Source organism: Enterococcus sp. AZ095a, assembly GCF_050546735.1.
Lineage (GTDB): Bacteria > Bacillota > Bacilli > Lactobacillales > Enterococcaceae > Enterococcus_D > Enterococcus_D entomosocium.
This window is the reverse complement of the sequence record NZ_CP172953.1, coordinates 2,801,695-2,917,037: the sequence shown is the minus strand read 5'-3', so window position 1 is coordinate 2,917,037 and position 115,343 is coordinate 2,801,695. Positions and strand designations below refer to the sequence as shown.

110 protein-coding genes (2 of these 110 only partly in view) are annotated in these 115,343 nt (G+C 43.2%); 84 read left to right on the top strand and 26 right to left on the bottom strand.

Annotated features, from left to right (window positions below):
* The 3 genes from IGJ26_RS13385 to IGJ26_RS13375 all read left to right on the top strand — a co-directional run.
* On the top strand, positions 1-1,083 hold the 3' portion of the coding sequence (locus tag IGJ26_RS13385; RefSeq protein ID WP_008380593.1) for an ABC transporter substrate-binding protein. It extends 243 nt beyond the left edge of the window; the window shows 1,083 of its 1,326 coding nt (coding positions 244-1,326); its start codon lies beyond the left edge, outside the window; its stop codon occupies positions 1,081-1,083.
* 126 nt (positions 1,084-1,209) lie between these two features.
* Positions 1,210-2,121, top strand: a complete 912-nt coding sequence (locus tag IGJ26_RS13380) for a carbohydrate ABC transporter permease (protein WP_194199229.1) — start codon at positions 1,210-1,212, stop codon at positions 2,119-2,121.
* Positions 2,122-2,955 carry a carbohydrate ABC transporter permease gene (locus IGJ26_RS13375; protein ID WP_005228444.1) on the top strand — a complete coding sequence of 278 codons (834 nt, stop codon included), beginning with the start codon at positions 2,122-2,124 and terminating at the stop codon, positions 2,953-2,955.
* Between the two features lie 56 nt (positions 2,956-3,011).
* On the opposite strand, the gene IGJ26_RS13370 is transcribed toward IGJ26_RS13375, so the two are convergent.
* The gene (locus IGJ26_RS13370) at positions 3,012-4,190 is read right to left on the bottom strand and encodes an ROK family protein (protein ID WP_016612770.1); all 1,179 of its coding nucleotides are present in this window, start codon (positions 4,188-4,190) and stop codon (positions 3,012-3,014) included.
* A gap of 250 nt (positions 4,191-4,440) precedes the next feature.
* On the opposite strand from IGJ26_RS13370, the gene xylB reads away from it, so the two are divergent.
* From xylB to IGJ26_RS13335, 7 genes are all read left to right on the top strand, one after another.
* Entirely contained in the window at positions 4,441-5,937 is a 1,497-nt protein-coding gene (gene xylB, locus IGJ26_RS13365) for a xylulokinase (protein WP_194199230.1), read from the top strand.
* A gap of 117 nt (positions 5,938-6,054) precedes the next feature.
* Positions 6,055-7,362 (top strand): xylose isomerase, encoded by a 1,308-nt coding sequence (gene xylA, locus IGJ26_RS13360; protein ID WP_008380597.1) that lies wholly within the window; start codon positions 6,055-6,057, stop codon positions 7,360-7,362.
* Positions 7,363-7,503: 141 nt separating this feature from the next.
* Positions 7,504-8,970, top strand: coding sequence for a glycoside hydrolase family 1 protein (locus tag IGJ26_RS13355; RefSeq protein ID WP_061053207.1), 1,467 nt, complete (start codon positions 7,504-7,506; stop codon positions 8,968-8,970).
* 36 nt (positions 8,971-9,006) lie between these two features.
* On the top strand, positions 9,007-10,416 hold the full coding sequence (locus IGJ26_RS13350) for a response regulator (protein WP_061053206.1): 1,410 nt from the start codon (positions 9,007-9,009) through the stop codon (positions 10,414-10,416).
* A 137-nt stretch (positions 10,417-10,553) separates the two neighbouring features.
* Positions 10,554-11,453, top strand: coding sequence for an ROK family protein (locus IGJ26_RS13345; protein WP_016621642.1), 900 nt, complete (start codon positions 10,554-10,556; stop codon positions 11,451-11,453).
* Complete coding sequence (gene yicI, locus IGJ26_RS13340; RefSeq protein WP_144330912.1) at positions 11,450-13,720, top strand: alpha-xylosidase; 2,271 nt, start codon at positions 11,450-11,452, stop codon at positions 13,718-13,720. Before IGJ26_RS13345 ends, yicI begins: the two co-directional genes overlap by 4 nt.
* Positions 13,721-15,184 carry a glycoside hydrolase family 43 protein gene (locus IGJ26_RS13335; RefSeq protein WP_194199231.1) on the top strand — a complete coding sequence of 488 codons (1,464 nt, stop codon included), beginning with the start codon at positions 13,721-13,723 and terminating at the stop codon, positions 15,182-15,184.
* A gap of 58 nt (positions 15,185-15,242) precedes the next feature.
* Here IGJ26_RS13335 and IGJ26_RS13330 read toward each other — a convergent pair whose 3' ends face one another.
* Complete coding sequence (locus IGJ26_RS13330; protein ID WP_194199232.1) at positions 15,243-17,039, bottom strand: histidine kinase; 1,797 nt, start codon at positions 17,037-17,039, stop codon at positions 15,243-15,245.
* Positions 17,036-17,641, bottom strand: coding sequence for a YesL family protein (locus IGJ26_RS13325; protein WP_005234068.1), 606 nt, complete (start codon positions 17,639-17,641; stop codon positions 17,036-17,038). The genes IGJ26_RS13330 and IGJ26_RS13325 overlap by 4 nt, the downstream gene beginning before the upstream one ends.
* A gap of 234 nt (positions 17,642-17,875) precedes the next feature.
* On the opposite strand from IGJ26_RS13325, the gene IGJ26_RS13320 reads away from it, so the two are divergent.
* The 11 genes from IGJ26_RS13320 to rbsK all read left to right on the top strand — a co-directional run bounded on the left by IGJ26_RS13320 (position 17,876) and on the right by rbsK (position 29,656).
* On the top strand, positions 17,876-18,817 hold the full coding sequence (locus tag IGJ26_RS13320) for an ABC transporter permease (protein ID WP_005228459.1): 942 nt from the start codon (positions 17,876-17,878) through the stop codon (positions 18,815-18,817).
* 15 nt (positions 18,818-18,832) lie between these two features.
* Complete coding sequence (locus IGJ26_RS13315) at positions 18,833-19,765, top strand: carbohydrate ABC transporter permease (protein ID WP_016612763.1); 933 nt, start codon at positions 18,833-18,835, stop codon at positions 19,763-19,765.
* 21 nt (positions 19,766-19,786) lie between these two features.
* Complete coding sequence (locus IGJ26_RS13310; RefSeq protein ID WP_005234070.1) at positions 19,787-21,535, top strand: ABC transporter substrate-binding protein; 1,749 nt, start codon at positions 19,787-19,789, stop codon at positions 21,533-21,535.
* Positions 21,536-21,673: 138 nt separating this feature from the next.
* A complete protein-coding gene (locus IGJ26_RS13305) occupies positions 21,674-22,330 on the top strand; it encodes an SGNH/GDSL hydrolase family protein (protein ID WP_005234072.1) in 657 nt (218 codons plus the stop codon).
* Positions 22,327-23,793 (top strand): alpha-L-fucosidase, encoded by a 1,467-nt coding sequence (locus IGJ26_RS13300; protein WP_005234073.1) that lies wholly within the window; start codon positions 22,327-22,329, stop codon positions 23,791-23,793. The genes IGJ26_RS13305 and IGJ26_RS13300 overlap by 4 nt, the downstream gene beginning before the upstream one ends.
* Before the next feature lie 10 nt (positions 23,794-23,803).
* Complete coding sequence (locus IGJ26_RS13295) at positions 23,804-24,613, top strand: alpha/beta hydrolase (protein ID WP_194199233.1); 810 nt, start codon at positions 23,804-23,806, stop codon at positions 24,611-24,613.
* A 151-nt stretch (positions 24,614-24,764) separates the two neighbouring features.
* Entirely contained in the window at positions 24,765-25,778 is a 1,014-nt protein-coding gene (locus IGJ26_RS13290) for a LacI family DNA-binding transcriptional regulator (protein ID WP_008380606.1), read from the top strand.
* Between the two features lie 141 nt (positions 25,779-25,919).
* Positions 25,920-26,840: a ribonucleoside hydrolase RihC gene (gene rihC / locus IGJ26_RS13285; protein ID WP_008380607.1), complete on the top strand. Its 921-nt coding sequence runs from the start codon at positions 25,920-25,922 to the stop codon at positions 26,838-26,840.
* A gap of 12 nt (positions 26,841-26,852) precedes the next feature.
* Positions 26,853-28,223 carry a C4-dicarboxylate transporter DcuC gene (gene dcuC / locus IGJ26_RS13280; RefSeq protein ID WP_194199235.1) on the top strand — a complete coding sequence of 457 codons (1,371 nt, stop codon included), beginning with the start codon at positions 26,853-26,855 and terminating at the stop codon, positions 28,221-28,223.
* A 55-nt stretch (positions 28,224-28,278) separates the two neighbouring features.
* A complete protein-coding gene (locus IGJ26_RS13275) occupies positions 28,279-28,722 on the top strand; it encodes a GNAT family N-acetyltransferase (protein ID WP_140965277.1) in 444 nt (147 codons plus the stop codon).
* Positions 28,723-28,726: 4 nt separating this feature from the next.
* On the top strand, positions 28,727-29,656 hold the full coding sequence (gene rbsK, locus IGJ26_RS13270; RefSeq protein WP_086332658.1) for a ribokinase: 930 nt from the start codon (positions 28,727-28,729) through the stop codon (positions 29,654-29,656).
* 91 nt (positions 29,657-29,747) lie between these two features.
* Here rbsK and IGJ26_RS13265 read toward each other — a convergent pair whose 3' ends face one another.
* On the bottom strand, positions 29,748-30,962 hold the full coding sequence (locus IGJ26_RS13265) for an amidohydrolase family protein (RefSeq protein ID WP_005234080.1): 1,215 nt from the start codon (positions 30,960-30,962) through the stop codon (positions 29,748-29,750).
* A gap of 230 nt (positions 30,963-31,192) precedes the next feature.
* Here IGJ26_RS13265 and IGJ26_RS13260 point away from each other — a divergent pair, with 230 nt between their 5' ends.
* The 20 genes from IGJ26_RS13260 to IGJ26_RS13165 all read left to right on the top strand — a co-directional run bounded on the left by IGJ26_RS13260 (position 31,193) and on the right by IGJ26_RS13165 (position 55,115).
* On the top strand, positions 31,193-31,606 hold the full coding sequence (locus IGJ26_RS13260) for an RDD family protein (RefSeq protein WP_005234081.1): 414 nt from the start codon (positions 31,193-31,195) through the stop codon (positions 31,604-31,606).
* Positions 31,584-31,877: a hypothetical protein gene (locus tag IGJ26_RS13255; protein ID WP_005234082.1), complete on the top strand. Its 294-nt coding sequence runs from the start codon at positions 31,584-31,586 to the stop codon at positions 31,875-31,877. Before IGJ26_RS13260 ends, IGJ26_RS13255 begins: the two co-directional genes overlap by 23 nt.
* Positions 31,878-31,927: 50 nt before the next feature.
* Positions 31,928-34,255: a glycoside hydrolase family 65 protein gene (locus IGJ26_RS13250; RefSeq protein ID WP_194199236.1), complete on the top strand. Its 2,328-nt coding sequence runs from the start codon at positions 31,928-31,930 to the stop codon at positions 34,253-34,255.
* Between the two features lie 11 nt (positions 34,256-34,266).
* Positions 34,267-35,544, top strand: a complete 1,278-nt coding sequence (locus tag IGJ26_RS13245; protein WP_005234084.1) for a sugar ABC transporter substrate-binding protein — start codon at positions 34,267-34,269, stop codon at positions 35,542-35,544.
* A 62-nt stretch (positions 35,545-35,606) separates the two neighbouring features.
* Positions 35,607-36,515, top strand: a complete 909-nt coding sequence (locus IGJ26_RS13240) for a carbohydrate ABC transporter permease (RefSeq protein WP_008380619.1) — start codon at positions 35,607-35,609, stop codon at positions 36,513-36,515.
* A 5-nt stretch (positions 36,516-36,520) separates the two neighbouring features.
* Positions 36,521-37,357 (top strand): carbohydrate ABC transporter permease, encoded by an 837-nt coding sequence (locus tag IGJ26_RS13235; protein WP_016612747.1) that lies wholly within the window; start codon positions 36,521-36,523, stop codon positions 37,355-37,357.
* Positions 37,344-39,470: a glycoside hydrolase family 65 protein gene (locus IGJ26_RS13230; RefSeq protein ID WP_430599689.1), complete on the top strand. Its 2,127-nt coding sequence runs from the start codon at positions 37,344-37,346 to the stop codon at positions 39,468-39,470. Before IGJ26_RS13235 ends, IGJ26_RS13230 begins: the two co-directional genes overlap by 14 nt.
* 3 nt (positions 39,471-39,473) lie before the next feature.
* A complete protein-coding gene (locus IGJ26_RS13225; RefSeq protein ID WP_005234088.1) occupies positions 39,474-40,499 on the top strand; it encodes a LacI family DNA-binding transcriptional regulator in 1,026 nt (341 codons plus the stop codon).
* A gap of 244 nt (positions 40,500-40,743) precedes the next feature.
* Entirely contained in the window at positions 40,744-42,624 is a 1,881-nt protein-coding gene (locus IGJ26_RS13220) for a BglG family transcription antiterminator (RefSeq protein WP_429962003.1), read from the top strand.
* 3 nt (positions 42,625-42,627) lie between these two features.
* Complete coding sequence (locus IGJ26_RS13215; protein ID WP_008380628.1) at positions 42,628-43,413, top strand: tyrosine-protein phosphatase; 786 nt, start codon at positions 42,628-42,630, stop codon at positions 43,411-43,413.
* Positions 43,414-43,428: 15 nt separating this feature from the next.
* Positions 43,429-44,694: a PTS sugar transporter subunit IIC gene (locus IGJ26_RS13210; RefSeq protein ID WP_430599688.1), complete on the top strand. Its 1,266-nt coding sequence runs from the start codon at positions 43,429-43,431 to the stop codon at positions 44,692-44,694.
* Positions 44,695-44,722: 28 nt separating this feature from the next.
* Entirely contained in the window at positions 44,723-45,022 is a 300-nt protein-coding gene (locus IGJ26_RS13205; RefSeq protein WP_034872120.1) for a PTS sugar transporter subunit IIB, read from the top strand.
* 1 nt (position 45,023) lies between these two features.
* Positions 45,024-45,365 (top strand): PTS lactose/cellobiose transporter subunit IIA, encoded by a 342-nt coding sequence (locus IGJ26_RS13200; RefSeq protein WP_061053195.1) that lies wholly within the window; start codon positions 45,024-45,026, stop codon positions 45,363-45,365.
* A gap of 156 nt (positions 45,366-45,521) precedes the next feature.
* Positions 45,522-46,862 carry a hypothetical protein gene (locus IGJ26_RS13195; RefSeq protein ID WP_194199239.1) on the top strand — a complete coding sequence of 447 codons (1,341 nt, stop codon included), beginning with the start codon at positions 45,522-45,524 and terminating at the stop codon, positions 46,860-46,862.
* Positions 46,863-47,079: 217 nt separating this feature from the next.
* Positions 47,080-48,444: a guanine deaminase gene (guaD, locus tag IGJ26_RS13190; protein ID WP_430599687.1), complete on the top strand. Its 1,365-nt coding sequence runs from the start codon at positions 47,080-47,082 to the stop codon at positions 48,442-48,444.
* 40 nt (positions 48,445-48,484) lie between these two features.
* On the top strand, positions 48,485-49,768 hold the full coding sequence (locus IGJ26_RS13185; protein ID WP_016612741.1) for a uracil-xanthine permease family protein: 1,284 nt from the start codon (positions 48,485-48,487) through the stop codon (positions 49,766-49,768).
* A 328-nt stretch (positions 49,769-50,096) separates the two neighbouring features.
* Complete coding sequence (locus IGJ26_RS13180) at positions 50,097-50,714, top strand: LysM peptidoglycan-binding domain-containing protein (protein WP_194199241.1); 618 nt, start codon at positions 50,097-50,099, stop codon at positions 50,712-50,714.
* 288 nt (positions 50,715-51,002) lie between these two features.
* Positions 51,003-51,404 (top strand): MmcQ/YjbR family DNA-binding protein, encoded by a 402-nt coding sequence (locus tag IGJ26_RS13175; protein ID WP_008380641.1) that lies wholly within the window; start codon positions 51,003-51,005, stop codon positions 51,402-51,404.
* Between the two features lie 229 nt (positions 51,405-51,633).
* Positions 51,634-53,343 carry an ABC transporter ATP-binding protein gene (locus IGJ26_RS13170; RefSeq protein ID WP_077451992.1) on the top strand — a complete coding sequence of 570 codons (1,710 nt, stop codon included), beginning with the start codon at positions 51,634-51,636 and terminating at the stop codon, positions 53,341-53,343.
* 2 nt (positions 53,344-53,345) lie between these two features.
* Positions 53,346-55,115, top strand: a complete 1,770-nt coding sequence (locus tag IGJ26_RS13165; RefSeq protein WP_194199242.1) for an ABC transporter ATP-binding protein — start codon at positions 53,346-53,348, stop codon at positions 55,113-55,115.
* Between the two features lie 206 nt (positions 55,116-55,321).
* On the opposite strand, the gene IGJ26_RS13160 is transcribed toward IGJ26_RS13165, so the two are convergent.
* Complete coding sequence (locus tag IGJ26_RS13160; RefSeq protein WP_194199243.1) at positions 55,322-55,639, bottom strand: RNHCP domain-containing protein; 318 nt, start codon at positions 55,637-55,639, stop codon at positions 55,322-55,324.
* 514 nt (positions 55,640-56,153) lie between these two features.
* On the opposite strand from IGJ26_RS13160, the gene IGJ26_RS13155 reads away from it, so the two are divergent.
* Positions 56,154-56,471, top strand: coding sequence for a hypothetical protein (locus IGJ26_RS13155; protein WP_008380648.1), 318 nt, complete (start codon positions 56,154-56,156; stop codon positions 56,469-56,471).
* Between the two features lie 107 nt (positions 56,472-56,578).
* Here IGJ26_RS13155 and IGJ26_RS13150 read toward each other — a convergent pair whose 3' ends face one another.
* Positions 56,579-57,370, bottom strand: coding sequence for an L-threonylcarbamoyladenylate synthase (locus IGJ26_RS13150; protein ID WP_005234103.1), 792 nt, complete (start codon positions 57,368-57,370; stop codon positions 56,579-56,581).
* A gap of 325 nt (positions 57,371-57,695) precedes the next feature.
* Between IGJ26_RS13150 and IGJ26_RS13145 the strand changes: the two genes are divergently transcribed.
* Together IGJ26_RS13145 and IGJ26_RS13140 are read left to right on the top strand one after the other, a co-directional pair.
* On the top strand, positions 57,696-58,616 hold the full coding sequence (locus IGJ26_RS13145) for a cation transporter (RefSeq protein ID WP_086297959.1): 921 nt from the start codon (positions 57,696-57,698) through the stop codon (positions 58,614-58,616).
* A 65-nt stretch (positions 58,617-58,681) separates the two neighbouring features.
* Complete coding sequence (locus IGJ26_RS13140) at positions 58,682-59,518, top strand: YitT family protein (protein ID WP_005234105.1); 837 nt, start codon at positions 58,682-58,684, stop codon at positions 59,516-59,518.
* 97 nt (positions 59,519-59,615) lie between these two features.
* On the opposite strand, the gene IGJ26_RS13135 is transcribed toward IGJ26_RS13140, so the two are convergent.
* Positions 59,616-60,284 (bottom strand): GntR family transcriptional regulator, encoded by a 669-nt coding sequence (locus IGJ26_RS13135; RefSeq protein ID WP_005234106.1) that lies wholly within the window; start codon positions 60,282-60,284, stop codon positions 59,616-59,618.
* A gap of 188 nt (positions 60,285-60,472) precedes the next feature.
* Here IGJ26_RS13135 and IGJ26_RS13130 point away from each other — a divergent pair, with 188 nt between their 5' ends.
* From IGJ26_RS13130 to IGJ26_RS13110, 5 genes are all read left to right on the top strand, one after another.
* A complete protein-coding gene (locus tag IGJ26_RS13130; RefSeq protein WP_086297956.1) occupies positions 60,473-62,068 on the top strand; it encodes a mannitol dehydrogenase family protein in 1,596 nt (531 codons plus the stop codon).
* Between the two features lie 3 nt (positions 62,069-62,071).
* Entirely contained in the window at positions 62,072-63,148 is a 1,077-nt protein-coding gene (gene uxuA / locus IGJ26_RS13125; RefSeq protein WP_008380661.1) for a mannonate dehydratase, read from the top strand.
* A gap of 16 nt (positions 63,149-63,164) precedes the next feature.
* Positions 63,165-64,553, top strand: coding sequence for a glucuronate isomerase (uxaC, locus tag IGJ26_RS13120; protein WP_086297953.1), 1,389 nt, complete (start codon positions 63,165-63,167; stop codon positions 64,551-64,553).
* Between the two features lie 139 nt (positions 64,554-64,692).
* Positions 64,693-65,019, top strand: a complete 327-nt coding sequence (locus IGJ26_RS13115; protein WP_008380664.1) for an MGMT family protein — start codon at positions 64,693-64,695, stop codon at positions 65,017-65,019.
* Positions 65,016-65,723: a GntR family transcriptional regulator gene (locus IGJ26_RS13110; protein WP_005234110.1), complete on the top strand. Its 708-nt coding sequence runs from the start codon at positions 65,016-65,018 to the stop codon at positions 65,721-65,723. Before IGJ26_RS13115 ends, IGJ26_RS13110 begins: the two co-directional genes overlap by 4 nt.
* A gap of 94 nt (positions 65,724-65,817) precedes the next feature.
* Here IGJ26_RS13110 and IGJ26_RS13105 read toward each other — a convergent pair whose 3' ends face one another.
* Positions 65,818-67,017 carry an enolase C-terminal domain-like protein gene (locus tag IGJ26_RS13105; RefSeq protein WP_005234111.1) on the bottom strand — a complete coding sequence of 400 codons (1,200 nt, stop codon included), beginning with the start codon at positions 67,015-67,017 and terminating at the stop codon, positions 65,818-65,820.
* A 290-nt stretch (positions 67,018-67,307) separates the two neighbouring features.
* Between IGJ26_RS13105 and IGJ26_RS13100 the strand changes: the two genes are divergently transcribed.
* The gene (locus tag IGJ26_RS13100) at positions 67,308-69,137 is read left to right on the top strand and encodes a glucose PTS transporter subunit IIA (protein WP_008380669.1); all 1,830 of its coding nucleotides are present in this window, start codon (positions 67,308-67,310) and stop codon (positions 69,135-69,137) included.
* 51 nt (positions 69,138-69,188) lie between these two features.
* On the opposite strand, the gene IGJ26_RS13095 is transcribed toward IGJ26_RS13100, so the two are convergent.
* From IGJ26_RS13095 to IGJ26_RS13085, 3 genes are all read right to left on the bottom strand, one after another.
* Positions 69,189-69,959 carry an ABC transporter permease gene (locus IGJ26_RS13095; RefSeq protein WP_005228499.1) on the bottom strand — a complete coding sequence of 257 codons (771 nt, stop codon included), beginning with the start codon at positions 69,957-69,959 and terminating at the stop codon, positions 69,189-69,191.
* A complete protein-coding gene (locus IGJ26_RS13090; RefSeq protein WP_005234114.1) occupies positions 69,952-70,887 on the bottom strand; it encodes an ABC transporter ATP-binding protein in 936 nt (311 codons plus the stop codon). The genes IGJ26_RS13095 and IGJ26_RS13090 overlap by 8 nt, the downstream gene beginning before the upstream one ends.
* Positions 70,888-71,063: 176 nt before the next feature.
* Positions 71,064-71,312 (bottom strand): helix-turn-helix domain-containing protein, encoded by a 249-nt coding sequence (locus IGJ26_RS13085; RefSeq protein ID WP_008380673.1) that lies wholly within the window; start codon positions 71,310-71,312, stop codon positions 71,064-71,066.
* A 194-nt stretch (positions 71,313-71,506) separates the two neighbouring features.
* On the opposite strand from IGJ26_RS13085, the gene IGJ26_RS13080 reads away from it, so the two are divergent.
* On the top strand, positions 71,507-71,770 hold the full coding sequence (locus IGJ26_RS13080; RefSeq protein WP_005228502.1) for a hypothetical protein: 264 nt from the start codon (positions 71,507-71,509) through the stop codon (positions 71,768-71,770).
* Between the two features lie 13 nt (positions 71,771-71,783).
* On the top strand, positions 71,784-72,701 hold the full coding sequence (locus IGJ26_RS13075; protein ID WP_008380675.1) for a LacI family DNA-binding transcriptional regulator: 918 nt from the start codon (positions 71,784-71,786) through the stop codon (positions 72,699-72,701).
* A 60-nt stretch (positions 72,702-72,761) separates the two neighbouring features.
* On the opposite strand, the gene IGJ26_RS13070 is transcribed toward IGJ26_RS13075, so the two are convergent.
* Entirely contained in the window at positions 72,762-73,535 is a 774-nt protein-coding gene (locus tag IGJ26_RS13070; protein ID WP_008380678.1) for a MerR family transcriptional regulator, read from the bottom strand.
* Positions 73,536-73,649: 114 nt separating this feature from the next.
* On the opposite strand from IGJ26_RS13070, the gene IGJ26_RS13065 reads away from it, so the two are divergent.
* From IGJ26_RS13065 to IGJ26_RS13045, 5 genes are all read left to right on the top strand, one after another.
* Complete coding sequence (locus IGJ26_RS13065; RefSeq protein WP_005234118.1) at positions 73,650-74,531, top strand: HAD-IIB family hydrolase; 882 nt, start codon at positions 73,650-73,652, stop codon at positions 74,529-74,531.
* Positions 74,518-74,874, top strand: coding sequence for a DUF1827 family protein (locus tag IGJ26_RS13060; RefSeq protein WP_008380681.1), 357 nt, complete (start codon positions 74,518-74,520; stop codon positions 74,872-74,874). The genes IGJ26_RS13065 and IGJ26_RS13060 overlap by 14 nt, the downstream gene beginning before the upstream one ends.
* 244 nt (positions 74,875-75,118) lie before the next feature.
* A complete protein-coding gene (locus tag IGJ26_RS13055; RefSeq protein WP_008380683.1) occupies positions 75,119-76,585 on the top strand; it encodes a nicotinate phosphoribosyltransferase in 1,467 nt (488 codons plus the stop codon).
* A gap of 62 nt (positions 76,586-76,647) precedes the next feature.
* A complete protein-coding gene (gene nadE / locus IGJ26_RS13050; protein ID WP_008380685.1) occupies positions 76,648-77,472 on the top strand; it encodes an ammonia-dependent NAD(+) synthetase in 825 nt (274 codons plus the stop codon).
* Positions 77,473-77,662: 190 nt separating this feature from the next.
* Positions 77,663-79,483: an LTA synthase family protein gene (locus IGJ26_RS13045; protein ID WP_016621616.1), complete on the top strand. Its 1,821-nt coding sequence runs from the start codon at positions 77,663-77,665 to the stop codon at positions 79,481-79,483.
* A gap of 67 nt (positions 79,484-79,550) precedes the next feature.
* Here the strand turns inward: IGJ26_RS13045 and IGJ26_RS13040 are convergent, their stop codons facing one another.
* A complete protein-coding gene (locus IGJ26_RS13040; RefSeq protein WP_086316512.1) occupies positions 79,551-81,200 on the bottom strand; it encodes a MutS-related protein in 1,650 nt (549 codons plus the stop codon).
* Positions 81,201-81,241: 41 nt separating this feature from the next.
* On the bottom strand, positions 81,242-81,691 hold the full coding sequence (gene nrdI, locus IGJ26_RS13035; RefSeq protein WP_016621614.1) for a class Ib ribonucleoside-diphosphate reductase assembly flavoprotein NrdI: 450 nt from the start codon (positions 81,689-81,691) through the stop codon (positions 81,242-81,244).
* A 135-nt stretch (positions 81,692-81,826) separates the two neighbouring features.
* Here nrdI and gloA2 point away from each other — a divergent pair, with 135 nt between their 5' ends.
* Positions 81,827-82,204, top strand: coding sequence for an SMU1112c/YaeR family gloxylase I-like metalloprotein (gene gloA2, locus IGJ26_RS13030; RefSeq protein WP_005234127.1), 378 nt, complete (start codon positions 81,827-81,829; stop codon positions 82,202-82,204).
* Positions 82,205-82,297: 93 nt separating this feature from the next.
* Positions 82,298-82,864 (top strand): GNAT family N-acetyltransferase, encoded by a 567-nt coding sequence (locus tag IGJ26_RS13025; RefSeq protein WP_005234129.1) that lies wholly within the window; start codon positions 82,298-82,300, stop codon positions 82,862-82,864.
* 4 nt (positions 82,865-82,868) lie between these two features.
* Here IGJ26_RS13025 and IGJ26_RS13020 read toward each other — a convergent pair whose 3' ends face one another.
* Positions 82,869-83,390 carry an LURP-one-related/scramblase family protein gene (locus tag IGJ26_RS13020; protein ID WP_005228514.1) on the bottom strand — a complete coding sequence of 174 codons (522 nt, stop codon included), beginning with the start codon at positions 83,388-83,390 and terminating at the stop codon, positions 82,869-82,871.
* 39 nt (positions 83,391-83,429) lie between these two features.
* A complete protein-coding gene (locus tag IGJ26_RS13015) occupies positions 83,430-84,299 on the bottom strand; it encodes a Cof-type HAD-IIB family hydrolase (RefSeq protein ID WP_086297929.1) in 870 nt (289 codons plus the stop codon).
* Positions 84,300-84,431: 132 nt separating this feature from the next.
* On the opposite strand from IGJ26_RS13015, the gene IGJ26_RS13010 reads away from it, so the two are divergent.
* The 5 genes from IGJ26_RS13010 (at position 84,432) to IGJ26_RS12990 (ending at position 87,984) form a co-directional block, all read left to right on the top strand.
* Positions 84,432-85,121 carry a uracil-DNA glycosylase gene (locus tag IGJ26_RS13010; RefSeq protein WP_086316511.1) on the top strand — a complete coding sequence of 230 codons (690 nt, stop codon included), beginning with the start codon at positions 84,432-84,434 and terminating at the stop codon, positions 85,119-85,121.
* Positions 85,122-85,262: 141 nt separating this feature from the next.
* The gene (pta, locus tag IGJ26_RS13005; RefSeq protein ID WP_008380699.1) at positions 85,263-86,246 is read left to right on the top strand and encodes a phosphate acetyltransferase; all 984 of its coding nucleotides are present in this window, start codon (positions 85,263-85,265) and stop codon (positions 86,244-86,246) included.
* 215 nt (positions 86,247-86,461) lie between these two features.
* Complete coding sequence (gene tsaE / locus IGJ26_RS13000; RefSeq protein ID WP_034878371.1) at positions 86,462-86,935, top strand: tRNA (adenosine(37)-N6)-threonylcarbamoyltransferase complex ATPase subunit type 1 TsaE; 474 nt, start codon at positions 86,462-86,464, stop codon at positions 86,933-86,935.
* Positions 86,928-87,452: a GNAT family N-acetyltransferase gene (locus IGJ26_RS12995; protein WP_005234141.1), complete on the top strand. Its 525-nt coding sequence runs from the start codon at positions 86,928-86,930 to the stop codon at positions 87,450-87,452. The genes tsaE and IGJ26_RS12995 overlap by 8 nt, the downstream gene beginning before the upstream one ends.
* A gap of 16 nt (positions 87,453-87,468) precedes the next feature.
* Positions 87,469-87,984, top strand: coding sequence for a GNAT family N-acetyltransferase (locus tag IGJ26_RS12990; RefSeq protein ID WP_061053180.1), 516 nt, complete (start codon positions 87,469-87,471; stop codon positions 87,982-87,984).
* A 75-nt stretch (positions 87,985-88,059) separates the two neighbouring features.
* Here the strand turns inward: IGJ26_RS12990 and IGJ26_RS12985 are convergent, their stop codons facing one another.
* Together IGJ26_RS12985 and IGJ26_RS12980 are read right to left on the bottom strand one after the other, a co-directional pair.
* Positions 88,060-88,593, bottom strand: a complete 534-nt coding sequence (locus IGJ26_RS12985) for a 3'-5' exonuclease (RefSeq protein WP_010749886.1) — start codon at positions 88,591-88,593, stop codon at positions 88,060-88,062.
* Between the two features lie 84 nt (positions 88,594-88,677).
* Complete coding sequence (locus IGJ26_RS12980) at positions 88,678-89,430, bottom strand: exodeoxyribonuclease III (protein ID WP_005234144.1); 753 nt, start codon at positions 89,428-89,430, stop codon at positions 88,678-88,680.
* Between the two features lie 214 nt (positions 89,431-89,644).
* Here IGJ26_RS12980 and IGJ26_RS12975 point away from each other — a divergent pair, with 214 nt between their 5' ends.
* From IGJ26_RS12975 to IGJ26_RS12960, 4 genes are all read left to right on the top strand, one after another.
* Complete coding sequence (locus tag IGJ26_RS12975; protein WP_005234145.1) at positions 89,645-89,920, top strand: AbrB/MazE/SpoVT family DNA-binding domain-containing protein; 276 nt, start codon at positions 89,645-89,647, stop codon at positions 89,918-89,920.
* The gene (locus IGJ26_RS12970) at positions 89,914-90,264 is read left to right on the top strand and encodes a type II toxin-antitoxin system PemK/MazF family toxin (RefSeq protein WP_016621609.1); all 351 of its coding nucleotides are present in this window, start codon (positions 89,914-89,916) and stop codon (positions 90,262-90,264) included. Before IGJ26_RS12975 ends, IGJ26_RS12970 begins: the two co-directional genes overlap by 7 nt.
* A 138-nt stretch (positions 90,265-90,402) precedes the next feature.
* Positions 90,403-91,287, top strand: a complete 885-nt coding sequence (gene murB / locus IGJ26_RS12965) for a UDP-N-acetylmuramate dehydrogenase (RefSeq protein ID WP_196043984.1) — start codon at positions 90,403-90,405, stop codon at positions 91,285-91,287.
* Between the two features lie 116 nt (positions 91,288-91,403).
* Complete coding sequence (locus IGJ26_RS12960) at positions 91,404-92,624, top strand: hypothetical protein (protein ID WP_061053178.1); 1,221 nt, start codon at positions 91,404-91,406, stop codon at positions 92,622-92,624.
* A gap of 65 nt (positions 92,625-92,689) precedes the next feature.
* Here the strand turns inward: IGJ26_RS12960 and IGJ26_RS12955 are convergent, their stop codons facing one another.
* The 4 genes from IGJ26_RS12955 to IGJ26_RS12940 are packed head-to-tail and all read right to left on the bottom strand — an operon-like array spanning position 92,690 to position 95,661.
* Positions 92,690-93,334 carry an ECF transporter S component gene (locus tag IGJ26_RS12955; protein WP_061053177.1) on the bottom strand — a complete coding sequence of 215 codons (645 nt, stop codon included), beginning with the start codon at positions 93,332-93,334 and terminating at the stop codon, positions 92,690-92,692.
* 2 nt (positions 93,335-93,336) lie between these two features.
* A complete protein-coding gene (gene coaC, locus IGJ26_RS12950) occupies positions 93,337-93,894 on the bottom strand; it encodes a phosphopantothenoylcysteine decarboxylase (protein ID WP_005228528.1) in 558 nt (185 codons plus the stop codon).
* Between the two features lie 31 nt (positions 93,895-93,925).
* Positions 93,926-94,675: a phosphopantothenate--cysteine ligase gene (coaB, locus tag IGJ26_RS12945; protein ID WP_061053176.1), complete on the bottom strand. Its 750-nt coding sequence runs from the start codon at positions 94,673-94,675 to the stop codon at positions 93,926-93,928.
* A complete protein-coding gene (locus IGJ26_RS12940; protein WP_061053175.1) occupies positions 94,672-95,661 on the bottom strand; it encodes an acryloyl-CoA reductase in 990 nt (329 codons plus the stop codon). Before IGJ26_RS12940 ends, coaB begins: the two co-directional genes overlap by 4 nt.
* Before the next feature lie 386 nt (positions 95,662-96,047).
* On the opposite strand from IGJ26_RS12940, the gene IGJ26_RS12935 reads away from it, so the two are divergent.
* The 5 genes from IGJ26_RS12935 to IGJ26_RS12915 are packed head-to-tail and all read left to right on the top strand — an operon-like array spanning position 96,048 to position 100,420.
* Positions 96,048-96,590: a helix-turn-helix domain-containing protein gene (locus IGJ26_RS12935; RefSeq protein WP_008380724.1), complete on the top strand. Its 543-nt coding sequence runs from the start codon at positions 96,048-96,050 to the stop codon at positions 96,588-96,590.
* Positions 96,591-96,606: 16 nt separating this feature from the next.
* A complete protein-coding gene (locus IGJ26_RS12930; protein ID WP_005234156.1) occupies positions 96,607-97,695 on the top strand; it encodes an ABC transporter ATP-binding protein in 1,089 nt (362 codons plus the stop codon).
* Between the two features lie 12 nt (positions 97,696-97,707).
* Entirely contained in the window at positions 97,708-98,517 is an 810-nt protein-coding gene (locus tag IGJ26_RS12925) for an ABC transporter permease (RefSeq protein WP_005234157.1), read from the top strand.
* Positions 98,514-99,350 (top strand): ABC transporter permease, encoded by an 837-nt coding sequence (locus IGJ26_RS12920; protein WP_005228535.1) that lies wholly within the window; start codon positions 98,514-98,516, stop codon positions 99,348-99,350. Before IGJ26_RS12925 ends, IGJ26_RS12920 begins: the two co-directional genes overlap by 4 nt.
* Positions 99,347-100,420, top strand: coding sequence for an ABC transporter substrate-binding protein (locus tag IGJ26_RS12915; protein WP_194199245.1), 1,074 nt, complete (start codon positions 99,347-99,349; stop codon positions 100,418-100,420). Before IGJ26_RS12920 ends, IGJ26_RS12915 begins: the two co-directional genes overlap by 4 nt.
* A gap of 140 nt (positions 100,421-100,560) precedes the next feature.
* Here IGJ26_RS12915 and IGJ26_RS12910 read toward each other — a convergent pair whose 3' ends face one another.
* On the bottom strand, positions 100,561-101,007 hold the full coding sequence (locus IGJ26_RS12910; RefSeq protein ID WP_016612709.1) for a MerR family transcriptional regulator: 447 nt from the start codon (positions 101,005-101,007) through the stop codon (positions 100,561-100,563).
* 253 nt (positions 101,008-101,260) lie between these two features.
* On the opposite strand from IGJ26_RS12910, the gene IGJ26_RS12905 reads away from it, so the two are divergent.
* From IGJ26_RS12905 to IGJ26_RS12880, 6 genes are all read left to right on the top strand, one after another.
* The gene (locus IGJ26_RS12905; RefSeq protein WP_086316509.1) at positions 101,261-102,268 is read left to right on the top strand and encodes an aldo/keto reductase; all 1,008 of its coding nucleotides are present in this window, start codon (positions 101,261-101,263) and stop codon (positions 102,266-102,268) included.
* Between the two features lie 171 nt (positions 102,269-102,439).
* Positions 102,440-102,733: a zeta toxin family protein gene (locus IGJ26_RS12900; RefSeq protein WP_231472762.1), complete on the top strand. Its 294-nt coding sequence runs from the start codon at positions 102,440-102,442 to the stop codon at positions 102,731-102,733.
* Positions 102,726-102,893 carry a hypothetical protein gene (locus tag IGJ26_RS12895; protein ID WP_086316508.1) on the top strand — a complete coding sequence of 56 codons (168 nt, stop codon included), beginning with the start codon at positions 102,726-102,728 and terminating at the stop codon, positions 102,891-102,893. The genes IGJ26_RS12900 and IGJ26_RS12895 overlap by 8 nt, the downstream gene beginning before the upstream one ends.
* A 407-nt stretch (positions 102,894-103,300) precedes the next feature.
* Positions 103,301-105,067, top strand: coding sequence for a 1-deoxy-D-xylulose-5-phosphate synthase (locus IGJ26_RS12890; RefSeq protein ID WP_086316507.1), 1,767 nt, complete (start codon positions 103,301-103,303; stop codon positions 105,065-105,067).
* Positions 105,068-105,357: 290 nt separating this feature from the next.
* On the top strand, positions 105,358-106,536 hold the full coding sequence (locus IGJ26_RS12885; RefSeq protein ID WP_034872112.1) for an MFS transporter: 1,179 nt from the start codon (positions 105,358-105,360) through the stop codon (positions 106,534-106,536).
* A 125-nt stretch (positions 106,537-106,661) separates the two neighbouring features.
* Positions 106,662-107,549: a MurR/RpiR family transcriptional regulator gene (locus IGJ26_RS12880; protein ID WP_228085039.1), complete on the top strand. Its 888-nt coding sequence runs from the start codon at positions 106,662-106,664 to the stop codon at positions 107,547-107,549.
* Between the two features lie 35 nt (positions 107,550-107,584).
* Here the strand turns inward: IGJ26_RS12880 and IGJ26_RS12875 are convergent, their stop codons facing one another.
* Positions 107,585-108,406 (bottom strand): MBL fold metallo-hydrolase, encoded by an 822-nt coding sequence (locus IGJ26_RS12875; RefSeq protein ID WP_086316505.1) that lies wholly within the window; start codon positions 108,404-108,406, stop codon positions 107,585-107,587.
* 98 nt (positions 108,407-108,504) lie between these two features.
* Here IGJ26_RS12875 and IGJ26_RS12870 point away from each other — a divergent pair, with 98 nt between their 5' ends.
* The 3 genes from IGJ26_RS12870 (at position 108,505) to IGJ26_RS12860 (ending at position 112,166) form a co-directional block, all read left to right on the top strand.
* Positions 108,505-108,660 (top strand): hypothetical protein, encoded by a 156-nt coding sequence (locus IGJ26_RS12870; RefSeq protein ID WP_176273423.1) that lies wholly within the window; start codon positions 108,505-108,507, stop codon positions 108,658-108,660.
* 213 nt (positions 108,661-108,873) lie between these two features.
* The gene (locus IGJ26_RS12865) at positions 108,874-110,730 is read left to right on the top strand and encodes a beta-glucoside-specific PTS transporter subunit IIABC (RefSeq protein ID WP_430599686.1); all 1,857 of its coding nucleotides are present in this window, start codon (positions 108,874-108,876) and stop codon (positions 110,728-110,730) included.
* A gap of 11 nt (positions 110,731-110,741) precedes the next feature.
* Positions 110,742-112,166, top strand: a complete 1,425-nt coding sequence (locus tag IGJ26_RS12860; RefSeq protein ID WP_194199246.1) for a 6-phospho-beta-glucosidase — start codon at positions 110,742-110,744, stop codon at positions 112,164-112,166.
* Between the two features lie 122 nt (positions 112,167-112,288).
* Here IGJ26_RS12860 and IGJ26_RS12855 read toward each other — a convergent pair whose 3' ends face one another.
* Positions 112,289-113,173 (bottom strand): AraC family transcriptional regulator, encoded by an 885-nt coding sequence (locus IGJ26_RS12855; protein ID WP_008380738.1) that lies wholly within the window; start codon positions 113,171-113,173, stop codon positions 112,289-112,291.
* A gap of 132 nt (positions 113,174-113,305) precedes the next feature.
* Here IGJ26_RS12855 and IGJ26_RS12850 point away from each other — a divergent pair, with 132 nt between their 5' ends.
* Positions 113,306-114,412 carry a glycoside hydrolase family 88/105 protein gene (locus tag IGJ26_RS12850; protein ID WP_008380741.1) on the top strand — a complete coding sequence of 369 codons (1,107 nt, stop codon included), beginning with the start codon at positions 113,306-113,308 and terminating at the stop codon, positions 114,410-114,412.
* Between the two features lie 39 nt (positions 114,413-114,451).
* On the top strand, positions 114,452-114,763 hold the full coding sequence (gene rhaM / locus IGJ26_RS12845; protein WP_061053170.1) for an L-rhamnose mutarotase: 312 nt from the start codon (positions 114,452-114,454) through the stop codon (positions 114,761-114,763).
* Between the two features lie 155 nt (positions 114,764-114,918).
* Here the strand turns inward: rhaM and IGJ26_RS12840 are convergent, their stop codons facing one another.
* A protein-coding gene (locus IGJ26_RS12840; protein ID WP_005234181.1) for a response regulator crosses the window boundary here: on the bottom strand, positions 114,919-115,343 show its 3' portion. The gene runs 1,027 nt beyond the window's last position; the window shows 425 of its 1,452 coding nt (coding positions 1,028-1,452); the start codon falls outside the window, past its right edge; the stop codon is at positions 114,919-114,921.

Here is a 115,343-nt window from a genome sequence, read left to right as displayed (position 1 = left end):
GACCAATTCGAGACCAAGCTCGATCCGATTCTCGGTTCCAAAGATGCACCAGATGTGATTGCTTTAGAATCTGCCTTTGTCAAAAAATATGTGGAATCAGGCATGATGGCAGACCTTGGTTCACTGGGGCTTGATGAAGCCTCAGCAGATACGTATCAATATGTCAAAGACGTAGGGACTTCAAAAGACGGGGTTCTTCATGCCTTGGCTTGGCAAGCTGCTCCTGGCGGGTTTTATTACCGGGCATCGATGGCAGAAGAGCTGCTAGGAATCGATGATCCAGCGGCTGCGCAAGCGGCCTTGTCAGACTATGACAAGTTCTATGAGCAAGCCAAAGCAGTCAAAGAAAAAAGTGGTGGAACCACCTATATGATCTCTAGTGTCCAAGATTTGGCGAAGCCTTTTTATGGTCAACGCGAACATGGCTGGGTTGAAGACGGCAAATTAGTGATCGACGACAGTTTGTATGACTTGTTGGATGTATCACGAAAATTTGTAGAAGAAGGCCTGACACAAGATACAGAAGGACAGTCAGAAGCTTGGTTTGCTGGAATGAATGGCGACAATGTATTCGGTTATAGTTTGCCGACATGGGGGCTGCACTATTGGTTAAAACCAAATGCGACAGCTGCCGATAACTCCAGCTCAACAGAAGGCGACTGGCGCATGATCCAAGGACCTTCGTCGTGGTTCTGGGGCGGCACATGGATCGGTGCTACGGCAAATTCTGAGATGCAAGAAGAAGCTGCGCAATTGGTGGCTTACTTGACCACAGATCAAGCATTTTTAAAACAATGGGCCGAAGATACCGGTGATTTTGTATCAAATGAGCGAGTCGTTGAAGAAATTAAAGGCGAATATGAAGAGGAATTTTTAGGCGGTCAAAACCACTATGCAGAATTTGCCGATATGGTTCAAGACATCAACGCGAAAATTCTGACCGAGTATGACCAGACGATTGAAACCCTCTTTACGGATAGTTGTTTGACACCATATTCAAAAGGTGAAGTGGATCAGGAAACGGCGATCCAAAACTTTAAAGATGCGGTCGTCAATGCTTATCCAGATGTTCAAGTAGATTAGGTGTTGTTGAAACCGGCACCGAAGACGGGGTCGGTTTCAACCTTTTCTAGGTACTATGCGCTGCTTAAATGGCTTGTCTTTACAGGCAGAAGTTGGCAGTAGAAGAAAAAAATCAGGGGGATTACGATGCAGAATAAGAGAAGATTTGAACAGTATCATCGCTATGGGCTATTATTTATCACACCATTTTTTCTAGCATTCTTGGTTTTTCAGCTTTATCCAATTCTCTATACGATTTACCTAAGCTTTACGGATCTAAAAGGGTGGAATCCAGCTGCCAATCTTGTCGGACTGGATAACTATTTTGCGATTTTTCGCAACCCGTTATTTTTAAAATCGATCAGCAATACCTTTATTTTGTGGGGCGTAAACTTTGTCCCTCAAATTGGCTTGGCTCTGTTGCTGGCGGCATGGTTTACCAATATCAAGTTGCGTTTGCGGGGGAAAGGCTTCTTCAAAGTCGCTTTTTACTTACCCAACATCATTACTGCCGCTTCAGTATCAATCTTATTTTTCGTTTTGTTCAGTTTTCCGTTAGGTCCGATCAACCTAGTCTTGCAGCATTTCGGTGTTTTGGACCAGCCCTATGACTTTTTCCGTAGTGAAACGGGCACTCGGCTGATCGTTTCCTTTATCCAATTTTGGATGTGGTATGGTCAGACAACGATCGTTTTGGTTTCGGGCATTTTGAGCATTGATGATGCTCTTTTTGAATCAGCAATGGTCGATGGAGCCAATGATGGTCAAATTTTCCGCAAGATCACGCTGCCTTTGTTAAAACCAATCTTGCTTTATACATTGGTGACGTCTTTGATTGGCGGCTTGCAAATGTTCGACATTCCTTTTTTGCTGACAAACGGCAATCCCAACAATAGTGTCTTAACGATCACGATGTTTATCTACAACCAAGCCTTTACCGGGAGTCGGAATTTCAACGTTGCCGCAACCGCGTCGGTGCTATTATTGGTACTTTCGATCGTATTAAGCACGTTATTGTTTCAATTTTTCAAAGAAAACAGCAAAGTGGGGCGAAAATAAATGGAAAATAGCTATCGAGCAAAACGATTGTTGATCTATGTCTTTTTGGTGTTGCTGACCATCTTAAGTATTCTGCCGTTTTGGGTCGTCTTAGTCAATGCGACCCGTTCAGCAGAACAGATCCAGCAAGGGCTGTCCTTGTGGCCTGGCGGTAATCTCCAATACAACTGGTCCGTCTTAATGGGCAGAGGCTTCAATGTTTTCAATGGATTTAAAAATAGTTTCTTGATTGCGGCTGGCGCTACCGTTCTCAATGTATATTTTTCGGCATTGACAGCTTATGGCGTGATCGCCTATGAGTTTCGTGGCAAGAAAGTCCTGTTTGCTGTCATTCTTGGGCTGATCATGATCCCTCAGCAAATTAGCATGATCGGTTTTTATCAATTTATGAATCGCTTAGGGCTCTTAAATAATTTTCTGCCATTGATTTTACCAGCGATCGCATCACCTGCTACCGTTTTTTTCTTAAAGCAATACTTAGAAACGATCTATCATCCTGATTTGGCAGATTCTGCTCGTTTGGACGGAGCCGGCGAAATCAAAATTTTCCATCGCATCATGTTGCCCTTGATGAAACCGGGCTTAGCCACCATGGCGATTTTCTCGTTCGTGACCTCGTGGAATAATTTCTTGATGCCCTTGATCTTGATCAACGATACGGAAAAGTATACGTTGCCGATGCTGGTCCAATTGCTGAAAACTGATGTTTACCGTACTGAATTTGGCAGTATGTATCTAGGGATCTCATTAAGTATTATTCCTTTATTGCTGATTTACCTGTTTCTATCGAAATACATCGTGGGCGGTGTGACGGCTGGCGGAATCAAAGGATAGCGAGACCTTTTTTCCCAAAAGAAAACGCTGGACTGAGTCTTCAGTCCAGCATTCATTTAATGGATCACACGGGAGAGATCAAGTGCTGCAAAGCGCAAATCGTTGATATTCAAGAAATGTTTCGCCACTAAAACGTTACCGCCAAACAGCGGGGCTTGATCGCCTAATCGGCTGTTTTTGATCTTCGTGTTTTTGGTGAACTGGCTGGTCAATTTTTGTTGCAGCGCCAGTAATAAATCAGGAATTTTGCGATAGACCGAGCTGTTGATATAGACTTCTTCGGGATCAGAAAAAGTGATGACATTGTTTAGCCCAATACTAAGAAACTCAACATTTTGTTGCGCCAATTCGACTGCTGATTTTTCTCCGGCATGATAGGCTTGTGCAAAGGTATCCGAATTAACGAACGCTGTTTTTGTATAGTGACTGTAGGTGTCAAACAAGACTTTGTTCGACGCATATTGCTCTAAGCAGCCTCGATTGCCGCAAGGGCACAAGTTGCCGTGAGGAAAGAGCGTAGAATGGCCAACTTCCCCCGCCATGCCGTGAGTACCGGTTTGTAGCTGCCCATCAACGATGATTCCGACACCGATCCCACTATGGACGCTGACGCTCAGTAAATTCGTGGAATCAGAAGAAAAACAGTACTCGCCTAAAGCCGTCAGATTGGCTTCGTTTTCTATATAGACCGCCGTATTGTATTTTTGGCTCAAAGGGGCGATCAAATCAAAGTGTTCCAAGTCGTAGTAGGGGGCAAAGGTGACCGTCTGATTGTGAACGATGCCGTGGATCGCCAAACAGATTCCTACTAATCCATGAGTGGTTTGCGGCATTTGCGGCCAAAATTCTTTCATCATGGAATCGATCGTCGCCAGTACATTTTCTTTGGTGATCAATTCATGGGAATGATCGGCGGAGGCGATCATCTCGCCATTGATATAAGAAAGCATTCCACGAACATAGTTATAGCCGATGTCAAAGGTAACAGCTAAGCTGCTGCGGTGATTGAATTGCAATTGAATCGGTTTGCGACCACCGATCGAAGTGGAATCCCCAATGCCGACTTCGCGAACGAAGTCCGTGTCGATCAGTTTTTTTGTTATTTGAGAAACAGACGCTTTATTGAGATGGGTCAAATTTGACACTTCCGCTCGTGACACATTTTCATTGTCAATGATCGTCTTCAATACAGCCGCTTCATTTTGTTCGCGTATGCCCATTTTATTGATAATCATGTGTTCTCCTCTTCATAGATGTGATTAGTGTTAGTTTACCGTGCAAATTAATATTGTGCAAGCTGAAGAATAAAGAAAAGACGAAGAATGTAGAAGCAGCAGTTTGAGAACGAAAATCATAGAAAGATTTGTTGAAAGCGCTTGACAGGAATGCGAGAATCGTTTACTATCCAATTAGTTAGTTTTGAATGCTAATTAACCGATTGAGAGGCAATGGTTAACTGCTTCAAACAGAGGAAGGAGAGAAGAGATGGCTTATTTTTTAGGGTTGGATCTAGGAACAAGTGCGTTAAAAGGCTTAGTTTTTGATCAAACCGGGGAACTCCAAGGAACAGCAAGTGTTGACTATCCATTGTCATCCCCTAGACCGGGGTTCAGTGAGCAAGAGCCTGTGCATTGGCAAGAGGCGGCAGATAAGGTAATCAAAACCTTGATCCAGCAGCTTCCAACGTTGCAGAAAGAATTGATCGGCATCAGCTTTTCCGGGCAAATGCATAGTCTTGTTTTATTGGATGAAGAAAACCGAGTCATTCGCCCGGCAATATTATGGAATGACGTTCGAACCACCAAACAATGTCAAGCGATCATGGCATCCTTTGGAGAGGAAATAAAAGAAATCACCAAGAATGTTGCTTTGGAAGGGTTCACCTTACCCAAAATTTTATGGGTCCAAGAACACGAGCCTGAACATTGGCAACAAGTTCGTCACATGATGCTGCCAAAAGACTACTTGGCTTTTTGGCTGACAGGTAACTATTCGATGGATTATTCTGATGCGGCGGGTACGTTACTGCTGGATATCGAAAAGAAGTGCTGGTCTGAAGCCATTCTAGGAAAATTCGCAATCGCATCGGATTTACTGCCGCCGCTTTTTGAATCAGCAGCGCCTGTAGGGCAAATGCGAAAAGAACTGCAAGAAGCCTTTGGCTTTGAACAAGAGGTGACGATCTATGCAGGTGGCGCAGACAATGCCTGTGCTGCATTAGGGTCCGGGATCATCGCCGAAGGTGTCGGCATGGTGTCGATTGGCACTAGCGGTGTGTTCTTATCCTTTGAAGAAGCGCAAGAGGTTGATTATCAAGGCGATCTACACCTTTTCCGTCATGCGATCAAAGACAAGTTGTATTCAATGGGGGTCACTTTAGCCGCTGGAAATTCCTTAAGCTGGTATCGTGATACGTTTGCCCCAAACCAATCGTTTCAGGAATTGCTTTCAGCGATCAGTGAGGTAAAACCGGGGGCAGAAGGCCTGCTGTTTACGCCTTATATCGTGGGCGAACGCACACCACATACCGACAGCCAAATCAGGGGAAGTTTTATTGGTATTGACACACGGCATCGCGAAAAGCATTTCAGTCGTGCCGTCTTAGAAGGGATCACCTTCTCTCTGAAAGATTCCCAAATGATCATGGAAGAACGAGCACAGCGGAAATTCACCCAGATCGTTTCTGTGGGGGGCGGTGCGAAAAATGCCGAATGGCTGCAAATGCAAGCCGATATTTTTAATGCAGAAATGCTGACTTTATCTACTGAACAAGGTCCAGGTATGGGCGCAGCAATGCTGGCAGCAATCGGCAGTGGCATTTATCCAGATGCGGCCGCTTGTGTTAACACCTTTGTCAAATACAGCAAGGCAATTGCACCGATTCCTGAAAATGTCGCCAAATACCAAGAAATCTATGGGATCTACCGGACCGTCTACCAGCAGACCGCGCCTATCTGCCATGCGTTGGCGCAGCTCGAATAGCGTAATGGCAGCAGACAATTTGTTTGATCAAAGCGAGGAATCGTTATTGGTTCTAAATGATTGGAACTAAGTAAGTTAGTTTATTACACTAAAAAACATAAAATGGAGGCAACAACAATGACTTATTTCCCAGAAATCGAAAAAATCCGCTACGAAGGTCCTAAAACAGACAATATGTTTGCATTTCGCCATTACGATGCCGAAGAAGTTGTTTTAGGCAAGAAAATGAAAGATCATCTACGTTTTGCAATTGCCTATTGGCACACCATGACGCAAGATGGTTCCGATCCTTTCGGCGCACCCGTCAACAAACGGACGTGGATCGGTGACACCGAAATGGAAACGGCGAAAAATCGAGTAGAAGCTTTTTTTGAGATTTGCGAAAAATTAGGGGCAGAGTTCTTCTGTTTCCATGATGTTGACGTGGCACCTGCGGGAGAAACGTTAGAAGAATTTTTCCAAAACTTAGACGAAATCACCGATTTGATCAAAGAAAAAATGGAACAAACGGGGATCAAACTCTTATGGAATACAGCAAATATGTTCTCACACCCTCGTTTCAACAACGGCGCTGCTTCCACCAATAATGCGGAAGTTTACGCGTATGCAGCAGCCCAAGTTAAAAAAGGCTTAGATATCTCGAAAAAATTAGGCGGTGAAAACTATGTCTTCTGGGGCGGCCGTGAAGGCTATGAAACCTTGTTGAATACAGACATGAAATTTGAACAAGACAACATCGCCCGTCTATTCAAAATGGCGATCGCTTATGGCGAAAAAATCGGTCATAAACCGCAGTTCTTATTAGAGCCGAAACCAAAAGAACCATCAAAGCACCAATATGATTTTGATGCAGCGACAACGATGGCCTTCATTCAGCACTACGGCTTAGAAGGAGATTTCAAATTAAACCTAGAAGCCAATCATGCAACATTAGCTGGCCATACCTTTGAACATGAAATCGCCGTTGCCCGTAGCTATAACGCATTAGGCTCACTGGATGCCAACCAAGGAGATATGCTGTTAGGATGGGATACGGATGAATTTCCAACCAACGTTTTTGACTCGACACTCGCTTTATACGAAGTCTTAGAAAACGGCGGCATCGCACCGGGAGGAATCAACTTCGATTCTAAAGTCCGTCGTTCGTCATTTGAAATGGAAGATCTGTTGTTAGCCCACATCGCTGGTATGGATACGTATGCCCGAGCGTTAAAAGCAGCAGCGAAACTGAAAGAAGACCGCTTCTTAGACGAGTTGAAGGAAAAACGGTACGCCTCGTTCCAAGAAGGCATCGGAGCGAAGATCGTTGCTGATGAGGAAAACTTAGAAACACTGACAGATTACGCATTGGCGCATGATCAAATCGAATTAGAATCCAGCCACATTGAATATGTGAAATCTCGTTTGAATGATTACCTGTTTTAATAAGAAACGACTGTCGTTCTGAGGAGCGACAGTTTTTTCACCTAAAAAATATCTTTTGGCAATTGTTACGAATCAACCAAATTATGATACGATAAAATGTAACCGATTTAACTCGGTTTAGGAATTGAAGGAGGCAACTTGATGTTTCACACAAACTTAGATCCTTTCCCAGAAAACTTCTTATGGGGGGCGGCTTCGGCGGCCTATCAAATTGAAGGTGCATGGGCAGAAGACGGCAAAGGTCCGTCGATTTGGGATACCTATGCCCAAATTCCCGGCAATACCTTTGAGGAAACCAACGGCAAAGTGGCGATCGATCACTACCATCGATACAAAGAAGATGTTGCCTTGATGAAGCAAATGGGCTTGAAAGCCTATCGCTTCAGCGTGGCGTGGTCGCGAATCGTGCCTGATGGCGAAGGTGCGGTCAATGAAGCTGGTGTGGCGTTTTACGAAAAGCTGGTGGACGAATTGCTTCGGCAAGGAGTAGAACCGATTTTGACGCTGTATCATTGGGATCTTCCTCAGGCTTTGCAAGACAAATACCAAGGATGGGAGGGACGAGAAACAGCAGCGGCATTTGAACGGTATTGCCGAATCCTTTTTGAACGCTTAGGAAAGAAAGTCACCTATTGGGTCACCATGAATGAACAAAATGTCTTCACTTCTCTTGGGTACCGTTGGGCGGCACATCCACCGGGCTTGAAGGACTTAAAACGGATGTATGCAGCCAATCATATCATCAACCTTGCCAATGCAAAGGCAATTAATTTGTTCCATGAGCTGGTTCCACAGGGCAAGATTGGTCCAAGTTTTGGCTATGGTCCGATGTATCCGTTTAGCTGTGACCCAGAAGATGTGCTGGCTGCAGAAAATGGCGAAGCCTTCAACAACGCGTGGTTTTTAGATGTCTATTGCAAAGGCGAATACCCGAAATTTGTCTACAAGCAATTAGCCAAAGTCGGTCTGGCTCCTGAAGTCACTCCAGAAGATCAAGCACTATTAAAACAGGCAAAACCTGACTTCTTAGGGATCAATTACTATCACGGTGGAACGGCCCAACAAAACAATTTGCAAAAGCAGTCAGCTGAAAAGAAAGAATTTTCTAAAGTCGATCCGTATTTGATGCAAGCGGCAGCTGGCGAGTTCTCACCAGAAGAAACCATGTTTGCGACGGCGGAAAATCCCCACTTGAAAAAAACAGATTGGGGCTGGGAGATCGATCCCGTTGGTTTCCGTGTAGCCTTGCGACGTATCCAAGCCAATTATGACTTGCCGATTTTTATTACTGAAAATGGGTTAGGCGCCATCGATCAATTGACAGAAGACAAACAGATCCATGATCCATACCGCATTACCTATTTGCAGGAACATCTGGCGGAACTGCAAAAGGCTATCACGGATGGGGTTGAGCTGATCGGCTATTGTGCTTGGTCCTTTACAGATCTACTAAGTTGGTTGAATGGATACCAAAAACGCTATGGGTTTGTTTATGTCGATCGCGACAATCAAAACGAACGTCAGTTGGCGCGCATCCCGAAGGATAGTTTTTATTGGTATCAAGAGGTGATTCGCACCAATGGGGCAAGTTTGACAAGTGAAACATGATGTAACGAAGGAGTAGCTGAAAATGGAGGTTGGAAAATGCGTAAAGTGTTGATCGTTGATGATGAAGCATCGATCCGAAATGGACTGCCTCTGATCATCGATTGGGAATGTCTGGGGTATCAAATTGTCGGGTCGGCGGAAAACGGCGAAGATGGCTTGGCAATGATCCGCGAATTGAAGCCAGACGTTGTGATCGCTGATATCCGTATGCCGGGAAAAAATGGTCTTGAGATGGTGCAAGCAGCATCGGAGGAAGGGCTTTTGTTTTTTGCCATTATTTTGTCCGGCTACTCAGATTTTGACTATGCCAAGCAAGCGTTGCAACTGGGCGCTGTGACCTATTTGCTGAAACCAGTTGATGAAGAAGAGCTGATCGGTATTTTGACGAAAATCGATCAAAAAGCCAAGACCGATCAGCAGAAAAATCAGAAGAGTCAGTTGATGGAGAAATTGTTTGGCGGGGATCAAACGGGGATCAAAGACGCACAAGCCATCAAGCTATTGCGACTTTCCGAGGAGGCAGATGCCCAAAAGCTGGTTGAGAAATTGCAGGAGCAAGTGGCGCAAGTCATCACCTTGATCCATCGGCATCATCGGTATTTGGTTTTGTTAAACGAGGAACGCTTTCCCGACGAGGCGATCGATGCGTGGTGCCGCAAAAAAATGGCTCATCAAGAGATCTTGATCTCCCGCTGGTTTGCGGCGCAAGAGAACTTGAAGCCATTGATGATCGATATCCAGACATTAAGTAAATTGATTTTCTTATTTCCCAATCAAGTCATTTCTCACCATGTTTTGGATACGACCCAAGAAGCAGAAGAACGAAGCGATTTGCGTGAAGAATTAGTAAAAGCGATTTTGGCAAACGATCCGTTGGAACAGCCGTTATTCCGCTATTATCAAACCTTTTATCATTTATTGGCATTGGAAGAAGAGATCAAATGGCAAGTCAATGGCGACATCGAATGGCTGCAGCATCAAATCAGTGAAAAAGTAGCATTAGCGATCGAATGGTCGACAGACGAAGTGCATCAGCAGATTTTTCTCGCCCAAACGTTTCCGATGCTACAAGAGGTGATCACCGAAAAACTAGCAGACTTGCAAGCAACAGTCGCCAGCAGTTTGAACCAAATCGATATCATTGCAGAATTGATCCAATACACAAAAAAGCATTATCAAGAAGATTTGACCTTGAAAAAAATCGGGGAACGTTTCAATTACAATAGTGCCTATCTAGGCAAGAAGTTTCGCAAAGAAACCGGTAAAAATTATTTGGCGTTCTTGGATGAAGTACGAATGGAAAAAGCGGTGGAAATCTTACGTCATTCCAATCTAATGGTCTACGAAGTTGCTGAATTGGTGGGCTACAGCAATGTTGATTATTTCTATAAAAAGTTCAAACAATACCATCGGGTTTCACCGAATGAGTTTCGGAAAAATGAATAACCACAAAGATGTCCGTGATTTTCTACGGACATCTATTTTTTAGGGTAACGATGACTAAATTGCTTGGTAGGCTTTCTTTTTTTTCTTTTATATAATTTAAATGAAACTGTAAGCGCTTTTTGAACGGAGGAGGAGAAATGACAGATGTACGCCTGTGCTTTGATGTAGGCGGGACCTATATCAAATTCGGGGTTTTTACCGAGAAGAATCAATGGCTGGACCGAGGCAAAATCAAAACCCCGAGTAATACGCGGGATGAATTTTTTGCTGCCTTAGCTGCCAAAATACAAGAAGTCGAGCAAGCGCATGTTATCGAAGGGATCGGGCTGAGTTTTCCTGGTTTCATTGATTCAGTCAATGGCCGAGCGATCATGGCGGGGGCGTTGGCTCCTTTACACGGCTGTGCTGTCGTACAAGAGCTACAGCAGCGTTTAACCAAGTCTTATCCGATCTGGATCGAAAATGATGCGAAATGTGCTGCTTTAGCAGAACTCTCGACCGGCAATGCTACTGACGTACAAGATTTTGTCATGATCACATTAGGCACCGGTATTGGTGGCGCGCTCGTTCATCAGCGCCAGTTGATTCACGGAAATGGGTTTCGGGCAGGAGAATTCGGAATGATGATCACTGATTTTCAAGCATCTTCTTTTGCGACCCTCCATGACCTAGCTTCAACGAGAGGACTGATTGATGCCTATCGACGGGCAAAAGCGATTCCTGAATCAGAGGAGATTTTAGGCGAAACCATCATGCAGCAGCGGTCGAGTGATCCTGAAACGCAAGAGATTCTGAAACAGTGGGCACGTTATGTCGCACTTGCGATTTACAACCTAGCTGTCACGATGAATCCCGAAAAAATACTGATCGGCGGCGGCATCAGCCAAAACCCTGATCTATTAGCTATAATCAAACAAGCAATCAATGAGAACCCCCATTGGCCGGATTTCCAAGTGCCGATAGAGACTTGTCGTTACTATAATGATTCTGGTCTGTTAGGGGCGTTGACATTGATCCAACAAGGAGGAAAAAAATGAAATTTTCAGATGGCGGTTGGTTATTTCGTGAAGGATTTGATGTGAAATTTGCGGTGCATGTCTACGATGCCCGTAAAGAAGAAAACAAATTGGTCTTATATCTGCCTTATAGCTATGTCGGGCATAAAGGGGCAACACTGGATGGCGGATTGTTAACGATGGAAGTCGCTACCCCTAGAAGCAATATCATTGGGATCACCCTCTATAACTATAAAGGGGTCCAAGCCAAAGCCCCCGATTTTGAATTGATGACAGAAGCGATCACTCCTGATATTTCAGAAGACGAGCAATCCTATGTTTTTCGCTCCGGAGACTTGCAAGTCGTGATCAGCAAAGAGGAAAATGTGACAGCTTCGTTTTATTACAAAGAACAGCTGATTACCCAAAGCAAACCTCGCAGCAAAGCCTTAGTGATTGATCCGCAAGCAAATACCCATATCAGCGAACAGTTGACCCTGGATGTGGGAGAAACGATCTATGGTTTAGGGGAACGCTTTACTAATTTCGTGAAAAATGGCCAAAGTGTTGATATTTGGAATGCCGACGGGGGCACTGGTACGGAGCAAGCTTACAAAAATATTCCGTTTTATGTAAGTAATAAAGGGTATGGCGTCTTTGTCAATTCACCCGACCGGGTGCAATTTGAAGTGGGGAGTGAAAAAGTTTCTCGTGTTCAATTCAGCAATCCAGGACAAACGCTGCAGTACTTTGTGATCGCCGGTGATGAGTTAAAACAAGTGATCCAGCGCTACACTGATTTGACGGGGAAACCGTCGCTGCCACCTGCGTGGTCCTTTGGGTTGTGGCTAAGTACCTCGTTCTTGACGGATTATGATGAACAAACCGTAACATCTTTTGTAGACGGTATGGCAGAACGTGAGATTCCCCTTGAGGTCTTTCATTTTGACTGCTTATGGATGAAGGAATACGAGTGGTGCAACTTCACGTGGGACGAACGAACTTTCCCAGAACCGGAAAAAATGCTGCAGCGCTTGAAAGCCAAAGGATTGAAAATCTGTGTCTGGATCAATCCTTACATTGGGCAAAAATCACCCTTGTTTGACGAAGGGATGGCCAATGGCTACTTTTTGAAACGCGCCAATGGAGATGTCTGGCAATGGGACAAATGGCAAGCAGGTTTGGCGATCGTCGACTTCACCAACCCTGAAGCGGTCGCTTGGTACAATAGCAAGCTGCGTGCCTTATTAGACATGGGTGTGGATTGCTTCAAAACGGATTTTGGCGAACGGATTCCCACCGATGCGGTGTACTATGACGGCTCTGATCCAGAAAAAATGCACAATTATTACGCCTACCTATACAATAAAGTCGTCTTTGACTTGCTGAAAGAAGTCAAGGGAGCAGAAGAAGCCATCGTTTTTGCGCGGGCAGCTTCGGTTGGTTCGCAACGCTTGCCTGTACACTGGGGTGGCGACAGTACCTCAGATTATCCATCAATGGCAGAGTCACTGCGGGCAGGTCTGTCCTTTGGGTTAGGCGGCTTTGGGTATTGGAGCCACGATATCTCAGGGTTTGAAGCTGGCTCAACCCCAGACCTTTACAAGCGCTGGACACAATTTGGTCTGCTGTCTTCCCATAGCCGTTACCATGGCAGCTGGGAATACAAAGTGCCTTGGGTTTATGACGACGAAGCCGTGGCGGTAGCCAAAGCCTTTACCAAGTTAAAATTGTCCTTGATGCCTTACTTGCAAGCTCAATCGGTGCTAACCGCCCAAACGGGGATTCCGATGATGCGGGCGATGGTCTTAGAGTTTCCTGAAGACGAGATGACCCATCATTTGGATCGCCAATACATGCTGGGGGAACACCTTTTAGTTGCGCCTATTTTTAATGATCAAGGAACGGTCTCCTTTTACGTACCGAAGACGAAGGGGCATTGGATCGACTATTTATCTGGCAAAGCTTACGAGGGCGGACGTTGGTACCAAGAAACCTATGATTATTTCCACTTGCCACTGTTAGTCCGACCAAATCAACTGATTATCGAAGGCCATGAACAAACCAAAGCAGTCTATGACTATGCCGAACATCCAACGATCCATCTCTTTGATCCGCAAGACAAGACCGCTGCGGCTATCTATGATCACCACGGTGAGTGGATTGGCGAGGTGGCTGTTGAAAGAGTCGATCAAGAACTGATCGTCAAGCTGACAGGGATCCAGCAAGCATCCTTGCAGATTCACACGACTGCTGGAAAAACGAGCCATAAGCTGACGGCTGACCAAACCACGATAAAGGAGTTCTAGATGCCGATGCGAACCATCACGAATCCAATTTTACCTGGATTTCATCCAGATCCCAGTATTTGCCGTGTCGGTGAAGACTTTTATCTGGTGACGAGTACTTTTGAATATTTTCCTGGATTACCAATTTATCACAGTAAAAACTTGGCAGACTGGCAGCTGATTGGTCATGGACTTTCGCGACCTGAGCAGCTGCAGTTATCGACGGAAAATCCCAATGCTTTTGGTCTGTATGCCCCAACCTTGCGTTTTATCAAGGACCGCTTTTACCTCGTTTGTACCAACGTTGGGGCAAACGAAGGAAGAGAAGGCAACTTTCTGATCTGGACAGATGACATCGCCGGTGAATGGTCTGACCCGATTTGGCTGGACACCCCTGGGATCGACCCGACGATTTTCGCAGATGACGATGGGCAGACCTATTACTTAGGCACCCATAAGGAGATCTATCTGCGGACGATCAATTTGGCTTCTGGAGAATTAGGTCCGCGCCAAAACATTTGGACAGGCAGCGGAGCGGCTGATCCAGAAGGCCCCCACTTGTATAAAAAGGACGGCTATTACTACCTGTTGATCTCCGAAGGTGGAACGTCCTATGGGCATATGCTGACCATGGCCCGAAGTCGTTCCTTGACGGGCCCCTATGAAGCATGCCCCAACAATCCAGTGATGACCAATCGCAGCACGAATCTGCCGCTGCAAGCTACAGGGCATGCGGACCTCGTGCAAGATACCCAAGGCAACTGGTGGGCAGTTTGTCTGGCAGTACGCCCCATCAGCTATCCTTTGAGGCATTTGCTAGGTCGGGAAACATGCCTGCTACCGTTGGACTGGTCAAACCCATGGCCGGTGTTTGGCGAGGAAGGTCACTTGCCAGAAATCATTCAGGTAGACACAGCGGCGGCACCAAAGGAAACACAAAAGAAGAGCAGCAAGCCTGATTACGTGACTTTATTCGAATGGGACCCGACGTTGATTGAAGAAGAGCCGCATGGCTTCTTGCTGCATCCTAATCAGACGGGTCTATCTGATCAAGGCAAACTCGCCGCAGTGTTCCAACGGCAAACCGCCTTTGAGCAACAATTTCAGGCAACCTTTGATTGTCGGCAACTAACGGATGGACAAGCAGGATTGACGGTTTTCTTAAATGCCACCCATCACTATGAGGGATACCTAGAAAAAACGGCGTCCAGTCAGCAGCTAGTTTTCCGCCGACAAATCGGTTCCTTATGGAAAGTGGAAAAGAAACTGCCTTATGCAGCGGATACAGTCACCTTGCAGCTGAGCGCCGATAAAGAAACCTATCGTTTTTCTGTTCTTGATGAACAAGGACAAGCACAGCCTTTAGGCAGTGGAGAAACAAAATATCTGACCACTGAGGTCGGTGGTGTCTTTACTGGAATCATGGTGGGCTGTTACGCCAGTGCTTCTTCACCACAACAAACCGTTCGTGTGCGGGATTTCTAATCAATCAAAAGCCCCCCTTCGATTTCTGAAACAGGAATCGAAGGGGGGCTTTACTGTTTTAGCGAGGAGAAAATGAATCTTGGCTTAGATCGTGGATCCGCAAGGTAACTTGTGTGCCACTGCCCAGCACACTCTCGATCGTCAAGCCGTATTCAGGTCCATAAAACATTTTGACCCGATGATTGACATTGGCTAGCCCAATGTTCTTTTTGGCATGGGTGGAGGGCGTCTTGATTTTTTGCTGCAAGTGTTCGAGTTTTTCTGGCGGTATCCCGCTGCCGTTGTCTTGTACCACGATTACCAGATCATGGCCGTCTTTGGTGATCGTCAAACGGACAAACCCTGGATAGGTGATGCCTTCCAAGCCATGGGAGATGGCGTTTTCCACCAATGGTTGAATCAGGAGGGGCAATATTTGGACTTCTTTTTGGTCGATCTCATTGGAGACTGAATAGGAAAAGTTGACTCGATCGCCAAAGCGCATCCGCTGGATCTTGACATACACGTGAACCGCGTCTAAGGACTCTTCTAAGCTCGTTCGCTTGGTTCCGTGGGCTTCTAGCGTATAGCGCATCGATTTTGCAAGTAACTTGATGGCATAAACGACGTCAGAATTGCCGGAAGTCAGCGCCATCATACGAATCGTTTCTAATGTATTGAACAAGAAGTGGGGGTTGATCTGCCCCGCTAAGATATTAAATTCCATTTGCTGCTGCTGAGTCAATAGCTCTTGCTGCGCCAGACGCGAACGGTAGATCTCTTCTTCTTTTTTCTTGATTCGTTGAATGATCTTATGGAAATCAAGAGAGATCTGAGAAATTTCGTCTTCGCCGCTAATATTTTGAAAGAAATCATAATCCTCGATCGAGGCAAAGTAGACCGCCTGCTGCAGTTGAGAAATTCGTTTGGTAAAGAATCGAGCAAACAGAAAGACGATGATGAAAGTAGTGATCAAAATCACCAAAACGATCGTGCTCCAACGGATCAGATTGGCGCGTAGATTGCTATAGGCATTTGTATCCGCACTATAAATTGTGATGATGTCTTCTTTGTTACTCATGGGTAAGGTGCTTTTGGTGAGCATCACCTTGGTACCATCATCTTTTAAAAAGGCAGCACTCGTTTGCGGCTCAGAAAGAGTCGTAAGCTGTCCCGGTTCACCGACTTGATTGATTTTGTCGCTATAAAAGATGACATCATCATTTAACTGTAATTCCAATTCATAGGATGAATTACGAAGTCGGTTGCTGAGATAATTATAATCGACTTGGATCTCCAAAACGGCAGTTTCTTTTGATAAAGGCAAAGGCAACGTTTTATAAAGACTCAAACGATTTGCTTTGTAATCCTCTGGCATCGTCATCAAAAAAGCATCGGGTTGCTTGAGGGCTCGTTGGTACCAGGCGGTCGCTTGAATTGTGTCATCTGCCTGTTGAAAATATTTATAGTTCGGAATGGTTTGATTCGTCGTATAGATAGTTAATTTCGCAATCGAGGTTTGAAGATTTCTGATCTCATCTAGCTGATCATAGCTATTGATGTCCACGATCGCTTCTTGGTCGTTAAGGTAATTGGCAGTTAAAAGCTGACGTAGATGAGTATCGTTTGATAAGGAACTCGCCGTGTTGGTCAGCGTGTTTGTTGTATCAAAAAGAACAGATTTGACACGCTGAGCATTCAACTCTGCCAAGTGTTGGTAATTGCCTGTCAGCTGCTTGGTTGAATCGTAGACCAATAAGAGACCAATAGTCACTGTGGATAAAAAAACAACAGGCAGATAAAGAATGAATAATTGTCGCCGAATGGAAAACTGACTCAGACGACGAAAAAGTGAGAGATGACTGATTTTTTTCATGCTTGCTGATTACGAAAGATGGAAAGCAACAGGAACGAACTACAATAAATAACGAAAGAAAAGCCAAAAATCAACAAGAGGAATTTAAACAACGGAAATAAAACAACAAAACAAAACGCAGCGATAGGAATAAGCGCGAGGGCTAACGAACGGATAGGGTCCGCGATCGGTAACAGAAACGCGTTTTTTAATGTTTGCCTAAAGCTGTTTTCATAACGTCCAATTAACGCGAGGCAATAGACTAACACAATAAACAGATAAATAGCTGTAACAATTAGAACGAAGGCAAAAATACTGGCAAGAATGGTTTTTGAGGAAAACCAAAACAAGCTACTATACAGTAGTGCTACCATGGGCAATCCAAGAAGGAGAAAACTACCGGTGGCTTTCATAAAGTTTGCTCGTAGCGCTCGGACATAGCCCACGATCAATTCACCACGCTCTTCATCCGCATAACGAATCGTCACTTCATAAAGGGCAGCTGTCGCAGCTCCAATCGTAATAATTGGCAAACAGCTAATGATATATAGTAAATTTAACAATGTGAATTGTGAAAAAACGGTGGTTATTTTGTACAGTTGACCATCAGGATTGTACTTCATTTTTATCCCTCCAAAATTGATATATTCCTATAGTACTCGCAAAAAACAAATTTTGAAAGCCTTACCATTTAGGTGTCTTTTATCTGAAACCTTGATATATCAGTATTCTTTATAAATAAAAGAAAAATAAAGTCTAAAATGTACGGATTGACCTCTATTTTTAACAGGTGGCAAATAAGATTTCAGGTGCTAGTATTAAAAATGTAAAAGCGGTTACAAAAAAGGGGGAGGAAAATGGAAAGTAAATTAAGCAGTGTCCCAAGAAAAAATAAGCGGGTGACACGAGAAGGGAAGATTTTGTTTTTATGTATCGTTCCCTTTCTGATTCTCGTGTTTTTGTTCTCTTATTTTCCTTTGCACGGATGGATTTATTCACTTTATGATTACAAACCAGCATTAGGTTTAGCGCGCAGCGAGTTTGTAGGCTTCAAATGGTTTCGACTTCTTGTCTCTAGTCCAACACAAGTGGATCAGATCGTACAAGTAATGAAAAACACCTTTGCCATGAGTTTTTTAGGGATCGCCACTTCGATCCTACCAGTAGGCTTCGCCATTTTATTGAACGAAATCAAGTGCAAATGGTTTAAAAACTTGGTCCAAACGCTGACCACGCTGCCGAATTTTATCAGTTGGGTTTTGGTGTATACGATCGCCTTTAGCTTGTTTTCTTCAACAGGGCTGGTAAACACGTTGCTGCAAGAATGGGGCTTCGTTACAGATCCAGTCAAATTTTTGGATAGCGGCAATCATACGTGGCTAATGATGTGTCTTTGGAATATTTGGAAAGGCTTGGGCTGGGGTGCCATCATGTATCTTGCAGGCATTTCAGGAATTGACCCCGAATTGTATGAATCGGCGCGAATCGATGGGGCGAATCGTTTCCACCTGATGCGTCATATCACACTACCTGCCTTGATGCCGACGTTTCTTGTGATGCTGATGCTGTCTATCGCCAACTTGTTGAACAACGGGATGGATCAGTACTTTGTTTTCCAAAATGCATTCAATCGAAATACGATCCAAGTCCTCGATTTGTATGTCTACAATTTAGGGATGGGTGGAAATAGTCTATCTCTGGCTACCGCGATCAGTATGCTAAAAAGTGTCATTTCTGTTGCCTTGTTAGCCATCGTCAATATTGCGTCGAAAAAAATTCGGGGGACTTCCATTATTTAGGAGAGGAGGATATCTATGGAACTATCGATTAGTGAAAAGAAAAAGGCGAAAAAAGTACCCAAACGTGAAAACCTGACGTTTAGTATCCTCAATTATACCTTTTTCTTTCTGATTACGTTGATTTGTGCGTATCCTTTTTATTACTTGATTATTAATTCAATCAGTAATAATGAGTTGAGTGCGTTAGGACAAATTCGCTTTTTTCCACAAGAGATCCATTTTGAAAACTACAGTCAAGTGTTACAACTAAAAGGGTTGCCATTAGCCGCAACCGTTTCGGTGGCTAGAACGGTGATTGGAACAGCAGCAACCGTCTTAGCTTCAGCCTTCTTAGGCTTTATGTTTACCCAAGAAAAAATGTGGAAACGAAAATTTTGGTATCGCTTTGTCGTGATTACAATGTATTTCAATGCAGGGCTGATTCCATTATTCATCACGATGAAGACATTAGGTTTAACGAATAATTTTTGGGTCTATATTTTGCCGGCTGTCGTTCAGCCTTTTAACATCATCTTAGTGAAAACCTATATTGAGTCAATCCCCAAATCGTTGCAAGAAGCAGCTGAAATGGATGGAGCTGGCATCATTCAAGTATTCTTTCGGGTAATTTTACCCAACTGTACGCCGATTTTAGCAACAGTCGCGATCTTCTCGGCAGTTGGTCAATGGAATTCTTTCCAAGATACACTGATTTACATTACGGATCAAAGTCTCTACTCCTTGCAATACCTTCTTTATACGTATATCAATCAAGCCAATTCGTTGGCACAAATGGTCAAAAATACATCGGGATCACTTTCCAATATCGCTTCAGCTGCAACAACGCAGACACCGACTTCGATTCGCATGACCGTTTCAGTCATTGTTGTTTTACCAATCATGTTTATTTATCCGCTTTTCCAGAAATATTTTGTCAAAGGAATTATGTTGGGTGCGGTGAAAGGTTAATAAAAAGAAAGAGGGAAGAAAATGAAAAAAATGTCGAAATATGTAACAACAGGTTTGTTAGGCATGACATTGCTAGGTAGTTTAGCCGGCTGTGGAGGGGCGGCTGACTCTGACACAGACGCTGCTTCCAGCGAAAGTGGCTACGATGAAACGATCACGATCGATGTCTATAATGGGCTAGCCAACTATATGGGGATGCAAGAAGGTTGGTTTGCCAAAATCGTGCGGGATAAATTCAATATGGAATTGAACATCATCGCACCAAACGTTGCTGGAAACGGAGACACTCTTTATCAAACGAGGACGGCAGCAGGTGATTTGGGCGATTTGATCATTGTTGATAATGGCCAACAATACAACGAATTGGTTGAAGCTGGTTTGTTGACCGATGCGAGCGAGTATTATGAAACTATGGAAAATGTTCAGCGCTTCGATGCGGCTGTTCAAAATCTAAACAAAGATGCCGATGGTCTATATGGCTTTCCAACTTCCGTTTCTACATTAAAAGCCACCGATCCTTCAGAAGGATTAGATCCTACATTTGGTGCTTATGTGCGTTGGGATCTTTATGGGGATCAAGGATATCCAGAAATCGGTACATTGGAAGACCTGCTTCCTGTGATTCAAAAAATGCAAGAAGACAATCCAACAACAGATTCTGGGAAAAAAGTTTATGGGTTTTCTCTATTCAGCGATTGGGACGGCAACATGATGAATGCAGGCAAACAGCTGGTCACCTACTATGGGTACGATGAATCAGGTTTTGTCTTGGCAAAAGCGGATGGTTCTGATTATCAAAGCATTCTCGATAGTGATTCTGAATATATTCGCGCACTTAAGTTTTATTTCCAAGCCAATCAAATGGGCTTAGTGGATCCAGAATCAACGACGCAAAATTACGATACACTTTTTGCCAAATTCCAAGAAGGACAAGTCTTATTCTCATGGTGGCCTTGGTTAGGTCAAGCGGCTTTTAATACGACTACGAACTTGAATGAAGGAAAAGGCTTTATGTTGGCACCGATTCAAGACCAAAAAATCTTCTCTTATGGTGCGGAAGTTTACGGTGGCAAACAATTTATCGGGATCGGTTCAAATGCCGAAGACCCAGAGCGAATCGCAGCCTTTATTGACTGGCTCTACTCTTCAGAAGGCGTGTTAGCAAATTCTTCTCAAACAAGCGGTAGTAGTGGCCCTGAAGGCTTAACTTGGGAAATGAAAGATGGCGAGCCTGTCTTAACTGAGTTTGGGAAACAAGCTTTGCTAGATGGCGATGGGGATGTGCCAGAAGAATATGGTGGCGGAAGTTACAAAGATGGTGTATCCGCGCTAAACGTCAATACGGTATTACCGATCGATATCAATCCTGATACCGGCTTCCCATATGCTTATACGATGTGGGAAAGCTATCAAAATGAAACAACCGATCCTGTAAAAGAAGATTGGTCAAAAAATATGGGTGGTGCAGAATCGACCATTGGCTATTTAGAGGAGAACGACCAATTGTTAGTTGCCCCTGGTGCCAGCTATGTAGCGCCAGAAGATAGTTCAGAGATCTCTACGTTGCGGAACCAAGCCAAAGCGACAATCATCGAGTACTCTTGGCGAATGGTTTTTGCCAAAGATGAAGCAGAATTTGACCAATTGCTAAAAGAAATGCAAGAAACAGCAGACGGCTTAGGCTATCAAACAGTGCTAGAATTTGACATGAATAATGCGAAAGATCAAAACGAAAAACGGGTAGAAGTAGCGAAAGAATTTGGGGACTAATCAAAAACAAAGAATCATAAAAATGGTTGGTCAACGGTTCCTTGACAAAAGTGAGTAAACAGCGTTTGGTTAAGCAATCACTTAAGAAGATTGATCCAGCACCAGCGGATCAGTCTTCTTTCTTTAAGGAGGAAAACAATGATAGTGGATAAAAAAGATCGTCTGCTTTTTATGGGGGATTCGATCACAGATAGTAATCGAAATTATCAAGCGATACCTGCGGGATGGTCGTCATGGGGGGACGGCTATGTTCATCTGATCAACGCCTATACCACAGCATTACTCCCACAAATGGAATTAATGATCGTTAACCGAGGCATCAGTGGAGATACAGTCGTCGATTTGAAGAAGCGTTGGAAGGATGATGTATTGGCATTTCAACCAGATTGGGTAACGATCATGATCGGTGTAAATGATGTGTGGCGGCATTTTGATGGCACATTTGCTCAAACGGAACTGGTGGGGATTGAAAGATTTGAATCAGAGTTGCGTGATTTGATCGCTCAGACATTACCGAGTGTCAAAGGAATGATTCTCTTGACCCCGTTTATGGTTGAAGCCAACAAAGAAGATCCACTAAGAGAAATGCTTACCAACTACCAACACGTGCTTGCTAAAGTAGCGCAAGAGTATGGTATCCTTTTAGGAGATACGCAGGAAAAGTTTGATGATTTTTTGCTTTATCAGTCATCCTATGTCTTAAGCAGTGATCGTGTGCATCCGTCGACTGCAGGACATGTGTTGATTGCAAAAACATGGCTGGAAACAGTCGGTATTTTGGAGGAAAGACCATGATCACAGTAGAAACGATCCACCAAGTCGCGCATCAAGGCCCCTTTTTCCCAAATTGGCAATCTTTGGGCGCTTTTGTTCTACCGGAATGGTTCCCCAAAGCAAAATTTGGGGTCTTCATTCATTGGGGATTGTATAGTGTTCCTGCATTTAATAACGAGTGGTACTCCAGAAATATGTACATCAAAGACCATCCGGAATACGATCACCATATCAACACCTACGGTCCGCAAAAAAACTTCGGCTACAAAGACTTTATTCCCATATTTACTGCAGAAAAATTCGATGCAAATGAGTGGATTCGACTGATCAAACAAGCCGGTGCCAATTATCTTTTTCCCGTTGCAGAACATCACGATGGGTTTCAGATGTACAAAAGCGAGCTTTCTGAATGGAATGCGGCAGTTATGGGACCGAAAAAAGATATTCTTGCGGAATTAAAAGAAGCAGCTGAGGAACAAGGCCTGCATTTTTGCACCTCATCTCATCGTGCCGAACATTGGTTTTTCATGGGACATGGTAAGGAATTTGACAGCGACATCAAGGAACCGTTAGAAAAAGGCGACTTTTATTGGCCTGCTATGCCAGAACCTGATAATCAAGATTTGTATAGCGAGCCATATCCCTCAAAAGAGTTTTTAGATGATTGGCTACTGCGAACCTGTGAACTCGTCGACAACTATCAACCAGAGCTGCTGTATTTTGATTGGTGGATCCAACACGAAGCCTTCAAGGAGCACCTGCAAGTTTTCGCTGCTTACTATTACAATCGTGGGGCTGAATGGGGCAAAAAAGTTGGTATCTGCTACAAACACGATGCCATGATGTTTGGTAGTGGTGTCGTGGAGATCGAACGGGGAAAATTTGCCGAACCACAACCTTTTTACTGGCAAACGGATACAGCGATCGCTCGCAATTCATGGTGTTATACCACAACGTTGGATTACAAAACAACGCGTGAGATTTTACAGGATTTGATCGAAGTCGTCAGCAAAAATGGCAATCTTCTTTTGAATATCGGGCCGAAAGGGAATGGTTCGATCCCAGAAAAAGATCAAACGATCTTAAAAGAAATCGGTGCGTGGCTGGATGTAAACGGTGAAGCCATTTATGAAGCGAAACCATGGCGCAAAGCCGGGGAAGGACCCACGACCGTTGTCTCAGGCCAATTTCAAGAGGCACAGGCGACGACATACACGAGCCAGGATTTCCGCTTTACGGTTCAGGGGGATTCGTTGTATGCTATTGGCATGGCAAGTCCTGAGAATGGACACGCAAGGATCCAAGCACTGGCCCAGTCTAAAGATCAAAATTTGCCAGAATTTCACGGCATCATCCAAACCGTGACGATTCTAGGACACGAAGAACAGCCTATTGATTGGCAAGTGACCGATGAAGGCTTGCAACTAACTTTTGAACCAATTGAAACCGACCAACCAATCGTCTATAAAATTACAATGAAATGAGGCGCAATCCGTGATACATGAAAAAAGAACCGCACTTTTACCAGAAAGCCAAGCCAGTTTAACCACGTATGTCATGGAAAATTCTCCTGAAATGGAACCAGATCGTGTTCGACCAGCGGTCATCATCTGTCCTGGCGGCGGCTATGAAATGTTGTCTGATCGCGAAGCGGAACCCATCGCCATCAAAATGATGAGCTTTGGTTTCCAAGCCTTTGTGTTGCATTATAGTATCAAACCGGCTGTCTATCCGTTAGCCTTAAAGGAATTGGCGGCTGCCGTTCGTCTTGTGCGCACCAATCATGAGGTCTGGCACGTCGATCCTGAAAAAATCATTGTTGCCGGTTTTTCAGCTGGTGGTCACTTAGCTGCTAATCTGGGTGTGTCTTGGCAGCAACTTTTTCTAGCAGAGGCTTTACAAGGAGCCAATGAAGAATGGCGACCTAACGGGTTACTGTTGAGTTATCCGGTCTTATCTAGTGGTGAACTTGGGCACCAAGATTCCTTCCGTTCATTATTAGCAGATCGCTATGAAACAGAAAAAGCGGCTTTGTCTTTAGAGACTTTAGTCAATGAACAGACACCGCCGACGTTTCTTTGGCATACGTTAGAAGATGGATTAGTCTTGGCGGAAAACAGCCTCCTTTTTGCCGAACAGCTGCGCAAATTTAATATACCTTATGAGCTGCACATTTTCCCTCGCGGTGGTCATGGACTAAGTTTAGGAACACCGGAAACCGCCAACGGCAATCAACACGGGATCGAAGCATCGGTTGTCCGTTGGCCAGAATTGTTTGCTGATTGGGTGAGGTGGAACATCTAAGAGGAATTCAAAAAAACAGTATAATCTTTAATCAATCATCTTTGTCTAATTCTCAAATCCGTTTTTTCAGCAGTATAAAAAGGATTTACTGAAAACATAAGATTGAGTGCTTGGTTCATTTACAAAATTAGGAAAGCGAAAGGAGTATTCAGTGAAAGTCAGATTAAAAGACATTGCAAAAGAAGTAGGTGTATCGATCGCAGCCGTTTCTCAAGTGTTAAATGACAAACCGATTCGGATCACAGAAGAAAAAAAACAGCAAATCAAGCGCTTGGCGGCAGAAAACAATTATACGCCGAATGCTGCGGCTAAAAGCCTGGTTTTGAAAAAAACCAATACGATCGGACTGATCATCCCAGATATCAACAATCCTTTTTTTGCCAACTTGGCCAAGGTCTTAGAAGATTTGCTGCGAAAACAGGGGTATCTGCTGATTTTGGTCAACTCAGATGATAAAGTTGACGTTGAGAAGGAATTGATTCAGCTCCTGATTGACCGCAACGTTGATGCGTTGATCATCGCCCTTTCAACCGAATCCTACGCGGATGAGGTACAAACCAAAGAACGATTGAAGAATCTTTCGGTTCCAATCGTTTTGGTTGATAGAGGAATAGATAACTTTGAGGTCGATCAAGTCTTTTATAATAATCGGCATGGGGGATATATTGCTACCAGTGAGCTAATAAAAAAAGGACACAAAAAGATCGGCACGATGATGAACCCTGATAAAAATATCAATTGTGTGTATCGATACCAAGGCTATTTAGATGCGCTGAAGGAATTCAATCTCCAACGAAAAGACAGTTGGCATGTGGTAACAAAGTTCCAATTTGAAGACGCCTATGAAAAAGCAGACATTCTCCTAAAAAACCGAGATGTAACCGGCATTGTTGCTGGCAACGACTTGATTGCATTGGGAATTATGAAGCGTGCCAAAGAACTAGGAATCAAGGTTCCAGAGGATGTTTCGATCGTAGGATACGACAATCTTGTTTTGAATGATCTTTTAGAAGTATCTCTAACGTCTGTGGAACAAGATGTAAATGATTTAGGTGAAAAAACGGTTCTTGCCTTGATGAATGCAATCAGCGGACAGAAGCCACGTTACGTCCAATTGACACCTAGATTGATAAAAAAGAACAGTGTGACTGAAAGAGTTTCCTAGCGAAACTCTTTTTTTACTATTGACAGCGCTTTAAAACGATGCTATTCTTTGTGTGAACATTAGATAAAACGCTTTATCAGATGTTCGCTTTTTTTTAGAAAAATGATAAAACGTTTTATCAAAGGTGAGAGGAGAATACGTATGTCAAAAAAAGAAGTCATTATTGATACGGATCCGGGGATCGATGATGCAGTTGCGTTGGGAATTGCTCTATTTAGTGAAGTCTTGGAGGTCAAGTTGATCACGACAGTGGCCGGAAATGTCGGTATTGAACATGTCACCAATAATTTACTGAAACTGCTTTCCTTTTGGGATTTGTCGATTCCAGCAGCACAAGGTGCATCTCAGCCACTAACGCGAGCAGTCAAAGATGCCAGCGATGTTCATGGGGTCACAGGAATGGCCGGCTATTCATTTCCAGAACCAGATCGTTCATTGCTGCTGGAAACTTCAGCTGTGGAAGCGATGTATCAAACGATCAAAAAGAATAAAGAAAAAATCACAATTGTCGCATTAGGTCCTCTAACGAATATTGCTCTTTTACTTAAGATTTATCCAGAAGTCAAAGAAAAAATCGATGAGATCGTTTTAATGGGCGGAGCCTTAGGCAGAGGAAACTTTGGTGTATTGTCAGAGTTCAATATTGCGATTGACCCCGAGGCTGCAACGATTGTTTTTGAGAGCGGCTTACCACTTTCTGTAGCACCATTAGATGTGGGCGCCAAAGCGCTTGTTTACCCAGAAGACAGTGCAAAAATCAAAGAAATGAATCAAACCGGAGATATGATGGTTCAATTATTCAAAAAATACCGTGGTGGCAGTTTTGGCACGGGGCTGAAAATGTATGACAGTTGCGCGATCGCTTATCTTTTGTGTCCAGAGATGTTCACTGTTCAAGAGACTTTTGTTGCGATCGAAACACAAGGAGCCTACACAGCAGGTGCGACAATTGTCGATCTCAACAATCGTCTGAAGCAGAAAAACAATTGCCGTGTTTGTGTCGATATCGATGAAGCGCTCTTTAAAGAATGGTTTTTACAGGCAATCAGCAAGTGTAAATAGGAGGGGAAAGAAATGATAGAAGCGATTTTAGTACTCGTTGTTTTGGGGATCGTCGGATATTTTATTATTAAGAGTTATAATCCAGCATTGATTTTGATTATTGGGGCACTTGCCTTGCTTTGTGCATCCGTTGCTTTAGGAAATCCGCTTTACCCAGAAGGCGAAGGGACTGGCTTGGCCTTATTCGATATTTTTTTAAAGCTTAAAGATACGATCATCTCTCAAGTAAGTTCTGCTGGTCTAGTGATCATGATCTTATTCGGATATTCAGGTTATATGAATCTCATTGGTGCCAATCAAAAAGCTGTCAATATCCTGGTTCAGCCAATGACCAAAATCAAGTCTAAGGCATTATTTATTCCGATCGTTTTCTTATTAGGGAATTTGATGTCGTTAGTCGTCCCAAGTGCATCTAGTTTGGCAATAATTTTGATGGCAATCCTTTATCCACTGCTTCAAGGGATTGGTATCTCTTCCTTAACAGCAGCCGGAGTTATCGCAATGACTGCCACGATCATGCCGACGCCATTAGGTGCGGATAATGTGATTGCGGCTCAGACATTGAATTACAACATCTTAACTTATGTTCTGTACCATGCGAAAATTTCCATCCCAACATTGCTGATCATGGCCATTGTTCATTACTTTTGGCAAACGTATTGTGATAAAAAAGAAGGCAAAGATGCCTTTGTAGAACTAAAAGAAATTGAAAGTAAGTCAGAAGAAACGGCTGTTCCTGGATTTTATGCAATTTTACCACTACTTCCTTTGGTGTTGATCATTATCGTTGGTATAATCGGTATATTCAAAGAAGGTGTAACAATGGATATTTTCGTCCTAACGATGATTTCCTTTTTTGTCGCATTACTGATTGAATGTTTGAGAAAGAAATCTTTCAAAATCGCGCAAGAAAGTGCAGTGGAACTATTCAAAGGAATGGGACAAGGGTTTAGTCAAGTAGTCATGTTGGTTGTGGGTGGATCATTATTTACCACAGCTATCCAAAGCTTAGGAGTGATTGATTCACTAATGAGTGCGGTAGAAAATTCTCAATCTGCTGGCGTGTTAACGGCATTGATATTCAGCGGCGCAACCGCATTGTTCGGTATTTTGAGTGGCGGAGGATTGGCGATGTTTTACGCTGTGATTGAACTGATTCCCGATATTGCCGCTAAAGCGGGAATTGACGGGATTTTGATCGCCTTGCCAATGCAGATGATCGCCAATCTTGGCAGAACGATCTCACCAGTTGCCGCTGTAATTATGATTGTGTCTTCTTCAATCGACGTCAGCCCTGTTCGGTTACTGAAACGAACCAGCGTTCCAACGATCGTTGGGATTATAGCAGTGGTCATTTTGTCGTTGGTATTGCTCCCTTACTAGAGTCATGAATGAACTTCAAAGGGCGTCACGACAAGAATTAGCAGAGATTTTTCAAATGTTCATCGAAGCAAAGCAGCAGATGAATAGAAGGAAAATCTACCAGTGGACTGATACTTATCCCTCCCTAGAAATCTTAGCGAAGGATATCGAGAAAAAGGAACTGTTTGTGTTGAAGGATGAAAATAAAAACATTGTAAGTGCCGGTGTTTTGTCAGTTGACTCATTGTCAAATTGTAGCAAAGAATATCATGGGATAAGAACGATTCAGCGACTCGTTGCGAGACCATCTCAAGCGGGGCAAGGCTTTGGCCGCCAGTGGATCAGAAGCTGTTTGGAACAACAGTGTGATGAAGGGGAAACACTTCTTTCAATCACAAATCATACCAATCTGCCCATGCAACGATTATTTGTAAAAACAGGGTTTTTAAAGGTTGGTGAAACGACCATTGAGGGTCGGGAAGCCTTTGGTCCTTTTTATATATTCAAGAGAAATAGGTGATTTTTTGAGTAAGATAACGATTTTAGGTAGTGTGAACATGGATATCGTGATCACGACAACACGAATGCCGAGGATCGGCGAAACGATCATTGGGGAGCAAATTGATTATTTTGTCGGGGGCAAAGGAGCAAATCAAGCAGTGGCAGCTTCTCGTTACGGTGCATCAACAAAATTTTTAGGGAAAATCGGGGAAGATACTTTTGGGGAAAAGGTTTTTCAGCACCTCAGCAGAGAAGCTCTCGATTTATCGGCTGTTTCCCGTGAAAAAAATATGTTCACAGGAATTGCGAGTATTTTTAAATTAGCAGAGGATAATTGTATCACTGTCGTCCCCGGTGCGAATGGACTGATCGATGAAGCCTACGTTCAGCAAACAATCAGTGAACTTTCACAAGGGGATATCTTACTTACTCAACTGGAAATTCCTGTGGAAACAATCAAACAAGCATTGATTCTTGCCAAAAAAAAAGGAGTTCTAACGATTTTGAATCCTGCTCCTTACAATGAAATCGTACCGGAACTCCTGCCGTATATTGATATTTTGACACCAAATGAAACGGAATTTGCCGCTTTGATCGGTAAAGAGGCCATTTTGGAAGACGAAATTGAGCAGGTCATGGCTGATTGGCAAAAAAAATATGACACGCGAATCGTTGTCACACGAGGAAGCAAAGGGGTAACATTTGTAGAAAAGTCACAAGTTGTGACGATTCCATCGAACAAAGTTTCAGTTGTAGACACTACCGGTGCGGGGGATACCTTTAATGGCATCTTGGCAGCAGCTTTAGGGGAAGGAGCCGATTTTTATGAAGCCGTTTGTATGGCGAATAATGGAGCTAGTCTGTCCGTTCAAAAGCTGGGGGCTCAAACAGGAATGCCACTAAAAAGTGAAATAGAAGAGTTTATGAAGCAGCAGGTTGATTCATTTACCTGAAAGACTATGTACAATTAGCAAACGACTATTCCTGAAAAAAGGCATCTGCGCCTCTAAAAAGAAGCGCAGATGCCTTTTATATAGGTAAGATTTATGCGGTGAAAACAACTGTTCCTTGATAAAAGCTTTTGCTGACGAAGCCTTTACGGGCAACGAATTCTGCCGTACAAGTAGCTGGTGTCAGTAAGAAATCAGCCGAATCACCAACCTTAGGCCATTGCTGCGCACCGTTTTTATCCAACGGGACTTTGCCATCCGTGACTAAACCTAATGCTTGCGTCAAGTCTTCCTGACTTTTGACGGCAAAAATCTCTAAATAGCGGGCCAGTTTTTCTTGTAAAGAACCATCTCCTAGAGAAGACCAAGAATCATAGACGTTGTCGCAACCAATATGAACAGCAACGCCATAGCTTTGCAATTCCTTAAGCGGTGGAATCGTGCCAGGGCTGATGGGAATACTTGAAATGATGTGGATCTCTAAATCTGCTAAGGCTTGAAAGACTTCTTTGCGTTCTGTGCCTTCAAAGTCATTTAGACCAAAGGCGTGACTGATCGCCACATTTCCTTGCATATTGAATTCCTTCGTCAAACGAATCATTTCTTTGACGGTCGCTCTACCAGCTTCTTGCCGATCGTGAAGATGGAGGTCAATCCCGACATGTCCTTTTTGAGCAAGTTCAAAAGTTGTCCGTAAGGAAGCCTGGTAATCTTGATCGAGTGTATAAGGATCAACACCGCCAATAAAAGATGCTTTGCCCGTTGCTAAGGCTTCTTCAATCAAAGAAGCAGCATTTGAGCGCAATAAGCCATGTTGTGGGAATAAGACCAACTCCGAGCCAAAAGGTTGTTCGGCAACTAATTCGGTAATCGCATCAAAATAACGCAGCTGAGTCATTGGTTCAATATCAATATGTGAGCGGAACATCACCGCACCATGAGGCAGTTCTAAATCGATCAGCGCTTGTCCGCGTTCTTTGATCGATAACGGCAAGGCATCTAATTGGGGAATCTCAGTTTCAAATCGTTCCACCAAGCTAGCTGCCGGCGTTACTGGACGCCAAGGAGTACCTAATTTACTTTTGTCCAAATGACAATGTTTTTCGATCAATCCTGGCAACAATAACTGATTTCCCCCATCAATGATCGTCGCTTCGCTTGATGCCTGCCATTCGGTCATCGGCACGATCTCCGCTATTTTTCCATCATTGATCCCGATTGCTGTATTTTCTGTTTTGGTTCCATAAGACCAATCGCCTTCTTTTAAATAACTCGTCTCAAGTTGTACATTTGTAAGCCATAAATCCAAGAAATCGCCTTCTTTCGTATTTGCTTCATGGTATCACAAGTAAAGCTGGTTCCCAACCAAATCGCTTGCAAAAAAACAGACAATCTAAAACGTTTTAGTATTTACGCGATTTTCCATTAGGAAATCGGAAAAAATAAACATTATTTTTTTATGAAAACGCTTGAATAGAGGAAAGATGTCTGGTAATATGTGGATGTAACGAAAAGGTTTTCGAAAAAAGGGGGACAAATATGCTGTTACTAAGATTGCTAGCATTTTTGATTGATTGCATGATCATTTTTTTACCAAGTACCATGCTTAGCTATCTCCTAATGGTACCTGCTGGAGTAACGATTGTCTTGCCACAACTTCTCTTTGTGGTCTACAACATGATTTGTTTGAGTAGTTTTGAGGGGAAAACGATTGGCAAACATTTTGCGAAACTCGTTGTTTTTACGAATCAACGTAATTTATTAACTGTAGGAATGAGGGAAGTAGCAAAATTGCTCTACTTTTTACCAATGATCGGTTGGTTGTTTTTCACTGGTTCTTTCTTCCTCTATCTAGGTACGAAAAAAACGTTACACGACATTTTAGGACAAAGTGTAGTGGGGTTCAATAAGAAACAGGGGAATGATCAGTATGAACGAAACCTCCTTCGATGAGTTGTTAACAGGGAATCCTTTATTGGAGATCAATACACAAGCGCTACTTTTGTTAGTTATTTTTGCTTGGGCTAGTGCTAGTCTTATTGCTTGGAAGTGGCGAAACGAATACCAAGCCGCAAAAATAATTAGAGATTATGCTTACTATGCGCCACTCCACTTGATCGTAGGATGGGTGTTTCTTAACGCAGCAATTGTCCTAGTAATTGGTAGTTATTTCATGGGCTTGATTGTACTTTTGTTTCGGTCCAATAACTATTTTTATAAATAAAAAATTTTTGAAAGAAACTAAAACGTTTTCTGAAGAAATAGGAGGAAAAAATGGAGACAGCGATGCAGTATTTAAAAGAAGACCCTTGGAAAATTACGGAAAAGACCTTTGATACAAAATGGTTAGGCAAAGCAGAAGCCATCATGTGTTTGGGCAACGGGTATCTGGGGATGCGCTCTGTGACAGAAGAGAAATATGTTGGCGAAACGCGTAATCTTTTTGTTGCAGGAACCTTTAATAAATTCGACGAAAATGAAGTGACTGAGCTTCCTAATGTGCCGGATATGATTGGAATGGAGCTCCTTTTTGATGGCGAACGATTAGATTTATCAAAAGGCAAATATTCAAACTATTCACGTGTCTTAAATTTGAGAACTGGGGAACTCACGCGCTCCTTTCAATGGAAACATGGTCAGATTAATGTCGAACTGACCTTTAAGCGATGTGTTTCCTTTGCCCAAAAGCATGTGTTTGCGCAACAAGTGCTGGTCGAAAATTTAGGAAAAGAAGTCACGTTGGAAATTATTTCTGGTATTGACGGACAAAAGACAAATAGCGGCTCACAGCATTTTACTGAAGGTGACAAATCATTAACAGAAAATCGTTTCTTACAAATGATGCCAAAGACCACTCAATCTAAGATCGCCTTTGTTCTTTCGACAGCACATAATCTAGAAAAAACAGAAGATTGCTATGATGGAACCAAGAAGCGGATCGAGATGGGAAGACGGAAAATCTACAATCGTTACTGGCAAACCTTGGCACCTAATGAGACGTTGAAGCTTGAGAAGTTTTCTTCTGTCTATACCACGATCGATAAAGAGCATTTAGGAAAGACACCACAAGATTTGAAGAAGATTGCCCTTGAAGAGCTGAAAGAGATTCGCAAAAACGGCTATCAGGAATTAGCAAAAGCTTCAGCAGCGGCATGGGACAAAGAAGTCTGGTCCGTCTTTCCAATCAAAATCAAGACAGAGAACACACTAGATCAATTAGCGATTCATTTTGCAAAATATCATCTACATGTGATGACACCAGCCCATGACGAACGCATGAACATAGGTGCCAAAGGCCTATCTGGGGAAGGGTACAAAGGACATACCTTTTGGGATACAGAGATTTTTATGCTGCCATATTTTACCTTCACACACCCAGAAATCGCCAAAAAATTAGTGACTTATCGCTATTTAGGTTTGGATGGTGCCCATAAAAAAGCTACTGAGAACGGCTATCAAGGCGCCCAATTTCCGTGGGAAGCTGCTTGGCCTGAAGATGGTGAGACTACGCCAGTTTGGGGCGCTGCGGATATCCTTACGGGCTTACCAACGAAAATTTGGTCAGGATTTATTGAACAGCATATTACCAGCGATGTCACCTACGGCATCAAACAATTTATTGATGTAACGAATGATCAACAATTTGCATGGGAAAAAGGCTATGAAGTGATTTTTGATACGGCGATCTTCTGGGCGAGTCGTTTAGAGTGGTCCGAAGAAAACCAGCGCTTTGAAATTTTAGACGTAGTCGGACCAGATGAATATAAGGAGCATGTCGATAATAATGCTTTCACGAATCATACTGCGCACTGGAACATTCAATTAGCTATTTCATTGTATGAAGAGTTGAAAAAGAACCAGCCAGAACAATTTACGAAACTAGCTGAAAAATTACCATTAAATGAAGCTTATCAAGAATGGCAAGCAAAAGTAGCTGCTATTTATTTACCGCAACCGAATGAAGCGGGAATCATCCCGCAAGATGATACCTATTTGACGAAAAAAGAGATCGATCTCACGAAATATAAAAATGATTCGCAAGTAGGCACACTGTTCCATGAGTATAACTTAGAACAGGTCAACGAGATGCAAGTTTCGAAACAAGCGGATGTTCTTTTGCTCTTGTTCTTATTTGAGAACCTTTTTCCAAAAGAAGAGAAACGGTTGAATTGGGATTACTATGAGCCGAAAACGTTGCATGATTCTTCCTTATCCTTATCGACACATGCCATCCTCGCTGCTGATTTAGGGGAAATAGCACTTTCTTATGATTTGTTTCAACAAGCAATCAACATTGATATGGGAGAAAATATGCTGTCTTCCAATGAAGGGATTCATGCAGCATCACTCGGCGGTATTTGGCAAATGACGGTCTTCGGCTATGGTGGTGTCCGTTGTTTAGACGGCCAGTTAAGAATCGAACCACATTTACCAAAGGCTTGGGAAGCACTTGAATTTGGTATTATGTGGCACCAACAGCCATTAAAGATTGAGGTCACACAGGAAGGTTTTACGGTCACCAACCATGGGGAGCAAGCGATTGAGTTTATCGCTTTTGATAAGGTTTATCTGCTTGAAGAACAAATCAAAATCACTTTTTAGGGGGAAATAAAATGACTGGATGGAAAAAAGTAGTAGGAACAGGGCTTCTATTGTCTGGAGCAGTGGTGCTGGCAGCTTGTGGTGGAAACGAAGACACCAGTAGTTCGACAGATCAGACGGATTTCACGGGGGATTCGTTAACGATCGGTGTTTGGGGTGGCAACGAGGCAGAAGAAAAATCGTTGGATGAAATGATCCAATCTTTTGAAGAAGCAACGGGTGCTACAGTTGAAAAGAAAGTATATACCGATTATAATACCCAAATTCAAGCTGACATGGCTGGTAGAACGGCACCAGATGTCTTTTACGTGGATGCCTATATGTTCCCATGGTTCTCAGAGAATGGCACACTTGCAGAGCTGGATCCGGCTAATTTTGAAAGTGAGCAGTTTTATGATAGCTTGATCGATGCTTTTACGACTTCGGATGGACAACTGCAGGCTGTTCCCAAAGATATGTCAACTTTAGCACTCTATTTCAATACAGCGATTTTTGAAGAAGCGGGTGTGTCGATCGATGAAGTGCCAGACACACTTGAAGCGTATGTTGAGTGGCTGCCGTCGTTCCAAGAAAAAATCAATGAGGCGTATGGTGACGGAAATGTTTTTGCCATGAGCTATAACCAAGATATGGCTCGCAACTATCATCTTGCAACGCGTGAAAATGCTCAACCAATCAATGAAGATGGGACGGCTAATTTGGCTGATCCAGCAGTAGTTGATAATCTTTCGATTTTAAAAGAGTTGGTCGATACGAAAGCAGCTGTTACACCGCAAGATATCGGAACAGGTTGGAACGGCGAAGCTTTTGGTTCTGGAAAAATTGCGATCATGGATGAAGGAAACTGGGTGTATGAGACACTTAAGACAGAATTTCCTGATATTCCTTTTGTTGTAAAAGAAATGCCAACGTATAAAGGAACGGAAGGGTCAATGATGTTTTCTGTCGGTTGGGGAAAATATGTTGGGACTGAAAAAAGTGCCTTGGCAGATAAATGGATTCAACACGCTACTGGTCAAAGCGGTATGCAAGCATGGGTTGAAGGAACCGGGACATTACCTAGTCGTCAAGATGTAGCAGATGCGGCCAAAATCACAGAAAACAGTGACTTGAATGTTCACCTAGAGGCTTGGGATTATGCAACGATTTGGCAAAAGGGCACCACTTTAGATACGATCAACAAAGCCTATCAAAACTTTTTACCGAATGCTTTAAATGGAAACATGACCTTTGAAGAAGCAATGGAAGCTGCTGATGAACAAGCGAACGCAGATATTACAGCAAACTAGTCTGAATTTGAACGAGGGAGAGGAACTCCTCTCTCTTTTCTTTTGGGAAAGGTGACAACATGATGGAACGAAAAAAAACTAACTATACAAAAAGCCAATGGCAAGAAATCCGACAAGCGTGGCTCTTTCTGGCTCCAGCAATCATTGTCGTAGGAATCTTTTTCGTCTTAGCTGTTCTCTTTGCTTTTTATCTATCTTTCAACGACGTCAATTTGTTTACCAATACATTTTCTTTTAAAGGGATAGAAAACTATTTACGTATCTTCACCGATCAAAAAGCGCGAATCGCTCTTAGAAATACGGCCACGTTTGCCTTGGTCGTCGTTCCGTTACAAACGATTTTTGCTTTGATTATCGCGTATATTTTAAGCAGCAAAGGAATCAAGGGGAAGAAACTGTTTCGGATGGTTTATTTTTTGCCAACTTTAACTTCTAGTTCAGCATTGACGATCATCTTTATGTTTATTTTTAATATTTACGGTCCAGTCAATGACTTATTTATGAATTTAGGATTTTACTCAGAACCAATCAATTTTTTACAAGAACCGGCCTATGCGTTGAAAGTGATTATGGTAATGAATATCTGGTCGACCGTGCCTTATTATATGACGATCTATTTGGCTTCTTTAGTTGATCTGCCTCATTCTTTGTACGAAGCAGCAGAGATCGATGGTGCGACAACCGTGGATAAATTACGGTATATCACGATTCCTTATCTACGCCCAATCACTACCTATGTACTGCTGACGGGGATCATTGGTACCTTTCAGATGTTTGACCAGGCGTATATCTTCTCGAACGGATCAGGGGGACCCAACAATTCGACTCTGACCTTGTCACTAATGATTTACCAATACGCCTTTGGACAAATGAACACGATGGGGTATGCGGCAGCATTAGCGATCGTTTTAGCAATTATTATCTTTATCACGTCACTTTTAGCAGAAAAATTGAACAAAGAAAGAGGGTAACGTCCGTGAGAGGAAAAGAGAAAACAAAAATTTTAAAGATCTTGCTCTATACGATCTTGATTCTTTATGCAGTACTGACCTTTTATCCTTTTGTCTGGGCAATTGCTGCATCTTTCAAACCCTATAGAGAAATTGTTTCTGGGGATATGAGTTTGATCCCCAATGAGTTTACTTTAGACAATTTTCGATATGTCTTGGGGCGCTCTTCTTTGTTTATGCGCTGGTTTCTAAACTCCGTGATTATATCCGTTATTGGAACGACCATCAATATTTTATTAAATACGATGGCAGGTTATGCCTTAGCAAGATTAAATTTTCCGGGGCGTGAACGAATTTACTATGGATTTTTGGCATTGATGATGGTGCCAGCTCAGGTTTTGTTGATTCCAAATTACTTAATCTTGATGAATCTAGGAATGTTAGATAGTTTTTCAGCGTTGATTTTACCAGCTGCGATCAACATCGGGAATATCTTTATGATGCGTCAATTCTTTTTATCTTTTCCAAAAGATGTGGAAGAAGCTGCGGCAATCGATGGTCTCGGCAGATTTCAAACATTCTTTCGTATCGTGATGCCATTAGCAAAACCATCCATCGCAACACAAGCTGTCTTTATTTTTATGGGCTTTTGGAATGAATTCATGAAACCAATGCTCTATTTGACCACGCCAAGTAAATATACTTTGACTCTAGGGTTGCAGACTTTCCAAAGTCGAAATGGTGGTGTACGATGGGATCAGACGATGGCGGCAAGTGTGATCACGATCATTCCCATTGTGATCATTTACTTGCTGTTCAACAAATATTTCTTACAAGGAGTGCGAATGGATGGCGAAAAATGATTCATTTAAAGTAAGAGCACAGGAACTTTCTCATCAAACCCCTGAATACTTAGAAACATTGTTTGCAGTTGGCAATGGTCAAATTGGCGTGCGGGCAGGGCATCCTTTAAAAGTTAATGAGCTTTACGAGGGAAACCCAGGCTCCTTTGTTAATGGCTTTTTTGATAGTGAGCCGATCCAATATGGTGAATGGGCATACGGCTATGCCAAAGAGCATCAGACGATCATCAAGCTGCCGAATCTAAGAGGCGTACGTTTACAGATTGGTGACGAGGACTCTAGTGCTTCAGAATGGCAAGTAAAGCCTATACAAATGACTTTGGATTTGGAAAAAGGCGTGTTGGATGAATCCTATAAAGTAGTAACGCCACTAGGTAAAACTTTTGAATTGGTGATGCAGTCGTTTGCCTCTGTGACACGAAGTGAACTTTACGTCTGTCAGTATCAAATTAAGAACACCAATTTCTCAGAGCCAATTTCCATAACACATCCGTTAGAACAAAAAGCAGCAATTGTTCAAACAGATGATCCTCGGGTTGCTAGTAAAGCACATCACTTACGAAAAGCTGATTATCAGGATTATGCGATTTGGACTGCTGAAAATAGTCAACGAAGTATAGCAATTCGAGTGATCAATGGCGAAAAGCAAGTACAAGCAGAGGAAACGCTTACGACGGTTTTCCAAATGAAACTACTTGAAGATAATCAAAATCACGAAACACCTTTTAACCAAGAGTTAGCCGATTTTGAAGTTCTCTTGCAAGAGCAGCAACAAAGTTATCAGCAATTTTGGGCGGCAAGTGATATCCAAATCGAAGGAGATCCAGTTCTTCAAAAAGGCATTCGGTTCAATTTGTTTCATTTGAATCAAGGTGCGGGGCGAGACGGCAGAACAAATTTCGCAGCCAAAGGATTGACTGGCGAGGGATATGAAGGGCATTACTTCTGGGATACGGAAATGTATCTGTTGCCATTTTTTATTTTCACGAACCCTGAAATAGCCAAGGCATTGCTTTCCTATCGCGGGAAGATCTTGCCGCAAGCCAAACAACGGGCGCAGGAGCTAAGCCAAGAGGGTGCTTTGTTTGCTTGGCGAACAATTGATGGAAATGAGACGAGTGCTTATTATCCAGCGGGAACTGCCCAAGTCCATATCAATGCGGATATCGTTTATGCATTCCAATTGTATGAACGAGTGACTGGCGACCAGGCATTCATCGAAACGGTTGGCAGTGAAGTTGTTTTTGAAACGGCGAAATTCTGGTTGAGCTATGGCGATCTAGTAGAAAAAGAGGGCAAACTTGCCTTTTGCATCAATGGAGTGACTGGACCTGATGAGTACAGTGCCCTTGTTAATAATAATTTTTATACGAATAAAATGGTTCAAAATAATCTATATTATGCCATTGAGTTAGCACAGCGGTATGGTAAATACCAAGAAACAATTAGTGCTTGGCAGCAAGCAGCCGACTTAATGTACTTTGGTTACGATGAACAGCGAGGGATTACGAAGCAAGACGATGGATTCTTAGAACAAGCAGTCTGGCCATTTGAAACTACACCTGCTGAAAAGTATCCTCTCCTGCTGCATTATCATCCAATGGTCATCTACAAACATCAAGTCTGTAAGCAAGCCGATACGGTTTTAGCCCAAATGCTCTATACAGGAGACTTCAGTCTTGAGCAATTAAAAAAAGATTATGACTATTACGAACAAGTGACGACGCATGATTCCTCCTTGTCTCGTTCTATTTTTAGCGTGATGGCGAGTCGAATTGGGGATTCTGAAAAAGCCTATCGTTATTTTATGGATACGGCTTTGATGGATTTAACGGATCTCCAAAAAAATGTTGTCGATGGCATTCACGCAGCAAATATGGGGGGAAGCTGGCTGAGCTTGATTTACGGTTTTGCAGGGTTGTATTACGATCAAGGCCTGCGATTAGCGAATCATTTGCCACAGAAAATAAAAGAACTAAAATTTACGCTCTTTTATCAAGGAGAACCTGTTAAAATCAGTTTAAAGGATCGCGATATTGACTGTCAGTTAGCGGAGACAACCCAATTGCTCGCTACGAAGGCTGATGGTGGTATTTGGATAAAGGAGAGATAGCAAATGCGAACAACGATTCGCGATGTGGCAAAGGCAGCCGGTGTATCAATAGCGACTGTATCCAAAGTTTTTAACGGGTATAGTGATATCAACCAACAAACCAAGCAAGAAATTTTAAAAATAGCGAAAGAATTAGACTATTCCCCAAACATGGCAGCAAGGACACTGTCTTCGAAGAAACAACAAACCATCGCCTTGATTTTAAATGAGTTGAATTTCAACCGAAAATCAACGATGCCTTTGGAAGTGTTGAATGGGGTCTATCGTTATACGGATCAGTCAGATTTTGAGTTTGTCTTTTATGGGACAAGTACTGAGAAACAAAAGCAAAAGACGTTTAGTCAGTTCTGCAATGAGCACAATATCACTGGTGTAGTGATCCAAGGGTTAAAAACCACCGATCCTTACTACCAGGAAGTACAGCAAACCTCTTTGCCGACAGTTCTGATTGATATGGAAATCGACAATCCTAAGATCGGCTTGGTTTCGATTGACAATGAAAAAGCGGCGCAAGAAGCTGTGGATTTTTTGATTGCCAATAATCATCGACAAATTGGCATGATCAACGGGAGTCGTGATGCCAATGTCAGTGAACTTAGAGAAAAAGGCTACCGCGCTTCTTTGGCAGCGCATGGCTTGTTAGTGAATGAGTCGTATATCCAGTACGCCAACTATGAAGAAGAAATTGCCTATTTGATTTGTAAAAATCTGTTAGAAAATAATCAAGAAATCACTGCACTGTTCTGTGCTAGTGATATTATGGCAATCGGAGCGATACGAGGAATCAAAGACATGGGCTTGCGGGTTCCTGAAGATATTTCGGTCATCGGGTTCGATGATATTATTTTGGCTAGCTACGTAACGCCTGAATTAACAACCGTTGCCCAAGATATGGAACGAATCGGTTATGAAGCAGCTGAATTACTAGCAGACATCATCACCAATCAAGCAGAAACGAGCCATCGAAAAATTAGTCCCCATCAATTAAAAGTGCGACAGTCGGTAGAGAAAATCAGCGAGGTTCGCTAAATAAAAAAGACATGACCTTCATTGAGTGAAGATCATGTCTTTTTTTGTGGAGAAGAAAACTCAAACAAATTGGTCGGTCATATGTGGCAACAACAAAGTGAAAGTCACGACCATTCGTTTTTTTGATAAGAAGCAAAGCACAAGGCAAGCAACTTCTTGTAGAAATTTCCCTTAATGAAAGGGAAGATATACCTATGGAGGTTGCTTGGGTTTGACTCTAAACTAGTAAGCGAGGGAGAGAGAGATGGAAAAATTAAGCCTATTGTTGTTAAGAACACTTTCGGAGCATGACGGTTTTATGACGAGTAAAGCGGCTGCTGCCGAGTTGGGTGTTAGCAGAAAAACCGTTCGCCGTTATGCAGAAGAAATCAACCAGCATCAAGAACGATACGGTTGTATGATTCAAGCGAAAAAAGGGAGTGGGTTGTATTTACAAATAACGAACGAAGAAGCTTTTCAGCGAAGGAAAGAACAAGCGTCCCACAATGACGACTTTGTTTCTAGAATTATTGAATTCTTTATTCAAGAAGAAACGTATATTAAATCCGAAATGCTTTGCGAACGCTTATTCATTTCTCAGAGTAAGCTATCTCAAGAATTGAAAAAGCTGCGACGGATACTAAGCCATTACCAGCTCTCCATTCAAACGAAGCCGTATTACGGAATGAAACTTAGCGGTAGCGAATTTGACTTGAGACGGTTTATGGCTAGTAATTATTTGCAAAGAACCCATATCAAGCAGTTAGAAGAGGGCACAATCAGCGAAGATACACCGTCGCTTCTTCACCAGCAGATAAAAGCGATCGTTTCGACGGAGTTTTCGCAAAAAGCCTACCCCATGTCGGAGGCTATTTTGAACAATCTGGTGAATCATTTAGCGATCGCTGTCTTACGCATGCAAAGCGGCCGCTACTTAGATCGAAACCTACCGATCAGCGGCAGGACCAATGATGAGCAGACATTACTAGGAGAGCGAATCATCGCCAGAATTGAAAAAGAGTGTGCTGTACATTTTACCGAATACGAGCGAAATTATGTTTTAGGGCAAATCGTTGGCAAACGAGTAGTCCCTAGAAATGAAAAGATGACTGTTTCAGATGAAGCAGCAGAATTGGTCAGCAAAATTTTAAAAGCGATCAAGGAAAGCCGCCAAATCGATTTCAGCAAAGACTTGGATCTGCAAACGATGTTGATGTTGCACTTTGCTCCGCTGATCGATCGGATCGAATTGGGGATCGAGCTGAAAAATCCTTTGTTGAATGAGGTGAAGGTACACTGTAATGTCGCTTATGATTTAGCCATCATTGCCGGTCAAGTCATTGCAAAGCAATTTGAAAAGACCATCAGTGATCATGAACTCAGCTATTTGGCGATGCACTTTGATGTGGCTTTAAATAAGAAAAATTCGCAAACACAGCGCAAGTATATTTTAGTGGTCAATGACCTAGGCCGAGCGGCCAATACCTTCCTTAAAGAGAAATTTGAGTTTTATTTTCGCAATTATATCAAGAAAGTCACGGTATGCAATCCATATGAATTTTTGCAAATGATCGAAGAGCAGGAGTTCGATTTTATCTTTTCTTCGATTCCACTTCCTTACGAAGGAACGATTCCTGTTATGAGTGTTGATTATTTTATGCAACCGGATATGATCAAAAAGATCGAAGCCGCATTGGCCGCTGTCTTCACAGAAGAAGTGCTTTTGAACTACTTTAAGGAATCGTTATTCATCTGTGAACATGAATTTGAAACAAAAGAAGCGGTGTTGCATTTTTTATGCCAACAAATCAAAGAACAGTATTCAATGCCTGAGAATTTTGAAACGTTGGTTTTTGAACGAGAAGCCTTTTTTGGAACCGATTTCTTACCGTCAGTCGCTTTCCCTCATCCCAATGCGCTGATTGGTGCAGAAACGGTGATTGCCGTTGCAAACTTGAAAAAGCCAGTGTTCTGGTACAAACAGACGGTTCGTCTCGTTTTCTTATTAGTGATTGCTGAACAAGATCACTTAAAAGTGAAACCGCTGAATGATCATTTGATCAAACAATGTTCTTCGTTGGATAAAGTAAACAAACTAGCTGCGACAACGGACTTTATGACGTTCATTAATTATTTAAAGGAGTAGTGTATGACAAATGAAAAAGTAACCTTAGAAGGTGCGTATAATTTTCGCGATTTTGGCGGCTATCGGACCAAAGAGGGCAAATACGTAGTGACTGGAAAACTATACCGCTCAGACGAATTGAGCAAATTGACAGAAGCTGATCAGAAAAAATTAGCAGCTCTGGGAATTGAGAAAATTATTGACTACCGCAATGCCCAAGAAAGAGCAGACAATGAAGACAAACCCATTGGGAATGCTCAGATACTTTATTTGACGCCAATTGCTGATATTGCTGCTTTAGCTTCTTCAGAAGAAGGGGAGCCAATGGCGCTTTCTGCAGAAAAAATCACCGCCGAAGTTGCAAAAGAATTGATGATTCGGCAAAATTATGAATTTGTTGAAAACAGTCAATGCAAGACCGTTTTCAAAGAAGTATTGGCCATTCATTTGGAAGCTGAAGGTGCAGTGGTTCAGCACTGCCGTGGTGGCAAAGACCGCACCGGGTATGGCGTTGCCCTGATTCAGTTACTGTTGGGTGTCAGTTATGAAGAGGTCATGGAAGATTACCTGCTGACCAACGAGTACAAAAGGGAGAAAAATACCAAGAGTCTCAAGCAGATACAAGAAGAAACGAACAACCCCGATTTTGTGGCAGCAATGCGATACTTCAAAGAAGCTGATCGGTGTTTTTTACAAACCGCTTTGGATTTGATTGAGGCTCATGGGGGGATTGAAACATATGTAAAAGAAGAACTGGGTTTTTCACAGCAGAAAATCCAGCTACTTAAAGATAAATACTTGCGGGATTAAGTGAAGGAGGACCTTATGAATACACTGAAAGATAAAATACTAGCTGCAGCCGTTCAAGTACAAAACAATATTTATATGAAAGCCATTGCCAATGCAATGATGGGCTTAATGCCCGTCATGATGATCAGTTCCATTGCCTCCTTGATCAATGCGATCGACATTGGGGCAACGCAACAGATAATGGAACAAATTGGTTTGAAAGCATTATTAACCCAAGTCAACGCGATGACGATCGATGTCGTTTCCGTTTATGTCGCCTTTCTAGTTGGCTATAAATTAGCCGAGCATTTAAATGCGGATCAACTAAATGCCGGTATCATGAGTTTGGTATCATTTTTGATCTTGAGTCCGATTTCGACTTTAGAAGAAACCCGTACGATGGAGTTGTCGACCCTTGGCTCCGGTGGGATGTTTGTCGCCATGTTTGGCGGATTGTTGGGTGCCAGAATTTACATTTTATGTGTACAGAAGAATTTGATGATCAAAATGCCGGATTCGGTACCGCCGATCGTCAACAAATCCTTTGCAGCGATCGTGCCAGCAATTATTGTTTCAGCCATTATGGGCATCATTTACGTGGGTATGGCGGCAACTCCTTACGGCACACTGACAGATATGATCTATACTTGGGTACAAGCTCCATTGACCTTATTAGGAGCGAATATTTTTGCTTGTATGATCATTGTGGCGTTTATCGAATTTCTTTGGTTCTTTGGCATTCACGGAGTGTTGGCTGTTTATCCGATCTTGATGTTGGTCTTTTACCAACCAGGGCTTGATAATCTGGCGGCGTACAGTGCCGGCCAAGCATTACCACATCTGTTTACGATTGGGTTTATTTTGAACAATCGCGGGGCTCGTTCATTTGCAGTCGCTTTACTGGCTATTTTTGGCTGCAAATCAGAGCAACTAAAAGCTGTTGGTAAAATTGGATTGATCCCTTCCATGTTTGGTATTTCTGAGCCAATCAAATTTGGGATTCCTCAGGTGATGAATATCAGAATGCTGCTTCCCTTGATGGTAACACCGGCTGTTTCCGTGTTGTCAGCATATCTCTTAACAATTGTCGGCTTTTTGCCTTACCACAATGGAGTCAATATCCCAACTGGATTTCCGATTATTTTCGGTGGCTTCTTAGTGAATGGCTGGCAAGGGATCATTGCACAATTGATCCAATTTGTCTTATGTATCATCATCTACATCCCTTTTATGCGTCTGCAAGACAAAGCAGCACTAGCTGAAGAAAAGAATCTGCAAACCCAAGCGGCAGTCGTTGAGTAACAAATAACGAGAAAATGGAGGAAAAATGATGAAAAAAATAGTGTTAGTTTGCGCTGGCGGCATGTCTACTGGCGTCTTAGTAAATAATATGAAGAAAGCAGCGCAAGAAAAAGGAGAAGCGGTGGCGATCGATGCGTTCTCCATTGAATCGGTCACGACTGCAGCAAAAGATGCTGATTGCGTACTGTTAGGACCGCAAGTTTCTTACCGATTAAATGAAGTCCAAGGCTTAGTTGCTTGTCCAGCAGCCAGTATCGACATGCGCACCTATGGCATGATGGATGGAAAAAAAGCATTGGAACAAGCACTTGAACTAATAGGAGAGTAGAATGGAAGAAAAAGAACAAATTTGTTTTCAGATTATCTCGCAAGCGGGTATGGCAAGAAGTTGCTTTTTTGAAAGTATTCAAAAAGGAAGAGAAGCCCAGAATCTGGCTGCACTGCAAGCAATCGAAAAAGGAAAAGAACACTATCATGAAGCCCATTTGGCACATCGGAAGTTAGTTCAACAAGAAGCTCAAGGGGACAAAGTTTGGATGTCCTTACTATTAAGTCATGCGGAAGATCTTTTGATGAGCGCAGACATCATGAGTGAGCTTGCAAAAGAGTTTCAAGGGTTGTATGAAGAAATTCAGGCAATTAAGCAAACGATTCAGTCTACTGGCTCCTAGCCGAAAATCGCAATAAGAAAAAGAAACGAAGTGTCAGTCTTTTGACAATACACTTGGTTTCTTTTTGCTTAAATTTGGCACGCAAGTTGACAGGATTGCTTGAAAGTGTAGGATAGAAGAAAGATGGAACTTTAAATCAAGGCAAGGAGTCGGACGATGAAAGTTTTAAAATCCCATACCGCACTTTTGATCATCAGCAATACGATCACGATCATCCCGTATCTTTATTTCTTATCTTTGAGCAAAGAGCAGTCGCTAAGTGCAGCATTAGCCTTTGCGCTCTTTTATACCTTTCGCATGACAGGGGTCTTTTTCTTACAGACGCTTACGGCGCTTTTTGCACCATCATTGTTAGCAGCAAGTGTCTTGATCGGCGGCGCCGGCGCATTGGTAGGTATCTTGAGCACCTGGTGGAGCGTGGCACTCTTGCCAGCTGCTGGTTTGTTGGGGATCAGTGCTTCTTGGCTGCCGCCAGCTGATCTGATGGTACGACAAAAAGCCAAGCTCACTGAACAGCCGCTGAAAAATGATTGGAAGGAGGCGCTGTTCTTTCTTTTTGTTTTACTGTTTGCCTTACGGTTGCCTGATGACCTTCAAGGCATTGGTCTATTTGGCAGTTATCTTGCACTCTTTGTGCTGGCGGCTAAGAGTAGTCAAACCTTCAAAAACCTACCGAAAAGACCGCTGATGCAGCGCAACCAGTTATTCAACAAGCAATTTTTGTTGTATTTCTTTTTCTTTCTCTTACTGTTTGGCTTGCGAGCAGCAAGGCTGATCAAGTCGAATGCCCTGTTTGAGTGGGCGATTACTGGCTTCTTGTTTCTCTTTGCTTTGCTGCTGATCACTTTAACGAAACGCAGCCGCTCGTGGAAACAGCCGCTTCACTTGAACATCCTCACCTTTATTCGGGGAGTGATCGGTAACTTTCTTTTTCTTTTCGGCTCGGTCTATGTTACCGGTCGATTTGGGGCACAAGCGCTTAGTACTCACGTTTACTTGCCTTATGCACTGGGCCTTTTTGGTGCCATGTTTCTCGGAGGAAAACTCGCTCATCGTTTAGAAAAACAGCTGGTACCAACATATTTACTTGGGCTGATGGCAGGTGTTCTTCTGTTCAGCAGCGACACACTGATTCCAATAAGTTTATTTGTCATTAGCTTCTTTAATGCGGGATTGAATCAATGGCTCACGAAACAGTATTTGGCGGCAAAACCCGAAGCAATTGAACAGCAGAGCTTAGCCAAGTATGCCACACAAAGCAAAGGGAGTCTGGTACATCAATTTCTTTTGATGACACTCCTATTTGTTATTCTTCGTTTTGAACATCAGCCGCTGGCTTTCTTGTTTCAGCTATCAGGAACGACGGCAACGAATCAGACCTCAAGGATCCAAAGCTTTTTAGAGCCAGCAAAATGGGGCTCGATTGCAGGAGTACTCTGTTTGCTAGTAGGTGGACTGGTGGTATTTTATCGGCAACTAAAGAAAACAAAAGTATAAGCGTCGTTAACTGACACTGTCTTATTTCTAGACGGTGTCTTTTTTTGAAATCGCATAAAAACCGAACGTTTATCGTTTTATCTTTCTTTATGATAGTGAATTTTATTGCACTATTTTCGAATAGCGTTAAAATAAGAACATCGTGTTAGTGAAAAAGGAACATTAAATGAACGGCTTTTTCCTGACAATGTCTTAGAGAACGGGGGAAATCAAACAAATGGCAACCATTCACTATTTTAAAGGAGATGTTTTCCATACGCCAACTGATGGAAAACTAGAATATATAGAAGAAGCTTTGATTCAAGTCGATGACGCAGGGATCATCACGAAAGTCACTGCTAAAACAGATCAAGGGTATGAGTCAGAGCTGGCGAAAGCATCAGAGAATCTGCAGGCATTATCTGCAGGCCAGTGTTTTTTACCTGGGTTTGTCGATCTGCATGTCCATGCACCGCAATGGCCGCAAGCAGGAATCGCGTTAGATGAACCGTTAAATGTTTGGTTAGATGAATGCACGTTTCCGCTGGAAGCAAAATATGCCGATCCGGCATTTGCCAAAGCTGTCTATCAAGATTTGGTGGCACAGCTATTGGCAAGAGGAACGACAACGGTTCTTTATTTTGCAACGGTCCATCTAGAAGCGAGCCTTCAATTGGCGAAGACTTGTGCCACTCTTGGTCAACGGGGATTAGTCGGAAAAGTCGTTATGGACGATCCCCAAGCCAATCCTGCTTTTTATCGGGACGCGTCAACAGAAGAGGCGTTAGCGGATACAGAACGTTTTATTCAAGAAGTACAAGCAATCGCAAAGACCGCACCTCAAGGCGTTTATCCTGTGGTCACTCCGCGATTTGTCCCCAGCTGTACCGATGAAGGCTTGGCAGGCTTAGGCGCATTGGCTGAAAAATATGATGTCCATGTTCAGACCCACTGCAGTGAAGGGCAATGGGAACATGACTTTGTTCAAGAACGATTTGGCAAAACGGATACCGAAGTGCTGCAAGATTTCGGCTTGTTGCGTGACAAAGCAGTGATGGCTCATGGCAATTTCATCAGCCCAGCTGACGGCGCCCGTTTTGTCGAAACCGGCGCCGCAGTTGCGCACTGTCCCATCTCAAATGCCTACTTTGCCAATGGCGTGATCCCAATCAAGCGCTTGAAAGAACAAGGAGTCACGATTGGTTTAGGAACGGATATCTCCGGCGGTTTTTCACCGAGTTTGTATGACAACATCAAACAAGCTGTGATGTCTTCGAGAATGTTAGAAGATGGCGTAGATGTCACGCTTCCCCAAAATACACGAGGAGTAGCAGATTCTCGTATATCCGTGATCGATGCGTTCTCATTAGCGACAAAAGGCGGCGGTGAGGCACTGAAATTACCTGTAGGTGTCATCAAAGAAGGCTATGCGTTTGATGTACAAGTGATCGATACGCGACAAAAAGAAAATCCTTTGCCTGACTTCGGTGTGTTCACCTCACCCGAAGCAAGATTACAAAAAATCCTGTACTTAGCAACGATGCAAAATATTCGCCAAGTCTGGGTCCAAGGAAAAAAAGTACACGAAAAACGAGGAGAATGAGACAGTGGAATCAACGAAAAATAAACATTTAACGATCGGAATGAATGAAGACATTCCCTTTGGTCAAGCAGTACTTTTAGGGTTGCAGCATGTGTTGGCAATGGACGTGTATGTGCCGCCATTTATTATCGCAACGGCGGTGGCGATGTCCTCTTCAGATGCATCAGGTTTGATCCAATCGACCTTTTTAGGAGCAGGGATCGCTTCTTTGATCCAAGTCCTCTTTTTCTTGAAATTACCCGTATGTCAAGGGCCATCCTTTGTGCCCGTTGGAGCGATCATCGGTATTTATTTTGGTGCCAACGGCATGGACACGGTGTTAGGTGCCAGCATCGTTGGTGCCGCAGCAGTCATTTTACTAGGTTTTACGGGCATTTATAAGTATATCGTTCGTCATTTTATTCCTACGATCGTCAGTGGAACGATCATTATGATCGTTGGGTTGACATTGCTGCCAACGGCCTTTACCAGCAATATCTATCCTGCCACTGAAACGCTAAGTGCCAATCAAAACATGTTGTTAGCTGCGATTACTGCGGCGATTTTGATTTTGTTTTCCATGCTAGGCGATTATTTTCCGGGAATGGGAAAATATTTCCGAATCAGTTCGGTCATTATTGCTTTGGTTATCGGTACCGTGATTGCTTCCTTTATGGGGGGCGTTGATTTTCAGTCGGTGGCGGATGCTTCTTTCTTTAGTCTGCCAAAACTGGTATTTCTAAACTATGGCCTGCACTTTGATGTTTCAGCGATCTTAACGATGCTAGTGATCTATATGGTGCTCCTAGCAGAAACAACAGGTACTTGGTATGCGGTCAGTTCCGTGACAGAAGAACCTGTTACGGATGAACAGATCAATAAAGGCGTGATCGGCGAAGGATTAGGCTGCTTGGTTGCCGCCTTAGTAGGAACGACCCCTGTGACTGGTTATTCTACCAATGCAGGGATCATTTCGATCACCGGGGTTGCTAGTAAAAAAGTTTTTGTGATGGCATCCGTCTGGTTTATCCTATTGTCCTTTATGGGAAAACTTTCAGCCTTGATTCACGCAGTACCTTCTGCTGTCATCGGCGGCGTGTTCGCGGTCGTCTGTGTCATTATTTTGTTGAGCGGCTTTCGGGTCATTAAGAATGAAGAGTTTTCCGAGCGTGAGTTGTATATTATCGGGGTACCATTGATTATTGCCATCGGCTTGTTGTTTATGCCAGCAGAAATCAAAGAATCTGCGCCTCAATTCTTACAATATTTATTAGATTCACCGATTGCTTTAAGCGCTATTGCGGCGATCGTCATGAATAAATTGATCCCAGTGAAGAAAAAATAGGAAGTAAATGGGGAATGAGACCTTGTCTCGTTCCTTCTTTTGTTACAAGTCTGTGTAAAAAGAGGGTTTTTTGTAATATAGGAAAGGTTTTCTAAGGTTAACTGGTTTACCTAGAAACAAAATAACTGTAATGTTAAAAATTACAGCAGAGAAAAGCTTGATATGATAGTCTTTTTCAATTCTTACGAAACGTAAGGCAACTGTCGTTTTCGTAATCATCTGTAATGATTTCTTTACCTATGAAATATTCTTCGGTGTTAGACTTGTTTATGCGCTTGAGTCATCTCAAATGACGCAAAATGAGTTTCAAAGAAGGAGATTTAATTATATGAAGTCTTTAAAAACTGTTTTACTTAGTACAGCTGTCCTTGCCGGTTTCGGCCTTTTCTTAGGTGGGAAAGACGCCTTTGCAGACGAACAATACACTGTTCAATCTGGTGATACATTATCAACAATCGCTACTAACTTTTACGGTTATAGCTCTGATGATACGATCAATGCGATCGTTGAAGCAAACGAGATTGCTGATAAAAACTTGATTTTTGTTGGGGAAGCATTGATCATCCCTACAGATGGCACTGCCACTTATACAGAATCTGCAAACACGACTGCTGCAGCAAGTGTACAACAACCAAGTGAACCAACAGCTTCACAATCAAGCAACACACAATCTGCTGCTGCAAGCACACAAAGCAGCTCAAGCTACAGCTCTTCAGCTAGCGGCTCAGAAGCTTCAGCAAAAGAATGGATCGCAAACAAAGAATCTGGTGGTTCTTACACAGCGACAAACGGACAATACTACGGCCGTTACCAATTAACCAACTCTTACTTAAATGGTGACTATTCAGCTGCTAACCAAGAAAAGGTTGCCGATGAATATGTTGCATCACGTTATGGTTCTTGGTCTGCTGCCAAAGCATTCTGGGAAGCAAATGGTTGGTACTAAGATTCTAAAATGAATCTTGTCCATGACATCTAGTAATCAATTGCCCTTATTGGCGAGTACATCTTACTCGCTGATAAGGGGTTTTTTTGTATCTTCTGAGACAGATGAATGAATGTAACGCCGCATGCAGCTCTCAAGAGTCATTTTCAGGCGACATGTTATTGATAAAAAATCCCTTTTTACACGGCAACCATGTATAATAGTAGGAAATAGAGCAGAAAGCGATTCAATCTGTCAAAATTGAGACAGAAAATGACGGTTTTGATAGTAGAAAGTGAGGGAAACACAATGAGTACATCGATTGAAGAAAAAATTGCACAAAAAATGCAGCGATTTCAAGCATTTGGGGAAGGCTTGCCGGGAGCCAAAGTCTATTACCGCGAAGATTGGGATGCAATCTACTTTGATTTAGTAGGAAAACAGTTTGGGATCATGAGTCCGCAAGCAGAAGAAACAGCATTTTTGACTTTGAAAAATCTGCCCGAGGTCAACGAAACGCTGCGAGAGCAATTTCCTGACGTCATCATTCCGGGGTATTATGCCAATAAGACCCATTGGAATACCATCAAGTTGGCATCTGATGCCTTGATGGAAGAAAACATCGAACAAATGATTTTGGTTTCCTACGATCTAGTCAAACAAAAACTGACAAAAAAACAAAAAAGTGAGCTGGAAAACAGCGAATCGTAAGTCAAAGATTTAGCGACAGAAAATAAGGAAGACCCTCTTGAGGATCATCATAATCCCTTTATTATTCGTTATTTTCGCCAACATTTATGCAATATTTTCAAAGAGCTTTCATGAAAGCTCTTTTTGTTTTATTTGTTCGCTTGTTTCTAGTCGTGATCCATGGTAAATTGTTGTGCAACCGAAATTTTTTGGCAGTCTTTTCTGCTAAACACAAAGGAGTGGTACGTATATGGATCTGGTCTTACGCCATGTCAAAAAGTACAAAGCGGCAACTGGCATTGCCTTATTATCGGTCATTTTAATGGTCGTTGCTGCATTATGGCAGCCAAAGCTCTTGCAGCAAGTGCTAGAATCAATTATTACTGAAAACAATGATGAAATGAAAAAAATTGGTGTGCAGTTGATTGGGCTAGCATTGCTAGGACTTGTTGCAGGGATCATCAACACGGTTTTTTCTGCGAAAGTGGCGCAAGGCGTTAGTGCCGATATTCGAGAAGAGATGTTTCGGAAAATCCAGACATTCTCATTTGGAAATATCGAAACCTTCTCAGCGGGAAATCTTGTGGTGCGTTTGACCAATGACATCACGCAAATTCAAAACTTAGTGATGATCTCACTACAATCGTTGTTTCGCATCCCGTTCTTATTTATCGGTGCCTTCATTTTGGCGATGACAACCATGCCGCAACTGTGGTGGATCATCGTCTTACTGATTATCGCTGTTCTAGTGATTACGGCACTCTCCTTTACACGGATGGGGAAACACTTTATGATTATCCAAAACTTGATCGACAAAATCAACGGGATCGCCAAAGAAAATTTGATGGGGATTCGTGTGGTGAAATCCTTTGTCCAAGAAGACAACCAACTGCAAGGCTTTTCCAAAGTCAGTGAAACGTTAACGAAGCATAATATTATTGTAGGAACCCTGTTCTCTGTAATGATCCCCTCCTTTATGCTGGCGGCCAACTTAGCAGTGGTCGGCGCGATTTTCTTTGTCAGTGATCTAGCGAAAGATGACCCAACCTTGATTGGGGGAATTGCCTCATTCATGAATTATTTGATGCAAATTATGATGGCGATCATTATCGGCGGCATGATGATGATGATGACTTCACGGGCTGCAGTTTCGCTAAAACGGATCAAAGAGATTCTAGATACCGAACCGGATCTGCAATACCAAGATGTCCCAGAACAAGAATTGTCTGGAAGTGTCGCTTTTGAAAACGTCAGCTTCCGTTACCCTGGGGATGAAAAAAATGCCCTAACGGCTATCAGTTTTACCATCAAACCTGGCGAAATGATTGGGATCGTAGGAGCGACTGGTGCCGGCAAATCAACACTGGCGCAGCTGATTCCCCGTTTGTTTGACCCAACGGAAGGTGTCGTGCGGGTTGGCGGCGTTGACCTAAAAGAAGTCAATGAACAAAGCTTGCGTAAAACGGTCGCCTTTGTCTTGCAAAAAGCGATCCTCTTTTCAGGAACGATTGCCCAAAACTTGCGGCAAGGGAAAAAAGATGCTTCAGAGTCTGAGATGTCTCGGGCAACAGAAATCGCCCAAGCCAGTGAATTTATTCAAAAATTGACAGCGGGTTTTGAAGCGCCGGTCTCCGAGCGCAGCAGCAATTTTTCTGGAGGACAAAAGCAACGCTTATCGATTTCTCGAGGCGTGATCGGTGAACCGAAAATTTTGATTTTGGATGATAGTACGAGTGCATTAGATGCGCGTTCGGAGAAATTGGTTCGCGAAGCGTTTGAAAAACAATTAAAAGACACGACAACAATCATTATCGCGCAAAAGATTGCCTCTGTTGTGAAAGCCGACCGTATCTTCGTTTTAGATAATGGACGTCTGGTTGGTGAAGGAAGCCATGAATTTTTAGCCAATAACAATGCCATCTATCAAGAAATCTTCGCAACACAGAAAGGAGAGGAGTAACCATGACAGATTTGTTCAAAGCGAGTAAATTTTTCTACCATTACTTAAAACAATACAAGTGGTCGTTTCTATTCATTTTTGTAACGGTGATTCTGGCAACGTATCTGCAAGTACAAGCGCCAGTCTTTATCGGAGAAGCGTTCCAGGAATTGGCGAATTATGTTGGCGGTTTGATGCAAGGGGTCGATGATAAATCGGCTTTTCTATCGATCATTTGGAAACTGTTGATTTTTTATGTCTTAGCCAGTGCAGCTAATTTTGTCTATAGTATCTTGTTCACGCAAGTGGTGGGGAAATCAACCAACAGAATGCGGATCGGTTTATTTAATAAACTGGAAAAATTGACGATCAAATTCTTTGATTCTCATCAAGACGGTGATATTTTGAGCCGTTTCACCAGTGACTTGGATAACATCCAAAACAGTCTGAACCAAGCATTGTTGCAAGTGCTGACCAATGTAGTCTTAATGGTGGGGATCTTGATCATGATGTTCCGTCAAAACGTTGAATTGGCATGGGCAACGATTGCTTCTACCCCGATTGCGGTGTTGATCGCGGTGATCGTGATCCAAAAAGCCCGCAAATATGTCGATCTGCAGCAAGATGAAGTCGGAAAATTAAACGGCTATATTGATGAAAAAATCAGTGGTCAACGAATCATCATCACCAATGGACTGCAAGAAGAAACTATTGATGGTTTTCTGGTCCACAACCAACAAGTCCGGGAAGCTACCTACAAAGGGCAAGTCTACTCTGGGCTGCTTTTCCCATTGATGCAAGGGATGTCCTTGTTGAACACGGCAATCGTGATTTTCTTTGGTGGCTGGTTAGCATTAAACGGTGACTTAGAACGTTCCGTTGCTTTAGGATTAGTTGTGACCTTTGTCCAGTATTCGCAGCAGTATTACCAACCATTGATGCAGATCTCTTCTGGTTACAGCATGATTCAATTGGCGATCACCGGTGCGCGCAGAATCAATGAAATGTTTGATGAACCCGATGAGGTCAAACCAAAAGACGGGATCAAAGTGAAGGGCATCAAAGAGGCGGTTGCTTTGAATCATGTGGACTTTGGGTATGACAGTCAAAAATTGGTCCTAAAAGATGTGTCGATCACAGTCAACAAAGGCGAAATGGTCGCATTAGTCGGACCGACGGGTTCAGGAAAAACGACCATCATGAACCTATTGAATCGCTTCTATGATGTGAATGGTGGTTCTGTGACCTTTGACGGCATCGACATCCGGGAGCTAGACTTGGATCTGCTGCGTTCTCAAGTGGGAATTGTTTTGCAAGAATCCGTGTTGTTCTCAGGGACGATTCGCGAAAACATTGCTTTTGGGAAACCAGAAGCGACTGAAGCCGAAGTCATTGCAGCAGCGAAACAAGCCAATATCCATGAGTTCGTTATGACGTTGGAAAAAGGCTATGACACGGAGATCACCGAAGAGAATAATCTTTTCAGTACTGGTCAAAAACAATTGATGAGTATTGCCCGAACGATTTTGACCAATCCAGAATTGTTGATTTTGGATGAAGCCACCAGTAACGTTGATACCGTGACCGAAGCGAAAATTCAACGAGCAATGGATGAAGCGATCAAAGGTCGAACCAGTTTTGTGATCGCCCATCGCTTGAAGACGATTTTGAATGCCGACCGCATCGTAGTCTTGAAGGATGGCAAAGTCATTGAAGAAGGCAATCACCATCAATTGGTGGCTGCCGACGGCTTTTATGCGGAACTGTATCACAATCAATTCGTTTTTGAATAAGCGCAAACCAACGTAAAATCATCAAGAAGACACTAGCAGGACAGCCCGCAATTTCGTCAACCAATCGACGAAACAGCGGGCTGTTTTTTTAGGTTAAAGCAAGCGCTTCTTATGACGACAATGTTTATGAGCAGTTAGTGGTATAAGGGGTCCGTTGTTCTGATAAACAAAAAAGACCAGCCTGAAGCATAGTCTTCTTTGGTTTTTTAGTGATACGCAGCGGTTTGAACCAACCACTCAATAAAATGGTCTGGCTGTTGCGTATCCTGTGCCACGATATTCCACTGCTGGTTTTTGCAGCGGGTGCATTCATGCAGCAGCTGATAGCCTTTTTTGGAATGTTGGCGATAATCGATGGGTCGCATCAGGCCATGGCAAGTATTTTGACGATCACCTGGGCGAATATCCACGTGTAACGAGTAGAGACACTGGGGACAATGGTTGCGGTAAGAACCATTGGTCAAGGGTGCCACAGGCGTACTGCAGTTTTTACAAACAAAGGTCGTATTTTCACCTTTTCTCATTTTGCTTTCCTCCAAAAGAATGATTTCTTTTGAGAGAAAAGGGTTCCGTTCGTTCTTCATCAGGCTTCTTTGGCTAGGGACACATTCACCGTCCGTAACGATTACTTCTGCTTCCAGCTTCATGCGATTTCGCAATCCGTACCACGCTTAGTTTTTTCGTTTTGTGCTAAGCACTGTGTTGCGGCAGCCCACAACCCAGCAGTAAGTGTAGTCCAAAGTCACTGTCATTGGCGTCGTCCCCTAGAAAGCAATTGAGGAATGCTTTTTCATAGAGTCCCTCCTATGTGTTTATGAGGGGATTATAGCAGAAATAGAGTTGGAATTCTATGACAGAGAAAACCTGATCGTAATTTATCTCCTTTTTTATCTTTAAAAACAACAAAATGTAGATTCTAATGCTATTTTATGACAAAATGTTCGTATGTAGGTTTCGCTCAATTTTATTTTGGTCACTGAAGAAGAGACACGGAATCACAAAATGGAGGAAGGATGACCTAACGAAAGGAGAACAAAAATGTTTGGCACGAACAAGAAATCTGAAAATTCGAATGGCACACAAGGCAAGAAACGAAAAAAGCGTTTGACTGTAGAAGACCTGATCAACCAGTATATTGTAGAAAAAGAGGTTCATGAATTGAGTGAGGAACTGTCTGTTCAGATCTTTAATGACTTATCTGCACACCGAATACATTTCATGGAGATCCCCAACCTTAGTTACAAAAATCTCGGAGCAGCTATCCAAATCGACCAAAACTGGATTAAAATCAAGCAACAAGATACGATCATCAAACAACAGGCACAGATCATTCAGCTTTTGAAAGAAACACGATAGAAGAAAAGTATTTTTTTCTATTGAAAAACCGAAGAACGAGCTGAGCGTTTTTCCTTGAATAGGAGGGCCGTTAGCTGGTTCTTCGGTTCTTTGTTGACGATGAAAGATTAATAATACTCCCCGTGGCGATAGTCCCATGAGTTGAAGTGATCAGAAAGGTACATTTGGATTTTTTCAACATCGAGTCCTTTACGGATCAAGACAGGTGCGGGAGTGATGGAGCGTTGGTCTCCTTGCTCTGGAATCAAGTTACCGTCTTTATCAACGAAAGAAACCATGACTCCTTGTTCGTAGCGGGTTTCCAGCGTTTTGTCTGGTTGGATCGATGCAACATAGTCGTTGCCTTCAATGATTAGATCGGCTTCTTGCGCGATTTGTTCGCCGATCCCTTCAACAAGTCCGCGGTTTCCTTTGCCTGAAGGGTTCGCTGAGCTGGCGAAAAGCAATTTCTTTTTTTGATCCCAAAGTTCTTTTGAGATCTGCTCACCAGGGACACCGAATTTGATCACGAAACAGCTGGTTCCCCGAACGTCCGTCATCAATTCTTCTGAACCATCTTTTGGGATATAGGCTTTTCCTGATTCTTTCCAAGGCAAAATCGCACCGAATAACACGTCATTGTTCCAACACGTTTCATAAACGGCGGCGGTTTCCGCATTTAATTCGGCTAATTCATGTAGCTGCTCCAATGAGCTGCAAAGAACGACACCTGGTTTGTTACGCTTGCGATTCTTTGCTGAAAACTTGCGTTCCAGCCCTTTTTTATCAGAGACGGCAATGATATAGCCGACTTTGGTTGGGCAGACGATCACTTTGCCTTCTTCATTCAAATAGTTGATCGCTCGTTGGTTTGGTTCTCCTGTCCATGGGACTTGTTTTGCTTCATTCACTCTCTTCATCCTCCCTGTCTTCCAATGAATCGCCGTTATGAAAAATATAACGGAATATTCTGAAAATTCTGATTGAATATGGTTACCCTTGATGATAAGGGAATCAATCCGCGTAGTCAAGGGGATTTACACCAGAATGTAAAAAGAGTGGAATAGAAAGATCGAATATGCATCACTAGAGAATAGAGTGAATGATTGACAGCAATACTATTTTTTTCCGCTTTGTATGAAAAAATTGACTGTTTTTTATGTTATTTATATGGGAAGATAGGCTTATAGATAGAAGAATGCAATCAAATTGATAGTTTTTTTGAAAAAAAGAAAGAGGAGTATCATGAGTGAAAAGAAAAAAATACGCAAACTTTTGCTGGCATCGATTGTCGCTGGGAGTATCTATGGCGGCGGTGCCTTGCTTTTTGGGTTACTGGTCAGTTATAACGTCCTCTTGTTAGATGGTGTTTATACATTGATTGGTGCAGTGATGTCACTGATTGCTTTGTATGTGGCAAAATATATCCAAGCCCAAGACTTTGAACGTTTCCCATTCGGCAAAGAAGCGTTGATGCCGTTGGTTGTTTTTATTCAATATAGTATCATCTTGCTGATCTCAATTTATGGAATCATTGAATCTGCTTTTAGTTTATTACACGTCAGTGATGGCATGATTGATCCAATCGGTTTGTATTTCTCGCTGATTGGTACGATCTACTGTTTCTCTTTTTACTTGTACTTAAAAAAGAAACCACTGACTCATCCCTTTTACTGGGTAGAACTAGAACAATGGCGTTTCGGCTTTTTCTTTAGTCTGGGTGTCGTCGGTTCATTTCTTGTGTCATGGCTGATTCAAGCCAGTCCCTATGGGAATTTTGCGATGTATGTCGACCCAATCATCTCCATCGGGATCACCCTATTCTTTATCCAGCTTTCGATAAAAGAGTTGAAAGCAGCGATTTTAGAATTGACTTCTTCTACCCCAAAAGAAGAACTGCGAGAAACGATCATGACGATCGTTGAAAAAGAATTGCGCGCAGAAGAAGTGGTGGACTTTGTGTTACGTACCGCTAAAGTCGGTAATCAAGTTATTGTGGAATTAGATGTAGTGATTTTACCTGCAACTCCTCTTGATACAGTAGGGCGGCAAGATCCCTTGCGAGAACGATTGAATCAAGCAATCAGTCAACAGATTTCCGGTTATTCCCTCTGGCTAAACATAAATTTTGTCGGTGACATCAAATGGGCGTATAGTGAGGAGTAAGAATGGCTGCTAATCGGTCACTGACGGAATCAACTTGTGAAAATGACAGAGAAAAGAGGAAACAAATGACAATTCTGAAAACCTATGGAAAAATCACCGCAGCACTTTTCTTGTTAGCGGCAAGCATCAATTTATTTTTAGGCCCGCATCATGTGGCAGCTGGCGGTGTCAGCGGAATCGGTATTTTATTAGAGTCAGCACTCGGTTGGGATCGAGCGGCTGTGATCATGGTCTTGAATATTCTCATGCTTATTCTTGCCTATGCCTTTTTAGGGAAGGGCCCTTTTTTGAAAGTCCTTTATGGTAGTTTTGCTTTTCCAGTAGCAATTGCTTTAGTCCCAGAATATATGGTGGCTGAAGACCGGCTGCTTTCCGTGATTTTTGGCAGTGCGATTTTTGCTTTAGGAGTAGCGATTTTGTATAAAAATCAATCTTCTAGCGGTGGCACAACGATTCCACCGCTGATTTTCAAGAAATACTTTAATTTGAATCCAGCGATTGGCTTGCTGGCGACCGATGCGATCGTTGTTTCTATGAACTTGTTCGTTTTCGGGTTTGAAGAGTTCTTGTTTGCGATATTATCGATCGTGATCACCTCTGGTGTGATGACCTACATTGAAACGGGCTTTAACCGGAAGAAATCCATCATGATCTTAAGTGAGAACCACGTGAACGAGATTCGAGAAGCAGTCTTTGATAAAACAGCTCGTGGTGCCACACTATTGGCTGCCCAAGGCGGCTACCAGCAAGCAGACAAACAAGTACTGTTGATCGTGGCCAGCGACCAAGAATTTATGCAGATCAGACAAATCATTGAGACCATTGATCCAAAAGCGTTTGTGATCGTCAATAATGTCTCAGAAGTACTGGGCCAAGGCTTTAGTTATCACCCAATCGAATGAGCGTATTCTCGCTTGTTCAGCGTATGAAACCACCCTCGTCAAGTAGGCAATCTACTCGACGAGGGTGGTTTTTAAGGTCCATGATTTTCAAATAGCTTTACTCCGTAAAGTAATCGGGAAAGGCCTTTTCCACAAAAATCAAATCGTTATCAATGACATCAATGTGTTGTCCGACCAAGGGAGCAATTTTGGCTTGGTCTTTTTCTTTTAAAGTGGCTAAGATTTCTTCGTGATCCCGCAAAATAATTTCCCAAGACAATTCCTCCACCTCTAAACGTAAGAAGCGGAAGCGATTTAAAGGCAGATTGATCGTTTGTAGCCAATTCCAGACATTTTCTTTGTCTGCAATCTTATAGATCAACTGATGGAAGGCCTCGTCGAGTTGGAAAAACTCGATTTCATCCTTCAATTGGGCATAGGTCCGCTGCAAAATAACGAGTTTTTCTAGTTCTTTCAGCTGCTCTTCTGTAATGGCTTGGCAGGCCGCTACGAATACTTCTTTTTCAAGCGTCTCTCTGACAAAACGAGCTTCTTCAATTTGTTTGATACTGATTTTAGAAATATAGGTGCCGCTTTGGGGAACGACATGGATCAGTGCTTCACGGCGCAGACGAATAATTGCTTCACGGATCGGCGTCCTGCCAATGGTTAGCCGTTGCTCCAATTCCTTTTCAGATATTTTTTGACCGGGAATCAGTTTGGCGGTTAAGATCAACTCTTTGATTGATTCATAAGCTTGTGATTGAAAATTTGTAGGGTTCAACATAAACGCTTCTTTCTGTATCAGGCATTCAATTACCTTCTAAAGAAAAACTCTGAAGGAAGGTGCCTAGGGATAGTTTTGAGTAATAAAACTAGTATATAAGTTGAATAACCTTTTGTAAAGGCTTGCAATTCAGTATAGAATGAACTAGAATACTAATATATCAGTTTTAAGAAAAAGGAGGAAGTAGGATGTTTGATTTTGCTGCCTTGAAGCAGGCAGGAGTTACGATGCCGATCGTTCCCAAAGAAGTGACGGATCAATCAGATACTCAGTTTCAATGGTTACACTTTGGTGGGGGAAATTTGTATCGGGCATTTCACGCAGAAGTAGCCCAAACGTTGATCGATCAACAAGCGCTGACAAAAGGAATCGTAGTTTGTGAAACCTTTGATGAACAGGTGATTGATCAAGTATATGCCCCTTACGAGAATGATATTTTAGAAGTGGTCATGCATGAAGGGGGACGGTTGGAGAAAAAATTGCTCCAGTCAACGGCGGCTAGTTATTATTGCCATCCTTCCCGTGCTGCGAGTTATGAGCAAATACGCAAAGTATTTCAGGAGCCGTCACTACAGTTGGTTACCGTAACGATCACAGAAAAAGGCTATGGCTTAAAAGACAGTCAGGGGAAATTTTTACCTGTCGTACAAGCGGATCTCGCTGCGGGTCCCCATCAGGTCAACCATACAATGAGCATTTTGGCTAGCTTTTTATGGGATCGTTTTCAATCAGGGGCACTTCCGATCGCTATGGTTTCCACCGATAATTTTTCGCAAAATGGGCTCCGTTTCCAAATGGCGATTGTCACCATCGCAAAAGAATGGCAAAAGCTGGGGCATGTTTCAGAAGCGTTTGTCCGATACTTAGAAAACAACGCGCAGGTGACGTTTCCGTGGTCAATGATCGATCGGATCACGCCAAATCCTTCGACAGCAGTTGCAGAGGAATTAGCAGCAGCTGGCATTCAGCAGTTGCCAGTTACACATACCGATAAAGGAACGAATATCGCTCCGTTTGCTAACACAGAGGCGACTCATTACTTGGTGATTGAAGATGATTTTCCAAACGGTCGCCCGAATTTGGATAAAGCGGGGGTGATCTTGACGAGTCGAGAGATCGTCGACAAAACCGATAGTATGAAAGTCACAACTTGTTTGAATCCACTGCATACCGCAATGAGTTTGTTCGGCTGTTTACTCGGTTATACATCTATTGCTGCGGAAATGACCGATCCAGATATTGTTGCTTTGATCAAAGGAATCGGCTATCGTGAAGGCTTGCCGGTAGTGGAAGATCCTGAGATCATTCAGCCAAAGAAATTTATCGATGAGGTGGTGGGCCTTCGTTTACCGAATCCCCTGATTCCTGACACTCCACAGCGGATCGCCGCAGATACCTCACAGAAAATCGCCATCCGTTTTGGCGAAACCATCAAAAAGTATGTGGAGAAAGAAGGCTCGGCTTCTGAGCTGACTTTCATTCCCTTAGCGATTGCAGGCTGGTTGCGTTATCTATTAGCGATCGATGATGAAGGCCATCCATTTGGCCCAAGTCCTGATCCCCTCTTAGCAGAATTACAAGAGATTTTACGTGAGTGTCAGTTAGGGACAGCCGCCGATGTTCAAGGGATCATTCGACCAATCGTAGCAAATCCGCAGATTTTTGGTTTGGATCTTTATCAAGCAGGAATCGCTGAAAAGGTGGGTCACTTGTTCGCTAAGATGCTGGCAGGAACCGGCGCAGTCCGTAAAACATTACATGAAACAGTAGAAGGGATCGAATAAAAAATGGAAATGACATTTCGTTGGTATGGAAAAGACTACGATAAAATCAAGTTAGCAGATATCCGTCAAATTCCTGGAATGAAAGGCATCGTCGGCACACTCTTTGATTTGCCTGCTGGGGCAGTTTGGCCGAAAGAACGGATCAAGGCGCTCGTGGAAGAAGTCGAAGCAGTTGGCCTTTCCCTGAAGGTGATCGAAAGCGTCAATATTCATGATGACATCAAGATTGGCTTGCCTTCGAGAGACCTGTATATCGAAAACTACAAAAAAACGATTCGTAATTTGGCAGCATATGGGGTCGAAGTGATCTGCTATAATTTTATGCCGATTTTCGATTGGATCAAAACGGATCTCGATTATCGCTTAGCCGACGGTTCTTCTACGATGGCATTTGAAAAAGCAGGGATCGACAAAGACCCAGAAGAGATCGTCAAAGAAGTTGAGGAGTCAAGCTCTGGCTATACCTTGCCAGGCTGGGAACCAGAACGTTTGGCACATGTCAAAGAATTGTTTGCTGCGTATAAGGATGTCGATGATGACAAATTAAGAGAAAACTTTGCTTATTTCCTAAAAGCCATCATTCCCACCTGTGAAGAGGTCGGCATCAAGATGGCTGTTCATCCAGATGATCCTCCCTATTCGATTTTTGGTCTGCCTCGTATCGTTAAAAACCGCGATGATTTGGATTGGGTCTGCAACGTGGTAGACAGTCCGTCAAATGGTATCACACTTTGTACTGGCAGTATCGCCGAAGACCCAGCCAATAATGTCTATGAGATTTTGGCTGAGTTTTGTCGCCGGGATCGGATTCCTTTTGCCCATGTTCGTAACATTCAATACTTGGGCAATGACAAAGACTTTTATGAAGCACCGCATCTCTCATCTGAAGGCTCATTAGACATGTATCAGATCCTAGAAGCGATGTACAAAAATGGCTTTGACGGCTACATTCGACCAGATCATGGGCGAATGATCTGGGGAGAAACGGGACGTCCAGGCTATGGCTTGTATGATCGGGCGATCGGCGCTTCCTACTTATTAGGGTTGTGGGAAGCCATCGACAAGAGCGTGGGGCGTTAAGAAAAGGAGCGAAGAAATGTTTTTAACTGACGATTTTATTTTGAAAAACAGCTTTGCCAAACAGTTGTACCATGAGTATGCAAAAAAGCAGCCGATCATTGATTACCATTGCCATTTAGAGCCGAAAGAGATTTTCGAAAACCAAAACTTCACCAATCTCACCCAAGCGTGGCTGGCGGGGGACCATTACAAATGGCGCTTGATGCGTGCCAATGGTGTTGCAGAATCTTTGATCACTGGCGATGCTGATGACTACGAAAAATTCTGTGCTTGGGCGCAGACCTTGGAGGCTTGCATTGGCAATCCATTATATGTCTGGACCAATTTGGAATTGAAGCGAATCTTTGGTATTGATGAGCGGTTGACACTAGCCAATGCAGCAAGCATTTGGGAAAAAGTCAATCAACAGCTGCAGACGAAGGAATTTTCACCACGAGAACTGATCAAAAAGATGGCCGTTGAGGTAATCTGTACGACGGATGATCCCATTGATTCGTTGACATATCATCAAAAGTTGGCAGAAGAATCCTTTGCCGTGTATCCTACCTTTCGTCCTGACAAAGCAATCAATCTGCAGAATCCAGAATTTCCAGCATACCTTAAGCAATTGGCTGCAGCTGCGAACAAAGAAATCACTAGCTATCAAACGCTGGTTGAAGCATTGGCCGTACGTATTTTTTACTTCCAGCAACGGGGCTGTCGTTTAGCAGATCACAGTCTATCACGTCTTGGAGAGGAAGCCTACGATACCGCTGCACTTGAAGCGATTTTTCAGAAGCGTTTGACCACTGGGACACTGACTAATGAAGAAATCAGACAGTTTCAAACCGGCTTGCTGATTGACTTGATGCGCCAATACGCGAAGCAAGGCTGGACCGCGCAATTGCATCTGATGGCGACTCGCAACAACAGTCAAAAACTTTTCCAACAACTAGGACCTGATAGCGGCGGTGATGCGATGGGGGACGATCGTCTAGCGAGCGGCTTGAGTCGGACATTGGCGCAGCTTCAGGCGGAAAGCTTATTGCCGAAGACGATTTTGTATTCACTGAACCCCAAAGATTATCCAGTGTTGACTGCGCTGATGGGGGCGTTCCAAGAAGAGAGCAAAGGCAAGCTGCAATTAGGCTCTGCTTGGTGGTTCAATGATACGTATTCTGGTATGCGATATCAGTTGACGACCCTAGCAGAAGGCGGGATTCTTGGAAACTTCGTCGGCATGCTGACGGATTCTCGCAGCTTTTTGTCTTATCCACGCCACGAGTATTTCCGGCGGATTTTGTGTCAGGTGATCAGTGAATGGGTAGAAGACGGACAACTACCAGCAGATGAAATATATTTAGGGCAGATCGTCGCAGATATCTCTTATCACAATGCGAAAACCTACTTTGATTTTCCAAACTAATGACTACTCGATTCGTTCTTGGCTTGCTAGAGAAGGAATCGAGTGTTTGTATGGCTATTGCTAAAGTTGCGTCTGTTCATTTACTATTGGCAGGGAATCCAGTACTATGATAGAAAGAATCAAAGAAGGAGCGAGTAGTATGAATCCATTCTATGAAGAAGTCTATGCGCTGGCGCGGCAGATCCCTTTTGGTAAAGTCGTCTCCTATAGTCAGATTGCGTGGAAATTGGGACAAATCAACGGCGCGCGAGCAGTCGGTCGAGCGATGCGCTTGAGCCCTCAGGATGTCCCTGCCCATCGAGTCGTGCGGGCAGATGGCGTCTTAGTTGGTCCCACCGCCAATGTGCGAAAAGCAGCACTCGTCGATGAAGGGGTGGTCTTCAAAGCCAGTGGTCGTATCGATATGAAGGCTTGCAGTTGGTCCATGAGCGAGATCGCTCCCGCTCAAATGAAGGAGCCATTATGAAAAAACGTGAATTTATCGTGCAAGATCTGTTGAGTAAAATCTATCAGGAAGAATTTTCTGCCGGCAAATTACCCAACCAAAGAACCCTTGCGCAAACCTATGGCGTTTCGCGGTTTACGATCCAGCAAGCAATCAAAAACCTTGAAGAGATCGGGATCGTCAAAGTAGTACAAGGTTCAGGGATTTTTATCCATGAAAAATGGGTCAAAAACCCAATGATCTTTAATTCCTTGACCCGCACCCCTTATGACCGCATCCATTCCAAAATGATTTCCTTGAATAAGGCGGCAGCAACGTTGGATGAACAGCAGATTTTCCAAATAGGCCCAGACGAGGAAGTCTGGACCTTTGAACGAGTGCGGATCGTCAATTATAAAATCGAACAGCTGGAAACCTCTAAATTGCCCGTCAGCCTATTTCCTGAATTGACACAAGAAATCGTGGAGCACTCGATCCAACGCTATGTCGAAAGCTGCGGATACCGCATTTCCCACTACATCACCAGCTATACCCCCATCACCACATCGACTGCGCAGTCGGGCATTTTATTGTGCAAACGGGGGACGCCGGCAATGCAGATCAGCAATCGGGCGATTTTAGAAGACGGCCGCGTGTATGAGTTCAGCAATATCGTTGCCATTGATTATGCCGTGACCTACATCCGTCCCTTTGACCGCGAGATTCATCGCTCACGCATCGATTGATTTGGAAAAGCAAATTTGCCAGTTGCGTCTTTTTTATCCAGAAAGAACAAAAGACATCCCCCGTCGGTTGGACAGGGGATGTCTTTTGTTGTGTTTAAGGAGTGATCAATGTGCCGTCTGGTGTACGGCTCTGGGTCCATTCATGAGGACGGTAAACCACGGGAAATTCCGCAGCTGCTGCTTCATCGAACGTGATTCCGATCCCACTTTTCTCGATCGGATAAAAATAGCCGTTTTCAGGTTGCGGACTGCCACCAAAGACCGACTGGGTATTTGCTGGGATCGCAATCGTTTCTTGGATCGCGGCATTGTGCAGATGGATATTTAGATGGGTGTTGACGGCTAAGCCGACAGGGCTGATATCAGACGGCGTGTGCCAAGCGATCCGAATGCCCATCGCATCGCAGAAGTGAGCCAATTTCAATGCTGGCGTGATCCCACCGATTTGTGAGACATGGGCACGCATAAAGTCAATCTGTTGATTTTTGACTAGCTCTTGCCATTCCATCGGATTATTGAACAATTCGCCGGTCGCGATCGGGGTCGCCGACTGGCTGCGGAGTTGCTGCAACCACTTGTTTTGATCCGGCGGCAAAATATCTTCTAGGAAAAAGAGATTAAAAGGTTCAGCGGCTTTTGCAAATTGAATCGCTTGGTTTGGATGCAGCCGTTCATGCACGTCATGCAGCATTTGAAATTGATTGCCGTATCGTTCTTGGATCGCAGCAAACATTTTCAGTGTTGTGTCCATGTAGTCTGTTTGATCAAAATAGGAACCAGCGATGGGCTGATCGGGTGTTTGCAGTTGGCTAGGATTTCCACCATAAAAGCCTAATTGACAACGGATATAGCGATACCCCTCAGCCAAGAAGCGATCGATTTCTTGATAAAGATCTTCTAGATTATCTGCCACGGCATGAGTATAGGCGGGAATCGCCGTACGCGCTTTTCCACCTAACAGTTGATACAATGGCATATCGGCTAATTGTCCCTTGATGTCCCACAAAGCCATGTCAACTCCTGAGATGGCATTGTTGGTGATTGGACCATTCCGCCAGTAAGAATTGACATTCATCACTTGCCAAAGATCTTCGATTTGATTGGCATCGCGGCCAAGTAAGAGGGGGCGTAAATACTCGTCAACGACGGTTTTTACGGCTAGTGGGCGAAACTGGAAGGTTGCGCAGCCTAACCCAGATACGCCTTTGTTCGTTTCTACTTTAACGACAACAAGGTTATGGCGATCAGGTTTGATCGCAAAGGCTTTGACGTCGGTGATGATCGTTGGTGTCATTTCATTCACTCCAATTTTTGTCTCTAGTTGCTATAGCCATTGAAACATGCTTGGCAACCGCTGTCAATTTGGTCTAATAAAAACTAGATATACACCATAAAACCAGTCCAATTTTTTACTTTTTTATAATAAAACGTTGATATATAGCGTTTTTATTCTGTTTTTATCAAAAAAGGACTGGTTTTACAAGTATGTGTGAGCATGCTACTATGTGTGTGAAAACGGAAACACCTGAAAGGGCGCCCGTCAAAAGGATCAGGACCGTTAGCAAACAACAGGGGGAAAAAAAGATGACCAAAGAAGACATCGTAAAACAGATTATTAAAGATGTTGGCGGATCAGAAAATATCAACAATGCATGGCACTGTATGACTCGCTTGCGTTTTGATTTAAAGGATGAGAAGAAAGTCGACTATGCGGCGTTAGAAAAAACACCCAAAGTCGTAGGAACAAAATATCAAAGCAATCAGCTGCAAGTAGTGATAGGAACGGATGTTGCTGATTATTATGCACCTTTAGCCAAAGAATTAGGTCTTGATGAAGCGAACCAAGGGGGAACATCAGAGAAAAAAGGGGCCGTTTCCTTATTTATGGATACCGTTTCTGGCGTTTTTGGTCCGATCGTTCCAGCTATCGCTGGCGCAGGAATGATCAAAGGATTAATGGCTGGATTGGTGGCTTTGAATGTCATCTCTAATCAAACAGACACCTATTTAGTGATCGACATGATCGCGAGCGGCGTATTTACATTCTTGCCATTTTTTGTTGCTGCCTCAGCCGCTCGGATTTTTAAAACCAATCAATATTTAGCGATCGCAATCGCGGCAACGCTGCAATTTCCAACGATGACCAATGCGGTAGCCGAAGGAAGTATTTCCGCCTTTCGCTTGTTCGGCATACTGCCAGTACCCGTCTTTAACTATGCAGGAACAGTGATTCCCATTATCTTTGCCGTGCTGGCGCTCAGTTATATTTACCGTTGGGTCGATAAACTCTTACCACAAGTGCTGCGTACCGTGTTTACACCGACGATTTCGTTGTTTGTCGCTGGTATCTTGACATTAACGGTCATTGGCCCAATCAGTATCCATCTAGGAAACTTACTGGCTGCTGGCGTGGCTGGTTTATTCACTATCTCGCCTGTCTTAGCAGGAATTGTGGTAGGGGCGATTCGACCAATTGCAATCTTCACGGGATTGCATCATGCCATGACCCCGATCGCTTTGCAAAACTTCGCCAATCAAGGGTATGACATGTTGATGCCAATGATGTTTATGGCAAATATGGCAATCACCGGCGCAACAGCAGCTATTTATTTCAAAGTCAAAACCAAAGAAGAAAAATCGATCATTCTATCTTCGGCGGTTTCTGGCTTATTAGGGATCACAGAACCTGCGTTATTCGGGATTTTGTCGAAGTATAAAAAAGCCTTTATCGCAGCAACAGTTGGTAGTTCTGTGGCGTCTGCCTTCATCAGTTTCTTCGGTGTTCGGATTTATGGATATATTCTTTCAAGTATCTTTAGTTTGCCAGCCTATATTGGGGAATACTTTATCTATGCTGTTTTAGGGATCATCTTGGCAATCGGCTTATCCTTTGCAATGAGCTGGTTCTTGGTACCAAATCAAGCAGCCGAAGGCGATCGTTACACCAACGAAGTGGATCTGCATGCCGTGACCCATGGAGAATATGTCCCATTAGAAGATGTACCAGATGAAGTTTTTTCAACGAAAATGATGGGAGAAGGCTATGCCATCGAGTCACAAGATGGGCAAATCTTTGCACCGGTCAGTGGCGAAGTCACCACTGTGTTCCCTTCAAAACATGCCGTCGGGATCAAAACCCAAAACGGCGTTGAAGTTCTTGTGCATATGGGGATCGATACAGTCTCACTTGGCGGACAAGGCTTTGATGTCTTTGTCAAAGCTGGGGAGCAAGTCACTCCGCAAACCAAACTGGCACAAATGGATCTACCTTATATCAAGCAGCAAGGCAAAGAAACCATGGTGATCGTTTTGATCACCAACATGGATCGCGTGCAGCAATTTTCTGGAAGTACTGATTTAGAAGGCAGACACCAAGCCGGTGCATTGCTGGAAAAAGTCGTTTTGAATGCCTAATAAAAAAAAAGATGAGCTTCATTAATGAAGTTCATCTTTTTTTTATTGCAATTAACTACGCAGCCCACGGCCTTTTTGGATCAAGTACCAGCATACGCTGTATAAGACAACAATGAACAAGACCAAAATACCGATGGATAGGAAAATTGGGACATCGATGGTGCCTAAAAAGCCGTAGCGGAAACCAGAGATCATATACACGATCGGGTTGACTTTGGAGATCGTTTGCCAAATCGGCGGCAGCATGCTGATGGAGTAAAAGACGCCTCCAAGATAGGTCAATGGTTGTAAAACAAAGGTTGGCACGATGGAAACATCGTCAAAGGATTGGGCGAAGATCCCATTTAGCAACCCTGCTAATGAAAATAAGATGGCGGTCATGACTAGGGTTAAGACAACGATGACCCAAGAATACACATGTAATGGCACGAAGAAAAGGGAAATGATGGTCACCAATGTGCCCACCAAGATACTACGGCCAAGTCCGCCAAAGACAAAGCCCCAAATGATGACGTGAGTAGGAACCGGCGCCACTAAGAGTTCCTCAATGTTTTTTTGAAACTTCTGTGAAAAGAAGGAAGAAGACACATTGGAGTAAGAGCTGGTGATCGTCGACATCATGATCAGCCCAGGAACGATAAATTCCATATAAGAAAAGCCGCCCATTTCGCCGATGCGGCTGCCAATCATTTTCCCAAAGATAATGAAGTATAAGGAAGTAGTGATGACGGGTGGGACGAGGGTCTGCACCCAAATCCTTAAATAGCGGTTGGTCTCTTTGACCGCTAAACTTTTTAAGGCTGTAAAATAAAGACTAAACATGGTTTTCCTCCGCTTCGTGTGCTTCTTCGGTGATTTTCAAAAATAGTTCTTCCAAGCGATTGGATTTGTTGCGCATGGAGAGGACATTGATCCCTTGCTGGCTGAATTGAGCAAAAAGATCGTTGACGCCTTGGTCTCGAGCGACTTCAACGGCGATGGTCTGTTCATCTTCCATTTGGATCGGATATCCAGTGATCGTTGGTGCTTGTTTGATCGGTGCGATATCAAAAAGAAAGGTTTCAAATTGCAGTTTTGCCAACAAGGATTTCATGCTGGTGTTTTCGATCAGTTCACCAGATTGAATGATCCCGATGTTGCGGCAAAGCATTTCCGCCTCTTCTAAATAATGGGTCGTCAAAATGATCGTTGTGCCATTTTGGTTCAGCTCCCGCAAAAAGCTCCACATTTCCCGACGCAATTCGATATCGACACCTGCCGTCGGTTCATCCAAAATCAATAGCCGTGGTTCATGCATCAGGGCACGAGCGATCATCAAACGGCGTTTCATCCCGCCTGACAGCATCCGCGCACGAACATTGCGTTTTTCCCACAAATTCGACTGCTTCAAGTATTTTTCGCTGCGCTTGATGGCTTCGTTGCGGGGGACACCATAATACCCAGCTTGATTGACCACGATCTGCTGGACCGTTTCAAAGGGATTGAAATTGAATTCTTGGGGAACCAAACCAATCTGTTGTTTGACTTGGACCAATTCTTTGTCTAAATCGTAGCCGAAGACTTTGACGCTTCCGGAAGATTTATTGACAAGAGAGGTGATAATGCCGATGGTGGTGGACTTTCCAGCGCCGTTAGGGCCTAACAAGGCATAAAAGTCGCCTTCTTCCACCGTCAAATTTATGCCCCGCAACGCTTCAACGCCGGTGGCATAGACTTTGCGTAAATCGGTTAGTTCTAGTGCATAGGTCATGTTTGTTTGAACTCCTTCTATGTATGATGGTTTATTCTATCATTTTTTTTCAAGAAGAACCGCATGATTTGATTTTTTTCATTTGATTAGATAACAATTGTTGCTAATCGATGAAAAGTGGGAAAGAGGCAAAAGAAAAAACGACCATTTGATCGTTTTTTCGATAAAGTCGATTGTTAGCATAAATACCGTTCTGGTCGTTCTGTCTGTCCTAATAAGTAATCGACAGAAACATTATAAAGGGAAGCTGCGTGTAGCAGCGTCAATACATCGGGTAAGCAATCGCCTGCTTCGTATAAGGTGTAATCGGGGTAAGACACATCGAGATGCTGGCATACTTCTTTTGGGCTCAATCCGCGTTCTTCTCTTAAAAACTTGAAGCGGCAACGCAAGGTGTCTAATAAAAAAGCTTCTTCTAATGTCACTTTGCGGTCCTCCTTAAAAAAATTGCGCTTCCTTTCGCACTGTTCTCTTTTTATTGTACCAACAAAAGCAAAATATGCGAAGTAATTCACATGAAGGTCGAACGGTTTTTGTTAAAAAGCGAAACAAATGACTTGCTCTGAGACGCGTTTCATACAGTATGCTTGATTTATAAAAAGGAAGGCGGGATGAAAAAATGAATACATACATGAAGAAAAATGGTGCGGAATGTTGTTATGTAACGTTGGCTTTTGATGGACAACAACTGGTATTGACGAAGCCAAAAGGGTTCTTTCAAGAACGATTAGTAGAAATTCCTGTGGATGAGATCAGTCACTTGACGTGTGATGAACACTTCGGGTCTCAGCGGATCGGATTTATTCATCACAATGATTACTATGAATTTTATACATGTGGGTTAAGTGTGATAGACTATATGAAAGAACAATTATTCGTTTAAGGAGCAGTGAGTCATGGCAAACATTCGGGATATTGCACGCTTGACCGGTTATTCGGTCTCCACAGTTTCACGAGTCATTAACAACAATCCGTATGTCAGTGAAGAAAAGCGTCGCAAGATTCTGGCTGTCATGAAAGAGGTCAACTATATTCCAAATTACACGGCACGAGCGTTGAGTGTTGGTAAAACCAAAAATATCGGTGTGATCCTACCGTTTGTCAATCATCCCTATTTTGATCGATTATTGAGCGGCATCACAACAGCAGCGTTTGCTCGGGGCTATAAGGTGACGCTTTTAGCCACGAACTATGATCCGCAAGTAGAGGAAGCGTATTTGCAAGAATTTGCGGCGAAAAGCTTTGATGCCTTGATCATTGCCTCGCGGGCGAATCCGATCGAAACCTTATTGCCTTATCGTTCTTACGGTCGCATCGTCTTTTGTGAGAATATCTCGTATTTGACTGACGGTTGCACCTATATTGATCGAGAGGAATCGATCAAAGAAGTCTTTACGTATTTTAAGGAACAAGGTATCCAGAAAATTGGCGTGACATTGGGACGCAGCCGCAAGCTCAGCAGCAATTCAAAAATCACGGTCCGTTTGGCTCATGACTATTTTTCGACTTTTTCCGAAGACTTGATCTTTTGGGATTGTTTGACGGAAGAAGATGGCAAAGAAGCAGCTGCTTATTTTGCAGATAAAGGGGTCGAAGCGATTTTCACCAATGGGGATCATGTTGCTGCTGGGATCCAGTCGCAGGCGCCGGGAGAATGGCTTGTGATTGGACGGGACAATTTATACATCAGCGAGCTGCTGCAGCTTTCAACGATCGATCATCACTTGCAAGCTTGCGGGGAGACTGCCGTCCAATTGGCGATAATGGAAAAAAGCGGCAACTATCGCATGCCCTATGAGTTCATCAAACGATAGCATAGACGAAACGATGCGCAAACAAAGCCCCTGAACGGGCAGTGCTTGCGCATCGTTTTTTTAATGGGATTCGGTGTAATGGTCAATGATCTGTTTCAACAGCTGGGCGCTGCCGACGCCCGCTTTTTGATCGTAATAGGCGGTAAAACGCTCGTCTTGAACGTACATTTCCCCTAAAGATCGGTGATATTTTGCTGAGTAAAAGGGTGCTGCTTGTTTGAGCCATGCTTGATGTGCAGCAAAAGCCATTTGGGCTTTGTCAGAAGGGATTCGTTTCCCTTCCTTTTCAGTCAATAGCTCTTTTAACAGCTGCAATAAGCGGTTTTCGTTGTCGGTCAGTGCTTGATAATCGACTTGGGTCATCTGCTGCCACTTTTGGTTGCTTTTTTCGATGATCTCCTCACCGTAGGTTTCTCGTAACTCGGCACCGTAGTTTGCTTCGTTTTCACGAATTTTTTGTTCCTTAAAATAACTGAATTTCTCTTGATCGGTCATCGTCTTTTCTCCTTCATAATAATCAATTGTTTGCGCTAAGGTGGTCAAAAGACTGTCCAGGGCTGCTCGCTCTTGTAAAAGCTGTTGGTAATGCTGCAACAAGACCGTTTGGATCGATGCTTGCGGCTCATCCAAGATCCCGCGGATCGTTTCTAATGACAGCCCAAAAGACTTAAAATACAAAATCTGCTGTAGGCGATCGACTTCCTGTCTCCCGTAGATACGGTAACCAGCTGAGTTGGTGCGTTGCGGTTGTAACAACTTGATCTGATCATAATACCGCAGGGTACGGCTGCTGACTCCTGACAGTTTGGCTAAGGCACTGATCGTATATTCCATCGGCTTTTCCCTCCTTACACCTGTATCCTAAAGGTTGACGTAACGACAAAGTCAAGAAAATTTTTTTGCGTTTTTTAAAATGTGCTATAATTATAACAAAGAAAGGAAGATAAGATGCAAATAGTTTTTTCTGATATTGATGGGACGTTTCAAGAAATGGGGCACCCGATTCATGAGATCAATAAAGAAGCCATCCGTTGTTTGCAAGCCCAAGGGGATCACTTTGTGTTTGTCACAGGGCGAGGATTTGAGCTTGTTCAAGATATGATGGCGGAAGAAGGCCTTTCCTGCGATGTGATTTTCGGAAACGGCGCCGGTCTGATGATAAAAGGAGAAGCGCCTGTTTTGACGCATACCTTACCCTATAAGACATTGGCACAAGTGATTGGTATCTTAGAGACAGAAGCGGTTTTTTATTTCTTACATACTGACCATGGCATCATTTCCCCACAAGCGCATTTGTATGAAGCGCAATTTCAAGAAAGCCGTAAGCAGTTACTCGCGGAGTTAGGGGAGCGAGGGCAAATCATCGCTGACTACAAATACGAGTTCTTCTACAACGAATGCCTTCATAAAGACGACGTGTTGCAGTTTATGAAGGAACATCCAGAGATAAAGGTCATCAAAATCGAACTGATGGAAGCGTCAGACGAAAAAAGAGAACGGCTGCGGGCGATGATCCAGTCAGAAACGGCAGCGATTTTTCAATCCTTTGTCCAAACACTGGAAATCGTTGATCCATTGGCGACCAAAGGTGCGGCGATCCGTAGCTTTTTAGAAGCTTTTCCCGCTGCCAAAAGCTACGGGATCGGTGATGGTGAAAATGACCTTGCGATGTTTGAAGCGGTGGATGTTTCTTTGGCTGTAGCAAATGCCAGCCCAGCGATCAAAGCAGTTTGTGATCGAACCATTGAGCGCGCGGAAGACGGCGGTGTTGGCCGCTTTATTTTAACAGAATTAGTTTCGAGAGAGGATGTTGTGCATGAAGTTGATTGAAACCCCAGTAAACCAAAATCTAAATATGGAAACTTTTTACCCGAACATCTCCAAGTATCTATTCGACAAAATAGCGATCAAATACTATAAATTGTATTCGCTTGATCGGACGCAGATTCTCTATGTGGATAGTTTTGATACGATTTCTTTAGTATTGATCAACAATAAAAAGAAAATCAGTCGGGAAGAAGTCGATACAGCGATTCATCGTTTGCTGAAGGTCGATCGCAAAGACGTGACCGTCAATATCAATATTCGTAAAGAAATGGAAGCAAGAGGCATCACCTTTTCTAAACCGAGAAAAGATGTCATTCTTGTTCAATTGCCTGTGAAAGAACACTAGTTGAAAGAAGTTGGGACATGCACGTTGCAAGAGCAATCAAACGTTGAACAAAGGGGCGACCTTATACGAGCGCGCAAATAATGCGCAATAAGTAGGAGGCTGACCCATGCTTTGGAGCAATTTGTTCTCAGATGGATTGCCTTGTACTGGCAAAAGCCTAACTTTTTTTTGAAAAAACAAGTTTTTCTGTCTTTTGTGTTTTTTTTGCTATAATGAGAAGAAGTAAGCTAGAGGGAGTAAGAACATGCAGAAATTATTTAAAGATGACAGCTTGACGCTGCACACCGATCTCTACCAAATCAACATGATGCAAACCTATTGGGAGTTAGGCAGAGCCGATCGTAATGCGGTGTTTGAATGCTATTTCCGTGACATGCCTTTTGAAAATGGCTATGCGATCTTTGCCGGTCTGGAACGTTTGATCGATTATTTGAACGATTTATCCTTTTCAGAAACGGATATTGCCTACTTGCGAGAAATCGGCGGCTACCCAGAAGCTTTTTTAGAGTATCTAAAGGAGTTCAAGTTTGCTTGTACCGTTCGTTCAGCGTTAGAAGGCGATTTAGTCTTCAATAATGAACCGATCATTCAAGTAGAAGGGCCGTTAGCACAAGCGCAGCTGATCGAAACAGCGCTACTGAATATGGTCAATTTCCAAACCTTGATCGCCACGAAAGCTGCCCGCATCAAATCTGTGATCGGCACGGATCCCTTGTTGGAATTTGGTTCACGTCGGGCACAAGAATTGGATGCAGCCATTTGGGGGACCCGAGCGGCTTATATTGGCGGAGCGGATGCGACGAGTAATGTGCGGGCAGGGAAGATTTTTGGCATCCCAGCCAGCGGAACCCACGCCCATTCCCTCGTGCAATCCTATGGCAATGACTATGATGCATTTATGGCGTATGCCCAAACCCACAAAGATTGCGTATTCTTAGTCGATACCTATGATACCTTGCGTTTAGGTGTGCCAAATGCGATTCGTGTGGCCAAAGAGATGGGGGATAGGATCAATTTCTTGGGTGTGCGGATCGATAGCGGCGATATGGCCTATATCTCGAAAAAAGTCCGTGAACAGTTGGATGAAGCGGGATTCACGGAAGCCAAAGTCTATGCTTCCAATGATCTAGACGAAAATACGATTCTAAGCTTGAAAATGCAAAAGGCGAAAATCGATGTATGGGGTGTCGGCACCAAGCTGATCACCGCTTACGATCAACCGGCATTAGGTGCGGTTTATAAACTGGTTGCCATCGAAAATGAGCAGGGAGAAATGATCGACACCATCAAATTATCCAGCAATGCCGAAAAGGTTTCGACCCCTGGGAAAAAACAAGTCTGGCGGATCACCCGTAAATCGGACGGCAAATCAGAAGGCGATTATGTCACGCTATGGGAAGAAAATCCGCAAGCAGCAGACGAACTGTTCATGTTCCATCCTGTTCACACTTTTATCAACAAAACAGTGACGAACTTTGATGCGCGACCATTGTTGCAAGATATCTTTGTGGATGGCCAGCAAGTGTATCAAGTACCTGACTTAGAACACGTCAAAGCCTATGCGACGAATTGCTTGGATTCCCTTTGGGATGAGTACAAACGTGATTTGAATCCACAGAAATACCCAGTCGATCTCTCGCAAGAATGCTGGGATCATAAAATGCGCACGATTGAAAAAGTACGCAAACAAACCAATGGCGCGATTTTATAATCCGCAACTGCGCTGGTCCTAGGATCAGTCAGCTGCTTCAAAAAATAAGAGGAGGCGTTTCTATGACCATGCAACAAGAAATTATCAAAGAATTAGGAGTCTTACCGACCATCGACCCGAAAGAAGAAGTTCGTAAGAGTATTGATTTTTTAAAGGCGTATCTGCAAAAGAATTCGTTCTTGCATACGTTTGTCTTGGGGATCAGTGGTGGGCAAGATTCGACATTAGCTGGCCGGATCGCGCAATTGACGATGGAGGAAATGCGCAGTGAAACCGGGAATCCCAACTATCAGTTCATAGGGGTACGCTTACCTTATGGGGAACAAGCAGATGAAGAAGATGCCAAAAAAGCCATTGAATTTATCAAACCAGATATTGAGCTGCGGGTAAACATCAAAGACGCCGTCGATGCCCAAGTGCAAGCGGTGGAAGAAGCAGGCTTAGCGGTTTCTGACTTTAATAAAGGCAATATCAAAGCCCGTCAACGGATGATTACGCAATATGCCATTGCGGGTGAAAAAGCAGGAGCTGTTCTGGGTACGGATCACGCTGCTGAAAATATCACCGGCTTCTTTACGAAATACGGCGATGGCGGTGCCGATATCTTACCACTGTTTCGTTTAAACAAACGCCAAGGCCGCCAACTCTTGCAATACTTAGGCGCACCAGAAGCATTGTATACCAAAGTCCCGACTGCGGACTTGGAAGACGGCAAACCTTTAGTTGCAGATGAAGCAGCTTTAGGAGTGACCTACAACGACATCGATGACTATTTAGAAGGCAAGGAAATTGCGGCTGAAGCCCAACAAACCATTGAAAACTGGTGGAACAAAACGCAACACAAACGCCACTTGCCAGTCACGATTTTTGATGATTTTTGGAAATAAACAAAACCAGTGATTGAGTTCCATTCGGATAGAAAGAAGAGTCTAGGGGCAAGAAACCTTAGACTCTTTTTTATGAGGGTTGCTTTCTTTAAAAATAACAAAAGCTTCTTACCTCGGCTTTACTTTCTTGCCTTGAAAGCATAAAATACGAGGGTACCTAGAATGTGTAGAAAAGGAGGAATGTTCCTTCGTGAAAATAAATAGCCATCCTTATCTGAAGATCGCTTTAAAAGGCATCGCCATCGTCCTGTTGATCATTTTCAGTAATTTATATTTGCAATGGTGTCAAAACAATCTTTCCGTTGAATTAGCCTTGAAATTTGCCTTTTCGTGGCATACAGCAAAGTTTTTCTTGGCTTGTGGGGTGCTACTGCTGGTGTATGGGGTGTTTGCCAGTTTGGCAGGTTCAGTACTGATCGGGGGCATCTTTTATAGTGTCGTCATCGGAATCTTAGGGTACGCCAACCATACGAAGATGGTCTATCGCCAAGAACCAATCTATCCTGATGATTTAAAGATGGTCACTCAATTCGACCTTCTACGAACCATGATCGGCAATGGCGCGTTTTTCTTAGCCATCCTCTTTGCTCTGGCGGCGATCGGGGCGATCGGCTGGAGTATCTATCGCAGCCGCAAATTAAACCGGCGTTTACAAGTAATGCGAGGGGCAGTGCTGGTCGTATGCTCGCTGGGCTTAGTCTATGTTTCACACTTCAACGACAGCAACAACCTTCTACGCAAAGCCTACAATCAGACGGCGCTCTGGATTCCGTATTCACAAAAAATGAACTATTACAATACGGGATTTATCGGTGGGTTTTTGTACAACTTGCGGGTAGATGCCATGACGAAGCCTGAGGGGTATTCAAAAGAAGCGATCCAAGCGATTGCGGATACCTACAATGCACAGGCGGCGGAGAAAAACCAAGACCGTGAAAGTGAAGCACCAAATATCGTTTATGTGATGAGTGAGAGCTTTTCCGACCCGAGCCATTTAAATGGCTTGTCGATCACCGGCGATCCGTTGAAAGACTATTACCACGTCGCCGATCAAACCATCAGTGGAAAAATGCTTTCGCAAAATTATGGGGGCGGTACGGCAAACATCGAATTTGAAGCGTTGACTGGTTTTGCCATGGGCCTATTGAATCCGCAAATGACAACGCCTTACACGATGCTAGTGCCGAAATTGACGCAACTGCCATCCTTGGTTTCTTTCTTGGAACAATCAGGGTATACGGCAACGGCGATCCATCCTTACGATACATCAATGTACAAACGCAAGGATGTCTATGGGGTGATGGGGTTTGAACAGTTTATCGATCAAGATACGATGACCTATACCGACAAAATCGAAAATAATCCTTACATCTCTGATGAGGCGGCCTACAAAGAAGTGCTGGCATTGTTGGAAAACGATCAGCAACCGCAATTTGTCCATTTAGTGACGATGCAGACCCATATGCCCTATGCTGGCAAATACGATACGCTGAATTACCAAGCGAGCGGTCCGGGCAATATGGCTTCTTTGGAAAACTACCTACAGGATATCTCTTATAGCAGTACAGCGTTGAAAAACTTTGTGGCTGAATTAGAGCAGCTGGATCGGCGAACGTTGGTCGTCTTTTGGGGAGATCATTTACCAGGCATTTATGCCGATGAGATCAAGGATCAAAATGAAACGGCTGCCCTGCATGAAACCGAATTTTTGATGGTTGATTCGCAAGGGAATTTTGCGCCAGAAGATGTACCAGTAACAAGTCCTTTTTATTTTGCGCCGAACCTATTAGAAGCCAGTGATCAACCAACCAGCGGGTTTTACCAGTTGTTGTTGGGCTTGCAAGATGAGTTGCCGGCTTTTGAACTGGGTCAATATTATCAAGAGGGACAATGGCAGACGACTCTTGCGTTGGATCAAGAAGCCCAAGAAATCTATGATGCCTACAATTTGATCCAATATGATGTGCTACAAGGAGAGCAATACAGTTTAACGACTGGTTTGTTTGACTAAATGAAACATAAAATAGCGCCCTATCCTGTGACTGACACTGGGATAAGGCGCTTTTGTTTGTGTGAAGTTATAATTCCTGCCATTTACGATTTTGATCAAAATCATTGGCGGCGGCGTAGGCGTCTTGAACGATCGTTTCAGGGTAGCCCATGACTTTTAAGAGGGCGATCGCGTTGCGGCTCAAGGCAGGACCGGATTTGACCTTATAATCAAAGGAGATGCCGTCATCTTCCGTGACTTGTTCAGAAAAATGAATGTTGCGGCAATCATTTTTCAAAATTTCAGTCAGCTCAATATCATGGGTAGCGACAAAGGCCAATGATGGGTAGGCTCGCAACCAATGGATGATGCTAGCAGAAGAAGCGATTCGTTCCACCGTATTTGTTCCTTTTAAAATCTCATCAACAAAACAGTAGCAGCGCTGTTTCGTGGCAACGGTATCTAGCAGGCGTTTGATGGATTTGATCTCCGCCACGAAATAGCTGTCGCCTTCAAATAGATCATCTTCGACAGCCATCGAGGTAATGACGTGACCAGGAACCATCGTAAAGGTTTCAGCTACTGCTGTCTGGATGGTTTGTGCCAAAATACAGTTGATGGCGACACTTTTGACATATGTCGATTTGCCTGAGGCATTGGAGCCAGTTACAAGGGTATTGTGGTTCCAAGTGACATCATTCATGACTGCTTCACTCAGAAGGGGATGATACGTACCCGTTGCTTCTACACCTCCGCTTGTTTGGAAGGTCGGTAGGCAAGTGATGGGCATATACGTGCGAAAATTTAAAATGGCGGCTGCGACTTCCAATTTTCCCAGCAAATTCCACAGATCGATGGCTGCTTGTTGGTGTTTGGCCAGAGTAGTGGTGACCGTTTGATAGGAAATAAACGGCAGCATAAAAATGATATTGATGTATTCAAACAACATGTCTCCTTCGCTGCCGTTTTTGGCACGAAACGAGAAAGCGAAACGAGTGATCTTCTTTAATGGTGACAAAGATTGTTTGATCTCATCTTGGAGGGGCGTGTTGATTTTAGCGATCTGACTGCCACAGGCAATCGTTTGAACCAAATAGCGCATGCTGTTCAGTTCTGTTTCCAGCTTGGCTTTTTTGATGGAGTAATAGATCGTATTGAAAACGACACTAATCAACGTCAACAGGAGACCTTGGACAATCCCCAGCAGGAGCAGCAAGATGCCGACTAATGGCAGCACACCTAAAAAGACAAAGAACGGCAGAGAACCGATCGATTGCGCCGCTTCATTGGCCAAGTAGGCTTTCGAAAAATTATCATCTTGTTTTCCTAAACGAGCAAACGTATATTGGGATTGTTCGCGTGCGGCACTGTCAGCAGCAAAAAAGTCGATCAATTTGGTCAGCTGTTTGTCCGGCTTGAAGTGGAAATTGCGTAATTGCTGGTACAACGCTTCTGAACCAACACTGGAAAACGTCAGATTAATGGACTCAAACAACGAAAAGCCATCCAAGTCATACCAAGTGATGTCATCGACCTCGCTATCAAAATCGTGAAACTTCTTCTCAGTCAGCCAAGCTTTTTTCAAACTCGCTTCTTTATCAAAGCGGGGCTGACGGGGAAGTTTTCCCCAAGCAAGCCGAACGTAACGGCGTACTTTGTATCGATTCCAGATATCTAGTGCGGTCAAGATGAGAATGCTGGCGAGTATGATCAAAATGACCATCGTTTGTGGTTCCATATGCAAAAGTCCTCCTAATGGCTAATGAATGCTGGCTAAAGCTAAGTGTTGCTGTGGGCAGGATTGATTTCTTTTAAACAAGCATAGATCCGTTCAATATCTTGTGTCGTGCCTCGCAGCTCGAAATCCGCTAAGAACGGGATCGAAAATTGTTCCGCATATTGCTTTGCGGTCAAGCAATATTGATAATTAAAGTTTTTGTTGCCGCTGCCGATCACGCCTAAGCAAAGAACGGCGTTGTTTTCATAGTCAATGTATTCCCGCATGGTTTCTGTGAGGATCTCCTGATCGCCGTTATCGACGCCGTTTCCACCTTCTAAATAGGTAGGGACAAAAACCACATAAGGTTCGTCTTCTTGTTCAAAGACACTATTGTCATGAATTTCTTTGGCTTCCCAAGTGCTCGGTGTGTCTTGCTGATCTGCATAGGCCAACAAGCGGTTGACGAATGCACGGGTATTTCCAGAGATTGAAATATAAAGTAGTTTCATTTTTTCATCACCTTCCGCTTTCTAGTATAACAGAAACCATTTATGAAAAGAGGAGAACTTCGGCAGTCTTTTCTAGTAAAATGCAGCCAAAGGCTTTAAACTGAGAGAGGAGTCCAATACAAAGGAGTGGCAATAATGTTTTCAAAAATGCATCATGTGGCGATCATCGCTAGTAATTACCAACAGACCAAAGAGTTTTATGTAGAAAAATTAGGCTTTGAAGTGATTCGTGAACATGCGCGCCCAGAAAAGAAAGATGTAAAAATCGACTTGCGCTTTGGGGAATCAGAAATAGAACTGTTTGTGGTGGAAAACCCACCAGCAAGACCAAGTTTTCCCGAAGCAGCCGGCTTGCGACATTTGGCCTTTGCGGTGGAAAATATTGAAGCAGTCGTAGCGGAGTTAGCCACTAAAGGGATTGTGTGCGAACCGATTCGTTTTGATACCTTCACCAATAAGAAGATGACCTTTTTCCAAGATCCAGACGGCTTGCCGTTGGAATTACATGAATAAACAAGGAAGACTTTGTGTTGATCCTTTGTCGATTCAACTTGGTTTTTCTTGAGAGAATTGTTATTCTATGTATAGAAGCAAGGAGGAAAAAACGTGATAAGATTTGCAAAAGAAGAAGATCGTTTTGTCATGGCTGAACTCGTTTTAGTCATTTTAAAGGACATGGAATTGCCGTTTGTCAAAGAGATCGGAGAAGCCAAGACCTTAGAGATCTTAGCAGATGCCATGCTAGAACCCGATTATCGTTACGGCTTTCGCCGTGCGCTAGTCAATGAGATCGACGGAGAAGTTGCTGGCGTCGCCTTTGGATATCCAGACAAAGAAGAGGCGACGATCGATCAGCCTCTAGATAAAGTGCTGGAACAGTACGGTTTGAGTAAAGACATGAAGCTGTTTATCGATGAAGAGACTTTACCAAATGAATGGTACTTAGATACCATCTGTGTGGCTGAGAAATTTCGGGGCAAAGGCGTCGGCTCAGCCTTGTTAGAAGCATTGCCGAAAATTGCTTCTAGAGATGGTTATGAGGTGATCGGCTTGAGTGTTGACCGAGCAAATCCCCATGCGAAGCGGCTCTATGAAAAGCACGGATTTGAAGTCGTGGCCCAAAGAGAGATCAGTGGCCATCTTTACGACCATATGCAAAAAAGAACCAGCTGATTTTTCAGCTGGTTCCATTTGTTAGTCGAAGCTCAAGAGGATGGTCTTTTTTGCGGTGCCGATTGTACAGCCAGTAATCCATGACGGCCGCAATACAGATGCAGACCGGCGCATCCCGGTCATCGACAACATCCAGTACATAATAATCCCCCGTCAACAAGGTCGCTTTGTCCATCTCCATAATCTTTTTATTGAAATGATGGATCCCATAGCGATGATTATAGATATCGCCGTGGACCGCCCAGTGAAGCTGCTGGATATAGTAGAAATCACCTGGCCAGTTAAAGATTTTTTGCAGTGTACCGACTTTCTCAAAGTCTTTGTAGATCTCAAAGCGTGTACCAAAAGTAAAGCTGATTTGTTTGATACTAGCGACCATTTGCCCATTTAAACGGTAAAGGGAGAGGGCATCGCCCTTGGTTCCCCAACGTCCCACCATCAAAAATAGTGATTTGCCTGTTTCATCTTTGACAATGGTTCGTGTGACTCTGCTAAGTTGCCTATCTTGGATGAAAAATTCTGACATACTTACGCCTCCTCATGTATCCCCAAAAAGCTGCGTGGTTTAAAGATTTTCATCAATTGCCCGAACGATTGCTTTGCCGACACCAGCCTCAATATTGGTGTCCGTCAAATACTTCGCGACTTCTTTTACCTCTAACTCGCCATTTCCCATTGCAAAACTAACGCCTGCCAGTTGCAGCATACTTACATCATTTAAGTTGTCACCGATCGTCATCACTTCCGCCAGTGAGATCATCCGATCTTTGGCGACATGTGCCACTGCGATTCCTTTTTGCGCGTTTCGGTGGTTGATCTCAATATTGTTTTGTCCAGAAGAAGTCACCACTAGATCGCCGTACCCATCGATGATTTTCGTGATAGGACCCAATACCCGGGCACCGTCTTGGTGGAAGCAGATCACTTTCAAAAATTCTAATTCTTCGATCGAAAACAACTCACTGAAATCATCGACATAATTGATCGGTAAAAATTCTAAACGGGCAGCTGTCATAGCAATCGCCATCTTATGGGTTAAATGGGGCATTGCTTCTGCCGTATGGATCGCAAAATTTTCGATCCGACGTGTCTGACTTTCCGAATAGATCCCATTGCTCGTTGAGATCTCAAAATAGATGTCGTTTTCTTTTAGTAGGTCGATCAACGAACGAGTTTGTTCATGGCTGATCGGCACAGTAAATAATGAATTACCCGCTTCGTCATAGACTTGGGCCCCATTCAAGGTGATCATGGCACAGTCGATCCCGGCTTCTTGCAGCGGCGGCAATGCCTCTTTACGGTTACGGCCAGTTGCGACCATAAATTCGATTCCTTTGGATTGGGCATATTTGATTGCTTGGATATTTTCTTCTGAAATCTGCATACTGGCATTTAAAAGCGTACCATCCATATCAGAAGCAATTAATTTGATCATTGTCAGCGTCCTTTCTTAATCGTTTCTACAAATAGTGTACCATAAATCACGGATTTTTTTTCTTTCGAAGAGTAATTCTTGTTTCTAAGGGGAGGGATTTGTTATCCTAGAAGAAAACAAAGGAGATTCGCCATGAAACGACTATTGGACAATGAATGGCAAGAACAATTGCAGGAATCATTTGAGCAACCCTATTACCAACAACTACGGGCTTTCTTGAAACAAGAATATGCCCAGCAAAAGATCCATCCAGCGATGGATCATATTTATGAAGCACTTAAACTGACACCATACCATGACGTAAAAGTTGTCATCTTAGGTCAAGATCCTTATCATGGCCCTCACCAAGCCCACGGACTGTCGTTTTCCGTGCAGCCGGGGGTCAAAATACCGCCTTCCTTACGCAATATTTACAAGGAATTAGCCGATGACTTAGGAATTGCACCTGTGTCCCATGGCTATCTTGTGCCATGGGCGCAGCAAGGGGTCTTATTGTTGAATACCGTATTGACGGTACGTGAGGGACAAGCCTATTCACATCACGGGCATGGCTGGGAGCAGCTGACAGATACGATTATCGAAAAATTGAATCAACGAGAAGAACCGGTCATTTTTGTGCTTTGGGGCAAACCCGCTCAAAAGAAAGCCGCTTTACTAGATACCAGCAAACATATTATTATAACAGCGCCTCATCCAAGTCCGTTGTCGGCACATCGAGGATTCTTTGGTTCAAAGCCTTTTTCTAAGATCAATCAAGCGTTGCTGGCATTAGGGGAAGAACCGATTTCTTGGGCGTTACCAGAAAAAATAACACAGTTGTAAAACTGTGTTATTTAGAACTGACGATTTTGTGAAAAAGGTAACGATATTTAAAATAATCGACTAATACAGGATTTTTATCTGTTCTTTTTTTCGCAGTTATTGTACAATGGAAGGGTATAAAAAAACTGGAGGTCTTTACCCGTGGAATTATTCGAAAGTTTAAAATTTAAAATCGTGCGTCGTCATATCAAAATCGTTTTTCCAGAAGCAACAGATCCTCGTATCTTAGGTGCTGCTAGCCGTCTACGTTCAGAAGAATTGATTGAACCCGTTTTGATCGGTAACCCGGTTGAAATCGAAAAAGCAGCAGAAGCTCGCGGAATCAACGTATCAAACTTTGAAATTTTAGATCCTGAAAATTATGATCGTTGGGATGAAATGGTTGAAGCTTTTGTGGAACGCCGCAACGGCAAAGCAACGAAAGAACAAGCAGAAGAAATCTTAAAAGATGTCAACTATTTCGGTACAATGTTGACTTACATGGGCATTACTGAAGGAATGGTTTCCGGAGCGATCCATTCTACGGGTGATACAGTAAGACCCGCTTTACAAATCATCAAAACAAAACCAGGTGTGAGCCGTACAAGTGGTGCTTTCTTAATGGTTCGTGGTCGTGACCAAGAAAAATACTTGTTCTCAGACTGTGCCATCAATGTAAACCCAAATGCACAAGAACTAGCAGAAATCGCTGTTGACTCAGCGAAAACCGCTGAATTATTTGAAATCGATCCAAAAGTTGCTATGTTAAGCTTCTCAACGAAAGGTTCTGCGAAAGCACCGGAAGTAGATAAAGTCGTTGAAGCAACAAAAATCGCCAAAGAATTGGCACCAGAATATCAAATCGATGGAGAATTGCAATTCGATGCTGCGTATATCTCAGCAGTTGCGCAATTGAAAGCTCCTGAATCTGAAGTAGCAGGTAAAGCAACCGTCTTTGTTTTCCCCGATTTACAATCAGGAAACATTGGCTACAAGATCGCCCAACGTTTCGGTAACTTTGAAGCGATTGGACCAATCTTACAAGGGTTGAACAAACCAATCTCTGATTTGTCCCGTGGTTCAAATGAAGAAGATGTCTACAAATTATCAATCATTACTGCGGCACAAACATTAATGGAAAAATAAGCAGCCAATCGCTGCACTTATGAAAAACTGATCCCTTGAGGGTCAGTTTTTTGTTTTGCTTTTGGAAAGTTGAGGGCAACAAAGCAGGGGGCGTCCATATGAATCAACGATCCAGTGGTCGTCGGGAAATTTTCCTTAAGCTCCTTCTTTACAATTCCTTGAAAAACAAGCTATACTAGCAACTAGTAAATTAGATTGATCAAAGGATGGGGACTATGTTTACCATTAACGACTTAGAAGCAACCGCAGCATTTGCAAAAATCATTGGAGAAGTAGCCGAGCCAGGGGATAATCTGGTATTGACGGGCGACTTGGGTGCTGGCAAAACAACATTGACGAAAGGCATCGCCTTGGGGTTAGGGATCGAGCAACTGATCAAAAGTCCGACCTATACGATCATTCGTGAATATACCAATGGGCGGATGCCCCTGTACCATATGGATGTCTATCGGGTGGAATACGGTGCAGAAGATTTAGGACTGGATGATTATTTCGAAGGGGATGGCTTGTGTGTGATCGAGTGGGGCAATCTCTTAGAAGCCTCCCTGCCAGAGGATTATTTAGAACTGATTTTGGAAAAAGATGATACAGATGAACAAAAACGTCTTGTGAAATGTCATGCATATGGCACCAAAGCAACCGCCTTTTTGCAACGGATCACAACCAAATGGCAGGCAGCCCATGAGTGAGATCCAGATACAGATCAAAGAAGCCACGGGTGCTGATGCCAAAGCTGTGTTAGCAGTCAGTCAACAGCTAGGAGAAGAAACGGATTATCTCTTGATGGACGAAAGCGGCTTGGCGTTGCCAGAAGCCCTATTGGCAGAACAGCTGGACGCTATCTATGAACGGGAGGACTATTTGCTGTTGCTGGCATTTGATCAAGAACAGTTGATCGCCATGGCATCAGTCAAAGGCAACGAAGAGTGGCAATTAGCCCATGTCGGGGAGATCGGTATCTCGATTTTAAAAGACTATTGGGGATTGGGCTTAGGTTCGCTCCTGATTGAAGAATTACTGGACTGGGTAGTAGAAGTTGGCGAATTGACCCGCATCGAGTTGACCGTCCAAGCGAGAAATCTACGAGCGATCCATCTTTATCAAAAATTTGGTTTTTTAACAGAAGGCTGCATGAAAGAAGCAGTGCAAACCCGCGAGGGGCAAAAAGTTGACGTCTTGATGATGGCACGTCTTTTTGAATCATAAAAAAGGAGTGAAGGAAATGGAGTTTCGGGAACCGACGATCGCAGACTGCGATCAAATCGAAGCGTATCGGCAAGCCTTCGAGAAGAATCAAGAAGTCATCCATGGTGGGGCAGGACTTGTAGAAAGTCCGACAGCTAAAGACTGGCTAAAGGGATTGGCGGATTTTAAAACAGCAGAAACGGTACCAGAAGGATTCGTTCCCGCCCGTACCTATCTGGCTATCCAAGATCAAAAAGTGGTCGGTCTCTTGAATCTGCGTCTGACGCTTAATGAATACTTACGCCAAATTGGCGGACACATCGGGTATTCGGTGCACCCAGATCATCGAAAGCAAGGCATCGGCTCGGCAATGCTGGCACAGTCATTGGTAAAGGCCAAACAATTTGGCTTGAAAAACGTGTTAGTAACCTGTGAAGAAGCCAATCGTGCCTCCGCCAAAGTCATTGAAAATAACGGCGGTAAACTAACCGAAAAAGCCATTGATCCTGAAGATGGCGCTGTAATCTGTCATTATTGGATCGATCTAACTTAAAATGAATCCTTCCTTAAATGAAAACGTGCGTCCTAAAGTCAGCATTGCGCTAGACTTTAGGACGCACGTTCTTATTTATTTGACTAAAACCAATTTTTTTAATGGATCGATGCCAAATTCTTCTTCTTGACGCAATAAGATTTGGGCACATGCCCGGCTATCTTCCAAGGCATCATGGTGGTTTAGTAAAGGAATCTGCAATTGCTCACAAACCGTATTTAATTTGTGGTTCGTAAATTCTGGATACAGTTTGCGGCTTGTTCGTACCGTGCACAAGGAAAGATAGTTTGGTTGTGACAACCCATAATAGTCAAGACACCCCGCCAAAACGCCGGTATCAAAACCAGCATTATGCGCAACGATCAGACTGTTTAATTGATAATATTGTTGGATTTGTTTCCATACGTCAGGAAACTTAGGCGCTTCTTGCACATCTTCTGGACGGATGCCATGAATTTGAATGTTTTTCCAAAAAAATTCCGTTTCCGGTTGGATCAATGTGTAATATTCGCCCACGATTTTGCTGTCTTGTACCATGACTAGTGCAAGGGAACAGGCACTATGCTTTTGATAATTTGCTGTTTCAAAGTCCATTGCGATAAAATTCATCAGACTCACCTCATTGCCATTCTAGCACAAAATCAAAGAATGAAAAGCGAACAAACGTTAAGAAAAACTGAAGTTTTCCTACGGTTAGTTGAGATCCAGTTCCACCGGACAATGGTCACTGCCGATGATATCTGTATGGATCTTGGCGTCTAGCAAGCGCTCATTTAAGTCATCCGAAACGACAAAGTAATCGATGCGCCAGCCGGCATTGTTTTTGCGAGCGTTGAAACGGTAGCTCCACCAAGAATAAATGCCTTCTGCATCTGGATAGAAATAACGGAACGTATCGGTAAAGCCAGCAGCCAAAAGAGTTGAAAACTTTTCCCGTTCTTCAGGTGTAAACCCAGCACTTTTTTGATTGGTTTTCCAGTTTTTGATATCGATATTTTTATGGGCAACATTCAAATCACCACAGAGAATCACTGGCTTTTGTTGTTTCAATTCAGTCAAGTAAGCCAAAAAGGCATCTTCCCAAGTCATGCGATAATCCAAGCGGCGCAATTCATTTTGGGAATTCGGTGTGTAGCAAGTAATCAAGAAAAATTCAGGATACTCCAGCGTGATGACGCGACCTTCCGTATCATGTTCTTCGATTCCTAATCCATAACGGACGGATAGCGCAGGTTCTTTTGCGAAAATCGCCGTGCCAGAATAGCCTTTCTTCTCCGCATAATTCCAGTATTGATGATAGCCTGGTAAATCCAATTCGATCTGACCTTCTTGCAGCTTTGTTTCTTGTAAACAAAAGAAATCAGCATCGAGGGCTTCAAACACTTCAGAAAAATTTTTTTTAACGATGGCCCGTAAACCATTCACATTCCAAGAAATAAATTTCATTAAGACTCCTCCTTATTTTCCACTACGCCTCCCATTTTACCTAAAAAAGCCAGAAGCGCAAAGCAAGTGAGCGGAATAAGGAAAACAAGGAGGAAGAATGAGGATTAAATTTGGATGCTAGAGAAAATTCGTTTGTGGTACGAAAAAGGATTAATAAATCCTTACTTTTCCTTACGTTTTATGTTACAATCGTTTTGAAAAGGGGGCAGTTCACATGACGATCAAAGCGCAAGTTTCAGCGAAAATGACTTCGAAAAATCAAATAACTATTCCAAAAAGTGTGCGGCAAAAGTTAGGCTTAAAAGAGAATCAGCGGGTAATTTTTGAATTTACTCCAGAAGGCGAGATCAAGGTAACAGGCGAAAAAGCAGCACCTTCCTTTGAAGATTTTTGGAAACAAGAATTAGCGATCGTAGAAGAAACGGGGAAATTTGATACAGGTGAGATGTTTTTTGGAGAAGATTTAGGTGAGGAGAATATTGAATGGTAAGACAAGGAGATATTCTTTTTATTGACTTAAATCCCACCAAAGGAAATGAAATGGCAAAAAAAAGACCGTGTGTGGTGGTTAGTAATGATTATTATAACAAGAGTTTCAATACCGTCTTAGTGATGCCAATCAGTAGCTCAAAAAAATATGTAGAAGAAAAATTCGCTCGATCGAATGCGTTTCAAACAGTTACCGAAACACAAAAGAGTAAAGTTCAAGGGACGATTCTTTGTCAGCATATTCGCAGTGTGGACCTCTTGCATCGCAGCAACTTAGAAGTAGTCGATAAAGTCACTACGGAGATGAAAGAACGATTATCTGAAATAACAAAACACTTTTTTTGAAGCTTACTCTTTATTAATCAGGTCATTCGATTATTAAGCTTTTCTTTGATTCACCAGAGGTAGCAACTTTTCCTTGAACATGCTAAAATAAGTGAGATGTTTATTGTGAAAGGAAACCTTCTCGTGAATAAAGACTTGATGATTGCGCAATTCCCTGAAATTGCCTTATTAAAAGATGAACCCTTATTGAACTATACGTATACAAAAACTGGTGGACCGGCAGACATTTTGGCTTTTCCCAAAACAGCAGAAGAGGCTAAACAGCTGCTTGATTATTGCCGAGAACAAGCGATTCCTTGGATCGTCTTAGGAAACGCCAGCAACTTGATCGTCCGTGATGGTGGTATTCGTGGCGTGGTGATCATGCTGTCGGAAATGAACCAAATCGTGGTAGACGGCACTTCTTTGATCGTCGATGCTGGAGCAAAGTTGATCGATACGACCTATGTCGCTTTGCATGAATCCTTGACTGGTTTTGAATTTGCCTGCGGGATTCCCGGCAGTGTCGGCGGTGCCGTCTTTATGAATGCAGGCGCCTATGATGGCGAGATCCAAGATGTCTTTGCGTCCTGCGACGTTTTGCTGGCTGATGGTCAAATCGTGACATATACCAAGGAAGAAATGGAATTTGCTTATCGTCATAGCAAGTTGCAAGAGCAAAAGATGATCATTTTGAGCAGTCGCTTTGATCTAACAAAAGGTGATCAAGAACAAATCAAAAAGCGAATGGATGAACTGACAGAATTGCGGCAATTGAAGCAACCGCTAGAATACCCCTCTTGTGGGAGTGTCTTCAAACGTCCAGTCGGTCATTTTACCGGCAAGCTGATCCAAGATGCAGGCTTACAAGGACTGAAATGGGGCGGTGCCCAAATTTCAGAAAAACATGCGGGCTTTATCGTGAATGTCGATCAAGCAACAGCCACGGATTACGTTGAACTGATTGCCCATATCCAACAAGTCATCAAAGAAACTTTTGATGTCACCTTAGAAACAGAAGTCCGAATCATCGGTGAAGAATAGATTAGCGAAAAGATTGTCCCCCGGGGCAATCTTTTTTTCATGAGAGCTAATAAAAAGAGCTTAGGATTGTAAGCTTTCGCAGTCTTCGGTACAATAAACGAAAAGGAGTGAGCAGGATGAAAAAGTGGGGACGCATCATTTTGTTTGTTGGGTTCGCCTTTCTTTTCGGTGGCTGTACGAAATTACCGCAAGAACAGTTTGCCGAACAGTTGACGAATCAGCAAGCAACGAATGCTGGTGAATTCCAAGCGACGATCGATACCTTTGAGATAGGCAACAGCAGCGAATACGGTCAAGAAGCCGATAGGTATGCCTCTATGTTGATGTCACAGTTAGTAGGCTCGTCATTTAAAGGGGACTTCGTCCAAGACAAGGAAACCAAAGCGATTTTACTCAATCTGGCAGTCGCTTATGGGGGGCAGGAGCTGCCGATCAAGCTGATCGTCGATCCTGAAAAACAAGAAGCGTATGTGTCAGCTGAAATCTATGAAACACTGCAAGGGTATATCAGCGCATTTGGTGATGACAGTTATGGAACAACACCAGACGCTGGGGAATATGAGGGCAAGTACCTGCGCATCGATCAAGAAACCTTAGATTCTTACTTTGGCGAAGGAACTTTTGCAGAGGACGACGAGGAGACAACCGAAGCAGAAAAAGCGCCTGAAAACTTCTTTACCATGAACAGTCTTTTTCATAATGAGACGTTTGCAGACTATTTGAAAACCTTCGAACCGGATGCTTTCAAAAGAGATGGAGATACGATCAGCCATACGTTTACCAAAGAAGAATTGGCAGATTATGCAACCTATGCCCAAGAACACGGTGCCGATCAAAAGCAAGTCGCCGAATTAGAAACGATGCTGGAAGAAGTCGAGCAGTTTGACTTAGCTATGACCGTCAATACGAAAACAAATCAGCAGAAAATGGCTTTTCACTTCGTGCAAGCGGATGAGCTGCAAACGACTATCGGAGCTACGGTGACTTTTACAGGAAAGAAAAGTGATACTGCCGTTGCGATCCCCACAGCGGAAGAATTGATTGACCCAGAAGAATTGTTTTCTCCCTATGATTATGGCTGGGATGACAGCTATGACGATGGGTATGAGAATGATTATGATGATGAGTACTGGGATAGCTATGATGAAGCCGATGATTGGTCTTCTTATATGCTGACGGATGAGGAGTTCGAGGAACTGCTACTGCAAATCAAGCAAGAGCTGCCTTATTTGACCCAAGCAGATATCGATGATTATCTGACATTTTATGAAGAGTATTTGACCCAAGAGCAGTATCAAGAGCTTGTCGAAGCACTCCAGATGACACAAAGTTTATGAGTCACTCAAAAGGGAAGCGACCGCCTAAGTTAGCCAAAAAGCTAACTTTAGGCGGTCGCTATTTTTTAGATTCGATTTTTTTTGCGGTTCATGACTAAGCGCAAAAGAACGGTTCCAACTGCCATCGTGGCGATTCCCGCCACAATGGCTTCAGGCACGCCTTGGGCGAAGATCACACCCAAAATCGCTGCGTAAACAGCATTGCCGGCTTTTCCCACAACCTCCGCATATTCTTGCTGGAACAAGAAGTAGATCAAGTTCATTACCAGAATCGTATTCGTCAAACCTCCGGCAACACCAGCAATCAGTAGCGAAAGACTTTGCTGTTTGTTTTTCCAGATTTTTTGACAGCCTTTATAAACAAAGTAAGGAACGACACCAATCAAAATACGGGGAATCAGCGCTACGAGGATCGCTTTCCAACTTCCTTGATCACTCCCATAAATCGGTACGAAAGGAGAGAAGACAAAAGAAAGCGGGGTGATGATCCATGTCGAACGCACCATACTGATGATCCCAAAGGCGCCGCCTAAAAAGCCGCCGATCCGAGGGCCCAATACAATGGAAGCGATGATCACAGGAATGTGCATCGTTGTCGCATTGATTGGTCCTATGGGAATAAACCCAAGAAAGGGTACCGATGCTAAAAGAATCAAGATTCCTAAAAAGAAAGCTGTTAAGACAAGTTCAAAAGTTGATATTTTTTTCATTATTAGACACTCCGTACTTCCAAAGCAGTCAATGCTTTTTCGAGAATCGTTTCTGTTGCTGCTAATGCGCCTCTGCCGAAATCACCGCAAGCCAGTAACGCTTCACGGGGTTCAATCTCTTGGAAGCCGACTTCTTTCAAAATCCCCAAATTTCTTTGAACAATCGGGTTTTCGTACATGACGGTATTCATGGCTGGCGCAATCAAGCGGGGCACGGATAACGGCAACGCTAAGGCAACTGTTGAGATCAAATCATCGGCTATCCCATGCGCCAGCTTGCCAATACTGTTGGCACTGGCTGGGGCGAGCAAGAAAAGATCGGCTTGTTTGGCTAGTTCAATATGATTGATCCGATCTGGTTGACGTTCTTGCATAACATCCACATGGATCGGGCGTTTGGATAATGACTGTAGAGTCAAAGGCGTAATAAATTGTGTGCTATTTTGAGTCATTAAGACATCCACTGCATAGCCCTTTTTGGTTAATTCATTGGTTAGGTCGGCTGCTTTGTATGCAGAGATACTGCCGCTGACGCCAAGCAGAACGTGTTTTTGTTTCATGTTTCTTTCTCCTTTTCTAAAAAACATCTAGCTAAGCACGCAGGTCATTGCGTAATGTGTCAACGATCAAGGTTGCGATCTCAGCTTTTGTGCGGCCAGTCCCGATTTGTCCTTCTTGTGTCAAAAGGTGTCCGACATGCTGGTTTCCAGAAATTTGCGTCAAGTCGTTGGCCAACACATAATCCGCTTGGCTAGCCAGCAGACTTTTTCGTGCGACCGCAAACAACTCGGCTTCCGCGACGGCTACTAATAATTTGAATCCGACTAATAAGGTTGTCGGCTGTAATGCTTTGATGGTTTGGATCACTTTCGGGGTTTTCTTCAACACTAAAAACAAATGATCCGTATTGGAAGAAACTTTGCCTGCCGTTGCTTCAGATTGTTCGAGCACGTGTGCCATCAATGCCGGAGTGACCTGGTTGTCATAAGTCGGTAGGGCATCGTTGATTGCTTCATAAAAGGCTGCTTCTGAAAAATGAGCAGCAGGGGTAAAATCACTAACTGCCATACTGTGGATCACGGCAGCATACGAATGGGTCGTCAATAAATCGGTCAATTGCCCCAACAAGTCCGTGGTCCCTTCAATGAAATGACAGGTAACTCGTGGATCGGTAGGCGGTTGCTTGGCAGTTTTCGTCGTAACGTAATCGATGGTCACCTCAGGGTACCGCAGCCATTCATTGGCAATCGCTTGACCAAGTGAACCCGTGGAATGATTCGTGATTGCACGGACATCATCGATTTTTTCGGAAGTACCGCCAGCCGTAATCAAAATTCTCATTGCCCTTGTGACACCTCAACGATCGTCCGTCCTTGGTGCGTGCCAGCTAATAAAGCTGCCAACGTTTCTGGTAAGTCTTCCAAAGTGATGGCTTTCGTGTAAAGCTGATCGATCACATTCCACTCACCCGCTAATTTCTCCCATAATGCCGTGCGGATCTCATGGGAAACATTGACTGAATCGATCCCAATTACGCGAATCCCACGCAAAATAAAGGGTAAGACAGTCGTTTCGATTTTGATCCCACCAGCATTGCCGCATAAGAAGGCACCGCCCCCATAAGCGATTTGCGGAAGCACTGCCGCAAGCAATGGACCACCAACCGTATCGATGACCGCTGCAAACGATTGTTTTGCTAATGGTTTGACCTTTTCGGGTACCACTTCATCCGGACGGATGATTTTTGCTGCGCCTAGGTCTAACAACCATTGCGCATCGGTTTTACGAGATAGCGCCACTATATTTGTATAGCCCAGTTTTTTCAAAAAGGCAATGCTGACACTGCCGACGCCACCGCTCGCACCTGTCACCAAAATCGCAGCGTCTTTTGCTAAGTGCAGCTGCTCTAATTCTTGCACCGCTAAAGCTGCTGTGAACCCAGCCGTGCCATAGGTCATACTGTCTTTCGCTGAAAAACCAGCAGAACGTTTCACGAGCCACTCGGCTGGGACCTGTTGAAATTGACTGTAACCGCCTGGGTGAGAAACCCCTAAGCCATAGCCAGTCACTAAAACTTGATCGCCTGGGGCAAAATCAGCAGACTGACTGTCCACGACTTCCCCTGCTAAATCGATTCCCGGCGTCATCGGATACGTGCGAATCACGCCGCCATTTTCATTTGCTGCCAAGGCATCTTTGTAATTGACATCTGAGTAATCAACCCGGACAAGCACATCGCCTGCTGGCAGCTCGTCAAGGGTTGCAGTTGTGAGTGAAGCAGTAAAATTTGGTTCATTCATGACACGAAAGGTAGAGAAATTCGTCATTTCAGACACTCCTTTGATGGTTTGTACTCATAATACCATAAGTTTTATTTTTTTAACCAGTGAAGCAAGAAAAGGCAGGGCTTCTTATCAAAAAATCAGTAAAAACAGATCATTATTAAATCTACCTTTTCTTCGTTAAAATAGAAGTTGTTCTTTTAAACCTGTGAAAAGCGAAAATGACGGGACCGCCAATCCTTTCCTTTATAGCACAAGCGTTTAGCGTCACTCCTTTTTTTGAGCAGCAAGAAAAGAATTCAAAGAAATGCAGAAAAAAGGCTTGTGTTTTCTGCAATAATTTGTATACTAGAAAAAGTGAAATTAAACATGAAGTTTACTTATAGCAAACTTTTTTACTTGCAGTTGTGTCAATAAAAGGGGGAATGAACATGGAGATTGGCGAGAAGCTGCGCAATTTGCGCGTTCAAAAGAATTTGACCCAAGAAGAATTAGGCGAGCGGACCGATTTGACGAAAGGCTATATCTCACAGTTGGAACGTGATTTGAGTTCGCCTTCTATGGAAACTTTTTTTACGATCTTAGAAGTTTTAGGCGTGACACCAGAGGAATTTTTCCGAGAAGAAAATGCGCAGCATCAAGTGGTTTATCGCGAAGAAGACAGTACGCTTTATTATGATGAAGAAAATGGCTATGAATTGAAATGGCTGATTCCCGATTCCAATGAAAAAGAAATGGAGCCAGTCTTGCTGACTTTTGATAAAGCCGGCGAATACAAGACCTTTGAACCATCGTTAGCAGAAACATTTATCTATGTCTTAGAGGGCAGTGTGGCGTTGTCGTTAGGAGAAACGCAGTACAAGGCTCGTAAAGGCCAATCGATCTATTATCAGGCGACTGAGCCGCATCAATTAAAAAATATCGCCGGCAAAAAAAGCCGTGTGCTCGTAGTCGTAACGGATTCTTATTTATAGTACAGGAGGAAAGAGTGTGGGAAAAACAATAATTTCATTCAACAATGTGGTGAAACGATTTGATGATGATGAAACAGTTTTGAAAAAAGTGAGTTTTGATATTGAAGAAGGTCGCTTTTATACATTGTTAGGTCCTTCAGGTTGTGGAAAAACAACTATTTTACGCATCATTGCGGGTTTTTCGGACGCAACAGAAGGCGACGTTTATTTTGATGGACAAAGAATTAATGACGTTCCTGCCAATCAACGGCAAGTGAATACTGTCTTTCAAGATTATGCCTTATTCCCACATATGAACGTTTTTGAAAATGTGGCATTTGGTCTGCGAATCAAAAAATTACCAAAAGATGAAGTGAATAAAAAAGTCTTAGAAGCGTTACGGTTAGTACAACTTCCTGGTTATGAGAATCGTGAAATCAGCGAAATGTCAGGAGGTCAACGCCAACGGGTCGCAATCGCACGAGCGATCGTCAATGAACCCAAAGTATTGCTTCTTGATGAACCATTGTCCGCATTGGACTTGAAATTGCGAACTGACATGCAATACGAGCTGCGGGAATTGCAGCAGCGACTAGGCATCACCTTTATTTTTGTCACCCATGACCAAGAAGAAGCGTTGGCGATGAGTGATGAGATTTTCGTTATGAACAAAGGGAAAATCGTCCAAAGTGGCACGCCAGTGGATATCTACGATGAACCAATCAACCATTTTGTAGCGGATTTTGTTGGTGAAAGCAACATCGTTACAGGTACGATGATCGAAGACAACTTAGTGGAGTTTGTCGGCAAGCAGTTTGAATGTGTCGATGGCGGGATGCGTCCGAATGAAGCCGTTGAGATCGTGATCCGTCCGGAAGATTTGAATTTGACGACCGTTGAGAAAGGCAAGTTAGTCGTTGAAGTGGATACTCAATTGTTCCGAGGCGTGCATTACGAAATCATTTGTTACGACGAACAAGGCAACGAATGGATGGTTCACTCTACAAGAAAAGCCACTGAAGGAAGTAAGATCGGTCTTTCCTTTGAACCAGAAGACATCCACGTCATGCGTTTCAATGAGTCCGAAGAAGATTTTGATGCTCGTTTAGAGAGCTACGAAGATTAGGAGGGAAAGCAAATGACGAAAATGCGTCGTTTTTATGCGATACCCTATGTCTTTTGGTTATTGCTATTTGTTATTGCACCAGTCTTATTGATCATCTACCAATCCTTTTTTGATATGAACGGCAACTTTTCGCTGGTCAATTATCAAAGCTACTTAGGTTCTGGCAAATATTTGATCATGACCTTAAACTCGGTTTGGTATGCCTTTTTGATCACCTTGATTACCTTAGTGATCAGCTACCCGACAGCCTATTTCTTAACTAAGCTGCGTCACAAAGATTTGTGGCTGCTGTTGATCATCTTACCAACGTGGGTCAACTTATTGTTAAAAGCCTATGCGTTTATTGGGATTTTCGGCATTCATGGCAGTGTCAACAACTTCCTAGAAATCATGGGGGTTGGACCAAAGCAGATTTTGTTTACTGACTTCAGCTTTTTGACGGTTGCCGTCTATATCGAACTGCCCTTTATGATCATGCCGATTTTTAATGCCTTAGAAGAAATGAATCCCTCTTTGATCAGTGCCAGTCGCGATCTAGGGGCAAACAGTTATGATACTTTCCGACGAGTGATTTTCCCTCTTTCGTTAAACGGGGTAAAAAGCGGCGTCCAAGCCGTCTTCATTCCATCGCTCTCCCTCTTCATGTTGACCCGTTTGATTGGGGGAAATCGCGTGATCACGCTTGGTACGGCGATCGAGCAGCACTTTCTCGTTACCCAAAATTGGGGCATGGGTTCGACCATCGGCGTCATTTTGATCATCGCCATGTTCCTCGTGATGTTGTTTACGGGAGAAAAGAAAAAAGGAGGGCAACGTAAATGAAAAAATTTCGCTGGTCGAATCTTTATCTGATCGTCGTCTTTATTCTTTTGTACGTGCCGATCTTTTATTTGATTTTCTATTCCTTCAATGAAGGAGGCACCATGAATGCTTTTACGGGTTTCACTTTTGAACATTACCAATCCGTCTTTCAAGATACCCGCTTGATGATCATCGTGTTGAACACCTTTATGCTGGCATTTTTATCAGCATTACTGGCAACGATCATTGGCACATTTGGTGCGATGGGCATCTACTATACCCGCAAGCGCCGAACGAGAACGGCCTTGTTGAGTTTAAATAATATTTTGCTGGTTTCACCAGATGTCATCATTGGTGCCAGCTTCTTGATTTTCTTTACGATGATCGGCAACTTGTTCCGTGGGTTTAGCTTAGGCTTTTTCAGCGTATTGCTTTCGCATATCGCCTTTAGTATCCCGATCGTGGTCTTGATGGTCTTGCCGAAATTGCAAGAGATGAACGATTCAATGATCGATGCTGCCCGTGATTTAGGCGCGAATAATTTTCAAGTCATCAAAAATATCATTTTGCCTTTCTTGACACCGGGCATCATCGCCGGCTATTTCATGGCCTTTACTTATTCACTTGATGATTTTGCCGTGACATTCTTTGTGACGGGCAATGGCTTTAGTACCTTATCAGTAGAGATCTATTCTAGAGCACGTCAAGGAATCAGTTTAGAAATCAATGCATTAAGCACACTTGTCTTCTTATTCTCCATGATTCTGGTGGTAGGCTATTACTTTATCAGTAAAGAAAACGGCGCGAAGAAATTACGTAAAAACCGCCGTGTGGAGGTGGCAAATCTGCGATGAAACGACTACAATCTCTGATTATCGGTATTGTTGCGATCGTCCTGATCTTGCTCTTTGGTGTCCGTGAATTGGAACGCACCTCTGGTATGGCAGGTGCTGAGGTCGTCAACATCTACAACTGGGGCGACTACATCGACCCTGATTTGATCAGTAAGTTTGAAGAAGAGACTGGCTACAAAGTCAATTATGAAACCTTTGACTCAAATGAAGCGATGTTCACGAAGATCCAACAAGGCGGTACGTCTTATGACATCGCCATACCGAGTGAATACATGATTGAGAAAATGATGGAACAAAATCTTTTAAAACCATTGGATCACAGCAAAATCAAAGGGCTAGACAATATCGACCCTCGCTTTTTGGACCTGAGTTTTGATCCTGGCAATCAATATTCGATCCCTTATTTCTGGGGAACACTGGGGATCGTCTATAACGATAAGTTCTTTGATGAAGGTGAAATCACCCAATGGGACGATCTTTGGAAACCCGAATTAGCAAATAGCATCATGCTGATCGATGGCGCGCGTGAAGTAATGGGATTAGGTTTGGACAGCTTAGGCTATTCTCTTAACAGCAAAGACGATGATCAGCTGCAAGAGGCATTCAATAAGCTGCGGACCATGACTCCAAATATCAAAGCCATTGTCGCAGATGAAATCAAGATGTACATGGCAAATGAAGAAGCATCGGTTGCGGTCACATTTTCTGGGGAAGCAGCCGACATGATGTACGAGAACGAGCACATTCATTACGTGATCCCTTCAGAAGGCTCCAACTTGTGGTTCGATAATATGGTCATTCCTAAGACCTCACAAAACGAAGCCGGCGCCTACGCCTTCTTGAACTTTATGCTGGAACCCGAGAACGCTGCACAAAACGCAGAATACATCGGCTATTCCACACCTAACCAAGCAGCCATGGCATTACTGCCAGACGAGATCACCGAAGACGAACAATTCTATCCATCCGATGAATTGATGGAACACCTCGAAGTCTATGAAAACTTAGGTGCTGAGTATCTGGGCATCTATAATGATTTGTTCTTGGAATTGAAGATGTATCGGAAATAAGCAAACTGCCATTAAGCAGGGAATGGATCCTGTTTAATGGCAGTTTTTTAGTAATGAATAGTCTATTTCAGCACTATACGAATATAATCATCAAAAAATTAAGTGTCTATTGATCCAAATCATTGGTAAAATATCTTCATTCAAGTTCTATTCCGCAATACTGCTTCCTCCTCCCAAGTTGCCGGATTCAATGGATCGTTAGAAGCTGTTTTCTGGTTGATGAGCTCTTGATAGGTATTGCTTTTCTTTTCTAAATAAGCGACTCGTTTTTGCGCTTCTGTAAGTTTAACGAGCGCTTTTTCTTTTTGCGATTGAATGATGTCGGCTCTTTCTTTGATCGTCGAATCGCCAAGGAGGCAAAGCGAAATATAATGCTTAATGGCTTCTAAAGACATGCCTGTTTCGCGCAAATTCTTGATACCAGTTAACCAATTGATGGAAGTCTGATTAAAAACCCGTCTGTTGTTTTTGTCCCTGATCAAACTAGGAACCAAACCCATATCGGTATAATAGCGAATCGTGTGTTCAGACAATTCAGTGATCGTGGCTGCTTCTTTGATAGAGTAAATGTTGGTCACGCCTTTCATAATTTGCTGAAGTCAAGCAAGTCGTTTGAACGTATTAGTAAAAACTGTTGTAGATCATTTTCTTTTTATATCGCGTATTATAGCACAGATAATTTTGTGGAGAAAAGTAGCTTCCTATTTGAGAGCCTCAAAAAGACAAAAGGTGGAAGAAAAATGATTGTTAGAAACTCCTTGACTTCGAGTGACTCGAAGATGCTAAAGTTTAGCTAGCTTAACGAGTGCATAAGGTATCGATGAAGGAGGGAATTGTAATATGAAGAATAGAAAAATCAGAAGTTTAGCAGTTTCGCCAATCGGAATGGGGTGTATGGGGTTTTCTCACGGATATGGAAAGGTGCCAGAAGAAAAAGAGAGTATTGCATCTATTCGCAAAGCTTACGAATTTGGCTGTACATTTTTTGATACAGCAGAAGCTTATGGAAAAGAAATGTTTTATTCTGGACATAATGAGGAGTTGGTGGGTAAAGCACTGTCGCCTTTTCGAAACAAAGTTGTTCTTGCCACCAAGTATCATCTCGACGAAAAAGAAGTGAATGAAAGCACAACTCTTTACACAGCCATCCGTAACCATTTGATTGCTTCAATGGAAAAATTGCGCACCGATTATGTTGATCTCTATTATCTTCATCGAATCAATGAACAGCTTTCTTTAGAAGAAATAGCTGATGTGATGGGACGATTGATCAAAGAAGGTATGATCAGAGAATGGGGACTCTCACAAGTTTCCGTGGAGACACTTGCTAAAGCACATGGGATTACCCCCGTTGGTGCTGTGCAAAATCTCTATTCAATGGTTGAGCGTGATTGTGAGCGAGAGATTTTCCCCTATTGTCTTGAGAACGAGATCGCCGTCGTTCCTTTTTCACCAATCGCTAGTGGGTTTTTATCTGGAAAAGTCACACCAGATACATCCTTTGAAGGGGATGATGTTCGCAAATTCGTCCCTCAGCTGGCTAAAGAAAACCTCGTAGCCAATCAACCGATTTTAAATATGCTAGCAGAAGTCGCTCAAGCAAAGCAGTCGACAAATGCCCAAATTTCATTGGCGTGGATGCTTCACAAGTACCCGAATGCAGTGCCGATTCCTGGATCAAAAAATCGAGGCAGGATTTTGGAAAATCTAGCTGCTTGGGATGTACAGCTTACAGATACCGAGTTTCAAGTAATTGAAAACCAATTGAATCAAATACCTGTATATGGCCATCGAGGACATGTCGAATCACAACAACAATCTTTCGGAAAACAGTGGGACAAACACTAAATAAAGAAAAAGTTGGAAAAGCAGACTGCATGACAAATGTAGTCTGTTTTTTTGCGTATAGTTCATTAACAGAAATTTTTGCCATCTTACTTCTCGCAATAAATGATTCTTGTTTCACCCACTAAAAAAGCTGATCAAAATATTGCGCGATGCTTAAAAAAGAATTATGATGTGCTTATCTATTATATCTATCAAGATCCTTTTATTGCTTGGAATTATACGAAGCAACGTGAAAAAATAGAAGGACGCTTTGTTCCTAAAGAACATTTTATAAATGCTTTTTTTCAATCAAGATATAACTTGATTAAAATGAAGGAATTGTATAAAGAAAATGTGACCGTTAATATTTTTATAAAAGATTTTCAGAATCGCCATTCTCATACGTTGATGGCAGTTGACAATGTATCGTTCGCTTTGCCATTAACATACACAAAGGAAGAATTGGAGGAGAAGCTCAATGACTGAGAAAGAAAAAGTAGAAACAATCATGATACAATATCATCGAAACTTCTCGATCTTACAGAAAAAGGCAACGCCTAGCGAATTGAAAACAGTTTTAAACTTTGTTGCAGAAGAATCGAACCGTAAACAGCGAGTGCTTGTTGGCTTAGAGAAAGAAGAATAAGTGGTCAATGAAAAAATTTAGGTTTCTTAAGAATGACCATTGAACAAGTAAAACCCGAGATAAGAAGCAAGCGCTTCTTATCTTTTTTTGTATCATTATGGCGGCGTGCCATAACGTTAGGATCAAAATAGAATAAATTCACAAAAAGTGCTTGACCTAAAGTTAACTCTAGGTGGTATCTTTTTAGATAGAAGAAATGAGCAGCGATTGTTGAAACTCAAAAAATCACGATTTCCCTTTAGGATAACTTGCTATTTCTCGGTTTGATAGGAATTCTAAAAAGAGCGTCTAGCTCCGATTGCCGCATTTTTTTATTCCAGAGAGCGATCCACTCATTTCGACTTCGTGTCTTTTTCCTTGTGAGTAAACACACGAATCATTCAAACATTTCTACAGGAGGTACGTACATGTTATTAGAAAAAATCAAAAGCCCTAAAGAGTTAAAAGAATTGACCAGTGGGCAACTTCAAGAACTGGTAGTAGAAGCACGAACTGCTTTATTGGAAAAAATCAGTCACCATGGGGGGCATAATGGCCCCAATCTGGGGATGGTTGAGATGACGATCGCGTTGCATAAAGTCTTTGATTCTCCCACAGATAAGCTGATTTTTGATGTGTCTCATCAGACTTATATCCATAAAATGCTGACAGGACGCGCCCATGCCTTTCTCGATGCTGCGAAGTTTGATGCGGTTTCTGGTTACACGAATCCGAAAGAAAGCGAGCACGATCTCTTTACGGTCGGTCATACCTCCACCTCAGTTTCGTTGGCAAATGGTGTGGCGAAAGCCCGTGACCTAAAAAATGAAACGTATAACGTCGTTGCCGTGATTGGTGATGGTTCTCTATCAGGCGGTTTAGCGTTTGAAGGCTTGAACAATATCGTGGAATTAGGCACCAATACCATCGTGATTCTCAACGACAATGACCAATCGATTGCAGAAAACCATGGGGGGATGTACCAGAATTTGCGGGCATTGCGGGAAACCAAGGGGCAAGCAGCAGACAATCTGTTCAAAGCGATTGGTTTTGAGTACCACTATTTGGATGAAGGAAATGATCTCGCTGCCTTGATCGCTTTATTTGAAAAAGTGAAAGACATTGATCATCCTGTTTTATTACACATTCATACGATCAAAGGCAAAGGCTTCAAGTTTGCGGAAGAAAATCGTGAAAAGTTTCATGCAGGCGGTCCCTTTCATTTAGAAACCGGCGAATATATTTCTACTGGCGGCAATCAAGTAACGTACAATAGCTTAACGACGGATTATTTATTAGAAAAAATGGCGACAGATCCTACAGTCGTGGCAGTAAATGCTGGTACACCGATGCTGCTTTTTTCTCCAGAACAACGAGAAAAAGCAGGTAAACAATTTGTAGATGTGGGTATTGCAGAAGAACATGCGGTATCGATGGTTGCTGGGTTAGCAAAAAATGGAGCGAAACCTGTCTGGGCCGTTTTTTCTACCTTTATGCAACGTAGTTTTGATCAAATTTCCCATGATTTGGCCTTAAATCATCTGCCGGGAACGATTCTGGTATACGGTGCATCGATTCATGGAATGAATGACGAGAGCCATCTGGGAATTTTTGATATTCCATTTTTGGCACATATTCCCAACCTTGTTTATCTTGCGCCAACCTCTAAAGAAGAATATCTAGCAATGTTGGATTGGTCGTTGGAACAAACTAACGCTCCAGTTGCGATCCGGGTACCGGTTGGACCTGTCAACGAAACGGTACGAGCAGCCTCTACTGACTACAGCGATCAAAAAAATGAAGTGACTCAAGCTGGCACGCAGGTAGCCATCGTCGGTGTTGGGAACTTTTATGCGCTAGCGGAAGAGATCGCAGAACAATTGAAAATGCAACATGGAATTACGCCAACGGTGATCAATCCTAAGTTTATTTCAGGGGTCGACAAAGAGTTGTTGGATGCTGTGGCACGATCGCACAAACTCGTTGTCACGTTGGAAGATGGCATACGAGAGGGTGGCTATGGACAAATGATTGCCAGCTACCTAGGTGATCGTGAGATTGTCGTCAAAAACTATGGCTTAGAAAAGAAATTTTATGATAATTACCGGGCAGCGGACGTTTTATCTGAACTTGGTATCACCGTTGAGACAATTACGAAAGACGTTATGGAACAGTTACAGCAATCAATTCACTAAAGCATTCTGAGTAGTTACAGTCGATTTATGAAAAGAAGGAAACCTTGCAGAAAACATACTGCAAGGTTTCTTTTTTTTAGACAAACATAAATGAGTTCCAGCAATCGCCATAGAAACCTAGCAAAATACAGAAGACCAATGCTTTTCAAGCATAAAGCCCAAGCGCGTTAAGCATTGGTCAACGAGGACAATCTAGCGAATAATAAGGTAGTGAAAGGATCACTTTGTCATCTTGGACTATTGGGTTCAGAGACAAGGAAGAAAAGGTGTTTTTAAGGAAAGGGGTATTTATGAAATTTTTTTCTATGAAGTTGTTGGCACTGCTGTCGGTGGCAATGGTTGTCTATTCGGCACCGGCGATTTCTGCCAATGTCCCAGCGATTGCGGCAAGCTTTCCAGAAGTTGATGCGGTCTACATTGGGTTACTGACCACGATTCCATCATTGTTTCTTTTACTGGGGATTTTTACTACCAGCATGATCGAAAAAAGGATCGGCAAAAAATACACGATGGTCACCGGCTTGGTCATTGTGGCGGTTTTTGGCACGCTGCCGGCATGGTATCAGGGGAGCTTTCCCGTCTTGTTTCTTTCTCGAGGGATTCTTGGCTTCGGGATCGGCTTATTCAATCGTTTGGCGATTCAAATGATTAGTTTGCTGTTTCAAAATGAGCCGCAAAAGAAAGCCAAAGCTCTTGGATTAGAAAGTGCCGTTGGTGGTTTAGGTGGTATCTTTATGACTTTGCTGGTTGGGCAGCTAGTGAAAATCAGTTGGGAAATGTCCTTCTTGGTTTATGGCTTTGCCCTGATCAGTCTCTTCTTTGTCCAGCTGTTTATTCCAAACGAAACACAGGCTGTGACTAATGAGACGTTATTGGCGAACGTCACGGTTTCAAAAGAACGGAAACAGCGATCATTCGTTCTGGGTGTGCTCTTGTTTCTAATCGTTGTCTTATTTATTAATTACAATTTACAGATCACACCATTGTTATTGGAAAAAGGAATCGGGGACGCCACTGAAGGCAGTAACATGATTGCCGCCATTGCGACGGGAGCATTCATCGCCGGCAATGCCTTTGGCTTGATATACAGTCGCCTACATCGCTGGTTGCTGCCCATTGCGGCATTGCTTGCAGGAAGCAGCATCTATTTGACTTATCCATTGCAGACAGTGGGGCTACTCTTGGGTTGTTCTTTATTATTAGGCTTTGCCTTTCGCAGCATCATGCCTTTTTTCACCCACTTGCTGACGACTGGTGGTGAAGCAGAAGCTAAGTTTGGCACGATCGTCTCGATCGTTGCTTACAATTTAGGGGTCACGCTCGCACCCTATGCATCACGCTTGCTGATACTAGTCAGCGGCAATGAAACAGCAGGGATGCAGATGATCTTATCAGGGGGCATGCTATGCCTGATTGGTATGATCGCCCTTTTGGGAAATAAATTCTTTTTGTATTTTGAACGAGGGTAGGCATACGCTGGCGTGCTCCACGCTTTTCTGTCTTCAATTCATCACTTTCAGTGCTTTTAGATAGAAAGAAACGTGAATGAATGGGACGTGTAAAACTAACAGCAGCAATCAGAAGGGAGAACCAGATGTATCTTTTTCAAAAAATTGAAGAAGCAGCGTTTAAACAAAATGATGCAAGAAGGACGATCGGTGATTTTTTACTAGGCAATCGGGAAAAAGTCAGTGAGTATACTATGGAAGAAATCGCAAAACTGACCCATACCTCAAAGCCGACGTTAGTCCGTTTTGCAAAATATTTTGGCTTTTCCGGTTGGAAAGAATTTGTGTATGCCTTCGTGCATGAACTGGCACACTTTGATGATGGCTCAGCAACGATCGATGTGAATATCCCTTTTGGTGAGGCGGCAGACACATTAGAAATCATTGAAAACTTGGCGAACTTACGCATGCAGACGATTAAAGAAACAGCGGCACTTATGACGGTAAAAGACCTGAATCAAGCCGCTCGACTCATCAATGGCGCTCAAAACGTTGTCATCTATGGGCGTAGTCCAAATTCGTATTTCGGGCAGCTGTTTAAACGCAACTTAAACACGATTCATAAAAAAGCCTTTGTTGCGGATACGGACGAAGCGGGCTTGATTTCCCAAACGCTGACCCCGAAGGATTGTGCCATTCTTATCTCTTATTCTGGAAATAATTCAGAGACCTATCCTATGAAAAATGTGAAAACATTGCTGAAAAATGGTGTGCCAATTATCAGTCTTACGAGTGGTGGGGACAACTATTTGCGGGACTATTCGACGATCGTCTTGACGATTGCTAGCCGAGAAAAACTATATTCTAAAATCGGAAATTTTTCCACAGAAGAATCGATTCAATTCCTTTTGACGGTTTTGTTTGCTCAGATTTTTTCCCTCGATTATCAGGAGAATATCCAAATGAAAATCAGCAACGCTCGTTATTTAGAAACGAGCCGCAAAACGACGTTTAAAGAGATGGCAGAAGAATAAAAGGACCACACCAAAAACGGTGTGGTCCTTTTTCCCTATTCTAAATTGTTGGAAGTGGTTGATTTCAATTCGATCGGCTCACCGGCAGCAACTAGACGAATCCGTTTCGGATTGACGATCCGATCGTACAAAGCTTCAGGGTCCCCATTAAAAGCATCGATATGCGGAGCATCCACTGTTCCCCAATGGGAGAGGATCAATTCAGCATGAGGATAGGTATTTGCCAGTTTCACGGCGTTCTCAAAGCCGATATGCCAAGCGTTGTCGTTAAAGTCAAACAAGATCGCATCTGGTTGAGGCATCTCTAATTGTTCTGGTAAAAGACGAGAATCGCCAGGAATCCACAAGGAACCATCCGGAGTATCGATCCAAAAGCCGCAATAGTCCTCAATTTGGAAGACACGGTCAAATTTTGTCGTCTCATTTTGCCAAAGGTGATACGCCTTTGTTAAAGAAATCTCCAAATTTTTAACGGTGAATGAATCATAGATTTCGTGACCTTGGGCAGCAACTTGAAAGTGCTCTTGCATAAGTTCGGCAACATATTTGGGTCCATGGAAGCTATCGGTAACCGGGACTAATTTTTCAATCGTCGGAATGCCGTAGTGATCATTATCTGAATGGGTGATCAATACCGCATCTAAGTGAGGGACTGCCGCCGGTTTGATTGGCAGATCGATCAGTAACGGCAGGTCAAATCCTTCTAAGACCGGATCGACCATGATACATGTACCACGGCTGTTTAGAAGAATACCGGAGTTTCCTAACCAGCGAATGATCGTTTGATCTGTTTTTTGAAAAGCTTCTTCATGAAAGAGAATCGTTTTTGGGGGTATTGCTTGTTTCGCGTTTGTCATGTTTCTTCGTTCCCTTCGCCTTTTTTTTATAAATCCAACCTAGAATAGCCGTTCATAACAGGCTAGACCAAATCGTTGATTCAGTAAGGATTGCTTCAATGGTTGGGGGAAGAAGCAGTGGTTTGATCCGTTGTTGCGGGATCATCGGGGCGCTCTTTTTCGGTTGGTGGGGCCATTACGTTGAAAAAGCCTATTATGATCGCGATAAATCAAAAGTAACACAATCATCTAGTAAATTATATCATTGTTTCTAGTGGCTTCGTCAAGGCGATGTTTGGTCTTTTAATGGAATGGATTTCGAAAAAAGAGCGGTTTTTAATGAAAAGATGAAATCCATTTCGTCTTTAGGAAAATATATTGGAAACGCTCTCTATAAATGGTACATTGCTGGCAGAAAGAACAGTATGTTATACCGGTAAGCACATACAACATAGATTTTCTTTGAAATTTATTTAGGGGTGGAATGTATGAGTGAAAATTATCAATCATTAGCAAAAAAAATCGTCCAGTATCTGGGGGGACAAGAAAATATCACGGATGCCTATCACTGTCAAACCCGATTGCGCTTTAAAGTCAATGAAGAAAAGCGTATAGATCAAGGAGAACTAGAGGCGCTCGATGGGGTTGCCAAATACATCAATAACGCAGGGGTACATCAAGTCGTGATCGGAACACATGTCAAAGATGTCTATGAAGAAGTCACAAAATTGGTTTCGCTTCAATCATCAGGGGCGTCGGAACCTGGGGAGAAAAAAGGACCAGCAGCTGCAGTGATCGATTTTGTGGCAGGAACGTTTCAACCAATTATTCCCGCACTGTCCGGTGCCGGAATGGTTAAGGCAGTTTTGGCTTTATTGATCGTTTTTGATGTGATCACGGCTGATTCGCAAACCTATTACATGCTGAATCTTTTTGCAGATGGTGTTTTCTTCTTCTTACCAATGATCCTGGCCTTCACTGTGGCACAAAAATTGCGATGCAATCCGATTTTAGCGGCTTCAGTGGCTGCTATGATGATGCATCCTAATTGGGGTGCCTTGGTCACAGCAGGCGAACCCGTTCACTTTTTTGGGGTTATTCCTTTTACATTAGCAAATTATACGGGATCAGTCATTCCGATCCTGATCGTGATTTTTTTCCAATCGTATGTCGAAAAGTTTTTGAACAAAGTGATTCCAAAATCAGTGGAGCTGGTTTTTGTTCCGATGCTAACATTCTTGATAATGGGTACATTAGCCTTCTCGCTATTTGGACCGATCGGTAGTATCTTGGGTGGTTATTTGGCAACATTCTTTACCTTCTTAAGTGTCCATGCTAGCTGGGTTCCAGCGGTTTTGATTGGGGGCTTTTTGCCAATCATGGTGATGTTTGGATTGCACAATGGGATTGCTCCTTTAGGGGTGATGCAAATGGCAGAACTTGGGTATGACAGTATTTTTGGTCCAGGGGCATTGGTCTCAAACATTGCTCAAGCAACCGCAGTAGCAGTTGTCGCATTGCGTACGAAAGAGAAAAAAACTAAGCAGTTGGCGGTATCAGGGGCAATCACTGCCTACATGGGGATTACCGAACCCGCTTTATATGGCATCAATTTGCCCAAAAAATATCCGTTGGTTGCGGCAATGATTGGTGGGGCTTCTGGTGGTTTGTATGCTGGCTTGACCAATACGCATCGCTTTGCGACCGGTTCGTCTGGTCTCCCAGCAGTCTTACTATATATCGGTGATGATACGATGCGCTATTTTTGGAACATCATTATCGCATTGGTGATTGCAGCTGTGGTGAGTGGGGCCGTTACCTATGTCTTAAGTTTCAAATATGAAACAAAAGTGACAATTGATGTTCCGGAGATGAAAGCAGTAGTACTAGAAGATACCGGCTTGATCAATCCTGTACCGGGAATCGTGATTCCGTTGAATCAAGTCAAAGATGACGCATTTGCTTCTGAAGCACTCGGAAAAGGATTTGCGGTCGATGAACCCATCGGTGAAGTCATTGCGCCTTTTGATGGAAAAGTCGCTGCTGTTTTTCCTACCAAACACGCGATTGGCTTGGTTTCAGACACCGGAATCGAATTGTTGATCCATGTCGGTTTAGACACAGTGGAACTAAATGGTCAGTATTTTGATGCTTTAGTAGAAGCAGAGCAAAAAGTTACAAAAGGGCAGCGATTGCTGACGTTTGATGTACCGCAGATAAAAGCTGCAGGATATGTCACACAAGTACCGATCATCGTTACCAATACACCACAATATACCGCAGTCGAACGTGTGAAAGAAGGTTTGGTAGCTAAAGAAGAGGAAGTATTTGTAGTCAAAGTTTAGGAGGAAATAACATGGGATTATCAGATGATTTTTTATGGGGCGGTGCAACGGCTGCCAATCAAGCAGAAGGTGGTGTATTAGCAGGAGGACGTGGCTTATCAAATGTCGACCTCTTACCAACTGGTCCTGATCGCGCAAAGGTCGCTGCGGGTGAACTGGAAATGTTGGAATGGCAGGAAGATTCTTTTTATCCAGCCCAAACGGCCATTGATATGTACCACCATTATATGGAAGATATTGCCCTTTTTGCCGAAATGGGGTTTAACGTGTATCGGATGTCACTTTCTTGGTCACGGATTTTTCCGAATGGCAATGACGAAGCGCCCAACGAAGAAGGACTGCTTTTTTATGAGAAAATCTTCAAAGAATTGAGAAAACATCAAATCGAGCCATTAGTCACGATTGCCCACTTCGATGTTCCGCTGCATTTGATCAAGGAATTTGGTGGCTGGAAAAATCGCCGACTCATTGATTTCTATGTGACTTATGCGGAAACCGTCTTCCAACGCTATCGCGGGTTGGTCAAATATTGGCTGACGATCAATGAAATCAATATTTTGCTGCATCAGCCCTTTGTAGGTGGCGGGATCGTCTTTAAAGAAGGGGACAATCGTCAAGAAATCAAATACCAAGCAGCGCATCATCAGTTAGTCGCCAGTGCCTTAGCAACCCAAAAGGCTCATGAAATCGATCCGACCAATCAAGTTGGTTGTATGCTGGCTGGTGGCAGTCATTATCCTTATACTTGCCGACCTGAAGATTATCAAGAAGCAATCGATCGTGATCGCGAAGGCTATTTCTTTATCGATGTGCAAGCCCGAGGCAAATACCCCAATTATGCCTTGAAAAAATTTGAGCGAGAAGGCTTAACAATCAAAATAACACCTGAGGACGAGGCGATTTTAGAGGCTTCTCCTGTTGATTTTGTCAGTTTTTCTTATTACTGTTCGCGAACGGTCAGTGCCCACCCAGAAGACTATGCGCAAGCGACAGGGAATCTCTTTCCATCAATTAAAAATGAACATCTATCATCGACTGAGTGGGGGTGGCAGATTGATCCGTTAGGACTGAGAAATTCATTGAATCAATTGTATGATCGCTATCAAAAACCGTTGTTTAACGTAGAAAATGGGTTAGGGGCGATCGATACCCCTGATGAGAATGGGTTTGTCGCAGACGATTATCGGATCGACTATTTAAAAAAACATATTCAAGCCTTCAAAGATGCAGTGACGATCGATGGCGTGGAACTACTTGGTTATACTACTTGGGGTTGTATTGATCTTGTAGCAGCCAGCACCGGTCAAATGAGTAAACGCTACGGCTTTATCTACGTGGATCGAGACGATCAAGGCAACGGCACCTTGAAACGAACCAAGAAAAAATCCTTTGAGTGGTATAAAAAAGTGATCGCTTCAAATGGGGAAGTTTTATAGCATACAAAAAGAATGACACATTTCCTCGTGTCATTCTTTTTGTATTGTGTCATCTAACATCAGGAAAGGGAAGCAGCAACTCTTTTTTCACGAGCCAATGATTGGCGCTTTGTAACGGCTTGCTATTTTTTCCCTGCAAAATGCGTAAAACGGACAAACTGATTTTGGGCTTCTTCTTGTAAAAATTCTTTTGGTGTCAGCTGAAATTCTTGTTTAAAGCAGCGTAAAAAATGGGTATAGGAGTTGAAGCCGCAAGCTTCGAACGTGGCGGTGGCGCTTCTGGTTTTACGTAAAATTTCTTTGCTCTTTAAGAGTCGTTTCTTTACCACATAGGCATGAAAGGCGACGCCAGTTTCTTTTTTGAAGGTCCTTGAAAGCGAGTATGGGCTCATGAAAAGGGCTTTGGCGACGGTCTCTAAGGAGAGATCAGCGGTCAAATGCTGATTGATATAGGTAATAGCAGCCAAAATGTCTTTATTTTTATAGAGTGAGTCGGATAAAAATAGCGGTTCTTTTTCCTGATAGGCAATCGTATTGATGGAAATCAAAAACGCAATCAAATGATTTTGATAAAGTAAGTCGGTGCCATAATTGCTATCCGTTTTTTTGCGTAAAGGACGCAATAGCTGGTCTAGTTGGTCGGCATCGATCGATAAAATACGACTGTTGATGCCGCCGTTGCTACGAAAACAGGCAGTGAGATCTGTTTGGGTAGTGGAGAGGGCAGCGAGATAACTAGGATTGATATACAGGTAGGTTCGCTCGAAAAAATCAGAAGTTTGATGAACGATTCGATGCAAGACGTTTGGAGGAATCAAGATGATCGTACCAGGTTCTAGAGGGAATTCTCCGCCATCGATAAAGAAGACCGCTGATCCTTTTAAGGTACAGTGAATCTCATAAAAACTATGGTAATGATAAAGGGTATTGTTTTCTTCTACGATGTCTTTGATATGAAAGGCCTCAAAACGATCGTTGATCATCGTATCCGCACTTTGCTTCTCCATGATTGGCTCCTTTCGTACTCGTTTGTTTTTATCATACAAGAATAGATAGTAAAGTGTCAATAACTGCTATTTTTGTGTAAATGTAAGCGTGTTACGATCAATCTATCAAAGAGAAATGAGAGGATGAACCCAATGGTGATTTTAGAACAGTTATTTGTGGAAAAACGTGTTGTAGAAGAAAAAATTGATCGCATGATCGAAAATTTAACGACGATCAAGGATGATAATGGCGAATTTCTATTAGACTTTGACGGCTTGATCGTTGATGATAAAAGCTGGGGGATTTGGAACTGGCCGCAAGGGGTGGGACTATACGGCATTTATAAAAACTACCAAATCACCAAAAATCCCAAAGCGCTCCAAGTTGTGGAAGAATGGTTTGAGCAGCGGATGTTAGAAGGCGCGCCGCCTAAAAATGTCAACACGATGGCGCCGCTTTTGGCAATGGCGTATCTTTATGAAGACACCAAAGATTCTCGTTACTTGCCGTACCTTGAACAATGGGCGGAATGGGTCATGCATGATATGCCGCGAACCGATGAAAATGGTCTGCAGCATGCGACCTATGGACCAGAAAATCGCAACCAGCTTTGGGACGATACCTTGATGATGACCGCTTTGCCTTTGGCGAAAATTGGCATGTTGCTGAATCGTCCGGCCTATATCGAAGAAGCAAAACAACAATTTATGATCCATATCAAATACTTAGTTGATAAAAAAACTGGTCTTTGGTTCCACGGCTGGACCTTTGAAGAACGCCACAATTATGCGCAAGCGCTTTGGGCAAGAGGCAACTGCTGGATCACCATTGCGATTCCTGAGATCATTGACATTCTCGACTTGCAAGAAGGAGATGCGTTACGAGGCTTCTTGATCAATACCCTCTTAGACCAACTAGCTGCCTTGCAAGAAATGCAAGATGAAAGTGGTTTGTGGCACACCTTGTTAGATGATCCTAGCTCGTATGTGGAGGCTTCTGCGACGGCTGGTTTTGCCTATGGGATTTTAAAAGCCGTTCATAAGCGTTACATTGACAAAGCTTGGGAAGATGTTGCCTATAAAGCGTTAGCCGGTTTGATCGAACAAGTCGCAGAAGATGGAGAAGTCCAAAATGTTTCCATCGGTACTGGAATGGGAGAAGACTTGGAGTACTACAAAAACATCGCGATTACAGCAATGCCTTACGGGCAATCACTGACAGTTTTAGCATTTACTGAACTATTGGTTTCATTTTGTTAAGTTAAACACCTTACGTAATAAAGAGAGGAGCAGACAAAGATGATCAAAAAAGCGATTCGGATGAAGCTACATCCTGGTTATGAAGCAGAATATGAAAAACGGCATCGCGAACTATGGCCAGAACTAAAAGAGCAGCTCATAGCACACGGGGCGAAAAGCTACCAGATTTTCTTAGATCCAGAAAGCCTTGCGTTGTTTGGCTACCTTGAGATTGAAGATGAAACCCGCTGGCAGCAGTTAGCGGCAACCGAGATCAACCAAAAATGGTGGCAGTACATGGCAGAACTTATGGAAACAAATCCGGATGATTCGCCAGTGACACAGGAGTTAAAGGAAGTCTTTACGCTGTAAGCTAGACAAAAATGTTTATTTCTTAAAACGAACACGGTCGCATCAATTGTTTGACATCAATTACTGGTTAGTCAAAGAGGTAGTTCGCTCACGAATGTGAGCGGACTACCTCTTTTGTTGAAATAGCAACACAGTCATTTCGGATAGAAGAAACGTTAAGAGAGAAGTGCTTTTTCTTGCTGCTTCAAAAATTTCTTTGGTGTCATACCGGTAATCTTTTTAAACGTTTGAACAAAATATTCGGGGGCATTACTAAAGCCCGTCATCGCTGCCACTTCGTAGACTTTGTAGTTTTTCTTCAGCAGTTCTTGTGCTTTTTGGATGCGGTATTCGGCTAATTTTTGATTGAAGCGAATCCCGGTTTCTTTGTAATAGGTTTTTCCTAAGTATTCAGGATTTAAGTACAAAAGATGGGCGGCGATCCATTTCAATGACAATGCTTCATGGTCATAATATTCTTCGATGATCAGGTTGACTTTTTGGGACAGCTGCATGTTCTCGCTATCGTCTAAGCTGCCCCGCATCAAATCGATACAGTGAAGCAGCATAAACTGGAGTTCGTGCCAATTATTCAAGAGCA

What these genes read in the sequence shown, in the direction of transcription:
- IGJ26_RS13145 (WP_086297959.1), top strand. Translation starts at nt 57,696, where the DNA reads ATGAGTGAAAAGAAAAAAATACGCAAACTTTTGCTGGCATCGATTGTC.
- IGJ26_RS13040 (WP_086316512.1), bottom strand. Translation starts at nt 81,200, where the DNA reads ATGGAACCACAAACGATGGTCATTTTGATCATACTCGCCAGCATTCTC.
- rihC (WP_008380607.1), top strand. Translation starts at nt 25,920, where the DNA reads ATGTCAAAAAAAGAAGTCATTATTGATACGGATCCGGGGATCGATGAT.
- uxuA (WP_008380661.1), top strand. Translation starts at nt 62,072, where the DNA reads ATGGAAATGACATTTCGTTGGTATGGAAAAGACTACGATAAAATCAAG.
- IGJ26_RS13195 (WP_194199239.1), top strand. Translation starts at nt 45,522, where the DNA reads ATGAAAGTTTTAAAATCCCATACCGCACTTTTGATCATCAGCAATACG.
- xylA (WP_008380597.1), top strand. Translation starts at nt 6,055, where the DNA reads ATGACTTATTTCCCAGAAATCGAAAAAATCCGCTACGAAGGTCCTAAA.
- IGJ26_RS12880 (WP_228085039.1), top strand. Translation starts at nt 106,662, where the DNA reads ATGTATCTTTTTCAAAAAATTGAAGAAGCAGCGTTTAAACAAAATGAT.
- IGJ26_RS12890 (WP_086316507.1), top strand. Translation starts at nt 103,301, where the DNA reads ATGTTATTAGAAAAAATCAAAAGCCCTAAAGAGTTAAAAGAATTGACC.
- IGJ26_RS12955 (WP_061053177.1), bottom strand. Translation starts at nt 93,334, where the DNA reads ATGAAAAAAATATCAACTTTTGAACTTGTCTTAACAGCTTTCTTTTTA.
- IGJ26_RS13100 (WP_008380669.1), top strand. Translation starts at nt 67,308, where the DNA reads ATGACCAAAGAAGACATCGTAAAACAGATTATTAAAGATGTTGGCGGA.
- xylB (WP_194199230.1), top strand. Translation starts at nt 4,441, where the DNA reads ATGGCTTATTTTTTAGGGTTGGATCTAGGAACAAGTGCGTTAAAAGGC.
- IGJ26_RS13160 (WP_194199243.1), bottom strand. Translation starts at nt 55,639, where the DNA reads ATGAGAAAAGGTGAAAATACGACCTTTGTTTGTAAAAACTGCAGTACG.
- IGJ26_RS13060 (WP_008380681.1), top strand. Translation starts at nt 74,518, where the DNA reads ATGAAGTTGATTGAAACCCCAGTAAACCAAAATCTAAATATGGAAACT.
- IGJ26_RS13310 (WP_005234070.1), top strand. Translation starts at nt 19,787, where the DNA reads ATGAAAAAAATGTCGAAATATGTAACAACAGGTTTGTTAGGCATGACA.
- coaC (WP_005228528.1), bottom strand. Translation starts at nt 93,894, where the DNA reads ATGAAACAAAAACACGTTCTGCTTGGCGTCAGCGGCAGTATCTCTGCA.
- IGJ26_RS13065 (WP_005234118.1), top strand. Translation starts at nt 73,650, where the DNA reads ATGCAAATAGTTTTTTCTGATATTGATGGGACGTTTCAAGAAATGGGG.
- IGJ26_RS13275 (WP_140965277.1), top strand. Translation starts at nt 28,279, where the DNA reads ATGTTCATCGAAGCAAAGCAGCAGATGAATAGAAGGAAAATCTACCAG.
- IGJ26_RS12925 (WP_005234157.1), top strand. Translation starts at nt 97,708, where the DNA reads ATGACGAAAATGCGTCGTTTTTATGCGATACCCTATGTCTTTTGGTTA.
- IGJ26_RS12990 (WP_061053180.1), top strand. Translation starts at nt 87,469, where the DNA reads ATGGAGTTTCGGGAACCGACGATCGCAGACTGCGATCAAATCGAAGCG.
- IGJ26_RS12915 (WP_194199245.1), top strand. Translation starts at nt 99,347, where the DNA reads ATGAAACGACTACAATCTCTGATTATCGGTATTGTTGCGATCGTCCTG.
- IGJ26_RS13240 (WP_008380619.1), top strand. Translation starts at nt 35,607, where the DNA reads ATGGAACGAAAAAAAACTAACTATACAAAAAGCCAATGGCAAGAAATC.
- IGJ26_RS12855 (WP_008380738.1), bottom strand. Translation starts at nt 113,173, where the DNA reads ATGGAGAAGCAAAGTGCGGATACGATGATCAACGATCGTTTTGAGGCC.
- yicI (WP_144330912.1), top strand. Translation starts at nt 11,450, where the DNA reads ATGAAATTTTCAGATGGCGGTTGGTTATTTCGTGAAGGATTTGATGTG.
- IGJ26_RS12975 (WP_005234145.1), top strand. Translation starts at nt 89,645, where the DNA reads ATGACGATCAAAGCGCAAGTTTCAGCGAAAATGACTTCGAAAAATCAA.
- nrdI (WP_016621614.1), bottom strand. Translation starts at nt 81,691, where the DNA reads ATGAAACTACTTTATATTTCAATCTCTGGAAATACCCGTGCATTCGTC.
- IGJ26_RS12885 (WP_034872112.1), top strand. Translation starts at nt 105,358, where the DNA reads ATGAAATTTTTTTCTATGAAGTTGTTGGCACTGCTGTCGGTGGCAATG.
- IGJ26_RS13090 (WP_005234114.1), bottom strand. Translation starts at nt 70,887, where the DNA reads ATGACCTATGCACTAGAACTAACCGATTTACGCAAAGTCTATGCCACC.
- IGJ26_RS13010 (WP_086316511.1), top strand. Translation starts at nt 84,432, where the DNA reads ATGAAACGACTATTGGACAATGAATGGCAAGAACAATTGCAGGAATCA.
- IGJ26_RS12905 (WP_086316509.1), top strand. Translation starts at nt 101,261, where the DNA reads ATGAAGAATAGAAAAATCAGAAGTTTAGCAGTTTCGCCAATCGGAATG.
- IGJ26_RS12865 (WP_430599686.1), top strand. Translation starts at nt 108,874, where the DNA reads ATGAGTGAAAATTATCAATCATTAGCAAAAAAAATCGTCCAGTATCTG.
- IGJ26_RS13055 (WP_008380683.1), top strand. Translation starts at nt 75,119, where the DNA reads ATGCAGAAATTATTTAAAGATGACAGCTTGACGCTGCACACCGATCTC.
- tsaE (WP_034878371.1), top strand. Translation starts at nt 86,462, where the DNA reads ATGTTTACCATTAACGACTTAGAAGCAACCGCAGCATTTGCAAAAATC.
- IGJ26_RS12980 (WP_005234144.1), bottom strand. Translation starts at nt 89,430, where the DNA reads ATGAAATTTATTTCTTGGAATGTGAATGGTTTACGGGCCATCGTTAAA.
- IGJ26_RS13180 (WP_194199241.1), top strand. Translation starts at nt 50,097, where the DNA reads ATGAAGTCTTTAAAAACTGTTTTACTTAGTACAGCTGTCCTTGCCGGT.
- IGJ26_RS13140 (WP_005234105.1), top strand. Translation starts at nt 58,682, where the DNA reads ATGACAATTCTGAAAACCTATGGAAAAATCACCGCAGCACTTTTCTTG.
- IGJ26_RS13150 (WP_005234103.1), bottom strand. Translation starts at nt 57,370, where the DNA reads ATGAAGAGAGTGAATGAAGCAAAACAAGTCCCATGGACAGGAGAACCA.
- IGJ26_RS13330 (WP_194199232.1), bottom strand. Translation starts at nt 17,039, where the DNA reads ATGAAAAAAATCAGTCATCTCTCACTTTTTCGTCGTCTGAGTCAGTTT.
- IGJ26_RS13320 (WP_005228459.1), top strand. Translation starts at nt 17,876, where the DNA reads ATGGAAAGTAAATTAAGCAGTGTCCCAAGAAAAAATAAGCGGGTGACA.
- IGJ26_RS13205 (WP_034872120.1), top strand. Translation starts at nt 44,723, where the DNA reads ATGAAAAAAATAGTGTTAGTTTGCGCTGGCGGCATGTCTACTGGCGTC.
- IGJ26_RS13115 (WP_008380664.1), top strand. Translation starts at nt 64,693, where the DNA reads ATGAATCCATTCTATGAAGAAGTCTATGCGCTGGCGCGGCAGATCCCT.
- murB (WP_196043984.1), top strand. Translation starts at nt 90,403, where the DNA reads ATGATTGCGCAATTCCCTGAAATTGCCTTATTAAAAGATGAACCCTTA.
- IGJ26_RS13355 (WP_061053207.1), top strand. Translation starts at nt 7,504, where the DNA reads ATGTTTCACACAAACTTAGATCCTTTCCCAGAAAACTTCTTATGGGGG.
- IGJ26_RS13315 (WP_016612763.1), top strand. Translation starts at nt 18,833, where the DNA reads ATGGAACTATCGATTAGTGAAAAGAAAAAGGCGAAAAAAGTACCCAAA.
- nadE (WP_008380685.1), top strand. Translation starts at nt 76,648, where the DNA reads ATGACCATGCAACAAGAAATTATCAAAGAATTAGGAGTCTTACCGACC.
- IGJ26_RS13255 (WP_005234082.1), top strand. Translation starts at nt 31,584, where the DNA reads ATGAACGAAACCTCCTTCGATGAGTTGTTAACAGGGAATCCTTTATTG.
- gloA2 (WP_005234127.1), top strand. Translation starts at nt 81,827, where the DNA reads ATGTTTTCAAAAATGCATCATGTGGCGATCATCGCTAGTAATTACCAA.
- IGJ26_RS13335 (WP_194199231.1), top strand. Translation starts at nt 13,721, where the DNA reads ATGCCGATGCGAACCATCACGAATCCAATTTTACCTGGATTTCATCCA.
- IGJ26_RS12910 (WP_016612709.1), bottom strand. Translation starts at nt 101,007, where the DNA reads ATGAAAGGCGTGACCAACATTTACTCTATCAAAGAAGCAGCCACGATC.
- IGJ26_RS12960 (WP_061053178.1), top strand. Translation starts at nt 91,404, where the DNA reads ATGAAAAAGTGGGGACGCATCATTTTGTTTGTTGGGTTCGCCTTTCTT.
- IGJ26_RS13105 (WP_005234111.1), bottom strand. Translation starts at nt 67,017, where the DNA reads ATGACACCAACGATCATCACCGACGTCAAAGCCTTTGCGATCAAACCT.
- IGJ26_RS13020 (WP_005228514.1), bottom strand. Translation starts at nt 83,390, where the DNA reads ATGTCAGAATTTTTCATCCAAGATAGGCAACTTAGCAGAGTCACACGA.
- IGJ26_RS13080 (WP_005228502.1), top strand. Translation starts at nt 71,507, where the DNA reads ATGAATACATACATGAAGAAAAATGGTGCGGAATGTTGTTATGTAACG.
- IGJ26_RS13245 (WP_005234084.1), top strand. Translation starts at nt 34,267, where the DNA reads ATGACTGGATGGAAAAAAGTAGTAGGAACAGGGCTTCTATTGTCTGGA.
- coaB (WP_061053176.1), bottom strand. Translation starts at nt 94,675, where the DNA reads ATGAGAATTTTGATTACGGCTGGCGGTACTTCCGAAAAAATCGATGAT.
- IGJ26_RS13305 (WP_005234072.1), top strand. Translation starts at nt 21,674, where the DNA reads ATGATAGTGGATAAAAAAGATCGTCTGCTTTTTATGGGGGATTCGATC.
- IGJ26_RS12895 (WP_086316508.1), top strand. Translation starts at nt 102,726, where the DNA reads ATGACTGAGAAAGAAAAAGTAGAAACAATCATGATACAATATCATCGA.
- IGJ26_RS13300 (WP_005234073.1), top strand. Translation starts at nt 22,327, where the DNA reads ATGATCACAGTAGAAACGATCCACCAAGTCGCGCATCAAGGCCCCTTT.
- IGJ26_RS13210 (WP_430599688.1), top strand. Translation starts at nt 43,429, where the DNA reads ATGAATACACTGAAAGATAAAATACTAGCTGCAGCCGTTCAAGTACAA.
- IGJ26_RS12940 (WP_061053175.1), bottom strand. Translation starts at nt 95,661, where the DNA reads ATGACGAATTTCTCTACCTTTCGTGTCATGAATGAACCAAATTTTACT.
- IGJ26_RS13070 (WP_008380678.1), bottom strand. Translation starts at nt 73,535, where the DNA reads ATGGAATATACGATCAGTGCCTTAGCCAAACTGTCAGGAGTCAGCAGC.
- IGJ26_RS12870 (WP_176273423.1), top strand. Translation starts at nt 108,505, where the DNA reads ATGGTTGGGGGAAGAAGCAGTGGTTTGATCCGTTGTTGCGGGATCATC.
- IGJ26_RS13375 (WP_005228444.1), top strand. Translation starts at nt 2,122, where the DNA reads ATGGAAAATAGCTATCGAGCAAAACGATTGTTGATCTATGTCTTTTTG.
- IGJ26_RS12875 (WP_086316505.1), bottom strand. Translation starts at nt 108,406, where the DNA reads ATGACAAACGCGAAACAAGCAATACCCCCAAAAACGATTCTCTTTCAT.
- IGJ26_RS13165 (WP_194199242.1), top strand. Translation starts at nt 53,346, where the DNA reads ATGACAGATTTGTTCAAAGCGAGTAAATTTTTCTACCATTACTTAAAA.
- uxaC (WP_086297953.1), top strand. Translation starts at nt 63,165, where the DNA reads ATGTTTTTAACTGACGATTTTATTTTGAAAAACAGCTTTGCCAAACAG.
- IGJ26_RS12985 (WP_010749886.1), bottom strand. Translation starts at nt 88,593, where the DNA reads ATGAATTTTATCGCAATGGACTTTGAAACAGCAAATTATCAAAAGCAT.
- IGJ26_RS13175 (WP_008380641.1), top strand. Translation starts at nt 51,003, where the DNA reads ATGAGTACATCGATTGAAGAAAAAATTGCACAAAAAATGCAGCGATTT.
- IGJ26_RS12860 (WP_194199246.1), top strand. Translation starts at nt 110,742, where the DNA reads ATGGGATTATCAGATGATTTTTTATGGGGCGGTGCAACGGCTGCCAAT.
- IGJ26_RS13215 (WP_008380628.1), top strand. Translation starts at nt 42,628, where the DNA reads ATGACAAATGAAAAAGTAACCTTAGAAGGTGCGTATAATTTTCGCGAT.
- IGJ26_RS13325 (WP_005234068.1), bottom strand. Translation starts at nt 17,641, where the DNA reads ATGAAGTACAATCCTGATGGTCAACTGTACAAAATAACCACCGTTTTT.
- IGJ26_RS13170 (WP_077451992.1), top strand. Translation starts at nt 51,634, where the DNA reads ATGGATCTGGTCTTACGCCATGTCAAAAAGTACAAAGCGGCAACTGGC.
- IGJ26_RS13225 (WP_005234088.1), top strand. Translation starts at nt 39,474, where the DNA reads ATGCGAACAACGATTCGCGATGTGGCAAAGGCAGCCGGTGTATCAATA.
- dcuC (WP_194199235.1), top strand. Translation starts at nt 26,853, where the DNA reads ATGATAGAAGCGATTTTAGTACTCGTTGTTTTGGGGATCGTCGGATAT.
- IGJ26_RS12970 (WP_016621609.1), top strand. Translation starts at nt 89,914, where the DNA reads ATGGTAAGACAAGGAGATATTCTTTTTATTGACTTAAATCCCACCAAA.
- IGJ26_RS13155 (WP_008380648.1), top strand. Translation starts at nt 56,154, where the DNA reads ATGTTTGGCACGAACAAGAAATCTGAAAATTCGAATGGCACACAAGGC.
- IGJ26_RS13135 (WP_005234106.1), bottom strand. Translation starts at nt 60,284, where the DNA reads ATGTTGAACCCTACAAATTTTCAATCACAAGCTTATGAATCAATCAAA.
- IGJ26_RS13230 (WP_430599689.1), top strand. Translation starts at nt 37,344, where the DNA reads ATGGCGAAAAATGATTCATTTAAAGTAAGAGCACAGGAACTTTCTCAT.
- IGJ26_RS13110 (WP_005234110.1), top strand. Translation starts at nt 65,016, where the DNA reads ATGAAAAAACGTGAATTTATCGTGCAAGATCTGTTGAGTAAAATCTAT.
- IGJ26_RS13220 (WP_429962003.1), top strand. Translation starts at nt 40,744, where the DNA reads ATGGAAAAATTAAGCCTATTGTTGTTAAGAACACTTTCGGAGCATGAC.
- IGJ26_RS12935 (WP_008380724.1), top strand. Translation starts at nt 96,048, where the DNA reads ATGGAGATTGGCGAGAAGCTGCGCAATTTGCGCGTTCAAAAGAATTTG.
- IGJ26_RS13015 (WP_086297929.1), bottom strand. Translation starts at nt 84,299, where the DNA reads ATGATCAAATTAATTGCTTCTGATATGGATGGTACGCTTTTAAATGCC.
- IGJ26_RS13130 (WP_086297956.1), top strand. Translation starts at nt 60,473, where the DNA reads ATGTTTGATTTTGCTGCCTTGAAGCAGGCAGGAGTTACGATGCCGATC.
- IGJ26_RS13095 (WP_005228499.1), bottom strand. Translation starts at nt 69,959, where the DNA reads ATGTTTAGTCTTTATTTTACAGCCTTAAAAAGTTTAGCGGTCAAAGAG.
- IGJ26_RS13200 (WP_061053195.1), top strand. Translation starts at nt 45,024, where the DNA reads ATGGAAGAAAAAGAACAAATTTGTTTTCAGATTATCTCGCAAGCGGGT.
- guaD (WP_430599687.1), top strand. Translation starts at nt 47,080, where the DNA reads ATGGCAACCATTCACTATTTTAAAGGAGATGTTTTCCATACGCCAACT.
- IGJ26_RS13370 (WP_016612770.1), bottom strand. Translation starts at nt 4,190, where the DNA reads ATGATTATCAATAAAATGGGCATACGCGAACAAAATGAAGCGGCTGTA.
- IGJ26_RS13075 (WP_008380675.1), top strand. Translation starts at nt 71,784, where the DNA reads ATGGCAAACATTCGGGATATTGCACGCTTGACCGGTTATTCGGTCTCC.
- IGJ26_RS13185 (WP_016612741.1), top strand. Translation starts at nt 48,485, where the DNA reads ATGAATGAAGACATTCCCTTTGGTCAAGCAGTACTTTTAGGGTTGCAG.
- IGJ26_RS12850 (WP_008380741.1), top strand. Translation starts at nt 113,306, where the DNA reads ATGGTGATTTTAGAACAGTTATTTGTGGAAAAACGTGTTGTAGAAGAA.
- IGJ26_RS12920 (WP_005228535.1), top strand. Translation starts at nt 98,514, where the DNA reads ATGAAAAAATTTCGCTGGTCGAATCTTTATCTGATCGTCGTCTTTATT.
- IGJ26_RS13380 (WP_194199229.1), top strand. Translation starts at nt 1,210, where the DNA reads ATGCAGAATAAGAGAAGATTTGAACAGTATCATCGCTATGGGCTATTA.
- rhaM (WP_061053170.1), top strand. Translation starts at nt 114,452, where the DNA reads ATGATCAAAAAAGCGATTCGGATGAAGCTACATCCTGGTTATGAAGCA.
- IGJ26_RS13250 (WP_194199236.1), top strand. Translation starts at nt 31,928, where the DNA reads ATGGAGACAGCGATGCAGTATTTAAAAGAAGACCCTTGGAAAATTACG.
- IGJ26_RS13260 (WP_005234081.1), top strand. Translation starts at nt 31,193, where the DNA reads ATGCTGTTACTAAGATTGCTAGCATTTTTGATTGATTGCATGATCATT.
- IGJ26_RS12995 (WP_005234141.1), top strand. Translation starts at nt 86,928, where the DNA reads ATGAGTGAGATCCAGATACAGATCAAAGAAGCCACGGGTGCTGATGCC.
- IGJ26_RS13345 (WP_016621642.1), top strand. Translation starts at nt 10,554, where the DNA reads ATGACAGATGTACGCCTGTGCTTTGATGTAGGCGGGACCTATATCAAA.
- IGJ26_RS13350 (WP_061053206.1), top strand. Translation starts at nt 9,007, where the DNA reads ATGCGTAAAGTGTTGATCGTTGATGATGAAGCATCGATCCGAAATGGA.